The sequence below is a fragment of the Mesorhizobium wenxiniae genome (assembly GCF_002284535.1).
GTDB classification, from domain to species: Bacteria; Pseudomonadota; Alphaproteobacteria; order Rhizobiales; family Rhizobiaceae; genus Mesorhizobium; species Mesorhizobium wenxiniae.
In genome coordinates, this window is record NZ_NPKH01000001.1 from 1 (window position 1) to 114,582 (window position 114,582).

At 62.3% G+C, this 114,582-nt stretch carries 103 protein-coding genes, 1 tRNA gene, 1 pseudogene and 1 riboswitch (1 of these 106 only partly in view); of the genes and pseudogenes, 59 read left to right on the forward strand and 46 right to left on the reverse strand.

Features of this window, described 5'->3' with window-relative positions:
- Nucleotides 1–77: 77 nt before the first annotated feature.
- The 3 genes from CIT31_RS00005 to CIT31_RS00015 form a co-directional block, all read right to left on the reverse strand.
- On the reverse strand, nt 78–1,799 hold the full coding sequence (locus tag CIT31_RS00005; protein ID WP_095517008.1) for a tetratricopeptide repeat protein: 1,722 nt from the start codon (nt 1,797–1,799) through the stop codon (nt 78–80).
- Nucleotides 1,800–1,929: 130 nt separating this feature from the next.
- The gene (locus CIT31_RS00010; protein ID WP_095517154.1) at nt 1,930–2,757 is read right to left on the reverse strand and encodes an alpha/beta fold hydrolase; all 828 of its coding nucleotides are present in this window, start codon (nt 2,755–2,757) and stop codon (nt 1,930–1,932) included.
- 41 nt (nt 2,758–2,798) lie between these two features.
- Nucleotides 2,799–3,740: a homocysteine S-methyltransferase family protein gene (locus CIT31_RS00015; RefSeq protein ID WP_095517009.1), complete on the reverse strand. Its 942-nt coding sequence runs from the start codon at nt 3,738–3,740 to the stop codon at nt 2,799–2,801.
- A 113-nt stretch (nt 3,741–3,853) separates the two neighbouring features.
- On the opposite strand from CIT31_RS00015, the gene CIT31_RS00020 reads away from it, so the two are divergent.
- The 5 genes from CIT31_RS00020 to trmB all read left to right on the forward strand — a co-directional run bounded on the left by CIT31_RS00020 (nt 3,854) and on the right by trmB (nt 9,702).
- Nucleotides 3,854–4,900 carry an AraC family transcriptional regulator gene (locus CIT31_RS00020; protein ID WP_245316062.1) on the forward strand — a complete coding sequence of 349 codons (1,047 nt, stop codon included), beginning with the start codon at nt 3,854–3,856 and terminating at the stop codon, nt 4,898–4,900.
- Nucleotides 4,901–5,194: 294 nt separating this feature from the next.
- Nucleotides 5,195–6,787 (forward strand): apolipoprotein N-acyltransferase, encoded by a 1,593-nt coding sequence (gene lnt / locus CIT31_RS00025; protein WP_095517010.1) that lies wholly within the window; start codon nt 5,195–5,197, stop codon nt 6,785–6,787.
- A gap of 137 nt (nt 6,788–6,924) precedes the next feature.
- On the forward strand, nt 6,925–7,344 hold the full coding sequence (locus CIT31_RS00030; protein WP_029356958.1) for a helix-turn-helix domain-containing protein: 420 nt from the start codon (nt 6,925–6,927) through the stop codon (nt 7,342–7,344).
- Between the two features lie 355 nt (nt 7,345–7,699).
- Entirely contained in the window at nt 7,700–8,989 is a 1,290-nt protein-coding gene (gene metK / locus CIT31_RS00035; protein WP_095517156.1) for a methionine adenosyltransferase, read from the forward strand.
- A gap of 11 nt (nt 8,990–9,000) precedes the next feature.
- On the forward strand, nt 9,001–9,702 hold the full coding sequence (gene trmB, locus CIT31_RS00040) for a tRNA (guanine(46)-N(7))-methyltransferase TrmB (protein ID WP_095517011.1): 702 nt from the start codon (nt 9,001–9,003) through the stop codon (nt 9,700–9,702).
- Between the two features lie 41 nt (nt 9,703–9,743).
- On the opposite strand, the gene CIT31_RS00045 is transcribed toward trmB, so the two are convergent.
- Nucleotides 9,744–9,908, reverse strand: coding sequence for a hypothetical protein (locus CIT31_RS00045; protein ID WP_095517012.1), 165 nt, complete (start codon nt 9,906–9,908; stop codon nt 9,744–9,746).
- 281 nt (nt 9,909–10,189) lie between these two features.
- Between CIT31_RS00045 and rimP the strand changes: the two genes are divergently transcribed.
- The 10 genes from rimP to CIT31_RS00095 all read left to right on the forward strand — a co-directional run bounded on the left by rimP (nt 10,190) and on the right by CIT31_RS00095 (nt 22,506).
- Nucleotides 10,190–10,834 (forward strand): ribosome maturation factor RimP, encoded by a 645-nt coding sequence (rimP, locus tag CIT31_RS00050; protein ID WP_095517013.1) that lies wholly within the window; start codon nt 10,190–10,192, stop codon nt 10,832–10,834.
- Nucleotides 10,835–10,882: 48 nt separating this feature from the next.
- Nucleotides 10,883–12,478 carry a transcription termination factor NusA gene (gene nusA, locus CIT31_RS00055; protein WP_029356954.1) on the forward strand — a complete coding sequence of 532 codons (1,596 nt, stop codon included), beginning with the start codon at nt 10,883–10,885 and terminating at the stop codon, nt 12,476–12,478.
- Between the two features lie 38 nt (nt 12,479–12,516).
- Nucleotides 12,517–13,167 (forward strand): RNA-binding protein, encoded by a 651-nt coding sequence (locus CIT31_RS00060; RefSeq protein WP_029356953.1) that lies wholly within the window; start codon nt 12,517–12,519, stop codon nt 13,165–13,167.
- Nucleotides 13,164–15,731: a translation initiation factor IF-2 gene (gene infB / locus CIT31_RS00065; RefSeq protein WP_095517014.1), complete on the forward strand. Its 2,568-nt coding sequence runs from the start codon at nt 13,164–13,166 to the stop codon at nt 15,729–15,731. The genes CIT31_RS00060 and infB overlap by 4 nt, the downstream gene beginning before the upstream one ends.
- 123 nt (nt 15,732–15,854) lie before the next feature.
- Nucleotides 15,855–16,292 (forward strand): 30S ribosome-binding factor RbfA, encoded by a 438-nt coding sequence (rbfA, locus tag CIT31_RS00070; protein ID WP_029356951.1) that lies wholly within the window; start codon nt 15,855–15,857, stop codon nt 16,290–16,292.
- Nucleotides 16,292–17,254 (forward strand): tRNA pseudouridine(55) synthase TruB, encoded by a 963-nt coding sequence (gene truB, locus CIT31_RS00075; protein ID WP_095517015.1) that lies wholly within the window; start codon nt 16,292–16,294, stop codon nt 17,252–17,254. Before rbfA ends, truB begins: the two co-directional genes overlap by 1 nt.
- A 44-nt stretch (nt 17,255–17,298) precedes the next feature.
- The gene (gene corA / locus CIT31_RS00080; RefSeq protein WP_095517016.1) at nt 17,299–18,393 is read left to right on the forward strand and encodes a magnesium/cobalt transporter CorA; all 1,095 of its coding nucleotides are present in this window, start codon (nt 17,299–17,301) and stop codon (nt 18,391–18,393) included.
- A 182-nt stretch (nt 18,394–18,575) separates the two neighbouring features.
- Nucleotides 18,576–18,845, forward strand: a complete 270-nt coding sequence (gene rpsO, locus CIT31_RS00085; protein ID WP_006337962.1) for a 30S ribosomal protein S15 — start codon at nt 18,576–18,578, stop codon at nt 18,843–18,845.
- Nucleotides 18,846–19,252: 407 nt separating this feature from the next.
- Complete coding sequence (pnp, locus tag CIT31_RS00090; protein WP_095517017.1) at nt 19,253–21,400, forward strand: polyribonucleotide nucleotidyltransferase; 2,148 nt, start codon at nt 19,253–19,255, stop codon at nt 21,398–21,400.
- A 92-nt stretch (nt 21,401–21,492) separates the two neighbouring features.
- Nucleotides 21,493–22,506: a class I SAM-dependent methyltransferase gene (locus tag CIT31_RS00095; protein WP_095517018.1), complete on the forward strand. Its 1,014-nt coding sequence runs from the start codon at nt 21,493–21,495 to the stop codon at nt 22,504–22,506.
- Nucleotides 22,507–22,610: 104 nt separating this feature from the next.
- Here CIT31_RS00095 and fabI read toward each other — a convergent pair whose 3' ends face one another.
- From fabI to fabA, 3 genes are all read right to left on the reverse strand, one after another.
- A complete protein-coding gene (gene fabI, locus CIT31_RS00100) occupies nt 22,611–23,423 on the reverse strand; it encodes an enoyl-ACP reductase FabI (protein WP_095517019.1) in 813 nt (270 codons plus the stop codon).
- Nucleotides 23,424–23,435: 12 nt separating this feature from the next.
- Entirely contained in the window at nt 23,436–24,656 is a 1,221-nt protein-coding gene (gene fabB / locus CIT31_RS00105; RefSeq protein WP_095517157.1) for a beta-ketoacyl-ACP synthase I, read from the reverse strand.
- Between the two features lie 118 nt (nt 24,657–24,774).
- Nucleotides 24,775–25,293, reverse strand: coding sequence for a 3-hydroxyacyl-[acyl-carrier-protein] dehydratase FabA (gene fabA, locus CIT31_RS00110; RefSeq protein WP_023802127.1), 519 nt, complete (start codon nt 25,291–25,293; stop codon nt 24,775–24,777).
- A 241-nt stretch (nt 25,294–25,534) separates the two neighbouring features.
- Here fabA and irrA point away from each other — a divergent pair, with 241 nt between their 5' ends.
- On the forward strand, nt 25,535–25,966 hold the full coding sequence (irrA, locus tag CIT31_RS00115; protein WP_029356934.1) for an iron response transcriptional regulator IrrA: 432 nt from the start codon (nt 25,535–25,537) through the stop codon (nt 25,964–25,966).
- A 63-nt stretch (nt 25,967–26,029) separates the two neighbouring features.
- On the opposite strand, the gene CIT31_RS00120 is transcribed toward irrA, so the two are convergent.
- Nucleotides 26,030–26,587, reverse strand: a complete 558-nt coding sequence (locus CIT31_RS00120) for an SH3 domain-containing protein (RefSeq protein WP_029356932.1) — start codon at nt 26,585–26,587, stop codon at nt 26,030–26,032.
- A gap of 158 nt (nt 26,588–26,745) precedes the next feature.
- Between CIT31_RS00120 and CIT31_RS00125 the strand changes: the two genes are divergently transcribed.
- Nucleotides 26,746–27,747 (forward strand): 2-hydroxyacid dehydrogenase, encoded by a 1,002-nt coding sequence (locus CIT31_RS00125; protein WP_029356930.1) that lies wholly within the window; start codon nt 26,746–26,748, stop codon nt 27,745–27,747.
- Between the two features lie 54 nt (nt 27,748–27,801).
- Here CIT31_RS00125 and CIT31_RS00130 read toward each other — a convergent pair whose 3' ends face one another.
- The 9 genes from CIT31_RS00130 to CIT31_RS00170 all read right to left on the reverse strand — a co-directional run bounded on the left by CIT31_RS00130 (nt 27,802) and on the right by CIT31_RS00170 (nt 37,597).
- Nucleotides 27,802–28,284, reverse strand: a complete 483-nt coding sequence (locus tag CIT31_RS00130) for a GNAT family N-acetyltransferase (RefSeq protein ID WP_095517020.1) — start codon at nt 28,282–28,284, stop codon at nt 27,802–27,804.
- Between the two features lie 3 nt (nt 28,285–28,287).
- Entirely contained in the window at nt 28,288–29,043 is a 756-nt protein-coding gene (locus CIT31_RS00135) for a molybdopterin-synthase adenylyltransferase MoeB (protein ID WP_095517158.1), read from the reverse strand.
- A 120-nt stretch (nt 29,044–29,163) separates the two neighbouring features.
- Nucleotides 29,164–30,330 (reverse strand): DNA replication/repair protein RecF, encoded by a 1,167-nt coding sequence (gene recF, locus CIT31_RS00140; protein ID WP_065005877.1) that lies wholly within the window; start codon nt 30,328–30,330, stop codon nt 29,164–29,166.
- A 25-nt stretch (nt 30,331–30,355) separates the two neighbouring features.
- Nucleotides 30,356–31,474 carry a DNA polymerase III subunit beta gene (dnaN, locus tag CIT31_RS00145; protein WP_065005876.1) on the reverse strand — a complete coding sequence of 373 codons (1,119 nt, stop codon included), beginning with the start codon at nt 31,472–31,474 and terminating at the stop codon, nt 30,356–30,358.
- Between the two features lie 287 nt (nt 31,475–31,761).
- Nucleotides 31,762–33,234, reverse strand: coding sequence for a chromosomal replication initiator protein DnaA (gene dnaA, locus CIT31_RS00150; protein WP_245316063.1), 1,473 nt, complete (start codon nt 33,232–33,234; stop codon nt 31,762–31,764).
- A gap of 917 nt (nt 33,235–34,151) precedes the next feature.
- Nucleotides 34,152–34,418, reverse strand: coding sequence for a 30S ribosomal protein S20 (gene rpsT, locus CIT31_RS00155; protein WP_029356919.1), 267 nt, complete (start codon nt 34,416–34,418; stop codon nt 34,152–34,154).
- A gap of 181 nt (nt 34,419–34,599) precedes the next feature.
- Nucleotides 34,600–35,373, reverse strand: a complete 774-nt coding sequence (locus CIT31_RS00160; RefSeq protein ID WP_095517021.1) for an enoyl-CoA hydratase — start codon at nt 35,371–35,373, stop codon at nt 34,600–34,602.
- Nucleotides 35,374–35,457: 84 nt separating this feature from the next.
- Nucleotides 35,458–36,366 carry a bifunctional DNA-formamidopyrimidine glycosylase/DNA-(apurinic or apyrimidinic site) lyase gene (gene mutM / locus CIT31_RS00165; RefSeq protein WP_095517022.1) on the reverse strand — a complete coding sequence of 303 codons (909 nt, stop codon included), beginning with the start codon at nt 36,364–36,366 and terminating at the stop codon, nt 35,458–35,460.
- Complete coding sequence (locus CIT31_RS00170) at nt 36,359–37,597, reverse strand: phosphopentomutase (RefSeq protein WP_095517023.1); 1,239 nt, start codon at nt 37,595–37,597, stop codon at nt 36,359–36,361. Before CIT31_RS00170 ends, mutM begins: the two co-directional genes overlap by 8 nt.
- Nucleotides 37,598–37,745: 148 nt before the next feature.
- Between CIT31_RS00170 and CIT31_RS35970 the strand changes: the two are divergent.
- Nucleotides 37,746–38,708, forward strand: a pseudogene (locus tag CIT31_RS35970) (phosphate/phosphite/phosphonate ABC transporter substrate-binding protein).
- Here CIT31_RS35970 and CIT31_RS00180 read toward each other — a convergent pair.
- The 3 genes from CIT31_RS00180 to CIT31_RS00190 form a co-directional block, all read right to left on the reverse strand.
- A complete protein-coding gene (locus CIT31_RS00180; RefSeq protein ID WP_065005872.1) occupies nt 38,665–39,285 on the reverse strand; it encodes a TadE/TadG family type IV pilus assembly protein in 621 nt (206 codons plus the stop codon). The pseudogene CIT31_RS35970 and the gene CIT31_RS00180 sit on opposite strands and share 44 nt — an antisense overlap.
- Before the next feature lie 37 nt (nt 39,286–39,322).
- Nucleotides 39,323–39,880 (reverse strand): TadE/TadG family type IV pilus assembly protein, encoded by a 558-nt coding sequence (locus tag CIT31_RS00185; protein ID WP_095517024.1) that lies wholly within the window; start codon nt 39,878–39,880, stop codon nt 39,323–39,325.
- 153 nt (nt 39,881–40,033) lie between these two features.
- Complete coding sequence (locus CIT31_RS00190; RefSeq protein ID WP_095517025.1) at nt 40,034–40,456, reverse strand: pilus assembly protein N-terminal domain-containing protein; 423 nt, start codon at nt 40,454–40,456, stop codon at nt 40,034–40,036.
- Nucleotides 40,457–40,807: 351 nt separating this feature from the next.
- On the opposite strand from CIT31_RS00190, the gene CIT31_RS00195 reads away from it, so the two are divergent.
- From CIT31_RS00195 to CIT31_RS00235, 9 genes are all read left to right on the forward strand, one after another.
- Nucleotides 40,808–40,981, forward strand: a complete 174-nt coding sequence (locus CIT31_RS00195; protein WP_029356905.1) for a Flp family type IVb pilin — start codon at nt 40,808–40,810, stop codon at nt 40,979–40,981.
- Nucleotides 40,982–41,145: 164 nt separating this feature from the next.
- On the forward strand, nt 41,146–41,664 hold the full coding sequence (locus tag CIT31_RS00200) for an A24 family peptidase (RefSeq protein WP_095517026.1): 519 nt from the start codon (nt 41,146–41,148) through the stop codon (nt 41,662–41,664).
- 221 nt (nt 41,665–41,885) lie between these two features.
- The gene (gene cpaB, locus CIT31_RS00205) at nt 41,886–42,698 is read left to right on the forward strand and encodes a Flp pilus assembly protein CpaB (RefSeq protein WP_095517159.1); all 813 of its coding nucleotides are present in this window, start codon (nt 41,886–41,888) and stop codon (nt 42,696–42,698) included.
- On the forward strand, nt 42,695–44,227 hold the full coding sequence (locus CIT31_RS00210; protein WP_095517027.1) for a type II and III secretion system protein family protein: 1,533 nt from the start codon (nt 42,695–42,697) through the stop codon (nt 44,225–44,227). Before cpaB ends, CIT31_RS00210 begins: the two co-directional genes overlap by 4 nt.
- Before the next feature lie 14 nt (nt 44,228–44,241).
- Nucleotides 44,242–44,985 (forward strand): CpaD family pilus assembly protein, encoded by a 744-nt coding sequence (locus CIT31_RS00215; RefSeq protein ID WP_095517028.1) that lies wholly within the window; start codon nt 44,242–44,244, stop codon nt 44,983–44,985.
- Nucleotides 44,986–45,019: 34 nt separating this feature from the next.
- Nucleotides 45,020–46,303 carry a CpaE/TadZ family protein gene (locus CIT31_RS00220; protein ID WP_029356896.1) on the forward strand — a complete coding sequence of 428 codons (1,284 nt, stop codon included), beginning with the start codon at nt 45,020–45,022 and terminating at the stop codon, nt 46,301–46,303.
- A gap of 29 nt (nt 46,304–46,332) precedes the next feature.
- On the forward strand, nt 46,333–47,841 hold the full coding sequence (locus CIT31_RS00225; protein WP_095517029.1) for a TadA family conjugal transfer-associated ATPase: 1,509 nt from the start codon (nt 46,333–46,335) through the stop codon (nt 47,839–47,841).
- Between the two features lie 29 nt (nt 47,842–47,870).
- Complete coding sequence (locus tag CIT31_RS00230) at nt 47,871–48,884, forward strand: type II secretion system F family protein (RefSeq protein ID WP_095517030.1); 1,014 nt, start codon at nt 47,871–47,873, stop codon at nt 48,882–48,884.
- A gap of 12 nt (nt 48,885–48,896) precedes the next feature.
- Nucleotides 48,897–49,913 (forward strand): type II secretion system F family protein, encoded by a 1,017-nt coding sequence (locus tag CIT31_RS00235; RefSeq protein ID WP_065005866.1) that lies wholly within the window; start codon nt 48,897–48,899, stop codon nt 49,911–49,913.
- Between the two features lie 113 nt (nt 49,914–50,026).
- Here CIT31_RS00235 and CIT31_RS00240 read toward each other — a convergent pair whose 3' ends face one another.
- Nucleotides 50,027–50,848 (reverse strand): tetratricopeptide repeat protein, encoded by an 822-nt coding sequence (locus CIT31_RS00240; protein ID WP_095517160.1) that lies wholly within the window; start codon nt 50,846–50,848, stop codon nt 50,027–50,029.
- A 122-nt stretch (nt 50,849–50,970) separates the two neighbouring features.
- Here CIT31_RS00240 and CIT31_RS00245 point away from each other — a divergent pair, with 122 nt between their 5' ends.
- From CIT31_RS00245 to pdeM, 5 genes are all read left to right on the forward strand, one after another.
- A complete protein-coding gene (locus tag CIT31_RS00245; RefSeq protein WP_095517031.1) occupies nt 50,971–52,335 on the forward strand; it encodes a leucyl aminopeptidase family protein in 1,365 nt (454 codons plus the stop codon).
- A gap of 70 nt (nt 52,336–52,405) precedes the next feature.
- Nucleotides 52,406–52,756, forward strand: a complete 351-nt coding sequence (locus CIT31_RS00250) for a MarR family winged helix-turn-helix transcriptional regulator (RefSeq protein ID WP_065005864.1) — start codon at nt 52,406–52,408, stop codon at nt 52,754–52,756.
- 30 nt (nt 52,757–52,786) lie between these two features.
- A complete protein-coding gene (locus tag CIT31_RS00255; protein WP_095517032.1) occupies nt 52,787–53,647 on the forward strand; it encodes a C40 family peptidase in 861 nt (286 codons plus the stop codon).
- Between the two features lie 218 nt (nt 53,648–53,865).
- Nucleotides 53,866–56,388, forward strand: a complete 2,523-nt coding sequence (locus tag CIT31_RS00260; protein WP_095517033.1) for a ligase-associated DNA damage response DEXH box helicase — start codon at nt 53,866–53,868, stop codon at nt 56,386–56,388.
- On the forward strand, nt 56,385–57,101 hold the full coding sequence (gene pdeM, locus CIT31_RS00265; RefSeq protein ID WP_095517034.1) for a ligase-associated DNA damage response endonuclease PdeM: 717 nt from the start codon (nt 56,385–56,387) through the stop codon (nt 57,099–57,101). Before CIT31_RS00260 ends, pdeM begins: the two co-directional genes overlap by 4 nt.
- A gap of 6 nt (nt 57,102–57,107) precedes the next feature.
- On the opposite strand, the gene CIT31_RS00270 is transcribed toward pdeM, so the two are convergent.
- From CIT31_RS00270 to CIT31_RS00280, 3 genes are read right to left on the reverse strand one after another with little or no spacing between them, the layout of a single operon-like run.
- The gene (locus CIT31_RS00270) at nt 57,108–58,043 is read right to left on the reverse strand and encodes a dimethyl sulfoxide reductase anchor subunit family protein (RefSeq protein WP_095517035.1); all 936 of its coding nucleotides are present in this window, start codon (nt 58,041–58,043) and stop codon (nt 57,108–57,110) included.
- Between the two features lie 11 nt (nt 58,044–58,054).
- The gene (locus tag CIT31_RS00275; RefSeq protein ID WP_095517036.1) at nt 58,055–58,789 is read right to left on the reverse strand and encodes a 4Fe-4S dicluster domain-containing protein; all 735 of its coding nucleotides are present in this window, start codon (nt 58,787–58,789) and stop codon (nt 58,055–58,057) included.
- A complete protein-coding gene (locus tag CIT31_RS00280; RefSeq protein WP_095517037.1) occupies nt 58,786–61,719 on the reverse strand; it encodes a molybdopterin oxidoreductase family protein in 2,934 nt (977 codons plus the stop codon). The genes CIT31_RS00275 and CIT31_RS00280 overlap by 4 nt, the downstream gene beginning before the upstream one ends.
- A 276-nt stretch (nt 61,720–61,995) precedes the next feature.
- Between CIT31_RS00280 and CIT31_RS00285 the strand changes: the two genes are divergently transcribed.
- Nucleotides 61,996–62,898: a LysR substrate-binding domain-containing protein gene (locus CIT31_RS00285; RefSeq protein WP_095517038.1), complete on the forward strand. Its 903-nt coding sequence runs from the start codon at nt 61,996–61,998 to the stop codon at nt 62,896–62,898.
- A 6-nt stretch (nt 62,899–62,904) separates the two neighbouring features.
- Here the strand turns inward: CIT31_RS00285 and CIT31_RS00290 are convergent, their stop codons facing one another.
- The 4 genes from CIT31_RS00290 to CIT31_RS00305 form a co-directional block, all read right to left on the reverse strand.
- Nucleotides 62,905–64,161: an Hsp70 family protein gene (locus CIT31_RS00290; RefSeq protein WP_095517039.1), complete on the reverse strand. Its 1,257-nt coding sequence runs from the start codon at nt 64,159–64,161 to the stop codon at nt 62,905–62,907.
- A 106-nt stretch (nt 64,162–64,267) separates the two neighbouring features.
- Nucleotides 64,268–65,059 carry a TIGR02186 family protein gene (locus CIT31_RS00295; RefSeq protein ID WP_095517040.1) on the reverse strand — a complete coding sequence of 264 codons (792 nt, stop codon included), beginning with the start codon at nt 65,057–65,059 and terminating at the stop codon, nt 64,268–64,270.
- The gene (locus CIT31_RS00300; RefSeq protein WP_029356872.1) at nt 65,059–65,982 is read right to left on the reverse strand and encodes a sulfite exporter TauE/SafE family protein; all 924 of its coding nucleotides are present in this window, start codon (nt 65,980–65,982) and stop codon (nt 65,059–65,061) included. The genes CIT31_RS00295 and CIT31_RS00300 overlap by 1 nt, the downstream gene beginning before the upstream one ends.
- Before the next feature lie 192 nt (nt 65,983–66,174).
- The gene (locus tag CIT31_RS00305) at nt 66,175–70,098 is read right to left on the reverse strand and encodes an SEL1-like repeat protein (RefSeq protein WP_095517041.1); all 3,924 of its coding nucleotides are present in this window, start codon (nt 70,096–70,098) and stop codon (nt 66,175–66,177) included.
- 476 nt (nt 70,099–70,574) lie between these two features.
- On the opposite strand from CIT31_RS00305, the gene CIT31_RS00310 reads away from it, so the two are divergent.
- From CIT31_RS00310 to CIT31_RS00340, 7 genes are all read left to right on the forward strand, one after another.
- Nucleotides 70,575–71,036, forward strand: coding sequence for a MerR family transcriptional regulator (locus tag CIT31_RS00310; RefSeq protein ID WP_084831580.1), 462 nt, complete (start codon nt 70,575–70,577; stop codon nt 71,034–71,036).
- 310 nt (nt 71,037–71,346) lie between these two features.
- Nucleotides 71,347–73,143 carry an acyl-CoA dehydrogenase gene (locus CIT31_RS00315; protein WP_095517042.1) on the forward strand — a complete coding sequence of 599 codons (1,797 nt, stop codon included), beginning with the start codon at nt 71,347–71,349 and terminating at the stop codon, nt 73,141–73,143.
- Nucleotides 73,144–73,196: 53 nt separating this feature from the next.
- Complete coding sequence (locus tag CIT31_RS00320) at nt 73,197–74,369, forward strand: acyl-CoA dehydrogenase family protein (protein WP_095517043.1); 1,173 nt, start codon at nt 73,197–73,199, stop codon at nt 74,367–74,369.
- Nucleotides 74,370–74,400: 31 nt separating this feature from the next.
- Complete coding sequence (locus CIT31_RS00325; protein ID WP_095517044.1) at nt 74,401–75,609, forward strand: acetyl-CoA C-acetyltransferase; 1,209 nt, start codon at nt 74,401–74,403, stop codon at nt 75,607–75,609.
- Between the two features lie 14 nt (nt 75,610–75,623).
- The gene (locus tag CIT31_RS00330; RefSeq protein ID WP_095517045.1) at nt 75,624–77,843 is read left to right on the forward strand and encodes a 3-hydroxyacyl-CoA dehydrogenase NAD-binding domain-containing protein; all 2,220 of its coding nucleotides are present in this window, start codon (nt 75,624–75,626) and stop codon (nt 77,841–77,843) included.
- An 82-nt stretch (nt 77,844–77,925) separates the two neighbouring features.
- The gene (locus CIT31_RS00335) at nt 77,926–78,576 is read left to right on the forward strand and encodes a S24 family peptidase (RefSeq protein WP_065005850.1); all 651 of its coding nucleotides are present in this window, start codon (nt 77,926–77,928) and stop codon (nt 78,574–78,576) included.
- 9 nt (nt 78,577–78,585) lie between these two features.
- A complete protein-coding gene (locus tag CIT31_RS00340; RefSeq protein ID WP_165778308.1) occupies nt 78,586–79,443 on the forward strand; it encodes a thermonuclease family protein in 858 nt (285 codons plus the stop codon).
- Here the strand turns inward: CIT31_RS00340 and CIT31_RS00345 are convergent.
- Entirely contained in the window at nt 79,406–81,055 is a 1,650-nt protein-coding gene (locus tag CIT31_RS00345) for a lysine--tRNA ligase (RefSeq protein ID WP_095517047.1), read from the reverse strand. The two genes, CIT31_RS00340 and CIT31_RS00345, sit on opposite strands and share 38 nt — an antisense overlap.
- Nucleotides 81,056–81,221: 166 nt before the next feature.
- Between CIT31_RS00345 and CIT31_RS00350 the strand changes: the two genes are divergently transcribed.
- A complete protein-coding gene (locus tag CIT31_RS00350; protein WP_029356850.1) occupies nt 81,222–81,632 on the forward strand; it encodes a tellurite resistance TerB family protein in 411 nt (136 codons plus the stop codon).
- A 60-nt stretch (nt 81,633–81,692) separates the two neighbouring features.
- Here CIT31_RS00350 and CIT31_RS00355 read toward each other — a convergent pair whose 3' ends face one another.
- A complete protein-coding gene (locus tag CIT31_RS00355) occupies nt 81,693–82,511 on the reverse strand; it encodes an ABC transporter substrate-binding protein (RefSeq protein WP_095517048.1) in 819 nt (272 codons plus the stop codon).
- Between the two features lie 289 nt (nt 82,512–82,800).
- On the opposite strand from CIT31_RS00355, the gene CIT31_RS00360 reads away from it, so the two are divergent.
- The 3 genes from CIT31_RS00360 to CIT31_RS00370 all read left to right on the forward strand — a co-directional run bounded on the left by CIT31_RS00360 (nt 82,801) and on the right by CIT31_RS00370 (nt 85,030).
- Nucleotides 82,801–83,532, forward strand: coding sequence for a helix-turn-helix transcriptional regulator (locus tag CIT31_RS00360; RefSeq protein ID WP_095517049.1), 732 nt, complete (start codon nt 82,801–82,803; stop codon nt 83,530–83,532).
- A 97-nt stretch (nt 83,533–83,629) separates the two neighbouring features.
- The gene (locus CIT31_RS00365; RefSeq protein ID WP_095517050.1) at nt 83,630–84,268 is read left to right on the forward strand and encodes an acyl-homoserine-lactone synthase; all 639 of its coding nucleotides are present in this window, start codon (nt 83,630–83,632) and stop codon (nt 84,266–84,268) included.
- A 15-nt stretch (nt 84,269–84,283) separates the two neighbouring features.
- Complete coding sequence (locus CIT31_RS00370) at nt 84,284–85,030, forward strand: enoyl-CoA hydratase-related protein (protein WP_095517051.1); 747 nt, start codon at nt 84,284–84,286, stop codon at nt 85,028–85,030.
- Between the two features lie 71 nt (nt 85,031–85,101).
- Here CIT31_RS00370 and ppk2 read toward each other — a convergent pair whose 3' ends face one another.
- On the reverse strand, nt 85,102–86,010 hold the full coding sequence (gene ppk2 / locus CIT31_RS00375; protein ID WP_095517052.1) for a polyphosphate kinase 2: 909 nt from the start codon (nt 86,008–86,010) through the stop codon (nt 85,102–85,104).
- 235 nt (nt 86,011–86,245) lie between these two features.
- Here ppk2 and CIT31_RS00380 point away from each other — a divergent pair, with 235 nt between their 5' ends.
- The 3 genes from CIT31_RS00380 (at nt 86,246) to CIT31_RS00390 (ending at nt 89,547) form a co-directional block, all read left to right on the forward strand.
- A complete protein-coding gene (locus CIT31_RS00380) occupies nt 86,246–87,517 on the forward strand; it encodes a sensor histidine kinase (RefSeq protein ID WP_095517053.1) in 1,272 nt (423 codons plus the stop codon).
- A 205-nt stretch (nt 87,518–87,722) separates the two neighbouring features.
- Nucleotides 87,723–88,448, forward strand: coding sequence for a phosphate signaling complex protein PhoU (phoU, locus tag CIT31_RS00385; protein ID WP_065005842.1), 726 nt, complete (start codon nt 87,723–87,725; stop codon nt 88,446–88,448).
- A gap of 91 nt (nt 88,449–88,539) precedes the next feature.
- Complete coding sequence (locus CIT31_RS00390; protein WP_095517054.1) at nt 88,540–89,547, forward strand: magnesium and cobalt transport protein CorA; 1,008 nt, start codon at nt 88,540–88,542, stop codon at nt 89,545–89,547.
- Between the two features lie 115 nt (nt 89,548–89,662).
- Here CIT31_RS00390 and CIT31_RS00395 read toward each other — a convergent pair whose 3' ends face one another.
- Entirely contained in the window at nt 89,663–90,181 is a 519-nt protein-coding gene (locus tag CIT31_RS00395; RefSeq protein WP_029356837.1) for a GcrA family cell cycle regulator, read from the reverse strand.
- A gap of 353 nt (nt 90,182–90,534) precedes the next feature.
- On the opposite strand from CIT31_RS00395, the gene CIT31_RS00400 reads away from it, so the two are divergent.
- The 3 genes from CIT31_RS00400 (at nt 90,535) to CIT31_RS00410 (ending at nt 93,791) form a co-directional block, all read left to right on the forward strand.
- On the forward strand, nt 90,535–91,734 hold the full coding sequence (locus CIT31_RS00400) for an aspartate aminotransferase family protein (RefSeq protein ID WP_095517161.1): 1,200 nt from the start codon (nt 90,535–90,537) through the stop codon (nt 91,732–91,734).
- Between the two features lie 17 nt (nt 91,735–91,751).
- A complete protein-coding gene (gene argF / locus CIT31_RS00405; RefSeq protein WP_095517055.1) occupies nt 91,752–92,663 on the forward strand; it encodes an ornithine carbamoyltransferase in 912 nt (303 codons plus the stop codon).
- Nucleotides 92,664–92,756: 93 nt separating this feature from the next.
- The gene (locus CIT31_RS00410; protein WP_095517056.1) at nt 92,757–93,791 is read left to right on the forward strand and encodes an Hsp33 family molecular chaperone; all 1,035 of its coding nucleotides are present in this window, start codon (nt 92,757–92,759) and stop codon (nt 93,789–93,791) included.
- Between the two features lie 137 nt (nt 93,792–93,928).
- Here CIT31_RS00410 and apaG read toward each other — a convergent pair whose 3' ends face one another.
- A complete protein-coding gene (gene apaG / locus CIT31_RS00415; RefSeq protein WP_065005838.1) occupies nt 93,929–94,321 on the reverse strand; it encodes a Co2+/Mg2+ efflux protein ApaG in 393 nt (130 codons plus the stop codon).
- 225 nt (nt 94,322–94,546) lie between these two features.
- On the opposite strand from apaG, the gene CIT31_RS00420 reads away from it, so the two are divergent.
- Nucleotides 94,547–95,701 carry a ceramide glucosyltransferase gene (locus CIT31_RS00420; RefSeq protein ID WP_095517057.1) on the forward strand — a complete coding sequence of 385 codons (1,155 nt, stop codon included), beginning with the start codon at nt 94,547–94,549 and terminating at the stop codon, nt 95,699–95,701.
- Nucleotides 95,702–95,742: 41 nt separating this feature from the next.
- Here CIT31_RS00420 and CIT31_RS00425 read toward each other — a convergent pair whose 3' ends face one another.
- Entirely contained in the window at nt 95,743–96,933 is a 1,191-nt protein-coding gene (locus CIT31_RS00425; RefSeq protein WP_095517058.1) for an O-succinylhomoserine sulfhydrylase, read from the reverse strand.
- Between the two features lie 74 nt (nt 96,934–97,007).
- Nucleotides 97,008–97,085, reverse strand: a riboswitch (SAM riboswitch).
- A 125-nt stretch (nt 97,086–97,210) separates the two neighbouring features.
- Between CIT31_RS00425 and CIT31_RS00430 the strand changes: the two genes are divergently transcribed.
- Entirely contained in the window at nt 97,211–98,305 is a 1,095-nt protein-coding gene (locus CIT31_RS00430) for a 2'-deoxycytidine 5'-triphosphate deaminase (protein WP_065005835.1), read from the forward strand.
- 92 nt (nt 98,306–98,397) lie between these two features.
- Complete coding sequence (locus CIT31_RS00435) at nt 98,398–99,171, forward strand: ABC transporter substrate-binding protein (protein ID WP_095517059.1); 774 nt, start codon at nt 98,398–98,400, stop codon at nt 99,169–99,171.
- A gap of 171 nt (nt 99,172–99,342) precedes the next feature.
- Here the strand turns inward: CIT31_RS00435 and araD1 are convergent, their stop codons facing one another.
- Nucleotides 99,343–100,335, reverse strand: coding sequence for an AraD1 family protein (gene araD1, locus CIT31_RS00440; protein WP_065005834.1), 993 nt, complete (start codon nt 100,333–100,335; stop codon nt 99,343–99,345).
- On the opposite strand from araD1, the gene CIT31_RS34025 reads away from it, so the two are divergent.
- Entirely contained in the window at nt 100,334–100,504 is a 171-nt protein-coding gene (locus tag CIT31_RS34025; protein WP_165778311.1) for a hypothetical protein, read from the forward strand. The two genes, araD1 and CIT31_RS34025, sit on opposite strands and share 2 nt — an antisense overlap.
- 120 nt (nt 100,505–100,624) lie before the next feature.
- On the opposite strand, the gene mmsB is transcribed toward CIT31_RS34025, so the two are convergent.
- The 3 genes from mmsB to chvE all read right to left on the reverse strand — a co-directional run bounded on the left by mmsB (nt 100,625) and on the right by chvE (nt 104,610).
- A complete protein-coding gene (gene mmsB, locus CIT31_RS00445; RefSeq protein ID WP_095517060.1) occupies nt 100,625–101,917 on the reverse strand; it encodes a multiple monosaccharide ABC transporter permease in 1,293 nt (430 codons plus the stop codon).
- On the reverse strand, nt 101,914–103,446 hold the full coding sequence (mmsA, locus tag CIT31_RS00450) for a multiple monosaccharide ABC transporter ATP-binding protein (RefSeq protein ID WP_029356820.1): 1,533 nt from the start codon (nt 103,444–103,446) through the stop codon (nt 101,914–101,916). Before mmsA ends, mmsB begins: the two co-directional genes overlap by 4 nt.
- Before the next feature lie 99 nt (nt 103,447–103,545).
- Complete coding sequence (gene chvE / locus CIT31_RS00455; RefSeq protein ID WP_029356817.1) at nt 103,546–104,610, reverse strand: multiple monosaccharide ABC transporter substrate-binding protein; 1,065 nt, start codon at nt 104,608–104,610, stop codon at nt 103,546–103,548.
- A gap of 314 nt (nt 104,611–104,924) precedes the next feature.
- On the opposite strand from chvE, the gene CIT31_RS00460 reads away from it, so the two are divergent.
- Nucleotides 104,925–105,914, forward strand: coding sequence for a LysR family transcriptional regulator (locus CIT31_RS00460; protein ID WP_029356814.1), 990 nt, complete (start codon nt 104,925–104,927; stop codon nt 105,912–105,914).
- Nucleotides 105,915–106,081: 167 nt separating this feature from the next.
- Nucleotides 106,082–107,086, forward strand: coding sequence for a L,D-transpeptidase family protein (locus tag CIT31_RS00465; protein WP_095517061.1), 1,005 nt, complete (start codon nt 106,082–106,084; stop codon nt 107,084–107,086).
- A 122-nt stretch (nt 107,087–107,208) separates the two neighbouring features.
- Here the strand turns inward: CIT31_RS00465 and CIT31_RS00470 are convergent, their stop codons facing one another.
- From CIT31_RS00470 to CIT31_RS00490, 5 genes are all read right to left on the reverse strand, one after another.
- Nucleotides 107,209–108,087, reverse strand: coding sequence for a hypothetical protein (locus tag CIT31_RS00470; RefSeq protein ID WP_095517062.1), 879 nt, complete (start codon nt 108,085–108,087; stop codon nt 107,209–107,211).
- Entirely contained in the window at nt 108,084–108,479 is a 396-nt protein-coding gene (locus tag CIT31_RS00475) for a phage holin family protein (RefSeq protein WP_065005831.1), read from the reverse strand. The genes CIT31_RS00470 and CIT31_RS00475 overlap by 4 nt, the downstream gene beginning before the upstream one ends.
- A complete protein-coding gene (locus CIT31_RS00480) occupies nt 108,476–109,159 on the reverse strand; it encodes a hypothetical protein (protein ID WP_245316064.1) in 684 nt (227 codons plus the stop codon). Before CIT31_RS00480 ends, CIT31_RS00475 begins: the two co-directional genes overlap by 4 nt.
- A 312-nt stretch (nt 109,160–109,471) precedes the next feature.
- Nucleotides 109,472–109,675, reverse strand: a complete 204-nt coding sequence (locus CIT31_RS00485; RefSeq protein WP_095517063.1) for a hypothetical protein — start codon at nt 109,673–109,675, stop codon at nt 109,472–109,474.
- 138 nt (nt 109,676–109,813) lie between these two features.
- Nucleotides 109,814–110,539, reverse strand: coding sequence for a Crp/Fnr family transcriptional regulator (locus CIT31_RS00490; protein ID WP_095517064.1), 726 nt, complete (start codon nt 110,537–110,539; stop codon nt 109,814–109,816).
- A gap of 112 nt (nt 110,540–110,651) precedes the next feature.
- On the opposite strand from CIT31_RS00490, the gene CIT31_RS34030 reads away from it, so the two are divergent.
- A complete protein-coding gene (locus tag CIT31_RS34030) occupies nt 110,652–110,807 on the forward strand; it encodes a hypothetical protein (protein WP_165778312.1) in 156 nt (51 codons plus the stop codon).
- 7 nt (nt 110,808–110,814) lie between these two features.
- Here the strand turns inward: CIT31_RS34030 and CIT31_RS00495 are convergent.
- Nucleotides 110,815–110,888, reverse strand: a tRNA-Gly gene (locus tag CIT31_RS00495).
- Between the two features lie 252 nt (nt 110,889–111,140).
- On the opposite strand from CIT31_RS00495, the gene CIT31_RS00500 reads away from it, so the two are divergent.
- Nucleotides 111,141–111,404: a DUF6460 domain-containing protein gene (locus CIT31_RS00500; RefSeq protein WP_029356786.1), complete on the forward strand. Its 264-nt coding sequence runs from the start codon at nt 111,141–111,143 to the stop codon at nt 111,402–111,404.
- 92 nt (nt 111,405–111,496) lie between these two features.
- Here the strand turns inward: CIT31_RS00500 and CIT31_RS00505 are convergent, their stop codons facing one another.
- Nucleotides 111,497–112,399, reverse strand: a complete 903-nt coding sequence (locus tag CIT31_RS00505) for a histone deacetylase family protein (protein ID WP_095517065.1) — start codon at nt 112,397–112,399, stop codon at nt 111,497–111,499.
- 112 nt (nt 112,400–112,511) lie between these two features.
- Here CIT31_RS00505 and CIT31_RS00510 point away from each other — a divergent pair, with 112 nt between their 5' ends.
- Complete coding sequence (locus tag CIT31_RS00510) at nt 112,512–113,864, forward strand: MATE family efflux transporter (protein ID WP_206073306.1); 1,353 nt, start codon at nt 112,512–112,514, stop codon at nt 113,862–113,864.
- 12 nt (nt 113,865–113,876) lie between these two features.
- Here the strand turns inward: CIT31_RS00510 and CIT31_RS00515 are convergent, their stop codons facing one another.
- Nucleotides 113,877–114,582, reverse strand: partial view of a quinone-dependent dihydroorotate dehydrogenase gene (locus CIT31_RS00515; protein WP_095517066.1) — the 3' portion only. It continues 371 nt past the right edge of the window; the window shows 706 of its 1,077 coding nt (coding positions 372–1,077); its start codon lies off the right edge, out of view — the gene reads right to left on this strand; the stop codon is at nt 113,877–113,879.

A 114,582-nucleotide genomic window follows, 5' to 3' on the forward strand; every position in this document is an offset into this window, starting at 1 on the left:
TCGAAACCATCGAGGCTACAGAATGCAACAACTACTTTGCTAACGCCGGATACGCTTCCGTCAAAACGTGAAAGATTCTAGAGCCGGTCGAGAGAAAGCAGCCCCTCGTCGCCGAGCCAAGCTCGGGCGAATGCCGCCTTCGTGTCGGAGGTCTCTCGGTTTCCTGCTGTCTGCGCATTGAGCAGGCCCCACAACGCCCAACCATTGCGCGGCGTCTCCTGAAGCGCCTTTTCGAAGGCGGCGATCGCTTCTTCTGCGCGACCCTGCTGGAGGAGCACGGCACCGAGTGTCTGTCGCACCGGATAATACCAGTAGGGCGGCTCCATATACGAGATCCCGTCCTGCAGGCGGATCGCTTCATTCAGGTGGCGCTCCGCCTCGACATAGTCGCGCTTGGCTTGTGCGATGCGGGCTTCGACGACAAACTTGGCGATCCCGAGCACGTCCTTTGCAGGGAGATACTGCTCTTCAAGGCCGCTCATGTCGGTTTTGTCGATGATCTGCTCGATCGCTTCTGCTTCAGACGAAGCCGCTTCGAGATTGCCCTTGAAGGCGAGAGCCACACCGCGCGCGTAGTGCCAATAGCCTTTGACGAAGGGGAAGCGGTCACCTGGGTTGGGAAGTGCCAAAATCGTATCCGGATCGCTGAACTGGGCATGCGCGCTGAAAGGCGCGGCCTTGATTGCCTGCACCCATGCCAGTTCCTGCGAGACGTCGTCCGACGTAATCGTGGCGAGCTTCTCCGCTGAGCCGATAACGTCGTCCCGCACGCCCGCCATCTGGGCCGAGAGCATCAGATAGTGGACGTTGTGCGGGTAATAGCCGAAGCGATAGAGAGCACTCGCCGCTTCACCCGACTGTGCCAAGAAGGCTTCGTCCGCCGCGATGGCATCGCGGTTGACAGCAATCGAGTCGGAGTGGCGACCGACCCGCGCATAGATGTGCGCAGGCATGTGTACGAGATGACCTGCCGCCGGCATGGAGCCCCGTAAGCGATCTGCCACGGCTTCCGCGCGCGACGGGTCGGTAGAGGCCTCGACGGCATGGATGTAGAGATGCGCCGCTGCAGGATGCCTCGGATCGATTTCAAGCGCGCGCTCCAGCGCGGCCACGATCTCACCTCCCTGTCCTTTGGGCGTCAGCCCGTCAGCCTCCCAATAGTCCCATGGCTGCAGGTTCATCAGCGCATCGGCATAAAAGACGAGAATGTTGGCATCGTCCGGATAGGCCTTGGCCAAGTTGCCCATGGCTTCCGCCCAAGCCCGGTCGAGCGGCGGCCGGCTCGCCGTGGGGTTGGCGCCGTAACGCTTGGCCAGGGCCTCGATCAGCGCCCGTTCCTTGCCGCCAACGCCGGCCTTCAGCGCTTCGGCCCGCTGGATCGCATCACGGGCAGGGGCTTTCGCCTCTTCGTGCATGGCATCGTTGATATTCGGCCCGAGTACGAAGGCTTCGCCCCAGAAGCACATCGCGCATTCCGGATCGAGCCGCTGGGCCTCCTGAAAGGAGCGCCGCGCCTCGGCGTGGTTGAAGCCCCAGGTGAGCCGCAGGCCTTGGTCGAAATAGGCCTGCGCCTCCTTGCTCTTCGTGGTGATCGGCATCGTGAGGTCGCCGAGCCCTCGGTAGAGCGGCGGTCGTTCGCCTTCGGTCGGATTACTGCTGCCTGCGGCATAGCTGACGCCGGCCTTGAACAACTCGGTCTTGGTCTGCTCATGCGCCGATGCGGTCACGGCAAGCACCGATGTGGCAAGCATCAAAGAACCGGCCAAGGCACGTAACGAGATTATCCTGTTGGACTGCATGTTCTTCTCCTTTCGGTCATAGCTTCCCCGTCGCTGGAGCGATGCCGCGTCCGCGCGAAGAATGGTTGGTGGAGAGAAATACCGGCGCCCGCGGTTGCAGCGGGAGCCTGTTGCCTATGTTTGTCAGCGCCTAGGCGGCTTGTTGGGACGTAGTCCTAGCCTCGACGAACGCAGCGACATCCGAAGCGAAGCGAAGAGGCTCCTCCCAATGGATCGAGTGGCCGGCCCGGTGGTAGAGCGACAGCTCGGCGCCTGGAATCCGGGCGAGGAGCACGTCCTGATCCGAGCGCGGAAAGAATGCATCGGCCGCGCCCCACATGACCAGCGTTGGCGCCCGGATAAGTGTAAGCTCCGCCGTATGGTCGGCGTCCATCATCCCCCTCAATGCGTGCTTCCATACGCGAGCTGGCGTCTTGAGGCTTTCGTCGACGAAGGTTTCAAGAAGCGCGCTCGGGATCGGTTGCGCGAGCGTGCTGCTTTGAAAAGCCAGGGCGAAATCCCTGTCGACGGGATCTGTAAAATGCTCAACCTCCCGCCAGAGCTCATCCACGCTAGCATTGCCCATCGTCGCCGGAAACGAACCCTCGAGGACGAGCCCCGCAACGCGGTCGGCATGATCGATCGCAATCCGCTGCGCGACGAAACTGCCCATCGAGTGGCCGGCGATAACCGCGCGGCCAATGCCCAATTTGTCAAGCAGCGCCACGGCATCTGAAGCGAAATCTCTGGGGGCGTAGCCTTCGGCGGATTTCCCCGCTTCGCCGTGCCCCCTTTGTGTGAACGCGATCGCGCGGACGGAAGCCGGGAACTTCGACAGCACAGGCTCAAACGAACGCCAGCTGTCCGTATATCCGTGCAGGAGCAGCAGCGGCGTCGCGGCGGGATTGCCGTGCTCAACGCATGGCAACCAAAGGCCGTTGTCGAGTGTGATGGTGTATGATCTCAGATTGTCGCTCATGATGTCCTCCTTGAGGGCGATCTCGCCCTGTGTGATCCTTCTCAAGCCGCTTCCAGGCAGTGGATGCAAATCTGTTCAATGTGGCGGTGATCCGTGCCGCAGCAGCCGCCCAGCACGTTGATGTGGCGGAAACGACTGCGGAGGTTGCGATATTGAAGGCCAAGCTCGATCGGGTTCCCATCATCAAGCTCCGCGGCCTGGTCGAGTTCGGCATGACTGCATTTCGATGCGTTCGCCCTTATGCCGCGCAGCCGTCCCGCCCAGCCACCTTCGAGCACACTCTCGAAATGGGTCGGATGGGCGCAGCTGATCATGAAGTACACCGGCCCGTCGGCGGTTGCCCGGTCAACGGTTTCGATGGCGTTCCCAAGCCTTTCCCCGGTCGGCAGACGCCCGTCCGTCTCGACTGTAAAAGAGATGACAACGGGCAGCCCGGCGGCCTGCGCTGCGCGGGTCACGCCGATCGCTTCGTTGGTATTGGTCATGGTGATGGCGGTGACCATATCAACGCCGGATTGCGCAAAGACGCCGATCTGCCGAGCGTGGTAGGCGTTGGCCTCCTTCGGGCTCATCACCTTGCCGGGATCGTAGCCGTCGCCGCGGGGGCCGATGCAGCCGCTGATCACCATCGGCGAGCGTTCGGTTTCCAACGCCGCCTTCATCTCGCGCAGAAGAGCGATGGCCTTTCGGTTGGCCTCGTCGAGCGCCTGCGCGGAATAACCGAGCTTGTCACCCCAGTCGGGGCTCGCCCGCCAGGTGGCGCTTTCCAGGATGAAGCCGGTGCCATTTTCTTTCGCGATGGCCGCGTGCCTGCGATAATAGTTACGCAGGGCTTCCGTCCCTGCCTCGCTTTGGAGGAGATGAAAGGCAGCGAAGTGCGGGAGGTCGAAACCCTCCAGGAACATCAGCGTCGTCTCGATCCCGCCATCGGTTAGAAAGATGTCGCCACTGAGCTGCGGCAGACGATGTCTGAAGTCAGTCATCCTCAATATCCTCTGATCGGAGACAGCATGGATAAGCGCAGTCGCACCCGGCGCGCGGAATCCGTCGCGAGTTCTTCGCGAGGATCTTCATTACTGTCTTGGCGCGATGAGTTATGATGCAGCTTGCGTTCCTTTTGAATGACAGGGACGCCGGTTCTCTTGCCCGATCCGCCGGATTTGAGGTGGCCATGGATGCGCTTCTAGACATCTGCAGGACGATGCACCTTACGGGGGCTGTCTTTCTCGAGGCGGAATTCACCGCGCCCTGGTGTGTGACCTCCCAGGTCGCGCCCGAGGACTGCAGCCCCTTCATGCCGCCGCCGGTCCAGCTGATCGCCTACCATTACGTGACCGCCGGTCGCCTCCTTCTGCAGACGGAGGGGCATGCACCGGTTCCAGTCCAGGCCGGCGAGATCATTTTGATGCCGCGCAACGACGGGCATGTTCTCGGCAGTGCGGCCAATCTCAGGCCGGTCAACGCCCATTTCCTGATCCAGCCTGCAGGAGCAGGGGGAATGGCGCGCATCGTCTACGGAGGCGGTGGCGAGCGGACGCAAATCCTGTGCGGTTATCTCGGCACGAATACGCCCAACACGGCGATCTGCGGTATCTTGCCCAAGATGCTCAAAATTGGCGTGGAGGAGGGCGCTTCTGGCAGCTGGATCGAAAGCTCGTTCCGCTTTGCCGCGCATCAGTTAGCGAAAGGCCGCATCGAGTCGTCGGCCGTGCTTGCCAGGCTTGCCGAACTGCTGTTCGTGGAGGCAGTGCGCCGTTATGTAAAGTCGCTGCCACCAGAGGCGAACGGATGGCTCGCCGGCCTGCGCGATCCCGCGGTGGGGCGGGCGCTTGCACTTCTCCACAGCCGCATGACGCACCGCTGGACCACGGAGGAGCTTGCGCAGGAAATCGGATTATCGCGCTCCGCGTTCGCCGAGAGATTCACGAGCCTCATAGGCGAGCCGCCAATGCGCTACCTGGCGAATTGGCGAATGCAGGTCGCCGCCCAGCGATTGAAGGGCTCCCATGAACCCATCGCCCGTATCGCTTTTGAGGTTGGCTACGAATCGGAAGCCGCGTTCAATCGGGCCTTCAGACGGGCATTCGACATGCCCCCCATGGCTTGGCGCAAACTGCAGTCGGGCGTGAACGCCGTTTCCTGATAAATATGAGGAGCCGTGCGGACGCGAAGTCGCTATGCCGAAGAATCGAGTCTTGTGAAGCGAGCCCTACTGACGCCTGTCGAGGCGGACCACGCTGCATGGCGGCAGGGTTTGCTGCATCCGTAATTGTCTCAATTTCCGCACAAAGCAGCCTGTTCGGGCAACATGGGTAGTGGCAAAATTGGGTCGTGAGCCAAAATTCAATCCGACGCGCTGGCGAAGCGGTCGCCGTTTGGAGCGCGGACCGCGGCCTGATAAATCTTACTCGGTGATTCGCACGACTCGGAAGCATTGATGAAGCGTCTGGCCGGCCAGATAATTCTGCTGTGGGGTTGGCGCCGCACGCTTGTGGCGTTTCTTGCTGGCGCGCTGGCGGTTCTTGCCCAGGCGCCTTACGATTTCTTCGCCGTCTGTTTTATTTCGTTTCCGCTGCTGGTCTGGCTCCTCGACGGCGCGACCGGCGAAGCCTCCGATGGCTGGTTCTGGCGTTTGCGGCCGGCTTTCGCCATCGGCTGGTGGTTCGGCTTCGGCTATTTTCTCGCCGGCCTGTGGTGGATCGGCTCGGCACTTCTGGTCGAGGCCGACAGTTTCGCCTGGGCGCTTCCCTTCGCAGTGGTCGGAATTCCGCTGGCCCTCGCCTTTTTCTACGGCTTCGCAACAGCGGTTGCCCGGCTGCTGTGGAGCAACGACATCGGCCGCATCGCTGCCCTTGCCTTCGGTTTTGGCCTGGCGGAATGGCTGCGCGATTTTCTGTTCACCGGGTTCCCGTGGAATGCCGTCGGCTACGCGGCGATGCCGGTGCCTTTGCTTATGCAGAGCGTGTCGGTAACCGGCATGGTCGGCATGAACGCGCTGGCGGTCTTCGTCTTTGCATTGCCGGCCCTGCTTGCGGCGCGCCGGCATGTCCGCCTGGGAGCTGCATTGCTTGCCGTTCTCGTCGCGGCCCATGTCGGCTTCGGCTATATCCGGCTTGCTATTCCCGAAAAGCCGGCGGAGCGCGGCCTCGACGTCCGCATTGTCCAGCCGGCTGTCGACCTCAGCGAGAAGTGGGACGCTTCGGTGCCCGACCGGATCTTCGCTACGCTGATGGGGCTTTCGGCCAAGGCGCCGGAGGCCGGCCATGACAAGCCGCAATTGATCCTGTGGCCGGAAACCTCCGTGCCGTTTTTTTTCGCCGAACGTCCCGATGCGCTGACCGCGCTGGGAGAGATGCTTGACGACCGCCAGATGCTGATCGCCGGCGTCGTCCGGGAGGAGGGCGGCTCGGCGGCAGATGCCGACAGGCGGTACTACAATTCGGTGGTGGCGATCGACGACAAGGGCGAAATCGCAGATGCTGTCGACAAGGTTCATCTGGTGCCCTTTGGCGAGTATCTGCCTCTTGCCGACCTTCTTGGCCGCTTCGGGCTCAAACAGCTCGTCGCCGGGCCGACGACCTACGCGGCCGGCAATGAGCGGCATCCGATTGCGCTGTCCGGCGGCATCCGCGTGCTTCCGTTCATTTGCTATGAAGTCATCTTTCCCGATCTGGTGGCGATTGACGCTACGTCAGCCGAGCTTATTGTGAATGTCACGAACGACGCGTGGTTCGGTGACACGCCGGGTCCGTACCAGCATTTCAGGCAGGCGCAGATTCGTGCTGTGGAGAACGGGGTGCCCTTGTTGCGCGCGGCCAATAACGGCATCTCCGCTGTCGTCGATCCGCGCGGGCGCATCCTCGACGCGCTGGCGATCGACGCACGCGGAGCCATCGATGTACATGTGCCGATTTCCGATCAAGCCATCGTTTCTTCCCGCCAAAGACGCATTAACGGACTGATGATCTTATTGCTGTTTGCGCTGGCCGCTTTCACATCGAATGTAAGGCAAAAGCTACGGGCGAATTGACAGTCGACACATTAGAAACTCATACTGTAACGGCCTGAAATTTCTCGAAGTCGGTACGTCGTTGTGTTGGGGCACCGGCCGCCGGCTTCGTTTGGGCAGAAAAACACAAAAAGCCGGAAAAATTCGGCGAGGAAAAAATGGCAGAAGAAAACAAGAAGAAGCCGAATCCTATCGACATTCATGTCGGAAGTCGCATCAGGCTTCGTCGCAATATGTTGGGAATGAGTCAGGAGAAGCTGGGCGAGAACCTCGGCATAACTTTTCAGCAGATACAGAAATACGAAAAGGGGACCAATCGCGTTGGTGCCAGCCGTTTGCAGGCAATCGCCTCGATACTCGGCGTTCCTGTCGCTTTCTTTTTCGAGGATGCGCCGGGCCAGGAGACCGTGGGCAACCGCGGATTTGCCGAGGATACATCAATGGCTTTTGCCGTCGAATTCTGCGGCAGTCCTGAAGGTCTTCAACTCAACCGGGCCTTCGTCAAGATCGCCGACGTGAAGATACGCCGCAAGATCATCGAGCTTGTGAAGGCCCTTTCCACCGACGAAGTCGATTGATTGGGCCGATTGATTTGGCCGTTGAAAACCCGGAAATGGCGAGGCCGTCATAGCGGGGCAGGCAATTTTCGCGATCTCGCGCACCGTGGAATTTACATCCCATAGGCATGCCGGAGAGCGGATCGATTTTACTCGACACCCATGCTCAAAGTCTTTTTCATCAACGTGCTGAAGCTAAGCAACGTGTTGGAGCAAAGCGCGCTTGCGGCATCCTGCCACCGGTCACAGTGGTAGAAGATAATAGCGCGATTTTCTTACCAGAATGGCCGCACCGCTTGACGAGCGCCGCCCGGCACAGCTAACACGTGGCGCGCCAATCGGCAGCGTGCCGATATTTTTTCAAGAGGGGACACCCGTGACGCGGCAAAACTATTTATTCACCTCGGAATCCGTTGCCGAGGGTCATCCCGACAAGGTCTGCGACCGTATCTCCGACGAGATTGTCGATCTGGTCTATCGCGAGGCCAGAAAGACCGGCATGGACCCCTGGAAGGTCCGCGTCGCCTGTGAGACGCTGGCGACCACGAATCGCGTCGTGATCGCCGGCGAGGTCCGCGTCCCCGAGACCCTGCTCAAGAAGGACAAGGCCGGCAACATCCTGATGGATGCCGCCGGTCATCCGCTCGTCAATCCGGCGAAGTTCAAGTCGGCCGCCCGCAAGGCGATCCGCGAGATCGGCTATGAGCAGGCCGGTTTCCACTGGAAGACAGCAAAGATCGAGGTTCTGCTGCACGGCCAGTCGCCGGATATCGGGCAAGGCGTCGACAACGCCTCCGACCGGCAAGGCGAGGAAGGCGCCGGCGACCAGGGCATCATGTTCGGCTATGCCTGCCGCGAGACGCCGGATCTGATGCCGGCGCCGATCTACTACAGCCACAAGATCCTCGAATTGCTGTCCGCCGCGCGCCATGAGGGCAACGGCGATGCCGGCCGGCTCGGGCCGGACGCCAAGAGCCAGGTGACCGTCCGTTATATCGACGGCAAGGCGGCGGAAGTGACGCAAATCGTGCTGTCCACCCAGCATCTCGACGCCAGCTGGGATTCGAAGAAGGTCCGCAATGTCGTCGAACCCTATATTCGCGAGGCGCTCGGCGAGCTGAAGATCGCCGACAGCTGCAACTGGTACATAAACCCGACGGGCAAGTTCGTCATCGGCGGGCCAGACGGCGACGCCGGCCTGACCGGGCGCAAGATCATCGTCGACACTTACGGCGGTGCTGCGCCCCATGGCGGCGGTGCTTTTTCCGGCAAGGACACCACCAAAGTCGACCGTTCCGCAGCCTATGCGGCACGCTATCTCGCCAAGAATGTGGTGGCCGCCAAGCTCGCCGATCGCTGCACCATCCAGCTTTCCTATGCCATTGGCGTCGCCCAGCCGCTGTCTGTCTATGTTGACCTGCACGGCACCGGCAAGGTCGATGAGGCAAAGCTCGAGCAGGCGCTGCGCACCGTGATGGACCTGTCGCCGTCCGGCATCCGCCGCCACCTCGATCTCAACAAGCCGATCTACGCGAAGACGTCGTCCTATGGCCATTTCGGCCGCAAGGCCGGCCGTGACGGGTCCTTCTCCTGGGAAAAGACCGACCTCGCCAAGGCGCTCAAGGATGCACTCGCCGAAGCGCCCGCCGAAGCAGTCGCGGCCTAGCCGCGGCGTCCATGCATCCGAAAGACCGGCCAAGCCGTGCGACCGAAGCATTTTTCGGTCGCCGGCGCGGCAAGACCATCCGTCCGCAGCAGGCGGCGGCACTGGAAAGCGGCTTCAGCACCTACCGGCTCGATCTGACGGCCGGACGGCCGGCCGAATTGCGCAGCCTGTTCGAAGCCGATGTCTGCGCCATTCATCTCGAAATTGGTTTCGGCGGCGGCGAGCACCTGCTGCATCGGGCGACGGCGGCTCCTGAAACTGGTTTTGTCGGCGTCGAACCTTTCGTCAACGGCATGGCCAAGATGATGATGGCCGTCAGGGAACGGCCGCTTGCCAATCTTCGCGTCTATGACGACGACGCCACGCGCCTGCTCGACTGGCTCCCGCAAGCCTCGCTCGACGGCATCGACCTTCTCTATCCCGATCCCTGGCCGAAGAAGAAACACTGGAAGCGACGCTTCGTCAGTTCCGTCAATCTCGACCGTTTCGCGCGCGTCCTGAAGTCAGGCGGAAAATTCCGCTTTGCTTCCGATATCGATAGCTATGTGAACTGGACGCTGCTGCATTGCCGGGTACATGATGCGTTTGCGTGGCAGGCTGAAGAGGCCGCCGACTGGCATCGGCCTTATGAGGGTTGGCCCGGTACGCGCTACGAGGCGAAGGCCATTCGCGAAGGCCGGCGGCCGGCCTATCTCACCTTCGTCCGGAGATAGTCCTACTCAGCAGCGCGCGTCCTCGCGCTGCGTCGGCGGTCTTAGAAGCGGCCGATCTTGTTGAAGGCGGCCGGATCCATGCCGAGATTGCGCAGATCGCGCGCGCGTGGCTTGCGGCCGGCTTCGACCGCGTGCGACGCGGCGACGGCGCTGCCGAACACGGTGAAAAAATCGCCGATGGCCGAGAAAACTTTGCGGTTGGTCATGATTATGCCCTTTCGCCTGCTGCGATGCGTGATTGAATTTGTGCAGCGCAACATAGATAGGCGCTTTCGCCTGATATCACAGGGACGTTGCCGCATGGCCGCCATGCGCCCTATGCAACGCTGCCCCCGGCACTTTCACCATACCTGCATGCGGACTTGAAACGGCGGCCGCGATCGTCTATATCAAGCTCAAATTCTTGGTCGGTATGGCGAAGAGTGGGTCCACCCGGTCCCGCTCTTTTTTGTTACCTTCCGACCGCCGATGAAGCGACAGGAATCGAATGACTGCAACGGTACCCGACAGCGACGACCGCATCATCCGCGAAAGCGGCATCGATGCGCGCATCGCGCTGATCGTGCAGCCGGTGTTGCGTGCCATCGGCTTCCGCCTAGTCAGGGTGCATCTGACGGGCCAGAACGGGCTGACGCTGCAGATCATGGCCGAGCGCGAGGACGGCACCATGACCGTCGAGGATTGCGAAGAGGTCAGCCGGGCGGTGTCGCCTGCGCTCGATGTCGATGATCCGATCGAAAAGGCATATCATCTCGAAGTTTCGTCGCCGGGTATCGACCGGCCGTTGGTCCGCAAGTCGGATTTCGCGACCTGGACGGGTCATTTGGTGAAGATGGAAACCTCGGTCCTTGTCGCCGACCGCAAGCGCTTCAAGGGCAAGATCGTCGAGAGCGACGCGGACGGCGTGCTGATCGAGCGCGACAAGGCGGCCTATGGCGAAGAGCCGACGGTGCGTGTGCCCTACGATGCGATTGCCGAGGCACGGCTGATCCTGACCGATGACCTTATCCGCGACGCGCTGTCGAAAGACAACAGGGCGCGCAAGGAAGCCAAGAAGCGCCGCGGCGAACCCGAAGACGCGCCAGAGGGCGCAGAAGCGGGCGCGGAAGATGAAACCGAACAGGAAATGTGATTGGGCTGCCGGGCGCAAAGGCTCGGCAACAAGCTCGGGAGAAAAACGATGGTTGTAAGCGCCAACAGGCTTGAACTGCTGCAGATCGCCGACGCGGTCGCGCGTGAAAAGTCGATCGACAAGTCGATCGTCATCGCTGCCATGGCCGATGCGATCCAGAAGGCTGCGCGCTCGCGCTATGGCCAGGAAACCAACATCCGTGCCGACATCAATCCGAATACCGGCGAGATGAAGCTGCAGCGGCTGATGGAAGTGGTCGAGAAAGTCGACGACTATGCGACGCAGATCGCCATTTCCTCCGCGCGCGAGCGCAATCCCGACGCCCAGCTCGGCGACTTCATTGCCGAACAGCTGCCGCCGATGGATTTCGGCCGCATCGCCGCCCAGTCGGCCAAGCAGGTCATCGTGCAGAAGGTGCGCGAGGCCGAGCGCGACCGCCAGTATGACGAGTACAAGGACCGCATCGGCGAGATCGTCAACGGCACCGTCAAGCGCGTCGAATACGGCAACGTCATCGTCGATCTCGGCCGCGGCGAGGCGATCATCCGCCGCGACGAGCTGATCCCGCGCGAGAACTACAAATATGGCGATCGCGTCCGCGCCTATGTCTACGACGTGCGCCGCGAGCAGCGTGGTCCGCAGATATTCCTGTCGCGCACCCATCCGCAGTTCATGGCGAAGCTGTTCACCATGGAAGTACCGGAAATCTACGACGGCATCATCGAGATCAAGTCGGTCGCCCGCGATCCGGGTTCGCGGGCCAAGATCGCCGTCATCTCGCGTGACAGTTCCATCGATCCTGTCGGCGCCTGCGTCGGCATGCGCGGCAGCCGCGTTCAGGCGGTGGTCGGCGAATTGCAGGGCGAGAAGATCGACATCATTCCGTGGTCGCCTTCGGCTGCTTCCTTCATCGTCAACGCGCTGCAGCCAGCGGAAGTCGCCAAGGTCGTGCTTGACGAGGATGCCGAACGCATCGAAGTCGTGGTGCCGGACGACCAGCTGTCGCTGGCCATCGGCCGCCGGGGCCAGAACGTCCGGCTCGCCTCGCAGCTCACCGGCTGGGATATCGATATCCTGACCGAGCAGGAAGAGAGCGAGCGCCGCCAGAAGGAGTTCGTCGAACGCTCGGCGCTGTTCATGGATGCGCTCAACGTCGACGAGATGGTCGGCCAGGTGCTCGCCTCCGAAGGCTTTACCAGCGTCGAGGAAGTCGCCTATGTCGATGCCGACGAGATCGCGTCGATCGACGGCTTCGACGAGGACACCGCCTCGGAAATCCAGGCCCGCGCCCGCGAGTATCTGGAGAAGATCGAAGCCGAGCATGACGAGAAGCGCAAGGCGCTGGGCGTCAAGGACGAGTTGCGTGAGATTCCTGGCGTGACCACCGCCATGATGGTGACGCTCGGCGAGGACGGCGTGAAGACGATCGAGGATTTCGCCGGCTATGCGGCCGATGACCTGACCGGCTGGAAAGAACGCAAGGACGGCGAGACGAAGGTGTTCCCCGGCGTGCTCGCCAGTCACGGCGTGTCGCGCGCCGATGCCGAGCAGATGGTTCTGGCCGCCCGCCTCAAGGCCGGCTGGATCACCGAAGACGAGCTTGCAGCCGAAGACGTGCCGGCTGACGAAGCCGTTGGTGCGTGAGGTGAAACCGCATCGCACACAACCCGCCCTTGGACGAGATGAACGATCGCACTTGCATCGTCACGCGCAGACAGGCCGAACCGGATGAATTGATCCGCTTCGTCGTCGGCCCGGATTCGGCCGTCGTTCCGGATATCAAGAAAAACCTGCCCGGCCGCGGTTGCTGGGTGACGGCCGACCGCCTACATATCGACAAGGCGGCAGCGAAAAACCTGTTCGCTCGCGCCTTCAAGGCGCAGGTGACTGTGCCGACCGATCTCGGCGGCATGGTTGACGGGCTGCTTTCCAGATCCGCTCTGGGCATGCTCGGTCTTGCCCGCAAGGCAGGTGCGATCGCGCTCGGCGCCACCAAGGTCGAGAGCGCGGTGCGTGGTGGGCTGGCGCTTTTCGTGTTGCATGCGACCGAAGCGTCAGATGACGGCGTCCGCAAGATCCGCCAGGCGCGACGGGCAACCGTCCACCTTGGCGGCCCCGCCATCCTCGCCTACAAACTTTTCTCCGAGGCCGAGTTGAGCTTGGCATTGGGGGGTACAAATGTGATACATGCTGCCGTTCTCGCGGGAGACGCGGGCAGGGCGGTCCAGAAGCGCATGGTTGCGCTCGACCGGTATCGGGGCGGTTCCCCGGACGATCTGGCAATGCTTGCGGCCGTTGCTGACGAAGATGATGCCGCAGAGGATATGGAATGAGCGATACGAAATCGGGCGACGACAAGACGTTGAGTGTGACGCCGAAGAAGACCTTGACGCTGAAGCGCCCCGGTACGGAACAGGGCACCGTGCGCCAAAGCTTCTCGCATGGCCGCACCAAGGCGGTCGTGGTCGAGACTAAGAAGCGCAAGTTCTCGCTGCCCGGCGACAAGCCGGAGCCGGCCGCTGCCCCTGTGTCCGTGTTCACGCCGAAGCCGCCGGTCGCGGCAGCGCCCGTTGTGCAGCAAGCGCCCAAGGCGCCGCCGCCTCCGCCGCCGGTCGAACGCGGCGGCATGGTGCTGAACGAATTGTCGCGCAATGAGATGGAGGCGCGCCGCCGGGCCCTTGAGGGTTCGAAGGTGCGCGATGTCGAGGATCGCCAACGCGCCATCGACGAGGCCAAGCGCCGCGCCGAGGATGAAGAGCGCCGCCGTCGCGAGCGCGAGGAATCCGCGCGCCGCCAGGCCGAGGAAGAAGCCCGGCTGCAGGCCGAGGCCGAGTCCCGCCGGCGTGCCGAGGAAGAGGCGCGTCGCCGCGCGCCGCTGGCCGCCGAACTGGCGACAGTCGACGACGAGGACATCAAGCCGAAGCGGACCGGCGCCGGTGCCCCGGTGCGCCGTCCGGTCACGCCCGAAGTGGCACGCCCGGCTAAGCCGACCAAAGGCGAGGAAGATCGCCGCCGCGGCAAGCTGACGCTGAATGCCGCACTTTCCGATGAGGATGCGCGTGCGCGTTCGCTGTCGTCGATGCGTCGGCGCCAGGAGAAATTCAAGCGCGCGCTGCATAACGAACCGCGCGAGAAAGTCATGCGCGAAGTGATACTGCCCGAAACCATCACCATCCAGGAACTGGCGCAGCGCATGTCCGAGCGCGCCGTCGATGTGGTCAAGTTCTTCATGAAACAGGGCCAAATCCTGAAGCCGGGCGACGTCATCGACGCCGACACGGCCGAACTGGTCGCCACCGAATTCGGCCACACGGTTCGCCGCGTCGCCGAGTCCGACATTGAGGAAGGCCTCTTCAACATCGCCGATCGTCCCGAAGATCTCGAGCCGCGTCCGCCGGTGGTGACCATCATGGGCCATGTCGACCACGGCAAGACGTCTTTGCTCGATGCCATCCGTAATGCAAATGTCGTGTCCGGCGAGGCCGGCGGCATCACCCAACATATCGGCGCCTATCAGGTCGAGAAGAGCGGTCACAAGATCACCTTCATCGACACGCCCGGCCACGCCGCCTTCACGGCGATGCGCGCCCGCGGCGCTCAGGCTACAGACATCGCCATCCTCGTGGTGGCGGCCGACGATAGCGTGATGCCGCAGACGATCGAATCGATCAGCCATGCCAAGGCGGCGGGCGTTCCGATCATCGTGGCGATCAACAAGATCGACAAGCATGACGCCGACCCTCAGAAGGTGCGCTCGGAACTGCTGCGCCACGAAGTCTTCGTCGAATCGATGGGTGGCGAGGTGCTGGACGTCGAAGTGTCGGCGACCAAGGGCACCAATCTCGACAAGCTGCTCGAAGCGATCCTGCTGCAGGCCGAAATCCTCGATCTGAAGGCCAATCCGGACCGCACCGCCGAGGGCGTCGTCATCGAAGCCCAGCTCGACAAGGGCCGCGGCCCCGTCGCCACCGTGCTGGTCCAGACCGGCACGCTGATGCCCGGCGATATCCTCGTTGCCGGCAACGAATGGGGCCGGGTGCGCGCGCTGGTCAACGACCGCGGCGGGCAAATCAAGGAAGCGCCGCCGGCGATGCCGGTGGAGGTGCTCGGTCTGCAAGGAACCCCGCAGGCCGGCGACCGCTTCGCCGTGGTCAACAATGAAGCCCGCGCCCGCGAGATCACCGAATATCGTCAGCGTCTGGCGCGCGAGAAGGCGGTGGCCAAGCATGCCGGCCAGCGTGGCTCGCTCGAACAGATGATGTCGCAACTGCAGACGAGCGGGCTGAAGGAATTCCCGCTGGTCATCAAGGGCGACGTGCAGGGCTCGATCGAGGCGATCAACGCGGCGCTGGACAAGCTCGGCACCGACGAGGTGCGTGCGCGCATCGTCCATGCGGGCGCCGGCGGCATCACCGAAAGCGATGTGTCGCTGGCGGAAACCTCGGGTGCCGCAATCATCGGCTTCAACGTCCGCGCCAATGTGCAGGCGCGCGCGGCTGCCGCGGCTGCAGGCATCGAGATCCGCTACTACTCGATCATATATAATCTCGTCGATGACGTGAAGGCGGCGCTGTCGGGCCTGCTGTCGCCGGAGCGTCGCGAGACCTTCATCGGCAATGCGGAGATCCTCGAGATCTTCGACATCACCAAGGTCGGCAAGATCGCCGGCTGCCGTGTCACCGAAGGCAAGGTCGAGCGCGGTGCGGGCGTTCGCCTGATCCGCGACAATGTCGTCATCCACGAAGGCACGCTGAAGACCCTGAAGCGCTTCAAGGACGAAGTGGCGGAGGTCCCGGGTGGCCAGGAATGCGGCATGGCCTTCCAGAACTACGAGGACATGCGCGTCGGCGACGTCATCGAGTGCTTCCGCGTCGAGATGGTGACCAGGACGCTCTGAGTTCGAGCGTCTTGAGTTGAGCATCTACTGAGACCGGGCGGTGGTCGAAAGGCTGCCGCCCAAAGCATATGAGACATGCGGCGCGGTCCCATCCCGTGCCTCACGATTTCAGGATAGAGAAAAATGCCCCGTTCAACCACGTCAGGCCCATCCCAGCGCATGCTGCGCGTCGGCGAACAAGTGCGCCACGCGCTGTCGGAAACCTTGCAGCGTGGCGAGATCCTCGATCCGTTGATCGAGAACGCAGTGGTTTCGGTCTCGGAAGTGCGCATGTCGCCCGATCTGAAGATAGCCACCGCCTTCGTGTCGCCGCTCGGCGCTGGCGATGCCGATGCGGTGGTCGAGGCGCTCAACAAGCACGCGAAATTCGTGCGCGGCCGCGTTTCCGGCGCGCTTCGGCAGATGAAGTACATGCCCGAGTTCCGCTTCCGGCTCGACACCAGCTACGACAATTTCCAGAAGATCAACGAATTGCTGCACTCGCCCGAAGTGGCGCGCGATCTCGGCCCAGACGCCCAGATTGGCGACCAGAACAAAGGCAACTACAAGGACGAAAAATAGTGGCGCGTCGCGGCAAGAAGAAGGGTCGGCCGATCTCCGGCTGGCTAGTGCTCGACAAGCCGGTCGGCATGGGTTCGACCGAGGCTGTCTCCAAGATCAAATGGTTGTTCCAGGCGGAAAAGGCCGGCCATGCCGGCACGCTCGACCCGCTCGCTTCCGGCATGCTGCCGATTGCGCTCGGTGAAGCGACCAAGACGGTGCCCTATGTCCAGGATGGCGCCAAGGTCTACCGCTTCACGGTTGCCTGGGGTGAGGAGCGTTCGACCGATGACCTCGAAGGGCCGGTGACGAAAAGCTCCGACCAGCGTCCGGCTGAAGCCGATGTGCTTTTGCTGATGCCGAAATACACCGGCGTCATCATGCAGACGCCGCCGCAGTTTTCGGCCATCAAGATCGCAGGCGAGCGCGCCTATGACCTTGCCCGCGACGGCGCGACGGTTGACATCCCGGCGCGGGAAGTCGAGATCGGCCGTCTCGACCTGATCGACCACAATGCTGATCGCACCATTTTCGAGGTCGAATGCGGCAAGGGCACCTATGTGCGCTCGCTGGCCCGCGACATGGGCCGCGACCTCGGCTGTTTCGGTCACATCGCCGAGCTGCGCCGAATCGAAGTCGAGCCGTTCACGCAGGAAGACTTCGTCACCATCGCCGAGCTGGAAACCGCGCGCTTCGGCGGCCAGGGCGATGAACGTTCGGATTCAGCGGACACGGTGCCGGTCGATTTCGACGCCATCGACGCGCTTCTGGTCGACACATCAGCCGCGCTCGACTGCCTGCCGCAGATCGCGATCAGCGACGACGCTGCAACAAAAATCCGCCTCGGCAATCCGGTCATCATCCGTGGCCGCGACGCGCCAGTGGAAGCCGAGGAAGCCTGCGCTACGGCGCGCGGCAAGCTGGTCGCCATCGGCGCCATCGAGCAAGGCATGTTCAAGCCGAAGCGGGTCTTTGCCGGGTGAGTCCCGTCGTCTAATCTCGATCAGACGCAGCATCCGAGGGGCACATGGCAAAGGCCGAGACAATCAAGAAGCGGGCGCCGGTGACTGCAAGGCGGCCGCCGGTCGGCGCATCACCCGGCACACTGATCGCCGACCCGGCGGCGCGGCGCAGCGAACTGCGACTGACACTGATGTCGCCCGACAAATTCGAGACAATCGAAAATGCCAGCATCGACGACGTCAACGCTCATTGCCACGCATGGCCGGTCATTTGGCTCGATTGCACCGGTCTCGCCAACATCCCGCTGATTGAGGAGATCGGCCGGATTTTCAGCCTGCATCCGCTGGCGCTGGAAGACGTCGTCAACACCGGTCAGAGGCCGAAGGTGGATTTCTTTGAGGACCATGCCTTCGTCGTCGTCAGGATGATCGACGACGTCACCGCGCATCGTTACGAGCAGATCGCGGTCTTCTTCGGCAGGAACTTCGTCGTCACCTTTCAGGAGCGCGAAGGCGATCCGTTCGATCCCGTGCGCAAGCGCATCGAAAGCTCGATGCCCAACCGGCTGCGCGCACGCGACGCTGACTATCTCGCCTATGCGCTGATCGACGCCATTGTCGACAGCTATTTCCCGCCGATCGAGACTGCCGGCGAATTGGTCGACAGCATCGAGGACCAGATGCTGCGCGCGGCGGACAAGCACCAGATGCGGCGGCTTCACGAGTTGCGGCGCGACGCCAATGTGCTGAAGGGGGTACTTTGGCCGATGCGCGATGCGCTGGCGACGCTGATCCGCAACGACGTGTCCTACGTGAAGCCCGAGACCAAGATCTTCCTGAACGACACGCTCGATCACTCGCTTCGGCTCATCGAACTGGTCGAGACCCAGCGCGACATGCTGACCGGTCTGATCGAGATGCATGTGTCGCTGAGCCAGGCACGCACCAGTGATGTCATTAGCTATCTGACGATCGTCTCGGTGATCTTCATCCCGCTCACCTTTCTCGCTGGCGTGTGGGGCATGAACTTCGATCCCGAAACCTCGCCATGGAACATGCCGGAGCTGAAGGCACAATACGGCTATCCGGCGGCGCTCGTGTTCATGGCCGTTGTCGCGCTCGGGCTTGTCGCTTTCTTCAGATGGAAGAAGTGGCTTTAGCCGAAGGGAAATCTTCGTTTATGCAGCAAAAAGCCGGCTTGTGAATTGGGCTGGTGTTTTTGCCTGAATTGCACTATATGCGCCGCAGCATCGTGCAATGACACCTTGCTTGTACCGGCCCCTGCTGGACGACATCCCGGCCGAGGGCGTCCCGTTTCCTCAAACAGATAAGGAAAAACACGATGTCGATTACTGCCGAGCGCAAGAAGGAATTGATGGGTGAATTCGCAACCGCCAAGGGCGATACCGGGTCTCCGGAAGTTCAGGTGGCCATCCTTTCTGAGCGCATCAAGAACCTGACCGACCATTTCAAGGACCACAAGAAGGATAACCATTCCCGCCGTGGTCTGCTCGCTCTCGTCTCCCAGCGCCGCAGCCTGCTTGATTATCTCAAGCGCAAGGATGACGCGCGCTATCAGACGCTGATCGAGAAGCTCGGTCTGCGCCGTTGACCAATTGGCCGGCGGGTTCTTTCGAGAGCCCGCCGGTCGCGCATTGGAGCAGTCCATTGCTCTAATGAAGAAAGTAGAGCGCCGCGCATCGATTTGGACGCGCAAATAGGACGCTCTGAAACTTTGAATTTGTGCAAGGCATTTTCCGAGAGCCGCGGTTTTCGGGGCCACGCGCAAGGTCGGTCGAATCGACTGGCCAGACCCGGTTTCGAGATAGCACAGGGCCATTCGAAACCGCCCATGGACGGTCATGGGGCAGGATTGCAGGACGCTCGCCCGGCAGCCGCGCCGGATTTACCCGAGCTTCCCGTTGTCTTGCCCGTGGCTGCCCGAGAAACGAAGCCAAGGGAAAGGGGCACTCGCGCACGTGAAACGGCGCGGCCCTTTCCGCATATGAAGGACAAGACATGTTCAATCACCACAAAGTGGAAATCGAATGGGGCGGCCGTCCGCTCATCCTCGAAACCGGCAAGATTGCGCGCCAGGCTGACGGCGCGGTGCTCGCCACCTACGGCGAAACCAAGGTTCTCGCCACCGTTGTTTCGATGAAGGAGCCGAAGCCCGGCCTCGATTTCTTCCCGCTGACCGTCAACTACCAGGAAAAGACCTACGCCGCCGGCAAGATCCCGGGCGGCTATTTCAAGCGCGAAGGCCGCCCGAGCGAAAAGGAAACGCTGGTCTCCCGTCTCATCGACCGTCCGATCCGGCCGCTCTTCGCTGACGGTTACAAGAACGACACGCAGATCGTTGTCACCGTCGTCCAGCATGATCTCGAAAACGATCCGGATATCCTGTCGATCGTCGCCACCTCGGCGGCCTTGACGCTGTCCGGCGTCCCCTTCATGGGCCCGATCGGCGGCGCCCGCGTCGGCTACATCAACGGCGAATACGTGCTCAATCCGCATGTCGACGAGATGCAGGAATCAAAGCTTGACCTGATCGTTGCCGGCACCTCTGACGCCGTGCTGATGGTCGAGTCCGAAGCCAAGGAGCTCGGCGAGGATCTGATGCTCGGCGCCGTCATGTTCGGCCATCGCGGCTTCCAGCCGGTGATCGACGCAATCATCAAGCTGGCCGAGGTCGCCGCCAAGGACCCGCGCGATTTCACCGCGCCAGACTATTCGGCGCTTGAAGCCGAGATGCTGAAGATCGTCGAAGGCGAGCTTCGCGACGCCTACAAGATCACCGACAAACAGAAGCGCTATGCCGCCGTGGACGCCGTGAAGGCGAAGGTCAAGGCTGCGTTCGCACCCGCAGAAGGCGAAGAAGCAAAATACACGTCCGAGCAAATCGGCACCGTGTTCAAGGAGCTCCAGGCCAAGGTTGTGCGCTGGAACATCCTCGACACCGGTTCGCGCATCGACGGCCGCGATCTGAAGACGGTCCGCAAGATCGTCTCCGAAGTCGGCGTCCTGCCGCGTACCCATGGCTCGGCGCTGTTCACCCGCGGCGAGACCCAGGCGCTGGTCGTCGCCACGCTCGGCACCGGCGAAGACGAGCAGTACGTCGATTCGCTGACCGGCATGTATAAGGAGAAGTTCCTCCTTCACTACAACTTCCCTCCCTATTCGGTCGGCGAAACCGGTCGCATGGGTTCGCCCGGCCGCCGCGAAATCGGCCACGGCAAGCTGGCTTGGCGCGCGATCCGCCCGATGCTGCCGACATCAGACCAGTTCCCCTACACGCTGCGCGTCGTCTCGGAGATCACCGAGTCCAACGGTTCGTCGTCGATGGCCACCGTCTGTGGCACCTCGCTGGCGCTGATGGATGCCGGCGTGCCGCTGGCCAAGCCGGTCGCCGGCATTGCCATGGGTCTGATCAAGGAAGGCGAGCGCTTCGCGGTGCTCTCCGACATTCTCGGCGACGAGGATCATCTCGGCGACATGGACTTCAAGGTTGCCGGCACCGCCAACGGCATCACCTCGCTGCAGATGGACATCAAGATCGAAGGCATCACCGAGGAGATCATGAAGATCGCGCTGGACCAGGCCAAGGACGGCCGCCAGCATATCCTCGGCGAAATGGGCCATGCGCTCTCCGGCGCGCGTTCCGAACTCGGCGAATTCGCGCCGCGCATCGAGGTCATGCACATCCCGACCGACAAGATCCGCGACGTGATCGGCTCGGGCGGCAAGGTCATCCGCGAGATCGTCGAAAAGACCGGCGCCAAGATCAACATCGAGGACGACGGCACGGTCAAGATCGCTTCGTCCAATGCCAAGGAGATCGAGGCGGCCAAGAAGTGGATCCACACCATCGTCGCCGAGCCGGAAGTCGGCGAGATCTACGAGGGCACGGTCGTCAAGACCGCCGACTTCGGCGCTTTCGTCAACTTCTTCGGTCCGCGTGACGGCCTCGTCCACATCTCGCAGCTCGCCAATGACCGCGTCGCCAAGACTTCTGACGTCGTCAAGGAAGGCGACAAGGTCTGGGTCAAGCTGATGGGCTTCGACGAGCGCGGCAAGGTCCGCCTGTCGATGAAGGTCGTCGACCAGGCCACCGGCAAGGAAATCGCCCGCGACAAGAAGGCCGAAGGCGAAGAAGACGCCGCCTGAGCGATCTGACGGTACAATCGAAGCGGGCGCGCCGACAGGTCGCGCCCGTTTTCATTTTCACGACAAGCCCAGCTGCATTTCGAGGTCGAAAAATGTCCGCCGAGCCGCTGAAGACACTGTTCCATCCGTTCGAGGCCGAGGCTGTCTCCCTGCCGCGTAAGGGCGAGCGTGTCCTCTTTCTGGGCGCCGAACCGGGTTTCCGCCTGCCCGAAGGCTTCGATGCAGCACTGCATCTTGTGCAAGGCTTCCGCCCGCATTTTCGCGCGCTGCAGGGGGCGGGCTTCGCGGTAATGCCGCGCCTGGAAGGCGACGGTTTCGACGCGGCATTGGTGCTTGCCGGCCGTCATCGCGGGCAAAACGAATTGCGCATCGCTGAGGCGATCGAGCGTGTCAGGCCGGGCGGATCGATTGTCGTCGCCGGCGCCAAGGACGATGGCATTGCCAGCCTGCGCAAGCGCATCGACGAACTTGTGCCGCTCGATGGCCATTTGCCGAAGCATCACGGCATCGCCTTCTGGTTCCGTCGACCGGCCAACGCCGCGGTAGCGGCAGCGCTTTGCGCCGCCAATCCGACCCTTCTGGTCGAGGGCCGTTTCCGCACCGCGCCAGGCATGTTCTCTTTCGACAAGATCGATGCAGGTTCTAGATTGCTGGTGGACAATCTGCCCGGCGACCTGCGTGGCAACATTGCCGATTTCTGCGCCGGCTGGGGCTATGTGGCGGCCGAGGTCGCCGCCCGCTCACCTGGCATTTCGGCGCTCGATCTCTACGACGCCGAGTTCGATGCGCTGGAGGCGGCGAAAGGCAATATCGGCAATACAGCGGCGGAACCAAATTTCTTCTGGATCGATCTTTTGTGCGAGCCGGTAGAGCGGCGCTATGACGCCATCGCCATGAACCCGCCCTTCCATCGCAGCCGGGCAGCCGAGCCGGAAATCGGCGCCGGCATGATCCGCGCCGCGGCAAAGGCGCTGAAGCCGGGTGGGCGGCTGTTCATGGTGGCGAACCGTCAGCTTCCCTACGAGCCGGTGCTGGCGGCCGCCTTCTCCAGCCATGCCGAGATCGCCCGCGATGGCCTGTTCAAGGTTCTCGCGGCGCGCCGCTGAACGCGGAGTTCAGTGCAGATCGGCAGGCGCCGTTCGCGAATCTATGGCCGCGCTCTTCGACCAGTCTGCTTGCCGGCAAGGCCGCCGCATTTTTACGGGCCGAATTAATCTCGTACGTTGTCGGTCTGCTTCAACTCGTCGAGCGTCGGCATCGAGACGATGTGGTAGCCGGAATCGACATAGTGGATTTCGCCGGTGACGCCCGACGACAGGTCGGACAGGAGATAGAGGGCGGAGCCACCGACTTCGTCGATGGTCACTGTACGGCGCAGCGGCGAGTTGCGCTGCTGGTAGGAAAACATATGACGTGCGTCGGAAATCCCGGCGCCGGCCAGCGTCCGCACCGGTCCCGCCGATATGCCGTTCACCCTGATGCCGCGTGGGCCGTAGTCGTTGGCAAGATAGCGGACGCTTGCTTCCAGCCCGGCCTTGGCCACGCCCATAACGTTGTAGTTCGGCATGACGCGGACGGAACCCGCATAGGTCAGCGTGATCATCGAGCCGCTGTCCTTCATCAGCCTGGCGGCATGACGGGCGACCTCGGTGAAGGAGTAGCAGGAGATGACCATGGTGCGGATGAAATTGTCGCGGCTGGTGTCGGCGTAGAGGCCCTTCAGCTCGTTCTTGTCGGAAAAGCCGATGGCATGAACGACGAAGTCCAGCCCGCCCCAGGCCTTGTCCAAGGTCTCGAAGGTAGCGGCAACCGATGCGCTGTCCTCGACATCGCAAGGGACGACCAGCGACGCGCCGATCTTGTCGGCGAGCGGCTTGACCCGGCGCCCGAAGGCTTCGCCCTGATAGGTGAAGGCGAGTTCCGCCCCATGTTCGGACAGTTTCCGGGCGATGCCCCAGGCGATCGAATGGTCGTTGGCCACACCCATGACAAGCCCGCGCTTGCCCTTCATCAATCCGTCCATGGTCGGCAATCCTTATGCGGAATAGCGCTGGAAAATCAGCGTTGCGTTGGTGCCGCCGAAACCGAACGAATTGGACAAAACGGTGTCGATCCTGGCATCGTCGATGCGTTCCAGCACGATCGGCATGCCTTCGAATTCCGGATCAAGCTGCTCGATATGGGCGCTCTCGCCGATGAAGCCGCCTTGCATCATCAGGATCGAGTAGATCGATTCCTGCACGCCGGCCGCACCCAGCGAATGGCCGGTCAGTGATTTCGTCGAGGTGATGAAAGGCATCTTTTCGCCGAACACCTCGCGGATCGCGCCCATTTCCCTGGAGTCGCCGACCGGCGTTGAGGTGCCGTGCGTGTTGATGTAGTCGACCGGCGAAGAGACAGTCGCCAGCGCCTGCCGCATGCAGCGCACCGCACCCTCGCCCGAGGGCGCCACCATATCGTAGCCGTCGGAGGTCGCGCCATAGCCGACGACCTCGGCGTAGATCTTGGCGCCGCGCGCCTTGGCGTGCTCGAGCTCTTCCAGGACCAGCACGCCGGCGCCGCCGGCAATGACGAAGCCGTCGCGATCGACGTCATAGGCGCGCGAGGCGGCCGATGCCCGGTCGTTGAACTTGGAGGACATGGCGCCCATCGCGTCGAACAGATCCGACATCGTCCAGTCGAGATCCTCATGGCCGCCGGCGAAGACCATGTCCTGCTTGCCCCACTGGATAAGTTCGTAGCCATTGCCGATGCAATGCGCCGATGTCGAACAGGCCGAAGAGATCGAATAATTGACGCCGTGGATCTTGAACCAGGTGGCGAGTGTCGCCGAAGCGGTCGACGACATCGCCTTCGGCACGGCGAACGGGCCGATGCGCTTGGGGCTGCCGTTCTTGAGCGTGGTTTCGGCGGCCTCGACGATGGTTCGGGTCGATGGTCCGCCCGATCCCATAACAATGCCGGTGCGCTCATTGGTGATGTCGTTCTCGCCAAGTCCAGCGTCCACGATAGCCTGGTCCATGGCGACATGGTTCCAAGCCGCACCTTGCGACAGGAAGCGCATGGCGCGACGATCGATCAGCGCAGAGGGGTCGAGCGTCGGCGCCCCCCAGACCTGGCAGCGGAAGCCGTGTTCGGCGAAGGAATTGGAGAAGCTGATGCCGGATCTGGCATCGTGGAGCGAGGCCTGCACCTCGTTGGCATTGTTGCCGATCGACGACACGATGCCGAGGCCTGTAACTACGACCCGTCTCATTCGCAACTCCTTCCAGCGCATGAGCCCGAAACCTGTCGGACAAGGATCATGCGCAAATTAAAGTTCTGCAGCTTCCTTTTGCGCGTCCCAGGGACTCGCGGCGCTGTGGAGGCGCCGGTCAGGCGGCGGCCGATTGCTTGGACAGACCCACCTTGAGATCCGTTGCTGCGTATATGGGTTCGCCATCCGCCTTCAGCCAGCCATCGGCGATACCAAGCACCAACCGCCCGCGCATGACGCGCTTGAAGTCCACGCCATATTCCACCTTCTTGACCGACGGCGTCACCATGCCTTTGAATTTCACCTCGCCGGTCGAGAGCGCCATCCCCTTGCCCGGCTCACCGAGCCAGCCGAGGTAGAATCCCGTCAATTGCCACATGGCGTCGAGGCCTAGGCATCCCGGCATGATCGGATTGCCGATGAAATGGCAGGCGAAAAACCACAGGTCCGGCTTGATGTCGAATTCCGCGCGAATGAAGCCCTTGTCGAAGGCACCGCCCGTCTCGCTGATTTCGGTGATGCGGTCGAACATCAGCATCGGCGGATAGGGGAGCTGGGCGTTTCCAGGTCCGAACAGCTCGCCGCGGGCGCAGGCAAGCAGTTCTTCGTAATCATAGCTGGATTTCGAAACCGCCATCAATCTCGTCCCCGTAATCGTCCGGGCGGTAGCGCGCCCTTGTCGTTGGTTTCCTAACACAATCTATTTCAGGCCGGAAACCGGCGTTTGCGCTTAACCTGCCCGTCTGCCTGGGTCAATGCGCGCTATTGATCGTATTCGGCCGACAGAATATATGTCGGGGGTGTCCAGTTTCGGTCGATGTTCGTTTTTTGCCATTCTGGGCATGTCTTGAGGCGAAACTGTGAGCTTGGACGGATAGATGGATCTGGGCTGCCGAAAGGAAAATGTCGCTGTGGACAAGCGGGTTCGCGAAGCTGGCCTGAGGCCGACGCGTCAGCGCATTGCGCTGGCCGATCTGCTTTTCGCCAAGGGCGACCGCCATCTGTCGGCTGAGGAACTGCACGAGGAGGCGATCGCCGCCGGAGTGCCGGTGTCGCTCGCCACCGTTTACAACGCCCTTCATCAATTCACCCAGGCGGGCCTTCTGCGCATCCTGGCCGTCGAGGGGTCGAAGACCTACTTCGACACCAACACCTCCGATCATCACCATTTCTACATTGAAGGTGAAAACAGGATCTTCGATATCGCCAGCGGTCCTGTCACGGTTTCCAACCTGCCGGAGCCGCCGGAAGGCATGGAGATCGCCAATGTCGACATCGTGGTGAGACTGCGCCCCAAACGCCGCGACTGATTGGCGCTTCATGAGGCCGTGAGATACCGTCTCGGCCGGGATCCCCGAACCGCCAAGAAGAGGTTAGTTCTTGACCCGTTCGCCCGGATAGGCGCCCCAGACAAGCGACTGGGCGAGCCAGCCGGTGTGGCCGTTGAAGGTCATCTCGCACCACTGGCCGTCACATGACTTGATCGTGCCCATGGCGCCCGGCTCGATGATCGCGACGATGCTGGCATCCTTTTCCGGGTCATCGAGAAGGTTGACTCGGGCATCTTTGCCCCGCTGCCAGGGTGCTACGATCGCCGTGCGGCGGCCTGAAAGCAGCGACTGGTTGATCCAGCCTTCCGAGCCGTCGGCATCGCGCACACGACGCCAGGTGTCGAATTCCTGGATGATCTCCATCGGCAGGCCGGGCTTCATATACATCCAGTCGACGGAATAGTTGACGCCTGGTCCGACGCGGGAGTTGACGCGGCCCGCTTTCAGGCTGACGAAACGCGGCAGCGGCAGGCCGCTCGGCCCGAGCGTTGCGCTCTGGGCGGGTGCTGCTGCATTCTGTGCCGCCACATGAGGGGAATAAAGGAGAGCGCCGAGAAATGCTGCGCTGAGGGCCAGGCGGAGCGACGCGAAACCAGACACTTTCATTCCTTTCGGCGCCGGCTCATCGGCCTTTGCGCCCCTTTTTCTTTGTCTTCGGCGGAACCTCTTGTTACATGGAGAACTGGCACCGCGACCGGCCTGCAGTTTCGCCTGTCTTGGTTAAAGAGGTCTCAACGAGGTCGGGTTTCGAGGAAACAATGGTAGGCAGAAAAAGGCCCCTCGTCGTCATCACGCGCAAGCTGCCCGACCCGGTCGAGACCCGTATGCGTGAGCTGTTCGACGCCCGGCTGAATGTCGAAGACAGGCCGATGACGCAGCCGGAACTGGTCGCGGCGGTCAAGGAAGCCGACGTGCTGGTGCCGACCATAACCGATCATATCGACGCAGCGCTGATCGCTCAGGCTGGCGACAACCTCAAGCTGATCGCCAATTTCGGCAACGGCGTCGACAAGATCGATGTGGCGGCAGCAGCGAAGAAGGGCATTTCCGTCACCAATACGCCGAACGTGTTGACCGAGGATACGGCCGACATGACCATGGCGCTAATGCTGGCGGTGCCGCGGCGGCTGGCGGAAGGCGCCAATGTGCTGACCGGCGACAAGAAATGGGCCGGCTGGTCGCCGACCTGGATGCTCGGCCGACGTATCTGGGGCAAACGCCTCGGCATTGTAGGCATGGGCCGCATCGGCACCGCCGTGGCCCGGCGGGCCAAGGCCTTTGGCCTGTCGATCCACTATCACAACCGCCATCGCGTGCTGCCGGCGGTCGAGGATGAGCTGGAGGCGACCTACTGGGAAAGCCTTGACCAGATGCTTGCCCGCATGGACATCATATCGGTCAATTGTCCGTCGACGCCGGCAACCTTCCATCTGCTCTCAGCGCGGCGGCTGGCGCTCCTGCAGCCGTCCGCTTACATCGTCAACACAGCGCGCGGCGACATCATCGACGAGGACTCTCTGGTCAAGCTGATCCAGGACGGCAAGATCGCCGGCGCCGGCCTCGATGTCTACGAGCATGAGCCGGCGCTGAACAGCAAATTGCTGAAGCTCGCCGCCAAGGGCAAGGTCGTGCTGTTGCCGCATATGGGGTCGGCGACACTCGAAGGCCGCATCGACATGGGCGAAAAGGTGATCATCAACATCCGCGCCTTCTTCGATGGCCACCGGCCGCCAGATCGCGTACTGCCGCTGCGGACGTGACCGGCCACGATCGCGGCTCGTGCGACCGTCCGTTCATCTGAGGTTAGCAAAGGCTTACGAAATCACTTTGCGCATGGTGATCGAGGTCGGACGGTCGTAGCCCTTGTGCGCCGTCCTTTCCGTTTCGCGAAAGCCGAGGCGGGCAAAGGCGGCGTGATTTCCGGTCAGTTCGATCCGCGTCTGCAGCTCGATCGCAGGCTTGCCCCGGTTGCGGGCGAGATCCTCGACCGCTTGCATCAACTGCCTGCCAATGCCTTGTCCCTGAAAGCCCGGTTCAACCGCGAGCTTTCCGACATAGAAATCATTGGCCCGCTCCAGAACAAAAACGCAGCCGACGACCCTGCCGTCCTTCAGCGCCGCAAAGCCCGTCTCTTGCCGGGCCTTGTCCCGGAGATTTTCGACCGTGAGCCGATGTGCCGAGGATGGCGGATCGATGACGCCGTCCATCGAGGCGAAGGCGCGCATGATCAGCGCCAGCACCTCGTCCCAACGGTCGAAATCGGCCGGAAGCTGCTCGGCGGAAACCAGGCTGCCCAAGATCTAGTTTCTCTTGTAGCGGATCGTGTCGAAGCGCGCGGTCAATGCATCGTAAAGCAGCAGGCGGCCGACCAGCGGCTCGCCGATGCCGGCGATCAGCTTGATCGTCTCCATCGCCTGCAGCGTCCCGATGACGCCGGTCAGCACGCCGAGTACGCCGGCGACGGCACAGGACGGTACCAGGCCCGCCGGCGGTGGATCCGGAAAAAGATCGCGATAATTTGGATTTGGGTTGCCGTCCGTGCCGGTCTCGAACGGTTTCAGCACGGTCACCGAGCCGTCGAAGCGGCCGACGGCGGCATGGACCAGCGGCCGCTTTCCCGCGGCGCAGGCGTCGGCCACCGCATAACGTGTTTCGAAATTGTCGGAGCCGTCGACGACGATGTCATAGCGGGCGACGAGGTCAGGGGCGTTGTCCGCCGTCAGCCTGAGATTGTGCAGTTCCACGGCGACGTTGGGATTGATGCGGGCGATCGCCGTTTTGGCACTGTCGGTTTTCGCCATGCCGACAGCATCGGTGCCGTAGATCACCTGTCTTTGCAGGTTCGACAGTGAGACGCTGTCGTCGTCGACGATGCCGAGTGTGCCGACGCCGGCTGCGGCCAGATATTCGAGCACCGGCGCTCCGAGCCCGCCGGCGCCGATGACCAGGACCCGCGCCCGCTTCAGTCGCTGCTGGCCGGCGCCGCCGATTTCGGGCAGCACGATGTGGCGGGCGTAGCGTTCGAGTTCTTCGTCGGTTAGCGTGGTGGTGATCATCGCCGGACCATATAGCGGAAGAAAAACCTTGTCAGGCGTCAATTCACGTCACCCACAAAGCCTGCCCTCGGGCTTGGCCAGAGGGTGCGCAGCAGTCTTGGGATAACGATATCCAAGAAGTCAAATGGTTGGGCTAACCATGCCATGATCGACGGTCAGGAACTGCGCGCGTCCCTTGAGACTGGAAAACAGCGCCGCATCGGTTCCGGTCATGAAAGCCTGGCAGTTCAGCTCTTCGAGGATCGAGAACAGCGCGGCACGCCGGCCGCCGTCGAGATGGGCGGCGATCTCGTCGAGCAGCAAGATCGGCGTCATGCCCGACATCTCGCCCGTCAGCCGAGCATGCGACAGGACCATGCCGACCAGCAGCGCCTTCTGCTCGCCGGTCGAACACAGTTCGGCTGGCATCGCCTTGGGCCGGTGCCGCACTACGAGATCCGAACGGTGCGGGCCGTCGAGCGTGCGCCCGGCGGCGCGGTCGCGATCGCGGCCTTCGGCAAGCGCTTGGCGAAACCGCTCCTCGACATCGACAGCCGCGGTGGTGCCGACTTCGCTTTCCAACGTGCCCGACAGGCCGATGTCGGCTTGCGGAAACGGGCCGGCGCTTGGCAGCCTGTCGATCATGGCGGCGAGCAGGCGCACCAGTTCGGCACGCGCCGCGGCAATCGCTACACCGGTTTCGGCCATTTGCGTCTCGATCGCATCGAACCAGGCTCCGTCACGCGAGCCTTCGGCGAACAGCCGATTGCGGCCGCGCATCGCTTTTTCGTAGTCTAGCGCGCGCTGGCCGTGGCCCGGATCGATCGCCAGCACCTGCCGGTCGAGAAAGCGCCGGCGGTCTGCGGCCGGCCCGGTGAACAATGCATCCATCGCCGGTGTCAGCCAGACGACGCGCAGCCATTCCAGCATGTCCTCCGCCGAGCGCGCTGCCGCGCCATTGATCCGCACCCGCCGGCCGCCCTCGCCAGCGGCATCGCCGCCTGCAATGCCGGTGCCGATCTCGATCGGTCCGTCCGGCCCATCGAGCCGGACATGGATGGCAAAGCCGCCGTCCCCGCCTTCACGCGCCACGTCGGCATAAGGTGCACGGCGCAGGCCGCGACCCGGCGTCAGCAGGGAAATCGCTTCCAGCAGGTTGGTTTTGCCGGCGCCATTGTCACCGGAAAAAACCACGGCGCCGGGGTCCAGGTCGATCGACAGTGTTGCGTAATTGCGGAAGTTCGTAAGTGACAGCTTACTTATATGAGTCTGCTGGTCGCGCTCAGACTGCTTCGCAACTCCGGTCATGACAACAAGATGGCCTCGTTCGGGCCTATACCCGCATCGGCATCAGCACGTAGAGCGTGGTTTCGTCGGCCATGTCGTGGATCAGCGTCGGCGAACCGGCGTCCGCCAGCATGAATTTTGCCTCAGTGCCGGTCAACTGGGCAGCGACGTCGAGCAGATATTTGGCGTTAAAGCCGATTTCGATCGCGTCGGACGAATAGTCCGCGGCCAGTTCTTCTGTGGCGCTACCCGAATCCGGATTGTTGACCGCAAGCGTGACCTGGCCTTCTCCAATCGAAAGCTTCACTGCCCGGCCGCGTTCCGACGAAATGGTCGAGACGCGGTCGACGGCGGCGGCGAAACTCTGGCGGTCGATGATCAGCTTCTTGTCGTTGCCGGTCGGGATGACCCGCTGATAATCCGGGAAGGTGCCGTCGATCAGCTTCGAGGTCAAAACGACACTGCCGATGGTGAAACGGATCTTGGTGTCGGACAATTCGGTGGTCACGGCGACGTCCGGGTCATCGACAAGCTTTTGCAGCTCGCTGACCGTCTTGCGCGGAATGATGATGCCCGGCATCCCTTCGGATCCTGCCGGCGCGTCGATCTCGGCGCGCGCCAGCCGGTGGCCGTCGGTCGCTACCGAGCGCAGCTTCAGCTTGCCGTCGGCGTCATGCGTGTGCAGGTAGATGCCGTTCAGGTAGTAACGCGTCTCTTCGGTGGAGATGGCAAATTGGGTCTTCTCGATCAGGCCCTTGAGCGCGACCGAATCGAGCCGGAAGATATGCGAGAACGATCCGGCCGAAAGCGCCGGGAAATCGGATTGCGGCAGACATTGGAGACGGAAGCTCGAGCGGCCCGACGTCACCGTCATGGCGTTGCCGTCCTCGTCGGTCTTCAGCATGACCTCCGCGCCGTCGGCGAGCTTGCGCACGATGTCGTAGAGCAGATGCGCCGGAACCGTCGTCGCCCCGCCGCGCTCCACCTTGGCGGGCGTGGCTTCGGTCACCTCCAGATCGAGGTCGGTTGCCTTCATTTCGAGGGTGGCGCCTTCGGCGCTCAGCAGCACGTTCGACAGGATCGGTATGGTATTGCGCCGCTCGACCACGCGATGAACATGGTTGAGCGACTTCAGGAGATTTGACCGTTCCAGGATAACACGCATGACGAAACAGGCTCGCTTGAACGAATGAGCGGGTCTCCGGCAAGCGGCAACCCGCGAAAGGTCTGAACAGGCTCAGAAACTGACAGGAAAAAACCCGTAAACGCAAGCCCGCGCTACCGGTTCGGACCGGTTACTCGGGCTTTCTGGGGATAAAACTGGCGAAGTCCGCAAGCCAATGCTTGTCGCCCAAAAGTGCGCAGCGGTTTTGGGGCAACGACATGCATAAAAACAAAGATTTCAAGCGCGTCGCAGCCATCCAAATGCGACGCGCTTTGTTTTCGGGCCGGTTAGGCCTGATCGTTGATCAGTCTTCTCAGCAACTCGAGCTCCTGCGCCAGCGTGTTGTCGACGCCTGAAAGATCCTCGATCTTGCGCACGGCATGCAGCACCGTCGTGTGGTCGCGGCCACCGAAACGCCGTCCGATCTCCGGCAAGGAGCGCGGTGTCATCACCTTGGACAGGTACATGGCGACCTGCCGCGGCTTGACGATCGTACGCGTGCGCCGGTTGGACAGAAGTTCTGTCTTCGACACATTGTAGTGGCGCGCGACGATGCGCTGGATGTCCTCGATTCGCACCCGCTTCGGCTCGCCCGAACGATAGATGTGGCCGAGGATCTCGTCGATGCGGTCGATGGTGATCTGCGGTTCGAACGACTGGCGAAACAGAAGCTGGTTGAACGCACCTTCGAGTTCGCGCCCGCTGCCGGTCACCGTGCGAGCGACATGGTTGAGGATCTCGTCCGAGATGTCGAGCGACGCATCATCGGCCTTGGCGGTGGCAAGGCGCAGCTTGAGCATGCCGATCCGCATGGCGAAATCCGGCGCCGACATTTCGAGCGCGACGCCGCCGTTGAGGCGGGAGCGGACGCGAGGCTCCAGCGATTCCAGTTCCGACGGCGGCCGGTCGGCCGCGACCACCACCTGCTTGGCGCTGTCGAGCAGCATGTTGATCAGATGGCAGAATTCATGCTGGATCGACTTGCCTTGCAGGAACTGCATGTCGTCGATGATGAGAAGATCGATGTCGCGCAGCTGTTCCTTCAGCGTCAGCGCGTTGTTGTCGCGGATCGCGGTGGCAAACCGCCACATGAAATATTCGGCGGTGAGATAGACGACACGCGACTTCGGATTCTGCTTCAGCGATTCCGCCGCGATCGCCTGCAGCAGGTGAGTCTTGCCCAGCCCCACCGTCGCGTGAAGAAACAGCGGATTGAAGCGCACCGCGCTCGACTGCGATTCCGCCACCGCTTTGGCGGCGGCGAAAGCCACCCGGTTTGACGGTCCCTCGATGAAGGAGCCGAACGTGTAGCGCGGGTCTAGCGGCGAACCGAGCACATTGTGCCGGAACTCGGTCTCTGCAGGCGTTCCCGGGCGAGGTGCCGGTACCCGCTCCAGCCTGCCGGGGCTTGCTGTTCCCGCGGCCAGCGCCGTTTGCGCTTGCCTGGTCATCTTGCGCGCCGGGGCCACTTCGGGCTCGACGCCGTTGCGCCCCGGGCGGGTAGCGGTGCGCACGACGATCTCGATCTTGAGGATTTCAGGATCCTCGTGTTTCCACAGCTCGGCGATGAGGTCGAGATAGTGGCCGTTGATCCACGAGCGCAGGAAGGCGGTGGGAACCGAGATGCGGACAATGCCCCGGGACGCCTCGGCGACCTTCATGCGTCCGAACCAGCTCGAATAGACTTCGGTTCCAAGACGCGCCTTCAACTGGGCCTTCACCCGGTCGAACTTTTGTTCCGCGTCGATGGAAGCCGACATATCGTCCCCTTCGGTTAAGGTTCCAGGGAATGGGAGGTCGCCCGTAAGCTCCCTTTCGATGCCGCTCTGCATGATCGAGTTCCTTGTCCTTTTGTACCTTTTCCGCCGGGAATGCGCCTCCTGCATCCATGTTTCCGGCGTCCGTGTCCTCGCTGCGACACCATCGCCGCCGCCGGCAGATGATGTCGCCTCATTGTCAGGGAACCGGAGCCGCCTCATCAGAGCCAGCCCGCTTTGGTCATGTCAGGGCATACAACTCCCTCCGGCGAAAACGCCGGCGCGTTATTGATCTGCCATGTACAATTACGCCAATCCCCTACCGTATCGAAAAGACAAACCAAGCCCGTACGCGGAAATGATCCACGTCACGAATTCTGCCATTTTTTGCTGGCCGATTCAGGCTGGGTTAAGGGCCAACGGCCCGTCCCTCTCGATAGACCGACATTAACGAAATCGCTGTGGATAGGGCAAGGCCACGCCTAACGGATTTTTAAGGAATGTGGTTAGCGCAGACGGGTTCGGAGCCTGCGTTGCACTGGCATGTTTTGACAAAGCCATTGTGATTCAAACCCTTTTCCGGCGAATATGAAAAAGGCCGCATTGCGCGAAATTTTCTGAAATAATTTTCTTGACAGGCAAATGTTCCCCATCCCCCGCGCCCGATGTGAACAAGCTGTGGATGACCGTCAATAACTTATTGAAAAATATAGCTGACTTTTGACAGCCGATATCTTCGCCGTGAACGCTTTCAGCGGCTGCGCCTATCAGCAGGCATGTAGATGCCGGCAAAGCATTTCGAACATTGAAATCGTTGCGGAGTGTCCGTTTGCGAGATTTCTTTTTAAGTACTTGCCGGCAAACGAAAAAACCCGGCACGAGCGGCCGGGCTTGAAGAGGACAAGATCAGTAAAGGTATATTAGGCCGACAGCACCTTGAGTCGCTGCGCCAGGCGCGAGACCTTGCGGGACGCCGTATTCTTGTGCACCACGCCCTTGGTCGCGGCGCGCATCAATTCCGGTTCCGCCACCTTGAAAGCAGCCTGCGCGGCAGCCTTATCGCCCGAGGCGAGCGCCTCTTCGACCTGGCGGATGTAGGTCCGCACGCGCGAGCGGCGGTTCTTGTTGATCGCCGTGCGACGGGCGATCTTGCGCGTTGCCTTTTTGGCCGAGGAGGTATTGGCCATGATGCCTCTCTTCTGATCTGGTGGGCGCATGCGGGATGCCGCAGGGCGCAAAAACAAACGGGCAGCCACAGGGCCGCCTCGGTTGGTGCGGCTTATAGTTCAGCTTTTCCGGCGCGTCAACGCTGCTTCGCCTTCTTTTTGGCCGCTGCTGTCGCTCGCTTCTGGCCGCTGTCGTCACGATCTATCGGTTCGTGAAATTTGGCTTCCGCTTCTCGGCAAAGGCCGCCATGCCTTCCTTCTGGTCATCGAGCGCAAACAGCGAGTGAAACAGCCGGCGCTCGAACCGCAGCCCTTCGGCCAGTGTCGTTTCATAGGCGCGATTGACGGCCTCTTTCGCCATCATCACCGACGGTAGCGAAAAATCGGCTATCTTGGCCGCCGCCTTCAACGCCTCCTCGAGCAGCTCGACGGCGGGCACCACACGCGACACCAGACCGCAACGCTCGGCTTCCGCCGCATCCATCATCCGTCCAGTCAGGCACATGTCCATCGCCTTCGATTTGCCGACGAAGCGGGTGAGGCGCTGCGATCCGCCCATGCCCGGCATGACGCCGAGCGTGATCTCGGGCTGGCCGAACTTGGCGTTGTCGGCGGCGATGATGAAATCGCACATCATCGCCAGTTCGCAGCCGCCGCCGAGCGCATAGCCGGCCACCGCCGCGATAACAGGCTTGCGCGCCCGGGTGAACTCTTCCCAGCCGACAAAGAAGTCCTGCACATAAGCGTCGACAAAGGAGACCGCCTGCATTTCCTTGATGTCCGCACCTGCCGCGAAGGCTTTTTCGGAGCCGGTGATGACCATCGCGCCGATGTCGGCATTCGCGCAGAAGCCATTCACGGCCGCGACCACTTCCGCCAGGACCTGGGAGTTCAGCGCATTGAGCGCCTTCGGCCGGTTCAGCGTGATCAGCCCGACCTTGCCGCGGGTTTCCACGATGATCGTTTCATAGGCCATGACTGTATCTCCTCACTCGGTCATCTAACTTACATCTGGCGTCCAGCTCATACTCTGCATCTAGGACACACCCCGGCACCTAGCTCACAACTGACAGGTCCGGCAATAGAAGGTGGAACGCCCGCTTTGCACGATGCGCTCTATATGGCCGCCGCAGCCGTGCTTGGAGCAGGGTTCGCCCTCGCGATCGTAGACCGCGAACGAATGCTGGAAATAGCCCAGAGACCCGTCGGTCTGCATATAGTCGCGCAACGACGATCCGCCGGCGGTGATCGCGTCGGCGATCACCGCGCGGATGGCTTCGGCCAGGGCGTCGCGCTGCTGTTTGGCCTTCTTTCCAGGATTTGCGATGGTGCCCGCCTCGCGCAACGGCGACAGACCGGCGCGCCACAGGGCCTCCGACACATAGATATTGCCGAGCCCGGCGATCAGCCGCTGATCGAGAAGTGCTGCCTTCAGCGGCGACTTCCGGCCTTTCAGCAGCGAGGCGACCAACTCGCCGTCCAACGCATTGCCTGTCGGCTCGACGCCCAGCCCCGCGAGCATCGGATGCGTGTCGGGTGCCCCTTCGGAAAATAGCATGAAGCCGAAACGGCGCGGATCGTTGAAGGTCACGCGGGACCGGGCGCCTTCGGGAGAGACGATATGGAAGACGACATGGTCGTGTACCGCGCTTTTCGAGCGCTCGTGATAAAACGCGCCCAACATTTCGCTGCTATCGGGCATCTCGCTGTCATCGGACGTTTCGATGCGGAACGAACCCGACATGCCGAGATGGCAGATCAGCACCGGACCGCCTTTCAGATGCATCGTCAGGTATTTGGCCCGGCGGCCGAGCGCTGTAATTGTCTTGCCGGTCAGCCTCTCCAAGAATTTTTCGGGAAACGGAAAGCGCAGGTCGGGCCGGCGTGCCTCGACGCGGGCGATACGGGCGCCTTCCAGAACCGGCTGCAGGCCCCGCCGCACCGTTTCGACCTCAGGCAACTCAGGCATGGCCGCCTATCGATTCATAGAAGGAGGTGCCGTGACGGCCGCGTGCCAGACCAAGATGCTCGGCGACGGTTTCACCGATGTCGGCGAACGTCGTTCTGAGCCCAATGTCGCCGCCAAAACCTGGTCCCGTGCCGATCACCGGAATGCGTTCGCGTGTATGATCGGTGCCGTGCCAGGTCGGATCGTTGCCATGGTCTGCCGTGAGGATGAGAAGGTCGCCTTGCCTCAGCCGTGCAAGCGCCTCCGGCAGCCGCCGGTCGAAGGCCTCGAGCGCGGCGGCATAGCCGGCAACATCGCGCCGATGGCCGAACTCTGTGTCGAAATCGACGAAATTGGCGAAGACGAGATCGCCGTCGCCCGCGTCAGCCATCGCGCCGAGCGCCTTGTCGAACATCGCCATGTTGCCGGCGGCCTTGCGCACTTCCGAAATGCCGCGATGGGCGAAGATGTCGCCGATCTTGCCGACCGCGATGACCCGGCTGCCGCGCGCCGTCAACCGGTCGAGCAAGGTCGGTTCAGGCGGCGGGACCGAATAGTCCCGGCGGTTGTGCGTCCGTTCGAAGCTGGCGGCGGTTTCCCCAATGAAGGGCCGCGCGATCACCCGTCCGATGTTCAGCGGATCGACCAGCCTGCGCACCACCTTGCAGAATTCGTAGAGCCGTTCCAGGCCGAAGTGAACTTCATGCGCGGCGATCTGCAGGACGGAGTCGACCGACGTGTAGCAGATCGGCTTGCCGGTGCGGATATGCTCCTCCCCGAAACGCTCGATGATCTCGGTGCCCGGGGCATGGCGATTGCCGAGAATGCCCGGCACCTCTCCTTCGCGGATGATCGCTTCGGTCAGTTCGGCTGGAAAGGCGGGAACCGTGTCCGGGAAATAGCCCCAGTCGAAGCGAACCGGCAAGGCGGCGATTTCCCAATGGCCCGATGGCGTGTCCTTGCCGCTCGAAATCTCCTGCGCCGCGCCATGGAAGGCGGAGGCGAGATGGGCCTCGCCGCCGCTGTCGATGCTGAATCCTGTCGCGGTTTTCGCCGCGTGGCCCAGGCCGAGCGAGAGCATGTTGGGTACGAAAAGCGGTCCTTTGCGCAGCCCCTCGCGATCCGCCCGGCCTTCGGCGCAGGCTCTAGCGATGTGCCCAAACGTGTTGGAACCGGTGTCGCCATAGCGCTCAGCGTCGGCCGCGCCGCCGATGCCGAAGGAATCGAGAACAAAAAGGAAGGCGCGCGCCATTGCAGGGATTCATTATTATCGTTTGTCTGTCCGCCCAGACATAGGGGGCCGCGCCGCCATTGGCAATTCGGAAGCAGACGGCTTGGCGCGATAATTGAGATGTGTCGAAATGCGGGCATCGGCGTGGATCGACGAAAACCAGCAGGGACTGAGGCATGCCTTGAAGGCCTCCGCAGCCATCATGACGCTGCTGGGTGCAGCCTGGTCAAACCCGGTGCGCGCCGATTGGCGGGATGACATCGGCACGTTTCGTGTCGGCATCGTCGCCGAACCCGGCGCCGGCAACACCGTTCCGGGTCTGGCGCTGTTGACGGACGCCTACACCAAGGCGCTCGGCATGAACTACGCGGCGCTGATCGAGGCGCAAGCCAACGCCCACATCGAATATGCGGTCTATTCGGCGACCGCCTACGCCATCGCATCCGAACGCTGCGAATGCGCCGAGCCTCTTGTGGCGCCTGTCGATTCCGACGGCGTGATCGGCATCCGATCCGTCTTGCCGACGCGGGACGGCAAGGTCCCAGATCTGGCCGCGATGGAGGCACATCGGGTCGCCATGGTGCCTCCGGACAGTGTCGGCGGTTCTCTTGCCGCTTGCCGGGCTGGCCGCCGAACGCGTCAAGATCGGCGAGGATGCGCCATTTCTGACGCACGCCAATTCGGCTGCGGCGGCTGAAACGATGCTGGTCGATGGCGAGGCCGATGCCATCTTCGGCTGGATGCCGGCGGTGGCCGATGGCCAGCCGGATGTTGCGGGCGGCACGGTCGCCAGGCTGGAAATGGCAGGGCTTTCGAAAGGAGAGCACTTCAGGTCATGTGGACGTCCGGCCTGCTGCGGTATGGTCCCCATGCCGTCCGCAGCGATCTCGGTCCCGAAACCAAACGGCGGCTCACCGTGTTTCTCATCAATCTCAAATCGATGTCGCCGGATGTCTACGGTCTTCTGGAATCGAAACATTCCGGCGGCTTCGCCGTCGCTGGCCCGAAGGATTACGCGATGGCTGCATTGTGCGCCTGGTGTCAGGTAACGGCCGATAGCAATGGCGGCCGGAGTCGGGCGCGGTCGTTCAGCAGGTGCTGCAGGGAATCGTCGGGCTCCTGCGGGGCCTGAGATAATAGGTTTCGCCCATCGATATCGAGTCGAAAGCCGAACTCAATCCGAGCCGCTTCTCACTGTCCACCGACCAGGTGATGATAGGCTGGTATGCGAGATTACTTTCGACGCGAATGAGAAAAGTGCCCTTGATCTCGAGCGCCGGTGGAACCTTGGTGATGGAGTTTTTGGCGGTGGCGGCGCTGAAGGCGCTACCGACCATCTTGCGTGACCACACGACCATCACCTTCGGCGTCGTTTCGTCCGTGACCTGTATTGCGGTGATGATGATTTCCGGGGTCGATCGGTTGTACGGCCGAAGGGTGGAGTTGCCGATCTGCATGATCGCATCGAGATCGGCTGCCGTGATGGTCTGCTGCTGGGTAACGAGATCCGCCACCATGCTGCCGATGCGACTGACCTTTTTGCTGGTCTCGATGGCTTGTGAGGCTTCCATGGTCATGAAGTACATGATCAGCAGGACGGGCACGATGAAGGCAAACTCAACGGCCGCGACACCGCGGCGATCGGAGCAGAACCGGATGGTTTTCGTGCATATCCCAGCGATCCTCATATGTGCCCCCGCACGCCCCATGCCTCCGTCCTTTTCCCACCCACGCAACGGTGCGTTTTCAATTGTCGAACGGCTCGTTCTGCCAGGTCACCGATGCGAAATGCAGCGTGTTGCCGTCTTTCAGATTGGCCATCGACTTGGCCATGAAATCGGTCATGACAGGCCATTTGTAAAAAACCCGCAGCATGTTTATTGATTCAGCGAGGCCCGGGGACACCGTAAAAGCCGCGGGGTCCGTGCCGGTCAGCACGATTTCGCGGTCTTGGATCTTGAAGCCCGCCTGGGCCGCGGCGGCGAAGGTCGGATACTCGCGCAGGTCCACCTCCAATCCCGGGCAGTCCTTGGCGACCATGATTTCCAGCCGGCTGCAGATCATGGTCTTCAGCGTGGCCTCGGTCACATCGGCCTGCCTTACCTGGCCCGTCCGTAGCTGGCGCGCGACATCGTCGGTAATGTTGGCCATCACCTCTTGCCCGGCAAATGAAATGCAGCTCTCCAGTATGGCAAAGATGAGGAGCGCAAATGGCACGGCAAGCATCGCGAACTCCAAAGCCGTGCTGCCGCGCCGGTCGCCAAGGAAGCGCGCGGAAAAGCCTGCTAGTCCTGCTCTGATCATGTCCCGTGTCTGCCGATCCTGAAGGGGTGTCGGAGGGAATATTAGCGGAAACCCATTGAAGTGCGGTTTGGATGATCGTTAAAATTTGAGGGAGAGATTTTAACAGGCCGATAACCAAAGCGGCATTTCAGCGGGGTGAGAACAATCCGCTCGTTACCGGCCGGCGCTCATCTCAGCTTCCGAGGCCTTCTCCGCATCGCTTTTATACGAGCTTTCGCAATACGGCGTGCAGGACATGGTCTGTATTTCGGCACGCCGGTAGATGCGCACCGACGACGCGTCCTGTCGCACGACGGTGATCTGCTCGTCGACGATCGGACGGCCCTCTTGATCGAGGACGACGAGGTTGGTGACGCCGAAGCCTTTGCCCGTCAGCACGATCGTTGAAGCATCCTGCACGGAGGCGTCGGCGATCGCCGGATTGCCGACAACGATCGTATCGGCGGCGCGCGACAGTTTGACGATCTTGGCCTGGTTCATCGTGACCTCGATGCCGGCGCCAGCCTTGACCGGCACGACAAAGGCCGTGGCGGCAAGGAGCGCGGCAATCGGAAAGGACGATCTCGGCCCGGTCATTGAAGCGCTCCACGGCGGCAAACTGCTCAACGGAACATGAACGAGATTGGTGAACCAACGGTTAAGCGGAGGAGTGCCGTGATGATGTCGGGATCGGAATCGTGATTGCCGGGAGCGGGCCGCCTTTTCCCAAATCGCTAAATTGCGCCTTTCGCGGCCCTTGACGTGCCTGTCGGGCCATAGCGTCACTTAGTTTACGGTTAACCACGCAATGTCATCGAAGCCGGAAAGGAATCGGTAAGGCTGTTTATTAAGCCGATCGAAAGAGCTTCTTCGTAGATTGGCAGTATCCGATCAGCCGCCAAGAGAAGTTGACGGAACTGCTGTAACACGTGGAGTAGGAGCTCTCGAATGTCTAATCTCATTGCACGTTTTGTGAAGGACGAATCCGGCGCGACCGCTATCGAATACGGTCTGATCGCCGCTCTCATCGCGCTCGCCATCATGGTCGGCGCCGGCTCGCTGGGCAACGCGCTGAACGCGAAGTTCAACGGGATCGCCACTACGCTCAACACCGCCGGCTAATAGCGCTGGTCGTTTTTCGGATCAAGGGCCGCCTTATTGGCGGCCCTTGATCATTGTGTCAGGCGATTTTGAATGGGTCAGGGATTTTGAAATTTCGGCCTCCTCAATCGTTAATCGGATATATCTAGGCTGGGGCTAGGTACAGTGACCATAGGCCCGCGCAGATGCTTGAAGCCCTGATCTTCGTCGTCTTTCCGTTCTGCATGCTTTTCGCCGCGATCTCCGATATGCTGTCGATGACGATCGCCAATCGCGTGCCGGTGCTGCTTATGGCCGTTTTCGCCCTGGTCGCGCCGCTGACGGGAATGGACTGGGCAACCTATGGCTGGCATTTCGCCGCCGGTGGCCTGGTTCTCGCCGTGACCTTCGGTCTGTTCGCGCTCGGCGGCATGGGAGGCGGCGACGCCAAGCTGCTGGCCGCCACTGCCGTGTGGATGGGGCTCAACGTCCATCTCATCCAATATCTCGTGGTCTCGACATTTATCGGTGGCCTGCTGACGCTCGCAATCCTCGTCTATCGGAAATCGCCGCTTGCCGCCGTTACAAGCCATAATCCGTTTTTACGCCATTTCGCCGACGAGACATCAGGCGTTCCCTATGGCATCGCGCTTGGCATTGGCGGCCTGCTCACCTTTCCGAATTCGCCCTTGATGGCGTGGGCACTTGCAAGGCTGGCGGTCTGATTCTCGCCGCCAACATTTCTCGTCAGACCATGCCTACCATTCTTCGATTTGGCGTTGAAGCAGGCAGCTTGGCAGCCTTTTTTGCGGCCCGGAGCGATGCCTCAAATTTATGTAAACGTTAAATTAATCACGATCGTAAGTATTAAATTAACCTTGTTTTGACGATTGCCGCTGCAAGGTCCGGCTTGGCTACGTGGTTTGCCAAGGCGAGGTTCGGACAGATGCCAGCATCCCGACTGATCATTCTAGGCGTGGCGGTGGCCGCGGCGGGTGGCGCAGGATATGTTGCAAAAAACATGGTGGCGGCTCCGCCGCCTCAAATCGTCGATTCCGGCCCCACGGCGCCGGCAATCGCGCTGCAGGACGTGCTTGTCCTGTCAGGCGACGTTCCGATGGGCAGCCCGCTCGAGAACAACATCAGCTGGCAGTCCTGGCCGGCCGACGGCGTCAACGCAAATTTCATCACCCGCGCCGCGGAGCCCGATGCGCTTGAGAAGCTGAAAGGCGGCGTCGCCCGTGTCGCGATGTATGCCGGCGAGCCGCTGCGGCGGTCCAAGCTGATCGGCGAGGGGCAGAGCTTCATGTCGTCGATCCTGCCCTCCGGCATGCGGGCCGTCGCCACAGCCGTATCGGCCGACACTTCGGCCGGCGGCTTCATTCTTCCCAATGATTTCGTCGATGTCATCATGACCCGCAGAGCCGATGCCCCGGGCGGCGGCAGCGGTTTTACGACCGAAACCATCCTCAAGAACATTCGCGTCCTGGCAATCGACCAGACCATCCAGGAGGACGAGGAAGGCAAGAGGACCAGGGTCGGCCAGACCGCGACACTGGAACTGACATCGCAGCAGGCGGAAATCATCACCGTCGCTCAGCAAATGGCGGATCGCCTGACATTGGCGCTGCGGTCGATCAGCGACACCCAGGAGAAGAATCTGGGCGAGGCCGATTATCTCGTTTCCGGCAATGGGCGGCGCGGAACAGTACGATTGATCAAGTCAGGCGAAGTTTCCGAAGTGGGGGCAAGGCAATGAGGCTAAACGCTAGACTGCCGGTCGCCCTGGCTGCGGCTATCGGCCTGTTCCTCCTTGGGACGAATGCGCAAGGCCCCGTCGAGGCGAATGCGGCAGGCAGGAAGGCCGAGGTGTCGGCTACGACCGCCACCCAGCGCGTCAAGCTCGGCCTCAACAAATCGGTGGTCATCGACCTGCCGAGCGATGCCTATGATATTCTCGTCGCCAACCCGGCGGTCGCCGATGCGGTGACCCGCACCGCCAGGCGCATCTATCTGTTCGGAAAGGCGGTGGGCGACACCAACATCTTCGTCTTCGGCCCCAATGGCGAACAGATCGTCAGCCTGGATCTGGCAGTCGAACGCGACGTCGCCGGACTGGAAGACTATATCAGGCGCTTCATCCCATCATCGACCATCACTGTCGAATTGCTGAACGACAACGTCGTCCTGACCGGAACCGTGGACACTCCCCTGGATGCCAAGCGCGCGGTCGATCTGGCCACCATCTTCGTGTCCGGCGGTGAAGCGACCACGGGACAATATTCGCAGACCGCCTCCGGCGGCTCGGCCGAAGCCGGTGTCGACATCGACAATCCGGATTCCGAGCGTCGTGTCAGCAAGATCGTCAACCTCTTGCAGATCATCGGTGACGACCAGGTGACGCTAAAGGTGACGGTCGCGGAAGTCAGCCGCTCGGTGATGAAGCAGCTTGGCGTCAACCTGATCGGAAACGGCGACAGCAATGGCATCAGCTGGAGCGCATTGACCAGCCCCGCATACGGACTGGGAAAACCCCTGTCGCAATTTTCGGGACTTTCAATCGGCACCTCGGCGCTTCAAGCGTACATCAACGCCATGGAGCAAAGCGGTGTCATGAAGACGCTGGCCGAACCGACACTGACCGCGGTCTCGGGCGAGAAAGCGACGTTCAAAGTCGGCGGTGAATTCAATCTAATCACAAGCCGAACGAACAACGTTTCAAGCGACAATCAAACGGGCCAGGTTACTTACACTAACGAAAAGCTCGAATATGGAATTGGCCTCGAATTCCAGCCTGTCGTGCTCTCGGCCGGCCGCATCAGCCTTAAAGTGAGGACGTCGGTTTCGGAGCCTACGATGGAAGGCGCCACAGTGCTCGAAGCGGCCGGTGATTTGCCCGGCACCACTTTGCTGTCGATCCGCAAGCGGCTGGCCGACACCACCGTTGAACTGCCTTCCGGAGGTTCGATGATGATCGCAGGCTTGGTTCGGGACGACATCCGGCAGGCGGTCGCCGGGCTGCCCGGGCTGACCAAGATCCCAGTGCTTGGCACGCTGTTCCGGAGCCGGGACTTCGTCCGCAACGAGACTGAGCTCGTCATCATCATCACGCCCTACCTGGTGAAGCCGGTGACGCGCAACGCTCTTGCCAAGCCGGACGACAATTTCAACGCCGCCAGCGATGGCGCCGGCATGTTCCTTGGCCGTGTCAATCGCGTCTACGGCACCATGCAGACCGACAAGCCCAACGGCCGTTACCACGGCGTTGTCGGCTTCATCTACAAGTAAGCGGGGAAGCGGACATGTCTCAGTCAGCGTTGAAGGCAAGGACGAACACCGCAGCGATGCGGTCCGGCCGTTCGCGTATCTACAGGCCAGCCATTCCGGTCCTGGCGGTTGCGGTCGCGGCATTGCTGGCGGGCTGCGCCGATCTCAAGCGGGACAGCATCACGGTCGGCGCTGTTCCGGACGATTATCGCACCACCCATCCGATCGTGATTGCTGAGAAGAACCTGAAGATCGACCTTCCGGTCGGCGCCGGCGATCGCGGCATGACCGGCTCTCAGCGCGACACCCTTCTGGGCTTCCTGGATGGCTACGACAAGAGCGCCGCTCCGACCCTGACGATTTCGATCCCGAGCGGTTCGGCCAACGAGATCGCCGCGACTGCGGCCGGTCGCGATTTCGCCAGACTTGCGATTGCCAGCGGCATCAGCCGGAACCGGATCGTCATGACCACCTACCAGTCGGTTTCGGCCGAAGCGTCCGCGCCGATCCGCGTCGCCTATGTCTCGGTGAAGGCGCAGACCGACAGATGCGGACGCTGGCCCGAAGACCTGCTGCAGACATCGGAAAACAAGCACTACGCCGATTTCGGCTGCTCGTATCAGAACAATCTTGCTGCCCAGATGGCTAATCCGGCCGATCTGATCGGGCCGCGCAAACAATCCGATATCGACGCGGAAAATCGCGGCGCAGTGATCGACGTCTACCGCCAGAGAGGCATTTCGGAAGAGTTCTTCGGCAATTCGGAAGTTGAGTATTGAGCTTGAGCCGCGCAGGTCACGGAAAGAAATGACGATGAGCAATCTTGCCTACGACACTCCTGTAGATGGCGGCGAAACCTCGCAGCAGGACATCGCCGCCATGCAGGCGTTGCGGCCGATTCCGCGCATTTCGATTCAGGCATTTTGCGAGACCGAGGGCGTTGCCAACCCGGTCGAGCGCGCCGGCGAGGATCGTCGCATGGCGAAGGCCCATCTGAAGGTCCATATGGGCGGCATCGCCACCGCCATCGAATTCTACCAATCGGCGCCGACACCGAACCTGATCCTGCTGGAATCGCGCAGCGAGCCGACGCAATTGCTCGAGCAGCTCACGCAGCTCTCGGAATATTGCGATCCGACCTCGAAGGTCGTGGTCATCGGCCACTACAATGACGTCGGGCTTTATCGCGAGCTCATCCGCTCCGGCATTTCCGAATATGTCATCGCGCCGGTGTCGATGGCCGATATCGTCAGCGTGATATCGACGATTTTCGTTGATCCGGAAGCCGAGCCGATCGGCCGCTCGATCGCCTTCATCGGCGCCAAGGGTGGCGTCGGCTCCTCGACCATTGCCCACAATGTGGCTTGGGCGATGTCGTCGCTGTTCAAGTCCGAAGTGGTTGTCGCCGATCTCGACCTCGCTTTCGGAACGGCCAACATCAATTTCGATCAGGACCCCGCGCAAGGCATTGCCGAAGCCGTTTTCTCACCGGAGCGCCTCGACGAGGTCTATCTTGATCGGCTGCTTGCCCAGTGCGCCCAGCATCTGTCGCTGCTTGCAGCGCCTTCAACGCTCGAGCGGGTCTATGATTTCGATCCCGACGCTTTCACGCAGCTTATCGACACGGCGCAGCGCAGCGTGCCGCTTCTGGTGCTCGATGTTCCGCACGTCTGGACGGGATGGACCAAGAACATACTGGTCAAGGCCGACGAGATCGTGATCACGGCGACGCCGGAGCTGGCCAATCTGCGCAACACCAAGAATCTGGTCGACATGTTCAAACGGCTTCGCCCGAACGATCCCCCGCCGAAGCTGATCATCAATCAGGCCGGCGTGCCAAAGCGTCCGGAGATTTCGTCATCCGACTTCGCCGATTCGCTCGGCCTGTCGCCGATGTCGGTCATTGCTTTCGAACCGCTGCTGTTCGGAAACGCCGCCAACAACGGGCGCATGCTCGGCGAAATGGATGCCAAGAACCCGGTTGTCGGCACGGTCAACGAGATTGCGCATGTGCTGACCGGGCGCAGCGAAATCAAGGCAAGAAAGAAAGCGGGCCTCGGCAATTTCCTTGGCAAGCTCTCGCGCAGCAAGAAGTGATGCTTCCGGAGCGGAATTGGTAATCGATCATGTTTGGTAAAAGAGGCAGCGACGACGGCAGCCGGTTCACCCCGGAATTCCGTCAGCCGGCACCTGCGCCTGCCGCGCCGGCGGCAAACCCTGCGGAAACGGCGGTTCTTGCCAAGCCCGCACCGCCGCCGTCGCTTGGCTCGTCTGCCGCGCCGCCGCCCGTGCGCCGTGCGGTCGAGGCGCCGCCATTGGCGCCGGAGCCGAAAAAGGTTCAGCGCCAAAAGAGCGAAACCTACTACGACACCAAGAGCCAGGTCTTTGCCGCGCTCATCGACACCATCGACCTGTCGCAGCTCGCCAAGCTCGATTCCGAAAGCGCACGCGAGGAAATCCGCGACATCGTCAACGACATCATCGCGATCAAGAATTTCGCGATGTCGATTGCCGAGCAGGAAGAACTGCTCGAGGACATCTGCAATGACGTGCTGGGTTACGGGCCGCTGGAGCCATTGCTCGCTCGCGACGACATCGCCGACATCATGGTCAACGGTTCCAAGAACGTCTACATCGAGGTCAACGGCAAGGTCGAGCAGACCGGCATTCGTTTCCGCGACAACCAGCAGCTCCTCAACATCTGTCAGCGCATCGTCAGCCAGGTTGGCCGCCGCGTCGATGAATCGAGCCCGATCTGCGACGCGCGTCTTCCCGATGGTTCCCGCGTCAACGTCATCGCGCCGCCGCTCGCCATCGACGGCACAGCGCTCACCATCCGCAAGTTCAAGAAGGACAAGCTGACGCTCGATCAGCTGGTCAAATTCGGCGCCATTTCGCCGCACGGCGCCGAGATTCTCAAGATTATCGGCCGCGTCCGCTGCAACATCGTCATTTCAGGCGGCACCGGCTCGGGCAAGACGACGCTGCTCAACTGCCTGACCAACTATATCGACCGCGAGGAGCGCGTCATCACCTGCGAGGACTCGGCCGAGCTGCAACTGCAGCAGCCGCATGTCGTGCGTCTGGAAACCCGCCCGCCCAACCTCGAGGGCGAGGGCGAGGTGACGATGCGCGACCTGGTCAAGAACTGCCTGCGCATGCGGCCCGAGCGCATCATCGTCGGCGAAGTGCGCGGACCTGAAGTGTTCGATCTTCTGCAGGCGATGAACACCGGCCATGACGGCTCGATGGGCACGATCCACTCGAACAGCCCGCGCGAATGCCTGAACCGTATCGAATCGATGATCGCTATGGGCGGCTACACGCTGCCGCAGAAAACCGTGCGTGAGATCGTGGTTGGTTCGGTGGACGTGATCATCCAGGCTGCACGCCTGCGCGACGGATCACGTCGCATCACCCACATCACCGAGGTGATTGGAATGGAGGGCGACGTCATCATCACGCAGGACATCGTCCTCTACAACATAAAGGGCGAAGACGCGAACGGCAGGCTGCTGGGTGAGCACGTGTCGACAGGTATCGGTCGACCGCACTTCTGGGAGCGCGCCCGCTATTATGGCGAGGAACAGCGCCTCGCCAATGCGCTCGAGGCGATGGAGAAACGCGCTGACTGATGTGCCTGGAAGCGTAGGGGCCGGAATCGATGTTCGGAATTGACGGCACCGTATTGGCATTCATCGTGCTCGCCGGCTTCAGCGCCGGCGCGGTCGCCTATGCTTTTCTGTTCAATCGGATCAGCACCGAGAAGCAAGTCGGCAGGCGGCTTGAAACGATCAAGAGCGCCGAGACGGATGGTGCCGTCGTCAAGGCCTCGCGCGATCGCATGGCGGAAGCGGCCAAGCGGCGAAAATCGGTCCAGGATTCGCTGAAGGATCTCGAACAGAAGCAAAAAACCAACCAGAGCATCGTCAAAAAGCCGCCACTGAAGGCTCAGATCCGTCAGGCGGGCATGAAGTTCTCACTTGAGCGCTTCTATCTCTACTCGGCGGTTTGTGGCGTCGCCCTGACGTTTCTTGCCTATTTCATCGGCGCGCCGTTGTTTGTCTTGCCGGGTGCGCTGCTGGTCGGTGCTCTCGGCCTGCCACGCTGGTTCGTCTCGTTTTGCCGCGCCCGCCGGGTCAAGGCGTTCCTCAACGAATTTCCGAACGCGCTCGACATCATCGTGCGTGCGGTCAAATCCGGTCTGCCGCTGAACGACGCCGTCCGCCTGATCGCCAACGAATCCCCTGAACCGGTCAAGACCGAGTTCCGCCGCATCGTCGATTCGCAGCAGATGGGCCTGTCGATCCCCGACGCCAGCATGCGCATGGCTGAGACAATGCCGTGCACGGAAGCGAGCTTCTTCGGCATCGTCATCCAGATCCAGTCGCAGGCCGGCGGCAATCTTTCCGAGGCACTGGGCAATCTTTCGCGCGTGCTTCGCGACCGCAAGAAAATGAAGGCCAAGGTCCAGGCGCTGTCCATGGAAGCGAAGGCGTCCGCCGTGATCATCGGCGCGTTGCCTTTCGTCGTCGCCTTTCTCGTATACCTGACAAGCCCGAACTACATCATGCCTCTGTTTACCACCAACGCCGGCAATCTGATCCTCGGCTGCTCGGCGGTCTGGATGGGGATCGGCATCCTGGTGATGCGCAAGATGATGAACTTCGAAGTTTAGGATTTCGAGCGCATGACTGAGAACGTCGTCAAAACCCTTACCGATCCGGCATTTCTGATTGCCTTGCTGGTTGGCATCGCGGTGTTTGCGACCGTCTTTACGCTGCTGCCTGCCTTTGGCGGAAACCAGCTCAAGGCGCGCATGAAATCCGTGGCGCTGGAGCGCGACGAATTGCGCGCCAAGCAGCGTGCGCGGCTTGCGATCGAGGCCGATCGCCGCCGCAAGGGCCTGCGCGAGGAACAGTCGATCGGCATGCGCAACATTGTCGACCGGCTGGACCTGAGGCGCGCCCTGGCCGATGAAGGCACCTTGCAGAAACTCAAGGTGGCGGGCTTTCGCGGGCAGAATCCGCTGACGCGGTTTCTTTTCTTCCGTCTGGTCCTGCCCTTTGTCGGCTTTGCGCTGGCCGCGATGTATCTGTTCGTGCTCGGGGGGTTGCCGGAGCAGCCGCCTCTCATCAAATTGTTCGTCTGTATCGTCGTCGCCTATGCGGGTTTTTACGCGCCGGTGCTCTATGTCAACAACCGCGCCACCAAACGCAAGCAGTCGATCCAGATGGCGTGGCCGGACGCACTCGATCTGATGCTGATCTGCGTCGAATCCGGCATGTCCGTGGAGGCGGCGTTTCGTAAGGTCGCGGACGAGATCGGCGCGCAATCGGTGGCACTTGCCGAAGAGTTCATCCTGACCAATGCCGAGCTTTCCTACTTGCAGGAACGCAAGCAGGCTTACGAAAACCTTGCAAGCCGCACCGGCCTGGAGTCGGTCAAGTCGGTGTCACAGGCGCTGGTGCAGGCCGAGCGCTACGGCACGCCGGTGGCGCATGCGCTGCGCGTGCTTGCCGGCGAAAGCCGCGACATGCGCATGAACGCCGCCGAGAAGAAAGCCGCGGCTTTGCCGCCGAAGCTCACCGTGCCGATGATACTGTTCTTCCTGCCGGTGCTGTTTGCCATCATTCTAGGCCCCGCCGGCATCCAGGTGAGCCAGCGCGGCATCTTCGGCGACCAGCCGACGTCGAGCAGCCAATAGCCTCGCCAGGCGACAACACATGCGAAAGCCGCGGTGCTGATGCAACGCGGCTTTGTATTTCAAGCATGTCGATGAGCTGAGGGAACTGGCAGGTTTGAGCAAAGCCAGCGTGGTCAATTGGTGGCAGGCTTTGCCTTGTCTTGGTCCTTGAGCTGGCTCCAGGCGTTCTGCTGGGCGAGCATCTGGCGAAGGTAAGTCACGTTCGCCTGCGCCTGTTCGGCCGAAAGCTCCTGGGAGGCGATCTTCTCGGCTTCGTCGAAGCGGCCCTGCAGGCCGACGACCAACGCCAGGTTCTGGCGGACGCGGCTGTCGGCGTTCGGCTGCTGGGCGGCCGAGCGCATATAGGTTTCGGCAGTACGCAGATCACCTTCCAGCACATAGGACATGCCGAGATTTGAAAGGATTGAAGGTTCGTTCGGCTTGAGGTCAAGCGCCTTGCGGTAATTCTGGCGCGCCTCATCTCTCTGGCCAAGCTGGTCGAGAATCGCGGCTTCCGCCGATACCAGCTTCCAGTCGGGATATTCCGGTGTCTGCGCGCGGCGCACCGCGTCGAGCGCCGGCTCGAACTGCCCGTTGGCGGCCAGTGCCTTGCCATAGGCGGCGAGCACGTCGCGGTCCTTCGGCAGGGCGATCGCCAGTTTGCGCATCACCGCGAGCGATTGGTCGACGTCGCCATCCATTTGCAGCGCCGCGGCATAATTCGTCGCGATCCGCTTGTCGTTGGGGTTCTTGGCGTAGGACTGACCGAGCGCGATCGTCGCCTTGTGCAACTCGCCGGCCGACATGGTTTCCAGTGGCTTTCCGCTGGTGCGTCCGATCGAGCCGGTCGTCAGCTTGCTGGTCCCGCAGCCTGCAACGCTTGCAGCGAGCGCTATTATGAACGCCGTGGTTATCAGCCGCTTCCCCGTGGCGTTCGTCATGCGGTTGGTCGGCATCTGCACCAGGGCCTCCATTCGTAAACGTGGCCGTTCCGTGGCCATCTTCCCTCCCGCAGAAATATTCTGTTAACCCTAACGGACAGTTAAAAAGCGCCGACTCGGAAGCCGGAGACCATCGAATGCCAGTCGAACTCATCGGGAGAAAACTGAAGACCGCGCTGCCGGTTCACCTGGTGGCGAAGGATAGGCTGGATGCAGCGGATTTTGCCTCGTCCACGCTCGCCTGGGCCAAGGCCAACGGCTTTTCCGGTGAGGCCGGCAGGACGCTGCTCATACCCGGCGAAAACGGCGCGCTTGCCGGAGCACTGTTCGGCACGGGCGATGGCGAAGGCGCGCTTGCCATCGGCGGGCTGGCGAGAGCCTTGCCCGAAGGCGACTGGCATTTCGCCTCGGCACCCGCCGAACCGGAACTGGCGTCCATCGCACTGGCGCTCGGCGGCTATGTCTTCACCCGCTACGGCAAAAAGCCCGGCAAGGCGCTGCGTTTTTCGCTGCCGTCCGGCGCCGACGCGGCGCGTGTTCGCCGCATCGCCGATGGCGTCTTCCTGACACGCGATCTGGTCAACACGCCGACCAGCGACATGGGACCGGACGAGCTGGAGAAGGCGGTTCGGACGCTGGCCGGGAGGCACAAGGCCGAAATGTCGGTGACCAAGGGCGACGAGCTGCTCAAGAAGAATTTCCCGATGATCCATGCGGTCGGCCGCGCATCGGTCGGCGCGCCGCGTCTGATTGACATGATTTGGGGGCCGAAGAACGCCCCGAAGGTGACGCTGGTCGGCAAGGGCGTCTGCTTCGACACCGGTGGTCTCGACATCAAGCCGTCCTCGGGCATGCTCTTGATGAAGAAGGATATGGGTGGCGCCGCCAACGTCCTGGGGCTCGCCTCAATGATCATGGCCGCCGGGCTGAAGATCCGGCTGCGTGTGCTGATCCCCGCCGTCGAGAATTCGATTGCCGGCAACGCCTTCCGGCCTGGCGACGTGCTGGTGAGCCGCAAGGGCACCACCGTCGAGATCGGCAACACCGATGCCGAGGGACGGCTGGTGCTGGCGGATGCGTTGGCGCTGGCCGACGACGACGAGCCGCAACTGCTGATCGACATGGCGACCTTGACGGGGGCTGCTCGCGTCGCGCTCGGCCCCGACCTGCCGCCTTTCTACACCGGCGATGAAGCGCTGGCGTCCGAACTGGCGACTGCGTCCGCCGCGGTCGAGGATCCGCTATGGCGCATGCCGTTGTGGAAGCCCTATGACGCAAAGCTGTCGTCGAAGATCGCCGACATCAACAACGTCACGTCAGACGGATTCGCCGGCTCGATCACCGCAGCGCTGTTCCTCAAGCGCTTCGTCGAGAAGACCGCCGCCTGGGCGCATTTCGACATCTTCGCCTGGAACCCATCCGATCGTCCGTATGGTCTCGCCGGCGGCGAGGCGCAAGGCATCCGAGCGCTGGAAAGGGTTATCTCGAAACGCCACGCCTGACGGTTCCGGTCCTACAGGAAGGTCTCAAGACTGAAACGGAACCGAAACAATTTGCCGTCATTCTGGTCGGATGTCGATTTCCATGCGCCCGAGCCAGGCCTTGCGACTGTGGCAGCAGGTGATGCTGTCCCAGGTGCGCGACGATATGCCCGACCTTACCATGCGCCAGACGGCAATCCTGTTTACGATCTATCTCGACCCGCCGCCGCACACGGTGCGCGGGCTCGCCGCCCGGCTAAATGTTACCAAGCCGGTGATCACCCGCGCGCTCGACACGATGGGCGCACTGAAGCTGGTTTCGCGCCATCGCGACGAACTCGACAAGCGCAACGTGTTGGTCAAGCGCACCGTCGAAGGTGCTCTCTTTGTCGAGCGCTTCGGCGATGTTATCATCGCCAAGGCCCAGGAATTGCCCATTTGACCGAACTGTCCTTCTGAACGAGTTGCCGATTTGACCGCCAGGGATGCCCGCCTTCACGCCTTCCGTTCCGATCTCGCCGATGCCAGGCTGAAAGGCGAGGTCGCCGCCGATCGCTTCGTCGCCGGGCGGCCAGCCCGGATTTCAGCGGCAGTGGCCGATATCCGCAACGAGCCGCGGCCGGATGCCGGCGTCAACACCCAGCTTCTGTTCGGCGACGACGTCCTCGTCTTCGAGGATGCGGAAGGCTGGGCCTGGATCCAGGCCGAGCGCGACGGCTATGTCGGCTATGTCGCCGACACTGTGCTGGGCGCGCGGAGCCAAGCGCCCACCCATGTCGTCTCGGTGCCGCGCACCTTCCTTTATCCCGGACCGGATTTGCGGTTTCCGCCGAGCGGGCAACTCTCGATGGGATCGGCGGTAACGGTGACGGGCGCGGCTGAAACACGCGGCACGCATTATGCGCTGCTGCCGTCAGGCGAGGCGGTCATATCAGGCCATATCAGGCCTGTCGCCGAGGCTGCCCCCGACTATGTCGCGGTTGCCGAGATGTTTCTCGGCACACCCTATCTGTGGGGCGGCGCCTCCGGCTTCGGCATCGATTGCTCCGGCCTCGTGCAACTGGCGATGCACATGGCCGGCAGGCAAGTGCTGCGCGATTCCGACATGCAGGCGACGACCATCGGTGAGACGCTCGAACCGGGTCCGGACTTTGCCGGACTGCAGCGCGGCGATCTGGTATTCTGGAAAGGCCACGTTGCGATCATGATTGACCCAGAGACCATGATCCACGCCAATGGCCACACCATGCTGGTCTCGCGTGAAGGGTTCAAGGAAGCCGTCGCCCGCATCGGCTATCTCTATGGCGGCCCGACGGGGTTTCGGCGGCCGTAGGGACAAACCTTCCCTTCTCCCGCTTGTGGGAGAAGGTGTCGCCGAAGGCGACGGATGAGGGGACGCAGCGCCAACGCATCATTCTTCCAGCACCCTCATCCCGGTCTCGCCGCTTTGCGGCAATCCACCTTCTCCCACAAGGGAAGGAAAAGAGCGCTCGATCACCTTTTGTTCCCATTCTTCTTGGCGATTGCGCGCCGCCGCGCTACCTCTGGCGCGTGACAGAGCAGCCGCGCCTCGCCGAACAGAATGCCGCCGTGCACTTGCCCCAGCCATTCCTCAAATGGTTCGCGCAAAAGGGCTGGTCGCCGCGCGCCCATCAGATCGACTTGCTGGCGACCGCCCAAGCCGGGCAGTCGGTGCTGCTGATCGCACCGACCGGCGCCGGCAAGACGCTGGCCGGGTTTCTGCCTTCACTAACCGAGCTGGCCAAGCGGCCAAAGAAAAAGCCGGGGCAGGCGCGTCGCGGCATCCACACGCTCTACATCTCGCCGCTGAAGGCCCTGGCCGTCGACATCGGGCGCAATCTCGGCAAGCCGGTCGAAGAGATCGGGCTGCCTGTCACCATCGAGACGCGCACCGGCGACACGCCCGCGCATAAGCGTCAGCGGCAGAAGCTGGCGCCGCCCGACATTCTCCTGACCACGCCCGAGCAACTGGCGCTGCTGATTGCCGCGCCCGACGCCAGGCGCTTCTTCGAGGATCTGCACTACGTCGTCCTCGACGAACTGCATTCTTTGGTGACGTCGAAGCGCGGGCATCTCCTGTCGCTCGGGCTGGCCCGGCTGCGATCCTTTGTTCCCGGCTTGCAGACGATCGGCCTGTCGGCGACGGTCGCCGAGCCGGACGAACTGCGGCGCTGGCTGGTCAGCCAGAATCCACCGGGCGGCCTTGCCGAACTTATTGTCGTCACCGGCGGCGCCAAGCCGGAGATCTCCATTCTCGATTCGGAGGAGCGCGTGCCGTGGGCTGGACATTCGGCCCGCTACGCGACACCGGAGATCTACAGCGAGATCAAGCGACACAAGACGACCCTGCTGTTCGTCAACACACGCAGTCAGGCCGAGCTGCTGTTCCAGGAATTGTGGCGGGTCAATGAGGACACGTTGCCGATCGCGTTGCATCACGGCTCGCTCGATGTCGCCCAGCGCCGGCGCGTCGAGAAAGCGATGGGCGAGAATGCCTTGCGCGCAATCGTCGCCACTTCGACGCTCGACCTCGGTATAGACTGGGGTGACGTCGACCTGGTCGTGCATGTCGGCGCGCCGAAGGGGGCAAGCAGGCTGGCGCAGCGTATCGGCCGCGCCAACCACCGTATGGACGAGCCGTCCAAGGCGATCCTGATCCCGGCCAACCGCTTCGAGGTGCTGGAATGCCGGGCGGCGCTCGACGCCAATTATCTCGGCGCCCAGGATACGCCGCCGCTGGTCAATGGCGGGCTCGACGTGCTGGCGCAGCATGTTCTGGGTTGCGCCTGCGGCGCGCCATTCCTTGCCGATACCTTGTTCGAGGAGGTGCGAACGGCTGCACCCTATGCCAGCCTCGATCGGCCGACATTCGATCGCGTCATCGATTTCGTCGCCACCGGCGGCTATGCGCTGAAGAACTATGAGCGCTACGCCCGTATCCGCCTGAACAAGAACGGGCTGTGGCGCGTGTCCAATCCTCGCATTGCCCAGCAATACCGGCTGAATGTCGGCACCATCATCGAAGTTCCGGCACTCAACGTGCGCTATGTCCAGGCCGGCAGCAGAGGCTCTGCCTCGCGCGGCGGCCGGGTTCTCGGCAAGATCGAGGAGGCTTTCCTTGAAACGCTGACGCATGGCGATACCTTCATGTTTGCCGGCAAGGTGCTGCGCTTCGAAGGCATCCGCGAGAACGAGTGCTTCGTGTCCAATGCGCCCGGCAGCGATGCCAAGGTGCCCTATTATGGCGGCGGCAAATTTCCGCTTTCGACCTACCTCGCCGAACAGGTCCGCATCATGCTGGACGACCCGCAGCGATGGAAAAAGCTGCCGGAACAGGTCGCCGACTGGCTACGCTTCCAGGCCGACAAATCGGTGCTGCCGAAACGCGACGACCTGCTGATCGAGACCTTTCCGCGCGGCAACCGGCACTATCTGGTGGCCTATGCGTTCGAGGGCAGGCTGGCGCACCAGACGCTCGGCATGCTGCTCACACGCCGGCTCGACAGGGCGGGAGCCAGGCCGCTCGGCTTCGTCGCCACCGACTACGCACTTGCCATATGGTCGCTTGCTGATATGGGCAGGATGTTCGGGGCGAAGAAACCTTCGCTCGGCGAACTTTTCGACCAGGACATGCTGGGCGATGACCTCGAAGCCTGGCTCGCCGGCAGCTGGCTCTTGAAGCGCACCTTCCGCAATTGCGCGCTGATCTCGGGGCTGATCGAAAAACGTCATCCGGGCCAGGAGAAGAGCGGCCGTCAGGTCACCGTGTCGACCGATCTCATCTACGACGTTCTGCGCAGCCATGAGCCCGACCATATCCTGTTGCAGGCGACGCGTGCCGATGCGGCCACCGGTCTGCTGGATGTCAGCAGACTTGCCGAGATGCTCTCGCGTATCCAGGGACGAATCGTGCATAAGAACCTTGAGCAGATCTCGCCGCTCGCCGTGCCGATCATGCTCGAGATCGGCAAGATGCCGGTGCATGGCGAGGCCGATGATACGCTGCTGATGGATGCGGCAACGCTGGTCGAGGAGGCCATGGGGACGAAATGACATTTGCGCTCGCCATGACTGCGCCCCTCGCGGATGCCGATCGTATCGGCATCGCCGGCGAGCGCGCAATCTGCGATCGGCGCGGCGGGCTTTATTTTCCCGAGCTTCGGCTTCTGGCCGTGTCCGACTTGCATCTGGAAAAGGGATCGTCGCTGGCACGGCGCGGTACGTTGATCCCGCCTTACGATACCGGCGCGACATTGCTCCGATTGCAGGCGGTGATTGCCGATTATCAGCCGGCGATCGTCGTCAGCCTCGGCGACAGCTTTCATGACGGCGGCGGCGCCGCGCGCATGCACTCCAGCTTTCGCGAGCGGCTGGAAGGACTGATGGCCGGCCGCGACTGGTTCTGGGTCGCCGGCAACCATGACCCGGACGCGCCGGCCGACCTGCCCGGCGAGACGGTGCGCGAGCTGGCCATAGGCTCTCTCGTATTCCGGCATGAACCTTCGGCATTGAGAGTGGAAGGCGAGGTCGCCGGCCATCTGCACCCTTGCGCCCGCATCGTGCAGCAAGGCCGCTCGGTGCGGCGCCGCTGCTTTGCCGGCGATGGCGGCCGCATGATCATGCCGGCCTTCGGCGCCTATACCGGCTCGCTCAATGTGCTCGATCGCGCCTATGCCGGGCTGTTCCGCCGCGAAACGCTGATGGCCTATATGGTCGGCGCTGAGCGCATCTTCGCCATTTCCCACGCGATGCTCAGGCCGGGCTGAGGTGCTCTACCTGCCATAGTAGAGGGTGACTGTGTGCTTGGCTTCGGCGAAGAACAGCCAGCGCTCGACCAGCATGCCGGCGAACTGGACGATTGCGGCGAGTGTCGACAGCACCGCCGCATAGGGCCATGGCAAGGCGAACACGGCAACCAGCAGCAAGACGGGCAGAGCGAAGGCCAGCACTTGCGTGATCTGGCGCAGCCGCGCCTTGTGCTTGCGTGCGATGCGAAAGCCCATCTCCTTGAGCAGGTAGTTTTCCTCGGTGTGCGGCCATTCCAGCGACCGCACAGTACCGCCGGCAAGCCCGGTCGCGGTGTTGGCGGTTGTCGCAATTTCCAGTCTGTCATTGTATCGCCAGGTTGCCAGCTTCCAGCCCCAGCCGAGCAAGGTCAGCAGCATGCAACCAGCCAGAAGAATAGTCGAACCGATGGCGAAACCCTGCAGCAGCGCGTTGAGAAGCACGCCGCCGCTCATCGCCGAAAAAATGAGATAACCGGGCAAGGTATAGCGGCTGTGCCACTGGGCGATCGGCTTCAGCGATCGATAGATCATGCCGGTGGTGCAGACGGTGATGACCGCGCCGACCGCAGCCAGCAGCCCGGCTACGGCCACCCAGCCGTCCGTGCGGCCAAGGACCACCCAGCCTGTGGCGAACAGCCCCGCCGGCACGAAGGTCGCGACCGACGCAACGCCTTCGCGCGACAGCCAGGAGCTGCGCCATTGCGAGAATGCCCTCCAGGCACGATCTGGCCGGCCGAGGTGGCCGGCCGACGACAACAGGCCGGCCGAGATCAGTCCAAGCGCCAGCCCCATGCCGACGAGGCCGAGCCAGAAGTCAGGCGGGACGAACCCCGGTCCGGCCAGCACCCCGAGCAGCGCGAGCAGGCCGTAACCGGTCCCCGTAGCGGTGGTGAAAAAGACGACCGAGAAAGCTGGATGCATGGATGTGCGGATCAGTTCGAAAGCATGCGGTCGACCCAGCCGAGGAAACCGCCCTCGGCCCGCACCGCTTCGAGCGCCGGCGCCAGCACCGATGCGGCGCGTGTGGTATGGGCGCGCGGCGGCAAATATTTGTTGGTCGGGTGATAGCCGAGTTCAGGCATCAGGTCGACGCCGCCGCGCTCGGCCACCAGCTGCGACACGGCAGATGCCGGGTCGCCGAGATCGCCGAAATGCCGCGCGCTGGTCGGGCAGGCGGCGACGCAGGCCGGCACGCGGTCTTCTTCCGCCAGATTGTCGTTGTAGATGCGGTCGATGCACAGCGTGCATTTCTTCATCACGCCAACATCGGTGTCGAATTCTCGCGCGCCATAGGGGCAGGCCCAACTGCATAATTTGCAGCCGATGCACTTGTCCTCGTCGACCAGCACGATGCCGTCCGAGGTCCGTTTGTAGGAGGCGCCGGTCGGGCAGACGGTGACACAGGCCGGTGTCTCGCAATGCAGGCAGGAGCGTGGGAAATTGACCGTGCGCCCACCCATCTCCGTTATGTGCTCATAGCTGTGCACGCGGTTGAACCAGACCCCGTCGACATCGCCGCCATAGGGATCGATGTCGGTCAGCGGCGCCATGTGACCGCCGGTGTTCCATTCCTTGCAGGCGGTGACGCAGGCCTGGCAACCGACGCAGGTGTCGAGATCGATGACCAGGCCGAGCTTCTTGTCGGTATGGGCGGGAAGGCAGGTCATGGTCCGGCAGCCTCTCTTTCCCGGCGGAACTCGGTCCCGAAACTGAGCTTGTCAGGCGAGGGTTCGAAACGCGGCGGCTGCCGGAAGCGCTCGAACTGCGGCTCGGTGAAGCCTGCTTCTTCAGCAGCGCATTTGACGATGCGGACGCGCAGGTCGAACCATGCCGCCTGGCCGGTCACCGGATCGGAATTCGAATAGCGCTTGCCGTTCGCATCGGCGGAGGTCTGGTCTCCGATGATATGGTTGAGCAGGAAGCCGCGATTCGATTCGGCGGCGTCGTCCTTCAGCCCCCAGCTGCCGCGCCGTTTGCCGATCGCGTTCCAGGTCCACACCGTATCCGGGTTGACGCCGTCGACCAGCTTGATCTGCCCCTTGACCCTGCCGTTGATGCTCTCGATCCACACCCAGTCCTCATCGGCAAGGCCGATGCCGGCCGCGGTCCGGTTGTGCACGAACAGCCGGTTCTGGCTGGTGATCTGCCGCAGCCACGCGTTCTGCGAACCCCAGGAGTGGTACATATGCATCGGCCGCTGCGTCAGCGCGTGCAGCGGGTATTTCTCGAGGTCGACAGCGGCCTCCTCGAAGGGCGCATACCAGAACGGCAGCGGATCCATATAGGTCTCGATGCGGCTGCGCTCTGCCTCCGGCGGCCGCACCCTCCCATGGCCGCGCGCGGCGAGGCGAAAGCGCTGCATCGGCTCGGAATAGAGCTGGAAGACGATCGGCTCGGCCTTCGGGATAAAGCCCATATTCTCGGCGAAATCGAGATAGGAGCGGTTGGCCATCTTGTAGTAGCGCTGGTCGTCCGCAAAATCATGGTGCCAGAAGCCGCCATTGTCGATGTAGCGCTGAAGCTGGTCGGGATTGGCCTCGCCCTTACCGATCGAGGCGCCGTCCTTGCCGCGCCAGCCGGCGAGCGGGCCGATGCCCGGCGAGCGCTCATGATTGACGATGTAATCGGCATAGTCGCGGTATTTGGCCGAGCCGTCATCATCGACGAAGCCGGGCAGGCCGAGCTGCACGCCGAGCTCGATCAGCACCGACTGGAACGGCCTGACGTCGCGGTCCGGCTCGACGACGGGATGGCGGATGGCGTCGCCCGGGCCGTCGGCATGGCTGATCGGCCGGTCGAGCAGGCTGATGCAGTCATGCCTTTCGAGATAGGTGGTGTCGGGAAGCACGAGATCGGCGAACGGCACGGTCTCGGAATAATAGGCGTCGGAATAGATGATGAAGGGGATCTTGTAGTTTCCGGCCTCGTCGCTGTCGGTCAGCATGGCGATGGTCTCGACGGTGTTCATCGACGAGTTCCAGGCCATGTTGGACATGTACATCATCAGCGTATCGATCTTGTAGGGATCGCCGGCCCAGGCGTTGCGGATGACGGTGTGCATGAGTCCATGCGCGGCGAGCGGCGAGTCCCAGGAATAAGCCTTGTCGATACGGATGGGCGCGCCGTGATCATCGACCAGCAGATCGTCCGGCCCGCAGACGAAGCCGAGCGGCATGCCCTCCAGCGGCGTCATCGGCCTGACGTCCTTGCCCGCCGGCTTCAGCTCCGGCGGCGCCGAGCGGGGATAGGGCGGCTTGAAGCGAAAGCCGCCCGGCACGTCCACTGTGCCGAGAAGCACCTGAAGCAGATGAATGGCGCGGCAAGAGTGAAAGCCGTTCGAATGGGCCGAGATGCCGCGCATCGCGTGCATCGACACTGGCCGGCCCTGGATCGTCTCGTGCCGGCGACCGGCCCAGTCCGTCCACGCCACCGGCAGTTCGATCGCCTGGTCGAAGGCGACATGCGCCAGTTCGGCGGCGATCCGGCGGATGGTGTCGGCGGGAACGCCGCAGCGTTCGGCAACCGCATCGGGAGAATAGCTCTCCTGCAGATAGCGGTCGGCGATGAGCTGGAAGACCGGCACGCAGCGGTGGCCGTCGACCTGGAAGTTGCCGGTCAGCGCCGGTTTTGCATCAGTGTCGGTGGCGCTGATGGGCACTTTCGCCGCCCTGTCCCACGCCAGCGGATTGCCGTCACTGTCGCGCGCGAACAGCCCGTCATCGGCCGCACCCGACTCCTGGATGACGAGGACATGGGCGTTGGTGTAACGCAGCAAATAATCGAGGTCGACGCGGCCGGCCTTCAGCAATTCGTGGACGAGGGCAAACACGAACAGGCCGTCGGTGCCGGGCCGGATGCCGATCCAGTCATCGGCGATCGCGTTGTAGCCGGTGCGGCACGGATTGATCGAGACCACCTTGGCGCCGCGCGCCTTGAGCTTGCCGAGACCGATCTTGATCGGATTGGAATCATGGTCTTCGGCCACGCCGAACAGCATTAAATATCTGGTGTTGTCCCAGTCGGGTTCGCCGAACTCCCAGAATGAGCCGCCGATGGTATAGAGCCCGCCGGCCGCCATATTCACCGAGCAGAAGCCGCCATGGGCGGCGAAATTCGGCGTGCCGAACTGGCTCGCCCACCAGCCGGTCAAGGATTGCGACTGATCGCGCCCGGTGAAGAAGGCGAGTTTCTTCGGATCGGTCTGGCGTATCCTCGAAAGCCGTTCCGTCGCGATGGAAAATGCTTCCTCCCACTCGATCTCACGGAATTCTCCCGAGCCGCGCGGACCTGTGCGCAGCAATGGCTTCTTCAACCGGGCCGGACTGTAGTGCTGCATGATGCCGGCGCTGCCCTTGCCGCACAGCACGCCGCGATTGAGCGGATGGTCCTTGTTGCCGTTGATGTAGCGGACCTTGCCGTCCTTGATGTGGACGTCGATGCCGCAGCGGCAGGCGCACATGTAGCAGGTGGTCTTGGCGATGCTGTCGGAGACATCGGGCGAAGTATCGACGCCATCGCCCTCGTCGGGCGCGCGTGTGTCGGCAAGGGGCCGTTGGGACGGTGCGGAATTGGCGCCGCGCAGCGTTCGGTGGTTCATGATCCGGTGCTTTTGTAAGCCGTGAATTTGGCTCTCGTCTTCGGCCCGGGGCCGCGCATGTAGTGCTCTTCCGGATGATAGCGATCGCCGGCAAGCCGGCGCCGTAGGCTGCGGGTCCAATGGGCAAACAGGGATTTTAACCGCCCGATCACATTCTACCCTTTGCGGCCTGCCGCGATATTTTTCCAATTTCTTTCAGAAACTTAGAACAAAGCAATCGATCCGTCTAACAAGTTGCTCTTGTAACTTCAATCGAATTTGTATCTTAATTCTCTCATGACCCTAGACCAATTGCGGATCTTCGTTGCTGTCGCCGAGCGAGGGCATATGACCAAAGCGGCCGAGCTGCTGGGCATTTCCCAGTCGGCGGCGTCGGCCGCCATCCGCTCGCTCGAACAGCAGCACGGCGTCCGGCTGTTCAACCGGGTCGGCCGCAACATCGAGCTCGCGCAGACCGGGCACCGGTTCCTGCCTGAGGCCAAAGCCGTGCTCGAACGGGCGGCTGCCGCTCACAATGTGCTGGAGCACGTTTCCCAGACGATCACCGGCAGCCTTTCGATCGCCGCCAGCCAAACTATTGCCAGCTACTGGCTGCCGCGCCGCCTGGCCTCCTTCCACGAGGCCTATCCCGCCGTCAGGCTGAGCGTGACCATCGGCAACACCAGGCAGGTCGAGACCAATGTCCTGGACGGTACGGCGGATTTTGGCTTGGTCGAGGGGCGCACTGAATCCGACATATTGCGGCGCGCCAAGGTCGATGTGGATCGACTGATGCTGGTCGTGGCGCATTCGCATCCCGAGATCGTTGAAGTCTCGCGCGGGCATCCGGATATCAGGGAGTTCCGCTGGATCATCAGGGAAGGCGGATCAGGCACGCGCGAGGTGCTGGAAGATCTTGCCCGCCGCGAAGGGATCTCGTTCGCGGACCTGCGGGTATTCCTGGTACTGCCGAGCAACGAGGCGGTTCGTCAGGCGGTCGAGGCCGGCGCCGGCGCCACCATCATTTCGAGGCTCGTCGTCGAACGAGCCGTTGCCGAAGGCAGCTTGCGGTCCGTGCCAATCGAACTGCCGAATCGCGATTTCGCAATGATCACGCATCGTGACCGACAGGCAAGCCTGGCCCAGATGGCACTCAAGGTGCATCTGAGCGCGAGGGCCGACGAAACCGTCCGGGAATAAGCCGGGTCAGCCGAATTTCCGCTGCGCGTCGAGCGCCAGCCCAAGCCCGACCGAGCCGAACATGTCACCTTGGATGACGGACGCCTGCGGCAACAAGGCTAATATCTGCTGCCTTGCCAGCGGGATGGCGGTTGATCCGCCGGTCAGGAACACCGCGGTGATGTCGGATGGTTTCACCTGCGAGTCCCGGATGGTCTCACCAACCGTCGCGGCCACTCGTTCGATCTCCCTAACGATTGTGGCTTCGAGGCCGTCGCGCGAAATTTCTGCCGCGAACTTCGCACCGGGCAGCGCGACTACGACATCACCAGAAAGTTGCTCCGTCAGCGCGATCTTGGCCTTTTCAACTAAAGCAGCCAGCGCGTGCCCGTAACGATGCTCGACGATATGGATGAAACGGTCGACCAGGTCGGCGCGTTCCGCCTCGTAGCGGACCTGGCGCAGATGCGTCATCGCCCTCGAGGTGTAGACCAGATTGATGCGCTGCCATGTCGCCAGGTCGATGAAGTAGCTGGCCGGCAAGTTGCGCTTGCCGTCCTTGGTCGGCGAGAGGTAGCCGAGCTGCGGCATTACATGGGCGATGCTCAACAGCCGGTCGAAGTCGGTGCCGCCGATGTGGATGCCTCGGCTCGCCAGAATGTCGTCTTTGCGATCGAGGGAGCGGGCGCGCTGCGGCGACACCCGCACGATCGAGAAGTCGGATGTGCCGCCACCCATGTCGACGATCAGCGCCAGTTCTTCCCGCGTGACCTTCTGCTCGTAATCGAGCGCCGCCGCGATCGGCTCGAACTGAAAGGCGATATGCTTGAAGCCCTGGGCGCGTGCCGCGTTCTCGAGTTCACCTTCAGCCTTGGCATCGGCCTCGGCATCATCGTCGACGAACTGCACGGGACGACCGAGCACCACGCTCTCGACCGTATGGCCGGCATTGTCCTCCAGCTTTTTCCTGAGATGGCCGACGAACAGACCGATGATCTCGGTAAAGGCGATCGATCGGCCCTTGATCCGCGTCTTTTCATGGACAAGTGAACTGCCGAGCACGCTCTTCAGCGAGCGCATCAGGCGACCTTCGATGCTGTCGGTATAGTTGGCGATGGCGCGGCGCCCGAAATAGTTGCGGTTGTCCTCGAAGTTGAAGAATACGGCGCTCGGCAGCGTCACTTCGCCGTCTTCCAGCGCCACCAGCCGCGGCTGCCCGTTCCTGACCACGCCCACGGTGGAATTCGAAGTGCCGAAGTCGATACCGCCGAATGCTGGTCGCATCGTAAGTCCTGTATTCTGATGTGGGAGCGACAGCTCGTGTCCAGTCGGGCCGGGGTCGCGGTCTAACCCATGAACCCCAAAAGGGGAACCACCTTTCGGAAGAGGCCTAGTCCTTTCGGAAGACCAGTCTTCCGAGCCAGCCTGTCAGCATGGCTAGCGACACGGCGAAGACGCCGTAGAGGAAGGAATAATCGTGGGCGACGCGGAAGATCGACTGTTCGAAACCGGACTTGCGGATTTCGAGCTGGGCGGAGCTTTCCTTGATGAACAGGCCGCTCTTGAACAGAAACGCACGAGCCTTGTGGGTGCCGACTGGAACGTTGGGGGCGAGCCTGACGGTGGCGCGAAACAGGTTCTGCGACAGGAACTGCACGCCGCCAACGTTCTCGCTGTAGAGGCCGGTCGCCGTTTTGCGCTCGCGCAGCGCCGCGGTGAATTCCTGGATTGTCGCTGGACTGTCGCCATCGTCGGCCGGCTGCATGTAGATGTTGGCGGCGCCGAGTGACAGTTGCTTGTAGCTGTTGGGGTCGGTGACGTCCTGTAGCGGGCGCGTCGTCGCCACCGAATAGGACACCGGCACATTCTCGAAGGTCTCGGACTCCAGATTGATCCAGATGCCGAGCACCCGGTCCTTCCGGCGCACGACGACCGGCCGGGCCGGACCCTCAAGCACGACGATGATGTCGTAGCGCCCCTGGCGCGCGACAAGCGGGTCGGCATTTTCCAATGAGCCGAAGATGGTGAGATCGGCGCCGGAAAAGCCGGCGGTGATCGAGACATGGTCGGTGGACAGGCCGATCTGGATATTTTCGGTAACTGGCGTCTGCGCTTTTCCGGGTGACGCGACTGCCAACAGCGACAGCGAGGCAACGACCAAGAACGCCCTCAAGCCCGCCATCAGGTCGGATCCACGCCGGACAGGGAATAGAGGTTGGGCGGCGTCACGAACAGATCGATCGCGAGCCGGATTGCGACCGCCAGCACCAGCAATGCCAGCAGCGCCCTGAGCTGCTCGCCACGCAGCCTTTGGCCGGCCTTGGCGCCGTATTGCGCGCCGGCGACGCCGCCCGCCATCAACAGGAAGGCGAGCATAACGTCTACTGTCTGGTTGGTGGTGGCGTGGACCAGCGTCGTGTAGGCCGAGGTGAAGATGATCTGGAATAGCGACGTGCCGATGACGACGTTGGTCGGCACTTTCAAGAGATAGATCAGCGCCGGTACCATGATGAAACCGCCGCCGACGCCCATGATCGACGACAGGAAGCCGATGCCAGCGCCGAGGCCGAGCACCGGGATGACGCTGACGAAAAGCTTCGAGGCCCTGAACCGCATTTTCAGCGGCAAGCGGTGGATCCAGTTGTGCTGGCCGGATTTCTTTAGCACCGGTGCCGCGCCGCTGCGGGTGGCGCGCAGCGCATTGACGCTCTCGACCAGCATCAGCCCGCCGACGGTGCCAAGCAGCACGACATAGAGCAGCGAGATGAACAGGTCGAGCTGGCCGAGCCGGCGCAAGAAACCAAAGACAAAGATGCCGCCGGTTGAGCCGACGATGCCGCCTGCCAAAAGCACACCGCCGAGCTTGAAGTCGAGCGTGCCGCGCTTCACATGCGACAATGCGCCGGAGAAGGAGGAGGCGATGACTTGGTTGGCGCCGGTGGCGACCGCGATCGCCGGCGGTATGTTGTAGAAGATCAGCAGCGGCGTGATGAGGAAGCCGCCGCCCACTCCGAACATGCCCGACAGGAAGCCCACTGCCGCGCCCATGGCCAGCAGCACGAATATGTTGACGGAAAGTTCCGCGATCGGGAGATAGATGCCCACCCGTCAGTCTCGATCAGTTTGCCTCTCGGCGAATGCAACCGTTGCGGGCATTTCGCGCCAAAAAGCCTATCTCGTTCTTGCGCCGGCCGGGCGGCGAAGTCAAACCTCGCCACGCCGCCGAAACAAAAAACAACTCAATCAGTTAACAGGCAAATGTGTGGCAACGGCGTCGCGGAAACGACGCATCTGACGTTATTTGCGCGCAAGCAGCGCCTTGACCAGTTTTTCGTCGACGGCGCCCGTCGCCTGCAGGTCGTTGTCGCTCTGGAAAGCCATGATGGCATCCTTGGTTTTCTGGCCCATCACGCCGTCGGCATTGCCGGCCTCATAGCCGTTCTTGTTGAGAATGCGCTGGATATTCTGAACGACCTTCTTCATGTCGACGCTGGCGGTCGTCTGCGGCGTGCCGTCCTGCCATGATTCGGGAATGTCGGCCGAATTGGCCGCAGGATCGATCGGCTCTGCCTTCCACAGTTCGGCGGCGGCGCGTGCGCGTTCGAGCTGCTCGGGCCTGAGCGCCTTGGCGATCTCGTCGCGCTTTGCCGCCGCATCCTTGTCGCCGGCCTTGGCGACGAGTGCGAACCATTTGTAGGATTCTTCGAGATTCTGCTTCATGCCGACGCCCTTCGCCGCCAGGATGCCGAGATTGAACTGGCTGTCCTTGACGCCGAGCTCGGCGGCGGCCTGGAACCAGTGCGCGGCGGATTCATTGTCGGTCACGCCGTCCGCAGCCATGGCAAAGAGCACGGCGAGATTGTGCATGGCGCTGGCGTTGCCCTGAGCCGCGGCGAGCTGGTACCAGGTCTTCGCCTTTTTGACGTCGCGCGCGACCCCGGTGCCCTTCTCATAGAAGTTGCCGATCCGGTATTCCGCCGGTGCGAAGCCGAGTTCGGCTGATTTCTCGTACCATTTGGCGGCCGCTGCCATGTCTTGCTTGACGCCGCGCGATTCGGCGTAGCGCGAGCCGATCTCGAACAACGCCTTGGCGTCGCCGCCGGCCGCTGCATCACGCAAGGCAGCTGGGCCGGCATCGGCTGGGATGTCGATGTTGGCAGTGGCCGCCGCTGTCGAAGCATCCGCAGGTGTGACCGTGCCGGTCATCTCTTGGGTCGCGGGCGTGGCGGCCCGCGCTGTGGCCATTGGCTCGGTGTCCGCAGCCGTCGGGCCCGCAGGTGCCAAGGCTGTCACGTTCGCCGCCGCCGGATCGGGCGGCGCCGTTGGAGTCATGGGCGCAGGAACGGGTTCAGCCTCGGGTGCGGTGCCCATCGTCGTTCCGGCGTCCGACAGCGCGGCGCGAGCGGCCGGTGCCGGCATGTCGTCCTCGGCTATCGATTCGGACGGTTCTGCTGGCCGGACGGCGCGAGCCGGCGCGCTGTCCTGTGCTGCAGTTTGCGCATCCCTCTTCGGCTCGCTGGCGGTACTGGCCGACACGGTTTCTGCCGGCTGCGCGGCCACGACCGGCGCCGCATCATTGCTGGCTATTTCAACGGGATCCGAGAAGAAGGCCTTGCCCAATTGTAAGCCGGCGAGCGCTAGCATGACTGCGGCGGCCGCCATCAGGATCGGCTTGCGCCGCGCCTTGAGCAGGTCGCCGATCCTGAGCGCCTTCACCGGGCCGCTCATCGTCGATTGCCGCTTGAGAGCGTCGGCCTCGGCAGCGGCCGCTTGCGCCGCGCGTCTGGCTGCGGCGATGAAGTCGGATTTCGATGCATCGGCATTGCCGGCCCTGACCGGCGGTCCGCGTTCGTCGCGCACGCGTTTCATGATGGCGTTGAGGTCGGGGGGGCCGGAGCCGGGCTCCAGCGGCCGGTTGGCAACCTTCGGATCCAGCGGCTCGTCGAGATCGGCGCTCGGTATCTCGACATCAGGCGCCAAGCCGGCAAGCGGTGGAACGTCTGCCTCCTTCTTACCCTTGAAGGCGCGCGCCAGTCCGCCGAACATCGACTTCCGGCCACCGGGCTGCTCACTTTTCTCCGTCACCGTATCCGCACCAAGCGCCGCCATGGCCGCGGCCGCAGCGGCTTCGGCCGGCGTGCGCGGGTCTGGCTCATTGCGCATGATAGCATTGGCACGGCTGTCAAGGTCGGCCATGTCTCCAGTCAGCGGTAATGGCTGGTCGATATCCATGGACGGCGCGTCCTGGACCGTGATCTTGGAGGCTCGTGCCGCCCGCGCGCGCACCGGCGCAGCAGGCTGCGTGAACTCGCTCGCGGCTTCGGTCGCTTCGCCGGTTTCCAGCGAGCCCAGTCGGTCGACGATCTTGAGCAGCGTGTCGTGAATGGCCTCGAAGGTCCTCGAATTGCGCTCGTCGGAACGGCGCGTCAGTGCTTCGAGCGTCTTCAGATCCTGGGCGAGGCCAGAGACGGCCGCCGTGTTGGCACTGGAGCCGGCCAGCGAACGGACGGCGCTCTCGGCGGCCTCGCGCGCCGCGCTGAGGATGGATTCGCGGGTGCCAGCCAGCGACTTCTCGATTTCGTTGAGACGAGGGCTGATGTCCTCGAATTCCGGCAGTGGCGTGCCGGGCTTCGAAAGATGCGCCGACAGATCCGCGACTTGCGCCTCCAAGCTGCGGATCAGGGCCGGGTCGATGCCGGCGACTTGTGCCGCGGATGAATCCAGCCGGTTTGAAATATCTTCGAGGCGGCCTTCCAGGCCACGGATCGCCGCTTCGCTTGCGGAATCGCGAACCCGCGTTTCCATGCGCTGGGCCAGCGCGCTGAAGCGGGCGTCGATGGCGTCCATGATGCCGACCCCGTCAATCTGCGGCACACGTTGGTCCAGCCTGTCGACAACCTCGTCCAGCCGGCGCTCGAGATCACGAAACAGTATGTTGCCTTGTTCGATCGCGTCGCCTTGGCGGCGCTCTATCATGCCGGACAGCACGTCGAAACGTTGCTCCAGCCCCTGGAAGATGTAGTCGGCATCCGGCATGGCAGGCGCCCTGTCGATCTTGTCGGCAATGAGCGCGATCTGCTTGTCGAGATGCTCCATCGCCTGCTCCGGCAAATTGGCCCGGCCGGCAAGATCGTCGACCCGGCTCGACAGCATGTTGAGGCGGTCGATAACCTCGCCGCTGGGGTGAACTTGCGTGACTTCCTCGATCTGCTGGGCAAGCGAGGCGATTCGCTTCTCGATTCGTTCGAAGGGTTCGGGGTCGAATGAATTGGCCTGCGCGGCGACGGTGGATGCGACGATAGCGCGGGAAATCTCGTCCAGCCGCTCGTCGATCATACCGAATGTGCTGCTGCCGCGATTGTCCTGCTGCCTGGCGAAATGATCTACGGCACCGGCAAGCGTGCGGACCTTTTCTTCGAGCGACCGCAGCGACAGTGATTCCGGCAAATTGTTGACGGCATTGCTGATCTGTTCGAGCCGGTCGGTCAGCATCGAAAGACCGGGTGCGTCCGACCGCTTGCGCTGATCGGCATCGACACGATCCTCGAACGCGGTCCAGCGGCGGTCGAAATCGTCCCAGCGGCGGCCGACCGCCTGCACGCTCTCCTCGCGCGCCAACGTGTCGAGCGCGGCCTTGACCTGCTCCAACTCGAGCCGGAGCATGTTGACGCTTCTGTCGTCGCTCTTTTCGGCAAGGGTCTGGATGGCGCTGGAAAGCCGCTCGAACTCGACGCCGAGTTCGGCGCTGCCTTTGCCGCCCCCCGATTGGCCACCCGGCTGGGCGCTTGCCTGGAAAGCCCGCTCGATGTCCTTGCGCAGCGCTTCGAATTCGCGCTGCAGGCCGGCGGTCATCTGGTGGCGCATTTCCTCGCGCAGACCGCGCAATTCGCCGGCGATCTTGCCGACCACGGCGACGCCGTCTTCTTGGCCGCGCACGCGGTCGATATCGCGGGCGATGGCCTGGTAACTTTGGTCGAAGGTAGCCGGCGCCGGGCTTTTCGGCGGCTGTGCGAGGCGCGGATCCTCATAGGGTCGGGCGCTGGCATAGCGCGGCTCCGCGCTCGGCCGGCGCGGATCGAGACGCTCGCTCATGTCCTCGCGCGTCCGCTCCAGCCGCTGCTCCAGCGTTTCCAGGGAACGGTTGAGCTGTTCAAGCGTGGTGTGCGGCCTGCGCTGCCTGCCGGCGTTGAGTGTATCGAGATAGGACCGCTTGCTGTTCATCGATGCGCCCGTTCAGAATTACTGCTGGCTTATGACCAGTTTCCCAAAGTCCTGCCGGAAACGAAGGCGGCCGCGCGGCTTTGCTGCGGCGGAAGACCAACTTCCCGGGTTTCACCCGCGCTCCGAAAAACCGTGAAAAATTCGCTACAGGATAAACACGGGTAACCGACATGCGCACATTTCGCCCAACGTGGTAAACAACGCGTTAACTAAGCTTAAGAAGTTACAACGTGTTGGCGGGCCGCCCAAAGCGCCGCCGGGCCATGCGCTGGCGGACGCGGCAAAAAGTTCCTCCCCACAACGCCCTTGCTTCGTGAGAGGCTATCGGTATAGAATTGACGTAAACGTAAGGGTGCACAGTCTGTGCCGTTTGCGATTTGTTTGTTGAAACCACGAGTGGAAGCACGCCCCCGCTTCCACTCAGGCGACGCAAGGTCCGGGACCGCGACGCCACCAGATGGGGAAAGCCAGTGACCATGAAACTTGTTTCGCCCGGCGCAGCCGCGGCCAATACCAATGACATGTCTGATAAAGCCGGCGAGGATCTTGTCCGCATCGGCGAAATGGCCAAGAAATACGGAGTAACGCTGCGCACGCTGCGTTTCTACGAGGACAAGGGCCTTCTCAATCCGCAGCGCGACGGCTCGACCCGTCTCTACACGCGCCGCGACAAGGCGCGGCTGAAGCTGATCCTCCTCGGCCGCAAGGTCGGATTCTCGCTGCGCGACGTCAAGCAGATGATGGATCTGTATGACCCGACAGGCTCCAACACCAAGCAGTTGCGACTGGCGCTCGACAAGTCGGAGAAGCAGCTTGCCCGTCTGCAGAAGCAGCGGGCGCTGATCGACGATGCCATCAACGAATTGAGCAACTCGATGGCGGCGGTGCGTCAGATGCTGAGCGAACGTGCGGCGCCGCAGGCCAGCGTCGCCGGATAATTCGATCTCGCCGGCTTCCGGTGACCGGGCTTCTGACGAATGAGAGCCGTGTGGCCTTGGCCGCGCGGCTCTCTCTGTCTTCCGGCTGCGTCGGGAGGACTACATTTCAATCTGTTCCGCACTGGGTTCAACGGTGTAGCACCGCTACGCTCACGGGTGAGACTTCGGGAAAATTTGTCGCATCAACAAATTGACGTTTACGCAAACGTCAACTTTTGCTATCCCCGACCTGAACATTGGTCCCCATGCTGTCCCTGACTTCATCTTGGGGCTTGATTTCGGGGCCAAGGCCGCATGGTGGAGGAAACGCATGCCGATCTACAGGGCGCCGGTCCAGGACACACTGTTTGTGCTGAACGAGGTACTGGGCTACCAACGCTATTCCAACCTTCCCGGATTTTCCGACGCGACGCCGGATGTGGTCGAGGCCATCCTCGCCGAGGGCGCCAAGCTCGCCGAAAACGTCATGCAGCCGCTGAACCGCGTCGGTGACATGGAAGGTTGCGCGCGCCATGACAATGGCTCGGTGAGTACCCCGAAAGGCTTCAAGGAGGCCTTCGACCAGTATCGCGATGGCGGCTGGATGGGACTGGCCGCACCCGTCGAATTTGGCGGCCAAGGTCTGCCTTACGCGGTGCATACTGCTGTTTCCGAATATATGGTTTCGGCCAACATGTCGCTGATGATGTATCCCGGCCTGACGCAGGGCGCGATCGCGGCGATCATTACTCACGGCACCGACGAGCAGAAGGCGATCTGGCTGCCGAAGCTGGTCGAGGGCGCCTGGACAGGCACCATGAACCTGACCGAGCCGCATTGCGGCACCGATCTCGGCCTGCTGCGCACTAAGGCGGTTCCCAACGGCGACGGCACCTACAGGATCTCAGGCCAGAAGATATTCATATCGGCCGGCGAGCACGACATGTCGGACAACATCGTCCACCTCGTGCTGGCCCGCATCGAGGGCGCACCGGAAGGCGTGAAGGGCATTTCGCTGTTCATCGTGCCGAAGCTCAAGCTCGATGCATCAGGCAATCCTGGCGAGAAGAACACCGTGTCCTGCGGCTCGATCGAGGAGAAGATGGGCATCCATGGCAATTCGACCTGCGTCATGAACTATGACGAGGCGCAAGGCACGCTGCTCGGCGAGGCCAATGGCGGGCTGAAGGCCATGTTCACGATGATGAACGAGGCCCGGCTCGGCGTCGGCCTGCAAGGGCTTTCTCTGTCGGAGGTCGCCTACCAGAACGCTGTGTCCTATGCCAAGGATCGCCTGCAGGGTCGCTCGTTGTCCGGGCCGAAGGCGCCGGACAAGAAAGCCGATCCGATCATCGTCCATCCCGACATCCGCCGCAGCCTGATGACCATGAAGGCCTTCAACGAGGCCGGCCGCGCGCTGGCGCTGTGGACGGCGATCAAGTCGGACATCGCTCACCGTGCCAGTGACGACAAGGACCGCCAGGCTGCCGACGACTACACCGGCCTGATGACGCCGGTGGTCAAGGGCGTGCTCACCGACAAGGGTTTCGACCACGCGGTGATGGCGCAGCAAGTGTTCGGCGGCCACGGCTACATCGAAGAGCACGGCATGAGCCAGTTCGTGCGCGATGCCCGCATCGCCATGATTTACGAAGGCGCCAACGGCATCCAGGCACTCGACCTCGTCGGCCGCAAGCTGGCCTTGAATGGCGGCCGCGCCGTGCAGGCCTTCTTCAAGGAGGTCGGCGAATTCTGCGAGGAGAACCGCACCGACGAGAAGATGGCGCCTTTCACCAAGGCGCTGAAGAAGGGCCTCAACGATCTGCAGGCGGCGACGATGTGGCTGATGCAGAACGGCATGGCCAAGCCCGACAACGCCGGCGCCGCCTCGACCGACTACATGCATCTCTTCGGCCTGGTGGCGCTGGGCTACATGTGGGCGCAGATGGCCAAGGCAGCCGGGGCGAAATTGGCGAATGGCGCCAATGGGCCTTCGACCTTCTACGACAGCAAGCTGGTGACGGCGCGCTTTTTCATGGAGCGGATTATGCCGGAGACGTCGGCGCATCTCGCCCGCATCTCCAGCGGCGCCGAGACATTGATGGCACTGCCGGCGGAAGCGTTCTAAGCTCGACAGCGTCGGTACAGCCGGCCTTAACCTGTCGATACGCGGAGGAAATCGTGGCGACAAATCCTGCCGAAGTGCTTGCTTTGCCCAAACCCGCCTGGGCGGCAGACGAGGTCGGCATGCTCTACGACATGGCGCACCGCTTCATGTCGGAAGAGATCGCGCCGCGCTATGACGAGTTCGAGAAGAACGAGATGGTCGACCGCGAGTGCTGGCTGAAGGCGGGCGCGGCCGGTCTGCTCTGTGCCTCGATGCCGGAGGAATATGGCGGTTCGGGCGGGACATTCGCGCATGAGAGCGCCATCATCGAGGCGATCGGCCACGTCGGCGTCGACGGTTTCGGCATCGGCCTGCACAATTCGATTGTCGCCCCTTATATCCTTCATTATGCCTCGGAAGAGCAGAAGAAGAGATGGCTGCCGAAACTGGCGACCGGCGAGCTGATCGGCGCCATCGCCATGACCGAGCCCGGCGCCGGCTCCGACCTGCAGGGGGTCAAGACGCGAGCCGAGAAGGATGGCAACCAGTACAAGGTCAACGGCTCGAAGACCTTCATCACCAACGGCCAGCTCGCCAATTTCATCATAGTCGTCACCAAGACCGATCCGGAGAAGGGCGCCAAGGGCACTTCGCTGATCGTCGTCGAGACCGACGAGGTGGAAGGGTTCGAGCGTGGCCGCAACCTCGACAAGATCGGGCTCAAGGCCAACGACACGTCGGAACTGTTCTTCAACGATATGCGCGTGCCGACCTCCAATCTGCTCGGCCACGAGGAAGGCCAGGGCTTCGTCCAGCTGATGCAGCAATTGCCGCAGGAGCGGCTGCAGATCGGCACTGGCGCCATCGCCATGATCGAGCGGGCGCTGGCGTTGACCATCGACTACGTCAAGGAGCGCAAAGCCTTCGGCAAGGCGATTATCGAATTCCAGAATACCCAGTTCAAGCTCGCCGAACTGAAGACCGAAGCTACCATCGGCCGGGTCTTCTACAACGACTGCGTCACACGCCATATCAATGGTGGCCTCGACCCGGCGACGGCCTCGATGGCCAAATACTGGCTGTCCGACCTCCAGGGAAAAGTCGTCGACGAGTGCCTTCAATTGCATGGCGGCTATGGCTACATGAATGAGTATCCGATCGCCCGCATGTTCCGCGACGCTCGCGTCCAGCGTATCTACGGCGGCACCAACGAGATCATGAAATTGCTGATTGGACGCTCTCTCTGAGCGACTTTTCGGCAAACCAAGGAGCAGGAAAATGGCCGAAGCTTATGTCTATGACGCAGTACGAACGCCGCGCGGCAGGGGCAAGAAGGATGGCTCGCTGCACGAGGTGCCGGCGGTGCGGCTCGGCGCCAAGGTGCTTGAGGCGATCCGCGACCGCAATGGGCTGGATACCGGCATCGTCGACGACATCATCTTCGGTTGCGTCGACCCGGTCGGCGAGGCGGGTTCTGTCATTCCGCGTGCCGCCGCCTTCGAGGCGGGTTACGACACGAAAGCGCCCGGCATGCAAATCTCGCGTTTCTGCGCCTCTGGCCTGGACGCCATCAACTTCGGCGCGGCCAAGATCGCGCAAGGCGCCGACGAGATCGTCATCGCCGGCGGCGTCGAATCGATGTCGCGCGTCGGCATGGGCGCATCCGGCGGCGCCTGGTTCATGGATCCTTCGGTCGGCCTGCCGGGCTGGTTTGTGCCGCAAGGCATCTCGGCCGATCTGATCGCCACGAAATACCGCTTTTCGCGCGACGACGTCGACGCCTATGCGGTCGAGAGCCAGAAGCGCGCCGCCAAAGCCTGGGGCGAAGGCCGCTTCAAGAATTCGGTGATCTCGATCAAGGATCAGAACGGCCTGACCATCCTCGACCACGACGAGCACATGCGGCCTTCGACCGATATGCAGTCGCTGGCCGCACTCAACCCGTCCTTCGTCATGCCCGGCGAAATGGGCGGCTTCGATGCCGTCGCGGTGCAGAAGCATCCCGAGGTGGAGGAGGTCAATCACGTCCACCACGCCGGCAATTCGTCCGGCATCGTCGATGGCGCGGCGGCCGTTCTGCTCGGCTCCAAGAAGGCTGGAAAGTCGCTCGGCCTGAAGCCGCGCGCTCGCATCCGTGCATTCGCCAATATCGGCTCGGAACCGGTGCTGATGCTGACCGGTCCGGTTGACGTGACCGAGAAGCTGCTGAAGCGCGCCAGGATGAAGCTGTCGGACATCGACCTGTTCGAGCTCAACGAGGCGTTCGCCTCGGTGGTGCTGCGCTACATGCAGGCTTTCGACATTTCGCACGATAGGATCAACGTCAATGGCGGCGCCATCGCCATGGGCCATCCGCTCGGCGCGACAGGTGCGATGATCTTCGGAACGGTGCTGGACGAACTGGAGCGCCGCGACCTGAACACCGCGCTGGTGACGCTCTGCATCGGCGCCGGCATGGGCACCGCAACGATCATCGAACGCGTCTGACCGGGAGAAAGACGATGAGCTACACCAATTTCACCCTCAACATCGACGCTGACGGCATCGCGCTGGTCACCTGGGATATGCCTGGCCGCTCGATGAACGTCTTCACCGAAGAAGCGATGCTGGAACTGAACGCCATCGTCGACAAGGTGGCGACCGACGCGACGATAAAGGGGGCGGTGATCACCTCCGGCAAGGATAGTTTCTCTGGCGGCGCCGACATCACCATGCTGCAGAAGATGTTGGCGACCCTCGCCGCCGACAAAGCCAAGGACCTGGACAAGGCGACCAAGGCGCTGTTCGAAAATGCCGGCTATATGACCGGCCTGTTCCGCAAACTGGAAACCTCAGGCAAGCCGTGGGTGTCGGCGATCAACGGAACCTGCATGGGCGGCGCATTCGAGCTGTCGCTCGCTTGCCATGGCCGTGTCGCGGCCGATTCCGACAAGGTCAAGATGGCGCTTCCCGAAGTGAAGATCGGCATCTTCCCGGGCGCCGGCGGCACCCAGCGCGTGCCGCGGCTGACCGACCAGCAGCAGGCGCTGCAGATGCTGACCTCCGGCCAGATGCTGTCGCCGCAGAAGGCCAAGTCGATGGGCCTGATCCACGAGATCGCCGAGCCGAAAAAGCTGGTCGAAACCGCCAAAGCCATGATCAAAAATGGCTTGAAGCCGGTGGCGCCGTGGGACGAGAAGGGCTTCAAGTTGCCCGGCGGCCCGGTTTATTCAGTGGCCGGCGCCAATCTGTGGCCTCCGGCAATCGCCATCCTGCGTCGCGAGACCTATGGCAACTACCCTGCCGCCGCCGCCATCCTAAAATGCGTCTATGAAGGCCTGCTGGTGCCGTTCGACACCGCCTTGCGCATCGAGCAGCGCTATTTCACCGAGATCATGCAGACCAGGGAAGCGGCGGCGATGATCCGCTCGCTGTTCGTGTCGCTGCAGGAACTGAACAAGGGCGCGCGTCGTCCGAGCGGCGTGCCGGAATCCAAGTTCAAGAAGATCGGCGTGCTCGGCGCCGGTTTCATGGGCGCCGGCATCGCCTATGTCACGGCCAAGGCCGGCATTCCGGTGGTGCTGCTCGACCGCGACATGGAAGCTGCCGCCAAGGGCAAGGCGCATTCGGACAGCCTGATCTCGGATCAGGTCAGGAAGGGCCGCGCCAAGCCAGAGGACAAGGACAGGCTGCTGTCGCTGATCACGCCGACGGCAGACTATGCCGACCTCGCAGGCTGCGACCTGGTGGTCGAGGCGGTGTTCGAGGATTCGGGCGTCAAGAAGGACGCCACCGAAAAGGCGGAGGCCATGCTGAAGCCGTCGGCGGTCTTCGCGTCGAACACGTCCACCATCCCGATCACGTCGCTGGCGAAGAATTCGGCGCGGCCGAAGAATTTTATCGGCATCCATTTCTTCTCGCCGGTCGACAAGATGATGCTGGTCGAGATCATTTTGGGCAAGAAGACGGGCGACAAGGCGCTGGGCGCCGCGATCGACTTCGTCCGCGCCATCAAGAAGACGCCGATCGTCGTCAACGACACGCGCGGCTTCTACGTCAACCGCTGCGTGCTGCGCTACATGTCGGAAGCCTACAAGATGCTGATCGAGGGCGTTCCGGCGCCGATGATCGAGAACGCGGCGAAGGCCGCCGGCATGCCGGTCGGTCCTTTGGCGCTCACGGACGAGACGGCGATCGACCTCGCGCAGAAGATCATGAAGCAGACCATGCGCGATCTCGGCGAAAACGCGGTCGACCCGAAGCAGATGGCGCTGATCAACACGCTGGTCGACACGCATGGTCGCTTTGGCCGCAAGAACGGCAAGGGTTTTTACGACTATCCGCAAAAGCCTGCCAAGAAGAAGTTGTGGCCGGGCGTGAAGGATCTCTATCCGCAGTTGGCGCCTGAAAAGGTCGACTATGAGGAACTGAAGCAGCGGCTCCTGGTCACCATCGCGCTAGAGGCGGCGCGGGTGATGGAGGAGGGCATCGTCACCGATCCGCGCGAAGCCGATGTCGGCTCGATCCTCGCCTTCGGCTTCGCGCCCTTTACCGGCGGCGTGCTGTCCTACATCGACGGCATCGGCGCAAAGAAATTCGTCAAGATCGCCAAGGGCCTGCAAAAGAAGTACGGCGCCGAGTTCAAGGCGCCCAAGCTCCTGCTCGACATGGCGGAGAAGGGCGAGACTTTCTACGAACGCTTCGATCCCTATGCCAGGAGCGAAGCCAAGAAGGCGGCGTGACGCCGCCTTCGGTGGTGGACAAAATCACGGCCACCGGTTAGAACGGAGAAGGTATTTTTTCCTGTTCTGAAGGAGAGCAAAAGTGCTCTCGCATGACCGCGTATGGGCCGCCATCGATGCTCTCGCCGAGCGCTATTCGCTCTCGGCCTCCGGGCTGGCGAAACGCGCGGGCCTCGATTCGACTGCCTTCAACAAGTCGAAGCGGCTGTCCTCGGACGGGCGGCCGCGCTGGCCGTCGACCGAATCGCTGGCCAAGATCATCGAGGCGACGGGCGCCTCGCTCGACGAATTCACGGGGCTGGTCGAAGGCCGGGGCAAGCCCGTTCCCGGATCTCTGCCCGCACAGAGGTCTTCGGTGCCGCTGCTCGGCTTCGCCCAGGCCGGCGCCGGCGGCTTCTTCGATGATGCCGGTTTTCCGGCGGGGCAGGGCTGGGACCTGATCGAGCTTCCGGCACAGGCGACCGAAACCTCCTATGCGCTGCAGGTTCAGGGCGATTCCATGCTGCCGCTCTACCGCAATGGCGACGTGCTGATCGTCGAGCCGGGCGCTGCCACCCGCAAGGGCGACCGGGTCGTCGTCAAGACCAATGCCGGCGAGGTCATGGCCAAGGTGCTGGACCGTCAGTCGTCGAAGTCGATCATGCTGGTCTCGCTCAATCCCGATCACCCGGACCGCGAAATCCCTATGCGCGATGTCGAATGGGTGGCGCGGATTGTCTGGGCAAGTCAGTAGGGGCCGCCAGTGCGTCCGCTACATACAGCCGCTGCTGTGTTGACGATCTTGGTTATGGGGGCTACGATCGTCGCCGGCGGCCGCGCCGTGCTTCAAGGCGAAAACGGCCGTGTCGCGGCTCGAGCGCAGGCTGGCATGGCGGCGCAATCCGACCCGCCTGCCACATCAGCGATCCCGCGACCCAAGGCGGCAAGGCCGGAGGCGCATTCCAGGGCCATCGATCCCGAGGTTGTCGCGCCGCCGCAGCTTCAGCCCGAAGAGCTTGAACGGGTCGAGCCGCGCGCCCCGCTGAGTGACCTGGCGCTGGCCGGACCCCCCAAACCGCCCAAATTGAAAATGCCCGACGACTGGAACGGGACAAAACTGTTCCAGCCGGTTGCGCCGGCCGCCGGTGTGATCGAGGCCAAGGGCTACTCGGTCGCGATTTCGGGTATCGACATCGTCAGGCAGGACGAGACTTGCGCCGACGGCGGCAAGTCCTGGACGTGTGGCAGCCGGGCGCGAACGGCGTTCCGTGCTTTCCTGCGCGGCCGGGCGGTGGTTTGCGCGGTGCCGCCCGAAGGCGGCCGCGACCTGATCGCCGCCGAATGCCGCGTTGGCAACCAGGATGTCGGTCAGTGGTTGATCGAAAACGGGTGGGCGCGCGCAGCAGAGGGTGGCCCTTACGTCGAGGCCGGCGAGAAGGCGCGTACAGCGAGGAAGGGCATTTTCGGGCCGGCGCCCAGTCTCGCCGGCCTGCCTCCGGCACCAGCCCCTGTCGCGGCAGCGCAGCCGACGCAGCTGATTCTCGACCCGTCGGCGACGGCTTCGCCGCCAACCGAGACGACGGCTACGCCGCCAGCTGACCAGCCAGCGCCTTCTGAATGAGGGCGCGGGTTTCTGCGATGCCGTAGAGCGCGGCGAAGGAACCGAAGCGTGGGCCGCGCTCCTGTCCGATCAGCACCTGGTAGATCATCTGGAAAAAGGCGACGGACACGCCCGGCCCGCCCTCCGGGCTCTGCTTCGAATGGTCCTGATAGCGTTCGATCTTGCGCGCGACGTTGAGGGCGGCATTCTGGATCACCTCGCCATCGGCATCTGGCGGCAACGCGGCGAGCGCCTCGGAGAGTTTCGTCAGCGCCTCGCGCTCGACCGCGTCGGCGGCCCGGTACACCTTGGCCGGCTTCACGAAATCGTCGAAATAGCGGATCGCATATTCGGCCAGCCGGTCGAGCTCGGGATGGGTCTTCGGCGTCACGCCCGATGTGTGGCGCGAAATGAACCCCCACAGCACGTCCTTGTTCTGGGCGTTGGAGGCGCTGACCAGATTGAGCAGCAGCGCGAACGACACCGGCAGGTCGACGACAGGCGGGTTACCGTCATGCATGTGCCAGACGGGGTTTCCCAGCCGCTCCTTCCACTCCTGCCGGCGATAGGCGGACAAAAAGGCGTAATACTCGTCCACCGCCTTCGGAATGACGTCGAAATAGAGCTTCTTTGCCTGCCGCGGCCGCTGGTACATGTAGAGTTCGAGGCTTTCGGTCGGCGCGTAGGTCAGCCACTCGTCTATGGTCAGTCCGTTGCCCTTCGACTTCGAAATCTTCTGGCCGTTCTCGTCCAGGAACAGCTCATAGACGAAATGCTCCGGCGCCCGCCCGCCCAGGATATTGCAGATACGGTCGTAGATCACCGCATTCGTCTGGTGGTCTTTGCCGAACATTTCGAAATCGACGCCGAGCGCCGCCCAGCGCATGCCGAAATCCGGCTTCCATTGCAGCTTCACCCTGCCGCCGGTTATGGGCAGCGTGGTTTCGGTGCCGTCATCATCGAAGGTGATAGTGCCGGCCTTGGCGTCGACACGCTTCATGGGGACGTAAAGCACGCGGCCACTTTTGGGGGAAATCGGCAAGAACGGACTGTAGGTCGCCTGACGCTCCTCTCCGAGCGTCGGCAGCATCACGTCCATAATCTTATCGAAACGTTCGGCAGCGCGCAGCAGAACGTCGTCGAAACGGCCAGCCTTGTAGTATTCCGTCGCGCTGGCGAACTCGTAGTCGAAGCCGAACGTGTCCAGGAAACGGCAAAGCATTGCGTTGTTGTGGTCTGCGAAGCTCGCATAGTCGCCGCCGAAAGGGTTGGGGACGGACGAGAGCGGCTTGTGCAGGTGCGGCTCGAGTGCGGCGCGATCGGGGACGTTGTCCGGAATCTTCCGCATGCCGTCCATGTCGTCGGAAAAGCACAATATTTTGGTCTTGACCGCGTCCCGGGTGAGGACGCGGAAGGCATGGCGCACCATCGAGGTGCGTGCGACCTCGCCGAAAGTACCGATGTGCGGCAGCCCCGACGGACCGTAGCCGGTCTCAAACAGAACGGTCTCGGGAAAATCAGTGTCTTTGTAGCGCCCGACGATCTTCCTGGCTTCTTCGAACGGCCACGCCTTGCTTTCAGCCGCTGCCGCAAGCACCTCGGGATTGAGATCGACAATGTTTGATCCCGCCATGTCACTGTTTCCAAATCGTTCGCCGGCATCGCCGCAAATGGGGGCCGGAAGAGGTTTTCAACCGGTCTCTAGGCGTGCCTGCCATGGGCGTCAACGATCGCGGCTCTTTTTCCTTGCGGCGTCGGTGCCGCGTTCCTAACTTCGGAGCCCGTTTGAGGAGTTTTAAATGTCGTTGCCGCCGCATGAAGCCCTGATCTATCTGATGGTCATCACCTCCGCGTCCGATCGCGACATGACCAATGTCGAACTGGCGCGGATCGGCGACGTCGTCCGCTCATGGCCGGTGTTCGAGGATTTCGACCACGACCGGCTGGTCGGCGTCGCCCAGGACTGCCAAAAGATGCTGCACGAAAAGGACGGGCTGGAAGGCGTTTTGGCGCGGGTCGCTGAAGCACTGCCCGAACGCCTGCTTGATACCGCTTATGCCGCAGCCTTCGAGGTTGCGGCCGTCGACCTCGAAATGCGTTTGGAGGAGGTGAGGGTGCTGCAGCTTATCCGTCGCCAACTCGATCTCGACACGCTCACCGTCGCCGCCATCGCCCGTGCCGCCAAGGCCCGCCTGCGCACGTTGACTTGATCCAGGCCCTGAAGACTCAGAAAAGTGACCGGACCGGACTAGAAAACTGACCGGACCGGATCAGAAAAAACTGACCGGGAAATAGCGCAGATAAAATTCGGCGAAGGTGCCCTTCACCGAAATCTCCTGCAGTGCGTAGTCGAACGCTGCGGCCAGCGCCGGATCGTTGGCCCTGGTGGCGATGGCCATGCCCGAGCCCAGATATTCTGGCGCCAGATACGGGCCGCCGGCAAAGCGGCAGCAGGCTGCGGCATCCGACCCGCCCAGCCAGAAGGCGAAGCGCATGCCGTCACCGAAGGCGGCGTCGATCTTGCCGGCCTTGAGATCATCATAGAGCTCTTCCGGCCGGTCGAAGGGGACGACCTGAACGGTGCCGAAATAGTCGCGCAGCATCCGCTCATGCGCGGAGCCGGCGACCACGCCGACGCGCTTGCCGCGCAGTCTGTCGAAGATCGGTTCCGTGAACGCCTTTGTCTTCGGCATGATGAAGCGCGCCGGAAACTGCAGGTAGGAACGCGAGAAGGCGTATTTCGACCGCGACTCCGGCGTGGCGGCGATGCCGGCAATGATCGCTTCGCCTTCGCCCTTCTGCAGCGCCCCTTCGAGCTCGGCCCAAGGCAGCGCCTGGATCTGGCATTTATCCGCGATGCCGAGTTCGGCGCAGATGGCGCGTGCCAGATCGACGTGGAAGCCGGACAAGCGACCCGCTCCGTCGAGGAAGTTGAACGGCGGGAAATCGGTGGTGGTCAGAAATCTAAGACGCGGCAGCGCGGAAAGGTCAGGCTTCGGCAGCCGCTCCTTGGCATCCCACAGCACCGGCACTTGCGGCTCCGCGGCACGCGCTGCCGTGAGCCACTGTGCCCCGGTGATTGCCAGCATCAAGACGATGGTTGTCCACCGAATTGCCACGATCGAGCTCCGCCCTGTCCTGTCCAATGTGGCTTTTGGTATGAAAATGCCACAGGCACAACGGTTTTTGATTTCATCACGCCGATTTAGGGTTATGCTTCAGCGACCTTGCAAACATGTGCGGCGTCGGCTGGAGGGTAGCCGCAAGGCGCTGCAAACAGAGAGGAGCAGGTTTGTAATCCGGGGTCGATGGCAGAGTGCAAGTCAAGCGCTGGACCGTTGATCTCAACGCAGAAGGCAACATGGGGTAGATGTTGCAATGGGCCACTTCGATCGCACACTGGAATTCATAGATCAGCTGCAGCACGCCAATACGGCGGCCGCGGTCTGCGAAAAGCTGCTTGGCATAACCTCGGAGTTCGGTCTGACGGCACTTATGGCTGGGACGGTTCCGCAACCGGGAACGCCACGAGGCCAGCAAAAGGACCATGTGCTGCTTTGCGAGTGGCCGGGGGAATGGCTGGAGCGCTACGTCGCGCGCAACTATGTCGACCATGACCCCGTCGTCAGCCACATGAAGCAGCTACAGGCGCCGTTCCAGTGGCGGGAAGCGTCTCAGGGCATTCGCATCGACAAGAGCAGCGGCGAAGTGATGGGCGACGCCGGCGAATTCAAGCTGCGCGACGGATTGGCCTTCCCGCTGATCACGCTCGATGGCCAGATCGTCATGGTGTCGCTGGGCGGCGAGGCCGTCGAATTGTCGGGCGCCGAGTTTGGGCTGGTGTCGCTGGTGGCGACCTATGCGATTGGCCGCGCCATGCAGATCCACACGATGGCGGCCAAGACCATCGACCACGTCGAACTGACGCCTCGTGAGCGCGAATGCATGCAATGGGCCGCCGTCGGCAAGTCCGAATGGGAGATTTCACAGATTCTCGGCATTTCGGAACACACGTCAGAGAAACACCTTCTTAACGCCAAAAGCAAACTCGGTGCCGTCAACCGAGTGCAGGCAGTCGCGGAAGCGATAAGGCGCGGCTATATTAGCTAGCTCGGCCGTGCCGGCCTAGAAATTCTTGCCTACGTGATCGCGTAATTTTCTCGGGACAGCCCGGCCGTATCTTCCTATTGAACCTAGGAGACGGCAGATGCTTTTTTCCCTTACCACACAGGAACTTATGGAACGTCCCGACCTTTGGGAGGCCGTTCATCGTTTGCGCTACAAGATTTTCGTCGAGGAGATGGGGTGGACCGATCTGCAGCGCCCCGATGGCCTTGAGATCGACCAGTTCGACCATGATGAGGCGGTGCATCAGCTCGTCATCCGCAATGGCGAGCTCGCCGGTTATCAGCGGATGTTGCCGACAACGCGGGCGCATCTCCTGACCGAGGTGCTGGCGGACCTCTATGAAGGGACGCCGCCGTCCGGGCCGAACGTCTGGGAACTGACCCGCTATGCGGTGGCGGCGGGCTTTCGTGACGGCAAGCGCGGCGTCTCGACGGTCGGCACCGAGCTCATTGCCGGCTTCGTCGAGTGGGGGCTGAGGCGCAACGTCAACCAGGTGATCATCGAGTTCGAGCCGATGTGGGTCCTGCGGGCGCTGCAATTGCACTTCCTGGCGAAGCCGCTTGGCTACCAGCGCACCTATGGCAACCAGCAGGTCGTCGCGACGCTGCTCACCTTCAACGAGCATACGCTTGAGGTGGTGCGCTCGCGTCGCAGTCATTTCGCGCCAGTGCTGGCCAGGGGTTATCCCGACAGGCTCGGAATGAGGCAGGCCTCGTGAGAATTGGAGACAGCCATGAACATCCATCCGCAAACAGAGTTCCGCAACCATACGCTGATTGTCACGGTGTCGTCGGATGACGGCCGGCCGGTGCTGGACGGGCGAGCCTATGAAAGCCTGGCCAAGATCTTCCACGAAGCGGCAATCGACGATGATGTGCGCGTCGTGGTGCTGCGCGGCCTCGCCGGCTGCTTCTGCCTCGGCGGCGATTTTTCCGAATTCCTCGACGCCACCAAGCATCAACGATTGATCGCCGCCGTCACCGACATGTTCCGCACCTTGGCGACGTTCCCCAAACCAGTCCTTGCCTGTGTCGATGGCGACGCCGTCGGCGTCGGCTGCACCATCCTGTTCCATTGCGACATGGTGATCGCATCTGATGAAAGCACGTTCCGGGTGCCGTTTGTCGATTTCGGCCTCGTGCCGGACGCGGCGACCAGCATCCTGGCGCCGCAGAAACTCGGTTATGCCGGCGCTTTCCGCTTCTTCTGCCTGGGCGACACGCTTAGTGCCGAGGACGCCAGGATGCTTGGCCTGGTCACCGAGATCGTGGTGGGCGATGTCGAGGAAGCCGCACTAGGCAGAGCCAGGCAACTCGCCAAGAAGCCGTTCGCCGCACTGCTGCAGACGCGCGACCTGCTCAAGGGCGACACAGGCGCGCTCTGCGATCGCATTGACCAGGAGATTTCGCTGTTTCAGCAGGCTTTGCAGGACGATACCACGCTGAAGCGGCTGCAGCGGATTGCCCGGCTGGCGGCATAAGAAATCATTCGGCAGAATGACAGGAATATTCGGAATCGTGCCGCGCGTCCTTGGGGGCGCGCGGCAGTGCTTCAGGCCCGCTTTCCCAGGAACGAAGGCCCTTCCCCGATGATCTTCTTGTCTTCCTTGCCGATGGCGTCAAGATCGCGGCCGTCATAGGGAAGCGACAACAGGATGCGCCGGATGATGGCAAGTCGCGCGCGCCGCTTGTCATTGGCCCGCACGATGATCCAGGGCGCGAATTCCTCGTGGGTGCGTTCGAACATGAGATCGCGAGCCTTGGTGTAGTCGTCCCATTTGGTGATGCCGGCAATGTCGATCGGCGAGAATTTCCAGCTCTTCAAAGGACTCCAGCGGCGATCGTGAAACCGCTCAAGCTGTGTTTCCCGACCGATGTTCAGCCAGAACTTGAAGAAATGGATGCCCTCGTTGCAGATCATCCGTTCAAAGTACGGCGTCTCGTCAAGGAATTTCTCATGCTGCTCCGGCGTGCAGAAGCCCATCACCGGCTCGACGCCGGCGCGATTGTACCAGGAGCGGTCGAAGGTGACGAACTCGCCGGATGTCGGAAAGTGCGCGACATAGCGCTGGAAATACCATTGCCCGAGTTCGGTTGGGCTAGGCTTGGTGAGTGCTACGTTGCGCGCTGTCCTGGGATTCATGTACTGCCGCAGCGCGAAGATCGTACCGCCCTTGCCGGCGGCATCGCGTCCTTCGAACAGCGACATCACCCGCTTGCCCGTCGATTGCAGCCATGCCTGCGCCTTGACCAGCTCGATCTGCAGTCGCTCGAGCGCCTCGTCATACTCGTCGCTGTTCATTTTCTTGTCGTAGGGATAGCCGCCGGCGGTCAGCTTGTTGTCCTCGACCCAGGCCGGAAGCTTGGGATCGTCGATGTCGAATTCGCGCTCCTTGCCGTCGATGCGGATCTTCAGCGGACCTGGAACGGGCGCGGCGGCATCTTCCTTGGGGTTTTTCATCGAGGCGAACCTTTCCAGATTCCGGACTCATGCTATTGGAGCCTTACTGCATCGGCCCGAAAATCGGAATCGATTTCGGAAAGAACGATGCAGCAGATTGAGAGTGGTAGAGCGTCCTTTGTGCGTCCAATTGTAACGCACAGCGCTCTAGCGCCGGTCCAGTGGGCAGTTCCACCTGACCGGCCGGAGTGGGGACGGAGGCACAGTGCGCGCGAATGGCTGACAATGGCTGACAATGGCTGACACCGGCGGCGCAGAACAGCGAAGCACGGCGCAAGCCGTCGTCATCCGGTTGTGGAACAGCCGCTGGCTGCTGGCGGCCGGCATCGTCGCGGTCCTGACCGTCTATGGTTTCGCAGACATGTCCGGCTATGTCGTGCTGCTGGCATGTGCCGTACTGCTGTTCGCCGCCGCGATGCTGCCGGCCAGCGTTGCGCGCCAGTCAGCGGAGGATGCCGCGGCGATCGAGGCGGGCGGGCTACAACAGCTGTCGGGAGAATATCTGGCGGCCGCCGTTGCCGATCCGCTGATCATCTTCGATCGCACCGCCACGATCGTCCATGCCAACGCCGCCGCCTTCGCCGCCTTCGGCGGCATCGCACCGGGCATCTCGCTGTCGCTGAAATTCCGGGCGCCCGAGATGCAGGCCTTGCTGGACAGTATTTTATCGGGCGCCGCCGCTTCGGATGTCGTTGACTATACCGAAAAGCTGCCGGTCGAACGGGCCTATCGGGTGAGTGCGTCTTCCGTCGGTCACGGCACCGACCTCTATGTGCTGGTCTTCAAGGACCAGAGCGAGGCGCGCCGGATCGACCGGATGCGCGCCGACTTCATCGCCAATGCCAGCCACGAACTGCGCACCCCGCTCGCCTCGATCTCCGGCTTCATCGAGACGCTGCGCGGCCCGGCCCGCAACGACCCGGCGGCGCGCGAGCAGTTCCTGCAGATCATGCAGAACCAGACTGGCCGCATGGCGCGCCTGATCGACGACCTGCTGTCGCTGTCGCGGCTGGAGATGAAACCCTATCTGAAGCCGGGAACCGAGGTCGATCTTCGTCAGACCCTCGACAGCGTCATCGATTCGCTGGGGCCGCTTGCCAGGGAAAACGGCGTTGCCATAGAGCGGGATTTCGCAGAAGGGCCGCTTGATGTGCCCGGTGATCGCGATGAACTTTTCCAGGTTTTCGAAAATCTGCTGGAAAACGCCTGCAAATACGGACAGTCGGGTGGACGTGTCGTGGTGACGATTGCTCACCGCGATGACGGTCCCGAACCGGGCATCGACGTCACCATCCGGGACTTCGGCCCCGGCATTCCCGAGGAGCATATCCCGCGCATTACCGAACGCTTCTACCGCGTCGATGTCGAAAACAGCCGGACCCAGAAAGGCACCGGTCTTGGCCTGTCCATCGTCAAGCATATCTTGACACGCCACAATGCCAGGCTCTCGATCAAGTCGGAGGTCGGCAATGGCGCAGCTTTCACGGTGCATTTGCCGGCGCACTGACGCCTCACTATCTAAGAAGGCGTCGGCCCGAAAACCGGAAGATTTCAGGATAGCCGGATGCGTGGATAAGGGATTTAGAGCGCGTACTCTGTATCCAAGTGAACGCACGTCGCTCTAACGGTTTCTTTTTTCTGTCATCCGGCTAGCATATCAGCGGGGATTCGAGGAAACGACTGGGACCAGAAGACCCCGGGAAGGCATCTCTATGCAGTCCGTGCACATCGTCAGCGCCTACGACGAGGAGCTGAAATATTTGTCGAAGCGCATCGCCGCGATGGGCGGGCATGCCGAACGCATGGTCGAACAGGCGATCGCGGCCCTGGTCAACGCCGACCCCGGCCTTGCCCAGAAAGTCATCCGTGACGATTCTGTTCTGGACGAAGGGCAGCGCGAGATCGACGACAAGGCGATCATCATCATCGCCAAGCGCCAGCCGATGGCGACGGATTTGCGCGAGATCGTCGGCGCGATCCGCATCTCGGCGGACCTCGAACGGGTCGGCGACCTCGGCAAGAATGTCGCCAAGCGCGTGGTTGCCGTCATAGAAGGGCGCCAGCCGACCAGCCTGTTCCGCGGCATTGAGGCCTTGGCCGACCTGGCGTTGACGCAGCTCAAGGAAGTGCTCGACGTCTACGCGTCGCGCTCGGTGGAAAAAATCGGCTTCGTGCGTGATCGCGATGATCAGATCGATGCCGTGTACACCTCGCTGTTTCGCGAGTTGCTGACGTACATGATGGAAGATCCGCGCAACATTACGCCTTGCACGCACCTGCTGTTTTGCGCCAAGAATATCGAGCGGATCGGCGATCATGCCACCAATATCGCCGAGACGATCTACTACATCGTCACCGGCGACCAGATGCCGGCCGAGCGGCCGAAGGGCGACAAGACAGACAAGATTGTTGTCCCGGGAGCGCCACCCGCGAAGTGAACGGCTGCCTCTCGAACCCATTGCTGATTTAGGCTAAGCTTTACCGAACGTTCCTGATCCTGACCCGAGGCCATGCCTCCAGGAGGTAGCGATGGAAACCGTTCGGAACCTGACGCCGGCCCCGCCGACATCGGCCATCATCGCTTCCAGCGTCTATACCGCCGGCCGGCGTGTCGCCGACATTCCGATCGAGGAAGCTGGCGAATGGGCCAAGAAGCCAGGTCATGTCGTCTGGATCGGCCTGCTGGAGCCGGACCGCAACCTGTTGCTTCGCGTCAAGGCGCAATTCCATCTGCACGATCTGGCGATTGAGGACGCCGAGCATCCGCATCAGCGGCCGAAGATCGAGCAATATGGCGATGCGTTGTTCATCGTTGCCCGCACGGCTCAACTGATCGACAGGCGCGTCACCTTCGGTGAGACGCATCTGTTCGTCGGCGCCGGCTATATCGTCAGCGTCAGGCACGGTCCGTCGACTTCTTATGCCGCCGTTCGCCAGCACTGGGAAAGCTGCCCGCTTTCGCTGGCCAAGGGTGAGGATTTCGTCCTCTATGCCATTCTCGATTTCATCGTCGACAACTACATGCCGGTGCTCGAGCAGATCGAGGACGAGGTCGAGGCGATCGAGGACAAGGTCCTGCTAAGGCCTATGACTGGACCTGATATCGAGCGGCTTTATATGCTGCGCCGCGATCTGTTGCGCTTGCGCAATGCGGCGCTGCCGCTGGTGGAGGTCTGCCGCCGGCTGACCAGCGCCGACCTGCCGCAGATCCACGCAGCCATGCACCCGTTGTTTCGCGACGTGACTGATCATATCCGCACCGTGCAGGAAAAGATCGACAGTTTGCGGGAGGTTCTCGCCTTTGCCTTCGAGGCCAGCCTCCTGGTGGGCCAGAGCCAGGAAACGGCGAACACCAAGAAACTGGCCTCGTGGGCTGCCATCTTGGCGGTGCCGACGGCGCTCGCCGGCATCTACGGCATGAATTTCGACGACATGCCGGAACTGAAGATGGAATATGGCTACCCGCTCGTGCTGGCTGCGATCGCTGCGATCTGCTCTTTCCTGTACTGGCGTTTTCGCAAGAATGGGTGGCTGTGAAATAGAAGGGAGTAGGGCAGTAAGGGAGTAGGGCAGTATGTAGTGCGTTGCCAAGGGTCGCACTCACAAAGCCTAATCTTTACCTACTCCCATACTGCCCTACTCCCCTATTGCCTTATCTACTCCGCCGCCGCTCTGATGCGGGCTGGAACGCAATGCGGGCGTGGTACTTGCAATAGGGTCCGGTTTCGGCCGCGTCGTTGCCGCAGAAATGGAACTCTTCCGAAAGCGGATCGCCATTCGGCCATTTGCATGTCCGCTCGGTTAACTCGACGAGTTGCAGATGCCGCGAGATCGGCACGACGACGTTCTCGACCGGACGGACGTAATGACGCGCCACCGGTGCGGTGTCGAATTGCGCCTGCAGCGCGGTCGCGCCGATCGACGTGGTGATATGCCGCGCAGTGCTCGCCGCCCGCGACACCGATTTCTGGACGCTCGATCCTTGCACGCTCTTTTTCTGGCGTGCCGGCGTGGCGGTCGAGCGTCCGCGGCCCGACAGTTTCAGCCGATGCACCTTGCCGATGACGGCATTGCGGCTGACGCCCCCGAGCTGTGCGGCGATCTGGCTGGCGCTCAGTCCCTCCGACCACAATTTTCTAAGAAGTTCGACCCGCTCGTCAGTCCAGTTCATGAGACCGCGCTCCTGCTGAAATGTGCGGCGATCGGAATCCTTCCACGATCCGGCTTCCGCCGGGCAGACACCACATATATCGGGTGATTAGGTCCGCCGCACGAAATCTAGTTATTCTCGACTACAATTACCTTATGCGCTGACTCGGTGACAAGAGTCCGAGGGCCAACACGAATCGGTTTTTTCGGTTTTCCCCAACTTGCCCGTTCGCTGATGAGCCGGCGTCTCGCTGGAGGGCTTGCCGCGCGTCCTCGCGCGACGTTTTCGTTGACTTCATGGCCGAAACACACGATAAGCCGCAAAGGCCGCCGCTTTGGCGGCTTTTTGATTTTCCGGTTCCGGAGACGCATATAATGAGCGGTTCGGCGCTTTTCGAGACCTTTACCCGCGCACCCCTGGCCTTCGACCATGGGGAAGGCACTTGGCTGGTCACCGACAAGGGCGAGCGATATCTCGATTTTGGCGGCGGTGTCGCCGTGAATTCGCTGGGCCACAGCCATCCGCATTTGGTCTCGGCACTCACCGAGCAGGCGGCCAAGGTCTGGCACGTCTCCAACCTCTACGAGATTCCGGGGCAGAGCCGTCTGGGCGAGCGGCTGGCCGACGCCACCTTCGCCGACAAGGTGTTCTTCACCAATTCCGGCGCCGAGGCGCTGGAATGCGCCATCAAGACGGCGCGGCGCTACCACTTCGTCAAGGGCCATCCCGAGCGCTTTCGCATCATCACCTTCGAAGGCGCCTTTCATGGCCGCACGCTGGCGACCATCGCCGCGGGCGGCCAGTATAAATACCTGGAAGGCTTCGGACCCAAGGTCGAAGGTTTCGACCAGGTCGGCTTCGGCGACATCGACGCCGCCGAAAAGGCGATCACCCCCGAGACCGCCGCGATACTGATCGAGCCGGTGCAGGGCGAGGGTGGCATCCGCCCGGTGCCTACGCAGTCGCTGAAGCGGCTGAGGCAGCTCTGCCAACAGCATGGCCTGCTCCTGATCTTCGACGAGGTCCAGTGCGGCATCGGCCGCACCGGAAAATTGTTCGCGCATGAATGGGCTGGCGTCACGCCCGACATCATGGCGGTTGCCAAGGGCATCGGCGGCGGCTTCCCGGTGGGCGCCTGTCTCGCCACCGACGAGGGGGCCGTCGGCATGACCGCCGGCGTGCACGGCACCACTTTCGGCGGCAATCCGCTGGCGATGGCGGTCGGCAACGCCGTGCTCGACGTGGTGCTGGAGGACGGCTTCCTGGAGGATGTCCAGCGCAAGGCGCTGCTGCTGAAGCAGGGGCTGGCGGGTGTCGCCGACGAATTTCCTGATATCATCGAAGACATCAGGGGCACCGGCTTGATGCTCGGCCTGAAATGCGCCGCACCCAACACCAAGGTGAATATGGCGTTGCGCGACCAGCATCTGCTGGCTGTTCCGGCCGGTGACAACGTCCTTCGCCTGCTGCCGCCGCTCACCGTCACCGACGCCGAGATCCATGAAGCGCTCGACCGCATCCGCGCCGGCGCCAGAGGCCTGGCCGATGCCATAGCCGCGGCTGCCGCGAAGTAACAGTCGAAAGACCCCAAATGAGCCTTCGCCATTTCACCGATCTTTCCGCCGTTTCCGAGGGCGATCTGCGCTTCATGCTGGACGATGCCGTCGTGCGAAAGGCAAGGCTCAAGGCTGGCGAGCGGACAAAACCGCTCGAAGGCAAGGTGCTGGCGATGATCTTCGACAAGCCGTCGACGCGCACGCGCGTATCCTTCGACGTCGGCATGCGCCAACTCGGCGGCGAGACCATCATGCTGACCGGCACCGAGATGCAGCTCGGCCGCTCCGAAACCATCGCCGACACGGCCAAGGTGCTGTCGCGCTATGTCGATGCGATCATGATCCGAACCACATCGCATGACCGGCTGCTGGAGCTGACCGAGAACGCCACCGTTCCCGTCATCAACGGGCTGACCGACGATACCCATCCGTGCCAGCTGATGGCCGACATCATGACTTTCGAGGAGCATCGCGGTCCGGTCGCCGGCAAGACCATCGCCTGGACCGGCGACGGCAACAACGTGCTGCATTCGCTGCTGGAGGCCTCGGCGCGGTTCCGCTTCAACCTCAACGTAGCCGTGCCGGAAGGCAGCGAGCCGGCGCAGAAGCATGTCGACTGGTCGAGGGCGCATGGCGGCAAGTTGAACTTCACCCGCTCGCCCGAGGAGGCGGTCCACGAGGCCGACTGCGTCGTCACCGACTGCTGGGTGTCGATGGGCCAGGAGCACCGTGCTCGCGGCCATAATGTCTTCTCACCCTACCAGGTCAATGCGGCGCTGATGGCGAAGGCGAAGCCCGATGCGTTGTTCATGCACTGCCTGCCGGCGCATCGTGGCGAGGAGGTCACTGACGAGGTCATCGACGGGCCACATTCGGTGGTGTTCGACGAGGCCGAGAACCGGCTCCACGCCCAGAAGGCGGTTTTGGCCTGGTGTCTGGGCGCTTGATCCGGGCCGCCTTGATCCGGGAGTACGTGATGCCTATCTCAGCCGCATCACGCAAATCGAGCGCGTTTCGACGCATGCGCCCCGGAGGGCGGCATGGCCGCGCCCCGGAGCTTTGTCATGTTGGAAACTCATCAATTGGCTGAACATCAACCCAAACTCGGCGAATTCGGCTACGCCGGCGACGATCATGTCGTGCCCTTCGAGGTCGGCCCGCTCGACGTGCGCGGCCGCACCGTCCAGCTCGGGCCGATGCTCGACGCGATCCTCAGCCGTCATGACTATCCCGAGCCGGTCGCCCGCCTGCTGGCGGAAGCCTGCGTGCTGACGGTGCTGCTTGGCACCTCGCTCAAGTTCGAGGGCAAGTTCATCCTGCAGACCCGCACCGACGGGCCGGTCGATATGCTGGTGGCGGATTTTTCCACGCCGCAGGCGCTGCGCGCCTATGCTCGGTTCGACGCCGACCGGCTGGAGGCACTGACATCTGCCGGCGAGACCTCGCAGCAGACGCTGCTCGGCAGCGGTGTCCTGGCGCTGACCATCGACCAGGGTGCCCACACGCAGCGCTATCAGGGCATCGTCCAGCTCGACGGCGAGACGCTGGAGGAGGCCGCGCGCACCTATTTTCGCCAGTCGGAACAGATCCCGACCGACCTCAGACTCTCGGTGGCCAAGCTGTTGACGCCCGGTGTCGGCGGTGCCCGCGAGCAATGGCGTGCCGGTGGCATCCTTGCGCAATTCCTGCCGCAATCGGCGGAACGCATGCGCGTGCCCGACCTTCCGGGCGGCGACGGCGATCCGCGCGATGAGATACATGATCCGCCCGACAATTCCTGGCAGGAACTGCTGGCATTGCTTGGCACCATCGAGCCGACGGAACTGATCGACCCGACGATCGGCGCCGAGCGGTTGCTTTACCGGCTGTTCCACGAGCACGGCGTCCGCGTCTTCGGCGGCGTACCGGTAGCCGACGAGTGCTCATGCTCCAGGGAGAAGATCCGCGGCATACTCGAAGGTTTCTCAGCCGACGAGATCAGGGACAGCACCGAGGATGGCGGCATTCATGTCGCCTGCGAATTCTGCTCGAAGCAATATGACTTCGATCCGGCGGAGTTTGCCGCGGCGCAGTAGACCATGATCCCGACCGAAGGTTAGCGCATCGAAAAGTGGAAAGCGTTTTTGCTTCGCTGACCTTCGGTTCGGAAAAGGTCCTGGTCTAAGAGTTAGAGCCCATCCCGATTCTATCGGGATGGATCAGGTCTAGCTGGTCAGTTGACGGTGCGCCGCGTGCCTGGCAGGTCGAGCGAAAAGGCGGGGATGGCGACGTCGAACGTCTCGCCTCGCTTGTTGCGCATCGTATAGTGGCCGACCATGATGCCGGACGGCGTCGAGAGCGGGCAGCCAGACGTATATTGATAACTGTCGCCGGGGTTGAGTTCGGGCTGGTCGCCGACAACGCCGGCGCCGCGCACTTCCTCGACCCGGCCGGTGCCGTCGGTGATGTGCCAATAGCGTGACAGAAGTTGTACGAATTCATCCGACTGGTTGTCGATGGTCACCTGGTAGCCCCAGACATAGCGGTTCTCCGACGGGTCGGAGCGATCTTCCAGATAGAACGGCCTGACCTGTACTTCGATGTTGCGCGTAACGGCGCTGTACATAGCCTACTCCACAAATATGCAGACGGAACTTTCGACGCTCTCCGCAGTTTGGTCAACGGGGCGCTTCCGTCGTTGCCCGACTCGTTTGCGCGCAGGTGCCGAAGAACAATGTCATTTAAGTGACACATGACAATGATGGTGTGCAGGGCCGGGCGACTCAGCATTCCGTCGAACTGTTGAAAACGGCTATCATGCGGCCGGCTTTTCTGGAGTGACCAGATATCGATGGAACTGACAGTCACAGCCGCCTTGCTTTCCACAGCTCTGCTTCTCGTCAATCTCGCCAGCATCCTGCTCGCTTCGTTGAAGCTGAAGCGGCCTGGCAGGATCGCGCCGCCAGCCGGCAAGGCGCCTCCGGTGTCGATCGTCGTGCCGTCGCGCGGCGTCGAGCCGTTTGCCGAGGAGACGCTCGAGCGCGCCTTCTCTCTCGACTGGCCGCGCTATGAGCTCATCTTCTGCGTCGCCCATGCCGACGACCCGGTGGCCAGGCCGGTCACCGATGCGATTGCCCGTTTTCCGGCCGTGCCGGCCCGGCTGCTCGTCGGCGACGACCACATCAGCGGCAATCCGAAACTCAACAATTGCGTGAAGGGCTGGGAGGCGGCGCGCCACCGCTGGGTCATCCTTGCCGATTCCAACGTTCTGATGCCGAGGGATTATGTCCAGCATCTGATGGCGGCATGGCGGCCGGACACTGGCCTTGTCTGCTCGACGCCGATCGGCTCGCGGCCGGACGGGTTCTGGGCTGAGGTCGAATGCGCCTTCCTCAACACGCTGCAGGCGCGCTGGCAATATACCGGCGAGGCGATAGGCCTTGGCTTTGCCCAAGGCAAGAGCATGTTGTGGGACAAGCCCATGCTCGACGCCAATGGCGGGATCCGTGCGCTTGCCGCCGAGATCGCCGAGGATGCCGCCGCGACCAAGCTGGTCAACGGGCTTGGACTGCGCGTCAATCTCGTCGCCTCGCCCTTTGAGCAGCCGCTCGGTTTTCGCACGCTCGGCGAAATCTGGTCGCGCCAGGCCCGCTGGGCACGCCTGCGTCGCGTCACCTTCCCACTGTTCTTCGCACCCGAAATACTGGTCGGCGCGGCGGTGCCGCTGGCGCTTGCGCTGGTTGCTGCGGCCGGCGCCGGCTTCAGCCTGTCGGCGACCGCCCTCGTTGTGCTGGTAGTCGCCTATCTCCCGGAATGCGCTCTCGCCTCGGCCAAGAGCTGGCACCTGTCGCTACGCATGGTCCCGGCGATGATGGCGCGCGATTGCATCCTGCCGATTGTCTGGGCGCGTGGCTGGCTCAGCGGTGCCGTCGACTGGCGTGGCAACACGATGACCATCCACACCAGCGCCGTTGCGGAATTGGAAGAGACCCCGTCGGGCGCCTGACCGCGCCTGATTTGACGATTCGAGCGACACCGCCCAGTGCACTATCTGGCGGCTTTCAGGGCCTGCTCGATGTCTTCGAGCAGGTCGTCGGTGTCCTCCAGGCCGACGGACAGCCTGAGCGTGCCTGGCCCGATGCCGAGTTCGGCGCGCGCCTCGTCGCTCAGATTCTTGTGTGTCGTCGTCGCCGGATGGGTGATCAGGCTCTTGGCGTCACCGAGATTGTTAGAGATCAGCACGATATCGAGCGCGTTCTGGAAGGCGAAGGCCGCCTGCTTGCCGCCCTTGACGTCGAGGCAGATCAGCGTCGAGCCGCCCGACATCTGCCTCTTGACGACCGCCGCTTGCGGGTGATCGGCGCGACCGGGATAGATGACGCGGGCGATTTCCGGCCGCTCGGCGAGGAAGTCCGCGATCCGGCCGGCACTTTCCGTCTGCTGGCGCACGCGCAGCGGCAGCGTTTCCAGGCCCTTCAGCAGCGTCCAGGCGTTGAACGGCGACAGGCTGGGACCGGTGTGGCGGAAATAATCGTGCAGGTTCTCGTCGATCCATTTCTTGTCCGACAGGATGACGCCGCCGAGGCAGCGCCCCTGGCCGTCGATGTGCTTGGTCGCCGAATAGACGACGATATGGGCGCCGAGCTGCAACGGCTTCTGCTGCAAGGGCGTGGCAAAGACATTGTCGACGATCAGCCGCGCGCCGATCGAATCGGCAAGCGAGGCGACGGCTGCGATGTCGACGACTTCCAGCGTCGGATTGGTCGGGCTTTCAAGGAAGAACAGCTTCGTGTTGGGCCTGACCGCCTTTTCCCAATTGGCGATTTCGGTGCCATCGACCAGCGTCGCCTCGATGCCGTATTTCGGCGCCAGCGTCTCGACCACCCAGCGGCAGGAGCCGAACAGCGCGCGCGCCGCCACGATGTGGTCGCCGGCCTTGGCGCTGCACAGCAACGCCGCTGTCACCGCCGCCATGCCGGATGCGGTGGCGCGGGCATCTTCGGCACCTTCCAGCGCACACATGCGCTTCTCGAACATGTCGACCGTCGGATTGGCATAGCGCGAATAGATGAAGCCCGGTTCCTCGCCCTTGAAGCGGGCTTCCGCCGCCTGCGCCGTATCGTAGACATAGCCTTGCGTGAGATACATCGCCTCGGAGGTTTCGCCGAAGCCGGAACGCAGCGTTCCCGCATGCACGAGTGCGGTCTGAGGCTTCCAGTTGCGCTTGTTGCTCGTCATCACCTTGTTCCAAACACCAAAAATGGCCCAAATACAAAAAAACCGGCCGCGAAAGTCGCAACCGGTCCATATGGCCTTTCGGGCCGACGGTCCTTTAGCGACTTGTTTAACGTGGCTGCAAGCCGACCGGCCAAATCACCACGGGATAACGACCCTTTAAACCCGCACCACGCTTGCGTCAATTGCCGGCATGATTAAGAGGTTTGTACCAGCGGGTTCCGCGGCAGGAACCTGCGACAAAACGAGACCACGCCCGGCCTTCGAGCGGAGCCAGACTTTGCGGCAGACAGGCATTCTTCCCGATCAGGATATTTCCGCGCTGTTCCAGTCGGGCGCGCTGAAATCGCCGCGCGCGCTCGATGCCGACCAGGTCCAGCCGGCCAGCCTCGACCTTAGGCTTGGCGACAAGGCCTGGCGGGTGCGCGCCTCCTTCCTGCCCGGCCCGAACCACAGGGTTGCTGAAAAACTCGACCGCCTGAAGCTGCACGAAATCAATCTCGCCGACGGTGCGGTGCTGGAGACGGGCTGCGTCTATATCGTGCCGCTGCTCGAGAGCCTGGCGCTTCCGGCAAACGTTTCGGCCTCGGCCAACCCGAAGAGCTCGACCGGACGGCTCGACATCTTCACCCGGGTGATGACCGATCGCGGCCACGAGTTCGACAAGATCGCTGCCGGCTACAACGGCCCGCTCTATCTGGAAGTCAGCCCGCGCACCTTTCCGATCGTCGTCCGTGCCGGCTCGCGGCTGTCGCAGATCAGGTTCCGCACCGGCAATGCGCTTTTGTCGGAAAGCGAGCTGCACGAATTGCATCGCGCCGAGACGCTCGTCGCCACCGAGCCGCCGAACATTTCCGGCGGCGGCATCGCACTGTCGATCGACCTCGATGGCGACAAGGACGGGCTGGTCGGCTACCGCGGCAAGCACCACACCGGCCTGGTCGATGTCGACAAGCGCGCCGCGCAGGATGTTGTCGATTTCTGGGAGCCGCTCTACAAGAGCGGTGCTGGCGAACTGGTGCTCGATCCCGATGAATTCTATATCCTCGTCAGCCAGGAGGCGGTGCATGTGCCGCCGCTCTATGCCGCCGAGATGACGCCCTTCGATCCGCTGGTTGGCGAGTTCCGTGTCCACTATGCCGGTTTCTTTGATCCGGGCTTCGGCCATTCGGCGGCCGGGGGCACCGGCAGTAGGGCTGTGCTCGAAGTGCGCAGCCACGAAGTGCCGTTCATCCTCGACCACGGCCAGATCGTCGGACGGCTGGTCTACGAGCACATGCTGAAGCGGCCGCAGGCGCTCTACGGCACAGATCTCGGCTCGAATTATCAGGCACAGGGCCTGAAACTGTCCAAACATTTCCGCGCCGCGCGCTGATCCCCGATCAACCAGACTGTGCTTGCCTGACCTTGCGGGCCGTGCTTGGCTGTGCCTAACCATCAAGGTGGTTGAACCAAGGGAACAAAGAAATGCAGATTCCAAGATGGATCGCATCGGCAGCAACAGCTGCCATGCTGGTGATGGCTGCCGGGTCCTTGTCGGCGCAAGCACAGGAAAAGTTGAAGATCGCCACCGAAGGCGCCTATCCGCCGTTCAACACCATCACCGCGGATGGCAAGCTCACCGGCTTCGACATCGACATCGCCAATGCGCTTTGCGCTCAGATGAAGGTCGAATGCGAACTTGTCACGCAGGACTGGGACGGCATGATCCCGGCGCTCCAGGCCAGAAAGTTCGACGCCATCATCGCGTCCATGAGCATTACCGAGGAGCGCAAAAAGCAGGTCTCCTTCACCAACAAATACTATACGACGCCGCTTTCGCTGGTGGCCATGAAGGACAGCGATATTGCCTCGACCGAACCCGCCGCACTCGCCGGCAAGACAGTCGGCGCCCAGGCTTCGACCACCCAGGCCGACTATGCCCAGGATGTCTATATCAAGGCCGGCGCCGAGGCGAAGCTCTATCCAACCCAGGAGGAGGCGGTCGCCGACCTGATGAACGGCCGTCTCGATGCCGTCCTTTCAGACAAATTCGTGCTGATGGACTGGATGAACAAGTCGAGCGACGGCTGCTGCAAGATGGTCGGCGACGTCAAGGGCACCGAGACCGAAGCCGGTATCGCCGTGCGCAAGGAAGACAATGCGCTGCGCGAGAAGCTCAACGCCGCGATCGATGCGATCGTCGCAGATGGCACCTACAAGAAGATCCAGGCCAAATATTTCGATTTCGATATTTATTGAGGCTGCCAATCTCCCCCCTTGAGGGGGAGATGGCCGGCAGGCCAGAGGGGGTCGCTGCGCGTAAAGTGCCAACGCCGTTCCGCCACGGGAGACGGCGTTCGCGCTTTATGTGAGACGACCCCCTTTGTCACCTTCGGCGACATCTCCCCCTCAAGGGGGGAGATCACACAATCAAAGCGCCTTCACCGCCACCGTCACCGGTTGCTCGATTTCAAGCGGGTTGCGCAGCGGCAGGCCAAAATCCTTGGCCTCGATCTCGAACACGTCGCCGGCTTCGGTCCTGATGCCGTCGGCGAAGGACAGTGTCGCCGTGCCGAACATGTGCACATGAACGTCGCCCGGCTGGCGGAAGGCCGAATATTTGAAGTGGTGATGTTCGAGATTGGCGATGGTGTGCGACATGTTCGCCTCGCCTGACAGGAACGGCTTTTCCCACAGCAGCTTGCCGTCGCGGAGGATGCGCGAGGTACCCCTGACGTCGGAGGGCAGGTCGCCGATCAGGATCTCCGGCCCGAACGAAGCGTTGCGCAGCTTGGAATGCGCGAGGAAAAGATAGTTCACGCGCTCGGTGATATGGTCGGAAAACTCGTTTGACAGTGTGAAGCCGACGCGGAACGGGACGCCGTCGTCGCCGATGACATAGATGCCGGCGACTTCCGGCTCCTCGCCGGCATCCTGGGCGAAGGCGGGCGACAGAAGTGCCGCACCGGGCGCCACCGCCATGGTGCCGTTGCCCTTGTAGAACCATTCTGGCTGCACGCCCGCCTGGCCCTTGGCGGGCTTGCCGCCCTCCAGCCCCATGCGGAACATCTTCATGGAATCGGTGAGCTGCTCTTCGCGATCGGCATCGAGTTTCTTGTGCATGGCATCGCGGGTCGCGGCGGAGCCGAGATGCGTCAGCCCGGTGCCGGTGAGATGAAGATGCGCCGGGTCGGGATGGTTGATCGGCGACAACAGCCGCCCCTTCTTGTATGCGGCATCGAGGTCGACCGCTTCACCGAAGCCTTTGCGCTCGATGAGGGCGACAAGTCCGGTGCCGGTGCGCGCGGCCTCCATCGCCAGCGAATAGACGCTGCGGGCGCCGTTGATGATCCGGGTCTTGCCGCCGTTGCGGGCAACGACGCGAATGGTCTCTGCGTCGTCGAGGATCTGGGAGATCAGCATGATGTACCCTCTCTCAATTGCCTTTGGCCTGGCTGCCGGGTTGGCAAACCTTGACCAGCGCGGCTCGGATGGGATCCGCGCCACTGGTGAACTCTTCGTCCGGATTGCGCTCGCGAGCCCGGTCCCCTTGGGGGACTTCTTTGCGCCGCCCGGCAGCGCCGCGATGTGACCCGTGCCTCCTAAAAGCGCGCCGCGTTTGAAAAGCGGCCCGCTTTAATCCTTGTTTTCATGCATGCCGTTGTCCCAACACGCTGCACACGTTTGGCGACATGCATGAGTCCCCTCGCCCTCAAGCCTTGTTCTTGTTGTAGACGTCGAAGACCACGGCGCCGAGCAGCACCAGGCCCTTGACCACCTGTTGCCAATCGACATTGACGCCCATGATCGACATGCCGTTGTTCATGACGCCCATGATGAAACCGCCCACCACCGCGCCTATAACTTGACCGACGCCGCCCATCGCCGAAGCGCCGCCGATGAACACAGCGGCGATGACGTCGAGCTCGCTGCCGAGGCCGGCCGCTGGCACCGCCTGGCCAAGGCGCGCCGCAATGATCAGCCCGCCGAGCGCCGAGAGCACGCCCATATTGATGAACACCATCAGGGTCAGCCGCTCGGTCTTGATACCCGATAGCTGAGCCGCCTTGGCATTGCCGCCCATTGCGTAGATACGGCGGCCGACCGTCATGCGTTTGGTGACGAAGACGAACAGCGCGATCAGCACGCCCATCACTACGAGAACGATTGGCAGACCTCTGTAGGTGGCGAATTGGTAGACCAGAAAAAGCGCCAGAGCGCTGGTCACCAGGGTCTTGACGACGAACAGCGTGAAGGGTTCGGCTTCGTAGCCATGCCGCTCGCGGCTGCGCCGTGCCCTGAGCCCGAAATAGGCATAGGCGAGCACGGCAACGAGGCCGATCACGATCGTCGTCATGTGCAGCGTCAGCCCGCTGCCGACGATGGTCTTGCCGGCGGCGTTCACGACCGGCGGGATCAGCGTCAACGAGCCGATCACATCCGGGATGAAGCCGGAACTGAGCGCCTTGAAGCCGGCTGGAAGCGGCCCCACGGAGGACCCGCCACCCAGCAGCGCTTGGCAGATGCCGCGGAAGATCAGCATCCCCGCCAGCGTGACGATGAAGCTCGGTATTCGGTGATAGGCGATCCAGTAGCCTTGTCCCGCGCCGATCGCGCCGCCGATCATCAGGCAGATGATCGACACCACCAGCGGATTGCTGAAAGGGCCGAGAGGCCAGATGACCATCATCATCGCCGCCAGCGCGCCGATGAAACCGGCGACGGACCCGACGCTGAGATCGATATGGCCGGAGACAATCACCAGCAGCATGCCCAGCGCCATCACGATGATGAAGCTGTTCTGCTGCACCAGGTTACTCAAGTTCACCGGCTTGAACAGCGTTCCGGACGTCGTGTACTGGAAGAATACCATGATGGCGATAAGCGCCAGGATCAGACCGTATTCGCGCAGGTTGGTGACCAGCGCCGAGACGGCAACGCGCGGCCCCTGCTGCACATCTTCGGCGACGCCGCTTTTCGGGACGGGAGCGCTTTCGGTGCTCATGATGCTTTTCCTTCTCCGCGAACGATGGCGCGCATGATCTTTTCCTGGCTGGCGTCGCTCGCCGCCATTTCGCCGACGATACGTCCTTCGTTCATGACATAGATGCGGTCGGTGATGCCGAGCAGTTCGGGCATCTCCGACGAGATGACGATGATCGCCTTACCCTCCGAGGCGAGACGCGCGATGATCGTGTAGATTTCATACTTGGCGCCGACGTCGATGCCGCGCGTCGGCTCGTCGAGGATCAGCACCTCCGGATTGGCGAACAGCCACTTCGACAGCACCACCTTCTGTTGATTGCCGCCCGATAGATTGCCGGTCATCTGATAAACGCTGGACGAGCGGATGTTGGTTTTGGCCTTGTAGTCGTTGGCGACGGCCAGCTCGCGCATGTCGTCGATCACGCTATGGCGCGACACGCCGGGAAGATTGGCCAGCGTGATGTTGTGCTTGATATGATCGATCAGGTTGAGACCGTAGGTCTTGCGGTCCTCGGTGACGTAAGCGATGCCGTGTTCCACTGCCTTGCTGACAGAGGAGACATCGATGGGCTTGCCCTTGAGCAGCACCTCGCCCGTGATGCGGCGGCCATAGGAGCGGCCGAACAGGCTCATCGCGAATTCGGTGCGTCCGGCGCCCATCAGCCCGGCGATACCCACCACCTCGCCCTTGCGGACGTCGATGTCGATGCCTTTGATCACTTGCCGCTCGGCATGGATCGGGTGATAGACCGACCAGTTCCTCACCTGGAGCACGATCTCACCGATCTCGGGCTCGCGCGACGGATAACGGTCGTCTAGCGAGCGCCCGACCATCGAGGTGATGATGCGGTCTTCCGAAATGTCTTTCTTGGCCAGCGTCTCGATGGTCCGCCCGTCGCGGATGATCGTCACCTTGTCGGCGACCCGGTTGACCTCGTTGAGCTTGTGCGAGATCAGGATCGAGGTGATGCCATGCCGCTTGAATTCCAGCAGCAGGTCGAGCAGCGCCTGGCTGTCCTTTTCGGACAGGCTCGCCGTCGGTTCGTCGAGGATCAGCAGCTGCACTTCCTTGCTGAGCGCCTTGGCGATCTCGACCAGCTGCTGCTTGCCGACGCCGATATTGGTGATCAGCGTCTTGGGGTCTTCCTTAAGGCCCACCTTCTTGAGCAGAGCGCTGGTGCGCGTCTCGTTGGCGTTCCAGTCGATGACACCGTATCTGGCATGCTCGTTGCCGAGAAAGATGTTTTCGGCGATCGACAGCATCGGAACCAGCGCGAGTTCCTGGTGGATGATGACGATGCCCCGGCGCTCGCTGTCGTGAATGCCCTTGAAATGGCACTCATCGCCGCGATAGATGATTTCGCCGTCATAAGTGCCGGATGGATACACGCCCGACAGCACCTTCATCAACGTCGACTTGCCGGCGCCGTTCTCGCCGACAACGGCGTGAATCTCGCCTTCCTCGACGCTTAGGTTGACATTCGACAGCGCCTTGACGCCGGGAAACGTCTTGGTGATGTCACGCATCTCCAAAATCGTCGAGGCCATCAGGAATACCACTCCTCCGAGGTCCCGAAACAATACCGGGGTCGCTCGCTAACGAAAAGGGGCCCTGCGTTACGCAGGACCCCGGGTTTACAACTGCCGTTACTTCAGCTCTTCGGCCTTGATGTAGCCGGAATCGACCACCAGGGCCTGGTAGTTCGACTTGTCTACCTCATGCGGCGTCAGCAGGATCGAGGGGACGACCTTGACGTCGTTGTTGTAGGTCGTGGTGTCGAGGCCTTCCGGCTTGCCGCCCGAGAGCACCTTGTCGACGAGCTCGACCGTCGCCTTGGCGAGTTCGCGGGTGTCCTTGAACACCGTCGAGTACTGCTCGCCGGCGATGATCGCCTTGACCGAAGCGGTTTCGGCGTCCTGGCCGGTGACGATTGGCCAGGGCTGATCGGCCGTGCCGTAACCGACTGCGCGCAACGAGGCGATGATGCCGCGCGACAGACCGTCATACGGCGAGAGCACGCCATCGACGCGGCTGCCATCCGAGTAGTTGGCGGACAGCAGATTGTCCATGCGGGCCTGGGCGGTCGCCGCCAGCCAGCGAAGCGTGCCGACCTTGTCCATGCCCATCTGGCCGGACTTCACCACGAGGGTCTTGTCGTCGATCAGTGGCTGCAGAACGGACATCGCGCCGTCGTAGAAGAAGAAGGCGTTGTTGTCGTCCGGCGAACCGCCGAACAGCTCGATGTTGAATGGACCCTTGTTTTCCGGATAGCCAAGGCCCTTGAGCAGCGATTTGGCCTGGATGACGCCGACGCCGAAATTGTCGAACGTGGTGTAGTAGTCGACATTCGGGGTCTTCTTGATCAGCCGGTCATAGGCGACGACGACGACGCCGGCGTCAGCCGCCTTCTGCAGCGCGTCCGACATCGTGGTGCCGTCGATCGAGGCGATGATCAGTGCCTTCGGGCCCTTGGTGATTTCGTTTTCCAGCTGGCTGAGCTGATTGGGGATATCGTCCTGCGCATACTGCAGATCGACAGTGTAGCCCAGAGCCTCGAGCTGGGACTTGACGGCGTCGCCGTCGTTGATCCAGCGCTGCGAGGTCTTGGTGGGCATCAGCACGCCGATGAGGCCTTCGCCTGCCTGCGCCGGGACCGTCATGGCCGCGATGCTAAGGGCCGCGACGGCGGCCAGTGTCTTGATGATCTTCACATTAACTCTCCCTTGTTGATGGACGCGCACCCTGGGTTTCGTGGGCCGCGCGATCGTGCAGGGGCGCCAAAACGCGCCGCTGCCGCCATATCGATCTCCGGTATCCTCCCAATCGGCCCTGAGACTCTGGTTTCAGTCGATGCGATTTTCTCGCTGGCGACGGTCAAGCCTCAGGACGCGCAAAGGGTGTGGCTCTTTGCCATAACTGTCAAATGCGATCTTTGATGGTTGCTATACCGAAACTGATATATTGAAAGCCGACGAAGACCTGGCCGGATTGCCGGCCGGCGATGAGTGGGGAGCAAACAAAGACCATGGCAGCGCTGCGGAATCCTGGTGGACTTTCAGCCAGTTACGAAGAACCCCCCGGCGACGGAGAAACCCTGCTGCGCAGCGGCCTCAGCCTGCGCCACATGCGTATGATCGCAGCCCTCGATGACCATGGCCGGGTCAGCGCGGCAGCCCAGGTCATGAACATTTCGCAGCCCGCCGCCTCGCGTATGATCGCCGAAATGGAGGCGGTGCTCGATGTCAAGCTGTGCGAAAGGCTGCCGCGCGGCATCACGCTGACGCCCTATGGCAAGGCATTGGCGAGGCGCGCACGTTCGATCCTGCTTGAGATGCGTGAAGTCGACCGCGAGATATCCGAGCTCAAGGCGGGCAAGGGCGGCTCGGTATTCCTCGGCGCGGTGACGGCCCCTGCGATCGAGCTCGCCGTGCCGGCGATCCGCGAAATCCGGCGCATCTATCCGCGCATCGAGATCACCATGCAGGTCGAGACCTCCAATGTGCTGGCGCGCGAGCTGATCGCCACGCGTCACGATTTCATCATCGCGCGCATCCCCGACGATCTCAATCCACGGCTGTTCGAGGCCCGCGTCATCGGTGTCGAAAAAGCCTGCCTGATCGTGCGCCGCGGCCACGCGCTTGCTAAGGGCAAAGCCGTGCGGCTGGAGGAGACCGCCGCCTACGACTGGGTTTTCCAGTCGGGCGGCTCGCCGTTGCGCCAGGCGATGGAAAGCAATTTCCTGAACCGCAACATCGCGCTGCCGGACCGCATCCTCAACACCAGCTCGCTGCTGCTGACCCTGGTCATGGTCGCGCAGTCGGACGCCATCGCGCCGGTGTCGATCCAGGTGGCGAAATTCATCCAGAACCCCGAGGGGCTGGCCGGCGCCATCGACGTCGTCCAGACCGAATTCGACATCGAGGTCAGGCCTTACAGTCTGATCACCGTAAAAAATCGCGTGCTGTCGCCGGCGGCCAAGATGCTGCACGACTTTATTTTGAGAGAGGTAGGCTGACGGCGTTAAATCAAGCAATCCATCGCCAATCCGTTGGACAGCTATCGCAGCTACACGGCGCTTCGTCATGTCGCTTCAATTCAGAATATCGCTGGAGCGAAGGAACCACACAGGGCCGTGCCGCGTCATAGAGGCGGGCTCTTGTTGCAGTCCCAGCGAGGCTATCGATGATCAGGTTTCTCCTCGTCTTAGCCGCGACGCTTGCCCTGGCATGCGGCGGGACGGGGGCAGCCAAGCTGGACCTAACCACCGTCAATCAGGCCCAGTTCGCCGCCGGAGAACCGAAGGGTGTCGATCCGACCGTGCTGAAGGCGCAGATTCTCTTGGATCGCGCCCGCTTCTCGCCTGGGCTGATTGACGGTAGCCTTTCAGCGAACTTCGCCAAGGCAGTCGGCGCCTTTCAGGCGGCGAACGGACTCCCTCCCGATGGCAAGCTCACCCCGGAGACCTGGAGTAAGCTCATGGCAACCTCCACCGACCCGGTGCTGGTCACCTATGAGGTAACGCGCAAGGATGTGCGCGGACCCTTCACCAGGCGTATTCCGGCTCGCATGGAGAGGATGGCCCGTCTGCGGCGGCTCGGCTATCGCACTGCGGCGGAGAGGCTGGCGGAGCGCTTCCATATCAGCGAACAGTTGCTCAGGATGCTCAATCCGGGCATCGGCTTCAGGAAGGCCGGCACGACCTTGGTGGTGCCTGATATTGGCCGGGGCGATCCTCCCGCTGGCGTTGCCGGCATTGAGGTCGACAAGGGCGCTCGCCTGGTGCGCGTGCTCGACCCTTCCGGCAAATGGCTCGCAGTCTACCCGGCCTCGATTGGAAGCGATGAAAACCCGGCGCCAAGCGGCATGGCGGAGGTCAAGCGCGTGGTGCGCAACCCAACCTATCACTATGATCCGGACTTCGCTTTCAAGGGAGTCAAGACCAAGCGGCCCTTCACCATCGCTGCCGGGCCGAACAATCCGGTGGGATCGGTCTGGATCGATCTCTCCATCGAAAGCTACGGCATCCACGGCACGCCCGAACCGGGCAAGATCGGCACGACCTTCTCACATGGCTGCATCCGACTGACCAATTGGGATGCCGAAGATCTCGGCTCGATGGTGCAGCCGGGCACGAAAGTCGAATTCAAGAACGAGACCGCCCACACCGTCGACGAGCTTGCTCCGTAGCAAAGCGGACTGGCCAGCAGACCGGTTCCGCAAGCCATTCCTGAGGAAAGTCGCAGAGAATTTGTGGACCTCCGACATCCCAAGTCGGACCAGGCCCGTCATTCAGGCCCGTGGCGATGCCATCAGGCGGTAGAAGACCCGTCCGACGAGCCCGGCAAACGATCGCGAACGGCTTCCTCGGTTCGCTTTGCGGTCGATTCCACAACTTTGCCGACCTTGCCTGCTAACGTGTCGGTATCTCCACCCGAGCCTTGCCGGTTGGCCTCTTCCTTGACCGTTTCGTAGGCCTCGGCGGCAACTTGCTTTGCTTGCTCCAGGCCCGTTTCGAAAACCTCCGCCGCGCTGTCGCGAATTTTGTCGCGATAGGCGCCAAGTTGCTCGTCCTCTGTGGCTGTGTGGGGCAGCATCACCCCGATGGCAGTGCCCAGCGCAAGGCCGACTACGGCGATAGCCAACGGCTCGCGCTCGAAGAGGTCTTGTGCCGATTGGCGCGTCCGAGCCGCTATCTCGCTGGCGCTTGAGCCGAGCTGGCCGGCGGTGTTTGTCATCCTCTCCTTGGCGCCCGTTGCTGCGTTTGCTGCAGCTTCGGCGGCGCTACTTGCTGCTGATGTAAGCGAACCGGCGGTATCTGAGAGCATCGCCCCGATTCCGGACCCTTCGCTACCCTCGCTAAAATCATCGCCGCGCAGATCGGAGAAAGCGTCAGAAGCCGTGCCTCTCCGATAGCCAGCGGCAGCTGAGTTGGTTGCCGACGGGCCGTTGCCGAGCATCAGCCAGGCCAGGCCGGCTCCAATCAATGTCAGCGGCAACGGGTTGTCCCTGACCTGCGACTTGAGGTTGCCAAGCATGGCGGATCCCTCGCCGCCGGCGAACATTCCGGTAAATTCGTCGATCAATTGACCCGGTGTCATCTTGCTGCGGATCGAATCGGCGGTGTCTGCTACTTTCGCCCGGGCGATGTCGGCATCGCGCTCGAGCTCGGCTGCGGATTTGTCGCTCATCTTATTTGATCCTTGATCACGCGCGCGTCGCGCTTGAGTTGGTCTTGTGTGCGATCGGGCGTCAGCTCGGAAGGAGCCATGCTTTTCGTGCCAGAGCGCAAGAGAATGATTCCCAGTACCGCGACGACGATCCCGACCAGCAGCGAGGACCATCCCGCTCCCAGGCCGGCACTCGCCAGGGCTATTACGAGTGCTTGCAAAAGCACCATCAAGGCCGCGAGAAGGCATATGGCACCGGCCAGAACCTCGGCTGCGCCTGCGCCGGCCTTGCTGATTTTTTCCGACATTTCGGCCCGCAACAGCCTACTTTCGGTTTGAAGCAGGGTTGTGACCTGCTGTGCCAGATCGCTGACGAGGGTTGCGAGGCCGCGACTTTCCTGATTGTTGGTCATGGGTTCCGCTCCAGGCTTGCGCCGGCCCAGTCGTCACCGGCCAAATCTTCACCGGCCAAGTCATCGCCGGCCCTGTCGTCCCTAGGCTGGTTGAAGCGGGACGGCGTCGTGTCAGCTGCCTCTGCCGATCGCGTAGCAGACTCATCCGAGTTCGAAACCGTCTGTGAACCCCCGTCTGTCTGCGATCGACGCTGTGTCTCGGTCCGGGCAGATGGTGGCGAGCTCTTGATAAACCGCCCCAGCGCCAAGCCTGCCAATACTGAACCGGCGATAAGCGCCCCTGAATTTTCGCGGCCGAACGACCGCATCTCGCCAAGAACATCTTCGAATGGTTTGTCCTTCAACGAAGATGAAAGGCGCTCAAGTGAGCCGGCGGCATCGAGGGTGAACTTCGAAGCGGTCCGTTGATCATTATTGGCCAGATGCTCGCTTGCTGCTCGCAATGCTCCGCTAAAGGCCTTTAGGTTGGAGCTGATATCGCGCTGTGTTCCCTCGGCCTTGTCGAACAACGCCTGCTTGGCTTCAGCAGCGTAGTCGCCCGCCTTCCTGGTGAGTTCGTCGCGAGCGTCCTGTAGCGCCTCTGTCGCGGTCTGCGTTTCCTGCTGGAACCGCTCGGACAGTTCGCTTTTGGCTGTTTCGAAATCGGCCGGCTTACGGCCCTGATCGTCTTCGGGCTGCATGGTATTCTCCTAATGGAATCCGAGGAAGGAGAGGATCGCAAGCACGACGACGACAAGGCCGATGAGATAAATGACACTGTTCATGGTGGCAATCTCCTCCATTGCCTAACGAACTTGCCGGGGGCAAACAAGTTCCATCACTTCCAGCTAAATTAGCGATAGTGAAGCAACGGCGAGCCCGGTGAACTCTCTTGGAAGTTCCCACGCGCCGTGTGCCGAGACGCGGACCCAGCCGCCCGTGCGGAGATTGGCCCGCCTCTGCGCATCGGATTTCAAGGGCTCAGGTTAGGCTAGTATAATAAAGCACCACGTCTAGCTCTCATTAAGGTCAAAGCTCACAGGAAGGTTGTAGTCTATTGCACGATTGGCAATCATGTTCGCTAGGTCGGAATCAGAGACCGAGCATGCCGGAACAATCTGTTTGAGCGCCTTAACGGCGAGGCCCGTCGATATGAAACTATGGCGCCGCCTGCGAATATTTACATAATGTTCGATGAGGTTGTCGAGTTCACGCATGTGCAATCCTTCTTTGACGTCAACCGTGTCAATTGAACCCAGCTGTAATCGAACCGGAGCGAGGGCTCATTCACATTGTTTAGTTGACGAGAAATCTTGATGCCGCATTAGCGCGTTGACGCGTCCTGGCCGAGGCGGTCACCGAGGTTCATGGAAGAGATTGAGGTAGGTCGTATCAAAGTCGGCCAGTAAGGCCAATCGCTGGAAATCCAGGATAACAATCCTCCTGTCTTTCCAGCTAACCAGGTCCTTCGCACGAAGTTCCTGCAGCGTCCGGTTCACGTGAACTACTGATAGACCAAGCACGTCGCCCAATTCCGCCTGGGTCAGTGGAATCGCGAACGTCTGGTCAGAGGCCAATCCAACTATCTCTAACCGGACATACAACTCGCAGATTATATGTGCGAGATGCTGTTTGGCGGAGCGACGCCCGAGGCAGGTTATCCAAGTCCTTTGGATTGAGGCATCGATAGTCGTCGAAAGCCAGAGCATCCGGGTGAGATGTGGACTTCCACCCATTGCTGTGAGCAGGTCTTTGTGTCGAATGAAAACAACATCGCACGAACCCAGCGCGCTCACGCTGTGATCCATCACTTTTAGCAGTAAACTATGCAGATCGACAAAGTCTCCCGGCACGTGAATTGCCGTTATTTGACGCTTTCCTTCCCGAATAGCCTGGTTTCGAACTGCGAAACCATTCGCGAGAAGACAGCTTTCGGCGGGGCGGGAACCCTCCCTGACGATCTCCTCATCATGTCCAAAAGTCACCGGCCGGACTGGAAGAGCCTCAATAAGCGCGATTTCGTCTGGCGGCAGGGCGTCGCGGCGGTCAAGCATGCGAACCAAGAGGTCTTTGCCAAACATCGCGGTCCCTTTTGACTAGCAACGCGGATCAGCATCTTTTGTTGCCGCCTCTTACTAGAATCCCGTTATGTTCTATCCACTTCATATGTGCCGGCGACCTAGACCCGATCATGTGGGCCCTGTGAGTGCCGGCGCCGGCAGGCTCGACTTCATTCCGCCGATGATGCCTACCTTGGTAGCCAAGCCGCCCCAAGGTGACGACTGGCTTTACGAGGCCAAGTTCGACGTCTACCGCTCGCAGCTCATCAGCAACCTCAATGCCTTATAGGGCAAGGTGGAGCGGGTAGCGGGAATCGAACCCGCGCGTTCAGCTTGGGAAGCTGACAAGCTACCATTACATCATACCCGCGCAGCAGCCTCGTTACCACGCAAGCCGGAGTTCGGGCAATCGTTAAGCGTGCACTCGTGCCTTCCAGCCATCCGACTGTTACTCCGCCATGGCAAGGGAGCCGGCGTTGCAACATAAGTTGGCGAGCAGACAATCCGGCCAACCCGGCATGCGGAGCAACCGGGAGTCAGCGACCCGCCTTGATGCCAGCGCGGCAAGTGCGTATTTCTGGCCCTGTGCCCGAATCGGGGCAACCGAATCTGGAGACACGCCTTGTCCGCACTGACGCGCTTTCTCGGCGATTCGCCGCTCCGGGTGTTCCTGAAGCTGCTGGTGGTATCGTTCCTCGTCGGCCTAGTCATGAACGCATTCGGCTGGTCGCCGATGGATGTGCTCTACGGTGTCCGGAATTTCTTCGTCGATCTCTGGAATCTGGGCTTCCGCGCCATTGACCGTTTTCTCGGCTATATCTTGCTGGGCGCGGCGATTGTCATTCCGGCCTTCATCCTGCTCAGGATCGCCAACTATCGGAAATAGAGCATGACCCCAAGCCGAGGGTCAGTGTAGCAAGAGTGGACCGGCTTTTGCTCCGCTGACCTGTGGTTCGGCAGGGAAGTCCTAGAAGGTCGTCAGGCGAACCCTGACGCCACTTCGAACAGGAAGGAATGGCGCGCGGCGAGGGCCGCCACATCAGTCGAATAGCCGCCGCCGATAACGCCGCAGACCGGGATGCCGAGCGCGCGGAAATGACGGATCACCATGTCGTCGCGGGCGCGCAGTCCCTCGTTCGACAGTGACAACCTGCCAAGCCGGTCCTCGGCATGAACGTCTACCCCGGCATTGTAGAAAACGATGTCCCAGCGCGCCTTGGCGGTGAGTTCCGGCAGGACGCCGCCCAACCTTTCGAGATAGGCCGCATCGCCGGTGCCATCGGGCAGAGCGATGTCGAGGTCGGAAGCGATCTTTCGCGTCGGATAGTTGCGGTCGCCATGCATGGAAAAGGTGAACACGCGCCGCTCCTCGCCAACAATATCCGCCGTGCCGTCGCCCTGATGCACGTCGAGATCGACGATCAGGATGTTGCCGGCGGCAGCTTCGGCAAGCAGCACCAGTGAAGCCACGGCAACATCGTTGAAGGTGCAGAAGCCGGCGCCTTGCGCGCGCCGCGCATGATGGCTGCCGCCGGCGGTATTGCAGGCGATGCCGTTCAGCAACGCCAGCCGCGCTGCCAGCACGGTGCCGCCCGTTGCGAGCTGCGCCCTGAGCGAGACGCGCGGGCCCACCGGAAAGCCGATCTCGCGCTCGATTTTTTCAGGCACTTCGCAGGCCAGCACCTGATCGACATAACCGGCGGCATGGGCAAGCTTCAGCCATGATGCCGGCGCCGGTTCGGGCACGTTGAGAGCGGCGGGGCCGGTCAGTCCGCGCGCACCCAAGGCTTCCATCAGCAGCTTGTATTTGCTCATGGGGAAGCGATGGTTGACTGCGAAGCCGGCGTCGTAGTCGGGATGATGAACGATCTGCAGGGGCATTTGGGTGGTTTACGGCGGGTGCGCCAGAGGCGGGTTTCGATTGGCCGTGGCGGGATGAGCGGTTGCGCGGCGTCCGGAATCTGGGCCACATCGGCTGTTCGATCAAGCCACGATGGGGAAGCGGGTCCTGGATCAGGTGTCAGCAGCGGCCAACGGCCGGTCTTTCGTCGTCACCAACCGCTCGGTGCTCGCCATCGCGGTGCCGATGACGCTTGCCTATCTGACGACGCCGCTGCTCGGCGTCGTCGACACGGCCGTGGTCGGGCAGTTGGGCGACGCTGCCCTTCTCGGTGGTCTGGCGGCGGGCGCCCTGGTCTTCGACGTCGTCTTCACCTCCTTCAATTTCCTGCGTTCCGGCACCACAGGCCTCGTCGCCCAGGCGCTCGGACGCGGCGACGAACTGGAGGAACAGGCGGTGTTCTGGCGCGCCGTGCTGATCGCGGTCGTCGCCGGCATTGTGCTTGCCGCCCTTGCGCCACTGGTCGCCATCGCCGGACAATGGTTCATGAGCGCCGAGGCGCGCGTCAGCGAGGCGATGGCCGTCTATATCCGCATCAGATTGCTCGCCGCACCGTTCTCGCTGATCAACTACGCAATCCTCGGCTATGTGCTGGGGCGCGGCGAGGGCGGGCTGGGACTGATGCTGCAATTGGTGCTGAACGGCATCAACATTGCGCTCTGCATCCTGCTGGGGCTGGAGCTCGGCTGGGGCGTCGCCGGTGTCGCCTGGGCGACCGTCACCGGTGAATTCGTCGCCATGCTGCTTGGCCTGACGATCATCGGCCGGCGTTTCTGGGCAGCGCCCCGGCTGCCGCGCCATCGCATCCTCGACCTGTCGGCATTCCTGCGCATGATGTCGCTCAACCGTGACATCATGATCCGGTCGTTTTCGCTGCTCGCCGCTTTCGCGCTGTTCACCCGCCAGGGCGCGCAATTCGGCACGGTGACGTTGGCCGCCAACGCAGTGCTGATGAACTTCTTCCTCATCGCCGGCTATTTCCTCGACGGTTTCGCCACGGCGGCCGAACAGCTCGCCGGGCGTGCCGTGGGCGCGCGTGCCGCGATGCAATTCCGGCAGGCGGTGCGGCTGACCCTGTTCTGGGGCTTCGGGCTGGCGGCCACGGCGACGCTTGTCCTTTTGCTGGGCGGTACTGATCTGGTCGCGCTGATCACGACGTCGGAAGACGTTCGCGCCGTTGCCGACAACTATCTGGCCTGGGCGGCGTTCACCGCGCTCAGCGGCGTGCTGGCGTTTCAGATGGATGGCGTCTTCATCGGCGCGACCTGGTCGCGCGACATGCGTAACATGATGCTTTTGTCGTTCCTTGTCTTCAGCGCGGCCTTGCTCATCCTGGCGCCGGCCTTCGGCAATCACGGCCTGTGGGCGGCGCTGCACGTCTTCCTGCTGGTGCGCGGCTTCAGCCTGCTTGCCATTTTGCGCGTGCGGATGCGGACTGCGTTTTAGAGCGGCTTCGGGTTAGAGCGGCTTCGACGCCCATTGATCGAGGCTGGTATCGCGCAACTCGCGCAGCAACTTGAGCCGTTGCATGTCCGCGAACCGGACCATCCCGCCAAGAATGCGGCCGGGTAGTGCCGGCCCAGCATAGATCATGCCGGTGTAGAGCTGGACGAGATCGGCGCCGGCGCGGATCTTTTCCAGCGCCGTCTCAATGGAATCGACGCCGCCGACGCCGATGATGGCGCGGTCCGGGCCAAGCAGTTTGCGCATCTTTGCCAGCACGATGGTCGAGCGCTCGAACAACGGTTTTCCCGAAAGCCCACCGATCTCGCCGGCAAGATCGGCGCTGCGCAGCCCCGGCCGCGCGATGGTGGTGTTGGAGACGATGAGGCCGTCTATTGCCTTCTCGGTAACCTCGGCGGCGATATCCTCCAGCTCGGCCTCGACCAGGTCCGGCGCGATCTTGAGGAAGACGGGCGGCTGCGCTGCTGCTGCCGTACGTGCGGCCATGACGCGCGACAGGAGCTCGCCAAGCTGTTCACGGGCCTGCATGTTGCGCAGACCCGGCGTGTTCGGCGAGGAGATGTTGACCGTCAGGTAGCTGGCGTATGGCGCAAACCTGACAACGCCGCGTTCATAGTCACTGACGCGGTCGGTGCTGTCTTTGTTGGCACCGATATTGACGCCGACGATGCCGGCGCGGCCCTTGCGGGCAGCAAGCCGT

Bases quoted from the DNA above. Each gene is read 5' to 3' on its own strand.
- dnaN (WP_065005876.1), bottom strand. From the start codon at position 31,474: ATGCGTGTTATCCTGGAACGGTCAAATCTCCTGAAGTCGCTCAACCAT.
- CIT31_RS00250 (WP_065005864.1), top strand. From the start codon at position 52,406: ATGTCGATTTCCATGCGCCCGAGCCAGGCCTTGCGACTGTGGCAGCAG.
- CIT31_RS00315 (WP_095517042.1), top strand. From the start codon at position 71,347: ATGCCGATCTACAGGGCGCCGGTCCAGGACACACTGTTTGTGCTGAAC.
- CIT31_RS00280 (WP_095517037.1), bottom strand. From the start codon at position 61,719: ATGAACCACCGAACGCTGCGCGGCGCCAATTCCGCACCGTCCCAACGG.
- CIT31_RS00160 (WP_095517021.1), bottom strand. From the start codon at position 35,373: ATGGCCTATGAAACGATCATCGTGGAAACCCGCGGCAAGGTCGGGCTG.
- trmB (WP_095517011.1), top strand. From the start codon at position 9,001: ATGCATCCGAAAGACCGGCCAAGCCGTGCGACCGAAGCATTTTTCGGT.
- CIT31_RS00010 (WP_095517154.1), bottom strand. From the start codon at position 2,757: ATGAGCGACAATCTGAGATCATACACCATCACACTCGACAACGGCCTT.
- CIT31_RS00350 (WP_029356850.1), top strand. From the start codon at position 81,222: ATGTCGTTGCCGCCGCATGAAGCCCTGATCTATCTGATGGTCATCACC.
- CIT31_RS00505 (WP_095517065.1), bottom strand. From the start codon at position 112,399: ATGCCCCTGCAGATCGTTCATCATCCCGACTACGACGCCGGCTTCGCA.
- araD1 (WP_065005834.1), bottom strand. From the start codon at position 100,335: ATGCTGATCTCCCAGATCCTCGACGACGCAGAGACCATTCGCGTCGTT.
- CIT31_RS00200 (WP_095517026.1), top strand. From the start codon at position 41,146: ATGCTTGAAGCCCTGATCTTCGTCGTCTTTCCGTTCTGCATGCTTTTC.
- CIT31_RS00470 (WP_095517062.1), bottom strand. From the start codon at position 108,087: ATGAGCGACAAATCCGCAGCCGAGCTCGAGCGCGATGCCGACATCGCC.
- CIT31_RS00310 (WP_084831580.1), top strand. From the start codon at position 70,575: ATGAAACTTGTTTCGCCCGGCGCAGCCGCGGCCAATACCAATGACATG.
- CIT31_RS00170 (WP_095517023.1), bottom strand. From the start codon at position 37,597: ATGGCGCGCGCCTTCCTTTTTGTTCTCGATTCCTTCGGCATCGGCGGC.
- CIT31_RS00220 (WP_029356896.1), top strand. From the start codon at position 45,020: ATGAGCAATCTTGCCTACGACACTCCTGTAGATGGCGGCGAAACCTCG.
- CIT31_RS00015 (WP_095517009.1), bottom strand. From the start codon at position 3,740: ATGACTGACTTCAGACATCGTCTGCCGCAGCTCAGTGGCGACATCTTT.
- CIT31_RS00345 (WP_095517047.1), bottom strand. From the start codon at position 81,055: ATGGCGGGATCAAACATTGTCGATCTCAATCCCGAGGTGCTTGCGGCA.
- CIT31_RS00355 (WP_095517048.1), bottom strand. From the start codon at position 82,511: ATGCTGGCAATCACCGGGGCACAGTGGCTCACGGCAGCGCGTGCCGCG.
- pdeM (WP_095517034.1), top strand. From the start codon at position 56,385: ATGACATTTGCGCTCGCCATGACTGCGCCCCTCGCGGATGCCGATCGT.
- CIT31_RS00365 (WP_095517050.1), top strand. From the start codon at position 83,630: ATGCTTTTTTCCCTTACCACACAGGAACTTATGGAACGTCCCGACCTT.
- CIT31_RS00465 (WP_095517061.1), top strand. From the start codon at position 106,082: ATGATCAGGTTTCTCCTCGTCTTAGCCGCGACGCTTGCCCTGGCATGC.
- CIT31_RS00275 (WP_095517036.1), bottom strand. From the start codon at position 58,789: ATGACCTGCCTTCCCGCCCATACCGACAAGAAGCTCGGCCTGGTCATC.
- CIT31_RS00225 (WP_095517029.1), top strand. From the start codon at position 46,333: ATGTTTGGTAAAAGAGGCAGCGACGACGGCAGCCGGTTCACCCCGGAA.
- CIT31_RS00290 (WP_095517039.1), bottom strand. From the start codon at position 64,161: ATGCGACCAGCATTCGGCGGTATCGACTTCGGCACTTCGAATTCCACC.
- CIT31_RS00270 (WP_095517035.1), bottom strand. From the start codon at position 58,043: ATGCATCCAGCTTTCTCGGTCGTCTTTTTCACCACCGCTACGGGGACC.
- CIT31_RS00180 (WP_065005872.1), bottom strand. From the start codon at position 39,285: ATGGGGCGTGCGGGGGCACATATGAGGATCGCTGGGATATGCACGAAA.
- CIT31_RS00030 (WP_029356958.1), top strand. From the start codon at position 6,925: ATGGCAGAAGAAAACAAGAAGAAGCCGAATCCTATCGACATTCATGTC.
- CIT31_RS00395 (WP_029356837.1), bottom strand. From the start codon at position 90,181: ATGAACTGGACTGACGAGCGGGTCGAACTTCTTAGAAAATTGTGGTCG.
- CIT31_RS00245 (WP_095517031.1), top strand. From the start codon at position 50,971: ATGCCAGTCGAACTCATCGGGAGAAAACTGAAGACCGCGCTGCCGGTT.
- phoU (WP_065005842.1), top strand. From the start codon at position 87,723: ATGCAGTCCGTGCACATCGTCAGCGCCTACGACGAGGAGCTGAAATAT.
- CIT31_RS00095 (WP_095517018.1), top strand. From the start codon at position 21,493: ATGTCCGCCGAGCCGCTGAAGACACTGTTCCATCCGTTCGAGGCCGAG.
- ppk2 (WP_095517052.1), bottom strand. From the start codon at position 86,010: ATGAAAAACCCCAAGGAAGATGCCGCCGCGCCCGTTCCAGGTCCGCTG.
- CIT31_RS00360 (WP_095517049.1), top strand. From the start codon at position 82,801: ATGGGCCACTTCGATCGCACACTGGAATTCATAGATCAGCTGCAGCAC.
- CIT31_RS00390 (WP_095517054.1), top strand. From the start codon at position 88,540: ATGGAAACCGTTCGGAACCTGACGCCGGCCCCGCCGACATCGGCCATC.
- CIT31_RS00135 (WP_095517158.1), bottom strand. From the start codon at position 29,043: ATGATCACCACCACGCTAACCGACGAAGAACTCGAACGCTACGCCCGC.
- CIT31_RS00410 (WP_095517056.1), top strand. From the start codon at position 92,757: ATGGCCGCGCCCCGGAGCTTTGTCATGTTGGAAACTCATCAATTGGCT.
- mutM (WP_095517022.1), bottom strand. From the start codon at position 36,366: ATGCCTGAGTTGCCTGAGGTCGAAACGGTGCGGCGGGGCCTGCAGCCG.
- CIT31_RS00195 (WP_029356905.1), top strand. From the start codon at position 40,808: ATGTCTAATCTCATTGCACGTTTTGTGAAGGACGAATCCGGCGCGACC.
- CIT31_RS00125 (WP_029356930.1), top strand. From the start codon at position 26,746: ATGGTAGGCAGAAAAAGGCCCCTCGTCGTCATCACGCGCAAGCTGCCC.
- CIT31_RS00475 (WP_065005831.1), bottom strand. From the start codon at position 108,479: ATGACCAACAATCAGGAAAGTCGCGGCCTCGCAACCCTCGTCAGCGAT.
- apaG (WP_065005838.1), bottom strand. From the start codon at position 94,321: ATGTACAGCGCCGTTACGCGCAACATCGAAGTACAGGTCAGGCCGTTC.
- CIT31_RS00510 (WP_206073306.1), top strand. From the start codon at position 112,512: ATGGGGAAGCGGGTCCTGGATCAGGTGTCAGCAGCGGCCAACGGCCGG.
- CIT31_RS00325 (WP_095517044.1), top strand. From the start codon at position 74,401: ATGGCCGAAGCTTATGTCTATGACGCAGTACGAACGCCGCGCGGCAGG.
- nusA (WP_029356954.1), top strand. From the start codon at position 10,883: ATGGTTGTAAGCGCCAACAGGCTTGAACTGCTGCAGATCGCCGACGCG.
- CIT31_RS00235 (WP_065005866.1), top strand. From the start codon at position 48,897: ATGACTGAGAACGTCGTCAAAACCCTTACCGATCCGGCATTTCTGATT.
- CIT31_RS00485 (WP_095517063.1), bottom strand. From the start codon at position 109,675: ATGCGTGAACTCGACAACCTCATCGAACATTATGTAAATATTCGCAGG.
- CIT31_RS00480 (WP_245316064.1), bottom strand. From the start codon at position 109,159: ATGCAGCCCGAAGACGATCAGGGCCGTAAGCCGGCCGATTTCGAAACA.
- CIT31_RS00215 (WP_095517028.1), top strand. From the start codon at position 44,242: ATGTCTCAGTCAGCGTTGAAGGCAAGGACGAACACCGCAGCGATGCGG.
- CIT31_RS00285 (WP_095517038.1), top strand. From the start codon at position 61,996: ATGACCCTAGACCAATTGCGGATCTTCGTTGCTGTCGCCGAGCGAGGG.
- irrA (WP_029356934.1), top strand. From the start codon at position 25,535: ATGGATCTGGGCTGCCGAAAGGAAAATGTCGCTGTGGACAAGCGGGTT.
- CIT31_RS00330 (WP_095517045.1), top strand. From the start codon at position 75,624: ATGAGCTACACCAATTTCACCCTCAACATCGACGCTGACGGCATCGCG.
- rpsO (WP_006337962.1), top strand. From the start codon at position 18,576: ATGTCGATTACTGCCGAGCGCAAGAAGGAATTGATGGGTGAATTCGCA.
- CIT31_RS00185 (WP_095517024.1), bottom strand. From the start codon at position 39,880: ATGATCAGAGCAGGACTAGCAGGCTTTTCCGCGCGCTTCCTTGGCGAC.
- CIT31_RS00490 (WP_095517064.1), bottom strand. From the start codon at position 110,539: ATGTTTGGCAAAGACCTCTTGGTTCGCATGCTTGACCGCCGCGACGCC.
- CIT31_RS00020 (WP_245316062.1), top strand. From the start codon at position 3,854: ATGATGCAGCTTGCGTTCCTTTTGAATGACAGGGACGCCGGTTCTCTT.
- CIT31_RS00400 (WP_095517161.1), top strand. From the start codon at position 90,535: ATGAGCGGTTCGGCGCTTTTCGAGACCTTTACCCGCGCACCCCTGGCC.
- CIT31_RS00005 (WP_095517008.1), bottom strand. From the start codon at position 1,799: ATGCAGTCCAACAGGATAATCTCGTTACGTGCCTTGGCCGGTTCTTTG.
- CIT31_RS00240 (WP_095517160.1), bottom strand. From the start codon at position 50,848: ATGCCGACCAACCGCATGACGAACGCCACGGGGAAGCGGCTGATAACC.
- CIT31_RS00435 (WP_095517059.1), top strand. From the start codon at position 98,398: ATGCAGATTCCAAGATGGATCGCATCGGCAGCAACAGCTGCCATGCTG.
- cpaB (WP_095517159.1), top strand. From the start codon at position 41,886: ATGCCAGCATCCCGACTGATCATTCTAGGCGTGGCGGTGGCCGCGGCG.
- mmsB (WP_095517060.1), bottom strand. From the start codon at position 101,917: ATGAGCACCGAAAGCGCTCCCGTCCCGAAAAGCGGCGTCGCCGAAGAT.
- dnaA (WP_245316063.1), bottom strand. From the start codon at position 33,234: ATGTCGGCTTCCATCGACGCGGAACAAAAGTTCGACCGGGTGAAGGCC.
- CIT31_RS00305 (WP_095517041.1), bottom strand. From the start codon at position 70,098: ATGAACAGCAAGCGGTCCTATCTCGATACACTCAACGCCGGCAGGCAG.
- CIT31_RS00060 (WP_029356953.1), top strand. From the start codon at position 12,517: ATGAACGATCGCACTTGCATCGTCACGCGCAGACAGGCCGAACCGGAT.
- CIT31_RS00460 (WP_029356814.1), top strand. From the start codon at position 104,925: ATGGCAGCGCTGCGGAATCCTGGTGGACTTTCAGCCAGTTACGAAGAA.
- rimP (WP_095517013.1), top strand. From the start codon at position 10,190: ATGACTGCAACGGTACCCGACAGCGACGACCGCATCATCCGCGAAAGC.
- corA (WP_095517016.1), top strand. From the start codon at position 17,299: ATGGCAAAGGCCGAGACAATCAAGAAGCGGGCGCCGGTGACTGCAAGG.
- CIT31_RS00190 (WP_095517025.1), bottom strand. From the start codon at position 40,456: ATGACCGGGCCGAGATCGTCCTTTCCGATTGCCGCGCTCCTTGCCGCC.
- CIT31_RS00370 (WP_095517051.1), top strand. From the start codon at position 84,284: ATGAACATCCATCCGCAAACAGAGTTCCGCAACCATACGCTGATTGTC.
- CIT31_RS34025 (WP_165778311.1), top strand. From the start codon at position 100,334: ATGATGTACCCTCTCTCAATTGCCTTTGGCCTGGCTGCCGGGTTGGCA.
- pnp (WP_095517017.1), top strand. From the start codon at position 19,253: ATGTTCAATCACCACAAAGTGGAAATCGAATGGGGCGGCCGTCCGCTC.
- mmsA (WP_029356820.1), bottom strand. From the start codon at position 103,446: ATGGCCTCGACGATTTTGGAGATGCGTGACATCACCAAGACGTTTCCC.
- rpsT (WP_029356919.1), bottom strand. From the start codon at position 34,418: ATGGCCAATACCTCCTCGGCCAAAAAGGCAACGCGCAAGATCGCCCGT.
- fabA (WP_023802127.1), bottom strand. From the start codon at position 25,293: ATGGCGGTTTCGAAATCCAGCTATGATTACGAAGAACTGCTTGCCTGC.
- CIT31_RS00295 (WP_095517040.1), bottom strand. From the start codon at position 65,059: ATGGCGGGCTTGAGGGCGTTCTTGGTCGTTGCCTCGCTGTCGCTGTTG.
- fabB (WP_095517157.1), bottom strand. From the start codon at position 24,656: ATGAGACGGGTCGTAGTTACAGGCCTCGGCATCGTGTCGTCGATCGGC.
- recF (WP_065005877.1), bottom strand. From the start codon at position 30,330: ATGACCGGAGTTGCGAAGCAGTCTGAGCGCGACCAGCAGACTCATATA.
- lnt (WP_095517010.1), top strand. From the start codon at position 5,195: ATGAAGCGTCTGGCCGGCCAGATAATTCTGCTGTGGGGTTGGCGCCGC.
- CIT31_RS00420 (WP_095517057.1), top strand. From the start codon at position 94,547: ATGGAACTGACAGTCACAGCCGCCTTGCTTTCCACAGCTCTGCTTCTC.
- CIT31_RS00380 (WP_095517053.1), top strand. From the start codon at position 86,246: ATGGCTGACACCGGCGGCGCAGAACAGCGAAGCACGGCGCAAGCCGTC.
- rbfA (WP_029356951.1), top strand. From the start codon at position 15,855: ATGCCCCGTTCAACCACGTCAGGCCCATCCCAGCGCATGCTGCGCGTC.
- CIT31_RS00230 (WP_095517030.1), top strand. From the start codon at position 47,871: ATGTTCGGAATTGACGGCACCGTATTGGCATTCATCGTGCTCGCCGGC.
- fabI (WP_095517019.1), bottom strand. From the start codon at position 23,423: ATGGACGGATTGATGAAGGGCAAGCGCGGGCTTGTCATGGGTGTGGCC.
- CIT31_RS00425 (WP_095517058.1), bottom strand. From the start codon at position 96,933: ATGACGAGCAACAAGCGCAACTGGAAGCCTCAGACCGCACTCGTGCAT.
- infB (WP_095517014.1), top strand. From the start codon at position 13,164: ATGAGCGATACGAAATCGGGCGACGACAAGACGTTGAGTGTGACGCCG.
- CIT31_RS00210 (WP_095517027.1), top strand. From the start codon at position 42,695: ATGAGGCTAAACGCTAGACTGCCGGTCGCCCTGGCTGCGGCTATCGGC.
- CIT31_RS00045 (WP_095517012.1), bottom strand. From the start codon at position 9,908: ATGACCAACCGCAAAGTTTTCTCGGCCATCGGCGATTTTTTCACCGTG.
- argF (WP_095517055.1), top strand. From the start codon at position 91,752: ATGAGCCTTCGCCATTTCACCGATCTTTCCGCCGTTTCCGAGGGCGAT.